The organism is Ruegeria sp. ABM4_193 (assembly GCF_056158705.1).
Genome location: NZ_JBSWTT010000003.1, coordinates 806,569 through 921,911 on the forward strand (window position 1 = coordinate 806,569; position 115,343 = coordinate 921,911).

The window sequence follows — 115,343 nt, forward strand, 5'->3', positions numbered from 1 at the left end:
TCACGCAATCCGCCATCGCGTTTCATGCTTGGCGCGCGATTGCGCAGGGTGTTGGTCAGGATACAGAAGCTGCAGTGATTGCCGCGCGGCATGCAGCGACCATGGGGCGTGGTGGTGCCGTATTCATGCCGCTTGCATTGTCTGGTCCGGGCGCGTTGCGTGGGGCAGGTGAGCCGACCGAAAAACTCGGGGCCTGGATACGAGGGGCCGGGCAGGCGGCCCTTGCGGGGTTGTTGCATCTCGACCGGGTCAGCGCCTGGGAGGCCAAAGCCCGGGATGTCACGCAAAATCTGAGCGGGCGCACGCCACCGCGCCTGATTGAGGCGCTGACCTCGTGGCCCATGGTGTCCGCCCCTTTGGCCGAAGATTTGACCGAAGCGTCCCGCGCGGCAGTGCAGCGCAATTTCGACTTGTTCAGCCGTCGAGGTTTGGTGCGCGAGGTCACAGGGCAAGGGCGTTATCGCGTCTGGACTGCTGCGCTGTAGTCCAGCAGCCAGTCACGAAACATGCGGGCGGGTGTGCGCATGGTCGTCAGCGATGGGTAGATCAGGTGGTATGCTTCTTGTCCGGCAACTGTAGCCTCCGGCAGACATGGCACTAGACCTGACATTTCCATGATCCGATCCGAAGCAGGCGCGCGGGCAAGCGCAATACCCAACCCGCTTGCTGACAATTCTGCAGCCATGATCGAGTTGTCCGCGAAGAAGTACTGAGCCTGTCCTGCAGGCAAGCGCAGGGTTTCGAACCAATGCGGCCAACTTGCGCGATGTGTTGAAACCTCAATCAGAGTGTAACCAAGCAGGTCTTGCGGGGTTTTGATCTGTGCAGCGATAGCGGGCGGTGCAACAGGGTAAAGAACTTCTCGAATTAACTCATCACCTTCGGTGCCAAACAGGGCAGGGTTACCAAAAACAATCTGCAAGTCAGTAAATCGATTGGCAAAATCCGAAACGATGTTTCCGGTGGACAGTGACAGGTTGATATCAGGGTGCCGGGCTTGAAATGCTGAAAGGCCCTTGGCCAGGATTCCATGGGCGAAAAGCAATACAGACTGCACGTAGAGACGCTGCTCTCGCGTTTCGCCAAACAGGCCTGTGGTGGCAGTTTCCAGCATCAACAGGGATTGTTGCACCGATGGCAAATACGCCCGCCCTGCCTCGGTCAGAGTAACGGCATGGGCATGGCGGTGGAACAGAGGGGTGCCCAGCCGGGTTTCCAGCGCTTTCACCTGTTGGCTGACGGCCGCGGCGGACATGTTCAGCTGCACCGCCGCACGGGCAAAGCTTTCGGTTCGCGCGGCCGCTTCGAACACACGTAACCAGTTGAGAGATGGGATGCGGGACGACATTTTAACAGGCTAAGCAAAACTTATCCTGACCTGCAAGACAAACCGTGCTGAGCCTTGCTCAAGTCGCGTTAGCGTGTTGGCAGCGAACAAAATGAATGAGCCCAGCCATGACCGATCCAGCTCTGCCTCCGCGACCCAAACGCAAAATCTGGAACTTTACACCGCAATTGCCAATTCAGACGTCTCCGTACTGGGATTGGCCGATGAAACCGTTGGCTGCGCTGCGTTACCTTCTGCAAAGCTGGAACCCGTTGGCGCTGCGCGCGCTGCTGCTGGTTTTTGCCATCATCACCTGGAACTACCTGACCCCGTCACTCGTCCGGATCCAGACTTTCAGCTGGGATTGGGTGGCCGAGATCTGGTTTCGGAATTTCTGTATTCTGATGGTGGTTGCAGGTGGCTTGCATCTGGCACTGTGGAAATTCCGCACACAACAGGATGAATACCGCTATGACATGCGTCCGATGATGAAGGGCGCAAAGGTTTTCACCTTCAAGAACCAGGTCTGGGACAACATGTTCTGGACCTTAGGCCCGGCGCTGACCTTCTGGACTTTTTGGGAATGCCTGATCCTGTATTCCTATGCCAATGGTTGGATCAACATGATCACTTTCGACAGCAATCCGATATGGTTCATCGCGGTTGTAATCTTTGTTCCGATCTGGGCGGGATTTCATTTCTACTGGCTACACCGTCTGCTGCATGTCGGCCCGTTCTATACTAAAGTGCACGCTTGGCATCATCGCAACATCAACACCGGTCCATGGTCTGGCCTAGCCATGCATCCTGTCGAAAGTTTCTTTTTAATGTTCGACACGATGATTTTCTTTCTTCTGCCGTCCCATCCAATCCACGCGATCTTTCTGCTGTTCCATCACGGAATTGGTGCGCCGACCTCTCATGCTGGTTTTGAACACGTTAAACTAGGCAACAAGGCCAAGTTTCAGGTCGGGGACTTTTTCCATCAACTGCACCACAGGTTTTTCGATTGCAACTACGGCACGTGGGAAACGCCCTGGGACGAGTGGTTCAACACGTTCCACGACGGCACAGACGAGGGCAACGAAATGGTCAAAGAACGCAGGCGCAAAATCTGGGCGGGCGAGTAGAGCCGCACCAGTCCTTTGTCGAGCTTGAAACGACCCTGCAAAGGACTGGGATTTACATCCAGACCTAGCTTCTCACTCTGCTACGAAGCTTCAGGGTAAGGTGGCCAAGCTGGAAGGTTGCGGGCAACACCTGACAACCAGGCCGGAAAAGCTCAGCGCCCCACCCCGACATAGGTTTCAAAGCCAGCCTTCAGGGTCTTGCTCTCTGAATAGACATTGCGGAGATCGACCATTCGGGGGGTGCTCATGGCCTGGGCCAGATCGCCGAGGTTAAGCGCGCGGAACTCGTTCCATTCCGTCAGCAGAACCAGAACGTCAGCCCCTTGCGCGGCAACATAAGGATCATCGCACCATTCGACGCCCGGCAGTAAAGTTTCGCCTTCGGATTTCCCTTGTGGATCCACAACGCGCACTTTCGCGCCTCCGCCGATCAGGGCCGGGACAATGGACAAAGAAGGCGCATCGCGCATGTCATCTGTATTGGGTTTGAAAGTGACCCCCAGTACCGCAACGGTTTTGCCGTTGAAGTGATCGTCACAGGCCTCGCGGATCTTTTCGATCATACGCTTTTTAACCTCGTCATTCACGCGAATGACGGTTTCCGTAATCTGCATCGGATGCGCGTGATCCTGGCCAATCCGCGCCAGTGCCGCAGTGTCTTTGGGGAAACACGAGCCGCCATAGCCGGGCCCTGCGTGCAGGAATTTGTTGCCGATCCGCCCGTCCAGCCCCATGCCGCGAGACACCTCTTTTACATCTGCGCCGACCTTCTCGCATAAGCCTGCGATTTCGTTGATGAACGTGATTTTAGTCGCCAGAAACGCGTTGGCGGCGTATTTGATCATCTCGGCGCTTTCCAGATCGGTGGTCAGGATCGGAAAATCGCGCAGGTAGAGCGGGCGGTAAATCTCGGCCATCACTTCGGCAGCGCGGTCGCTTTCCACCCCAACGACAACGCGGTCAGGGCGCATGAAATCATCAATCGCAGCCCCTTCGCGCAGAAATTCAGGGTTCGAAGCGACATCGAATTCTGCGTTGGGGTTGGCGGCCGCGACCACCGCTTGTACTTGTCTGTTGGTGCCTACGGGTACAGTCGATTTTGTGACGATCACGGTATACCCGGTGACGGCCTGTGCGATTTCTTCTGCAGCCGCCATCACATAGGTCAGGTCTGCATGGCCATCACCGCGTCGGGTCGGCGTACCAACCGCAATAAAGACCGCGTCTGCTCCGTCCACGGCAGCCGCCAAATCGGTGGTAAAGCTCAGGCGACCGGCAGCCACGTTTTTGGCCATCAACACATCGAGGCCGGGTTCGTAAATCGGAACCTCGCCGGCTTTGAGCATGTCGATCTTCTGGTCCGCCTTGTCGACGCAAATCACATCATGACCGAAATCCGAAAAGCACACACCAGACACAAGGCCGACGTAACCGGTGCCGATCATCGCAATACGCATCTCAAAAGTCCTTCTTACCAATACCTGCCGACAACGCGCGAACAATCAAAGAAACCAGGGGTAAATTCAATGGTTCACTGCGCCCGTAAACAGTACCCCATAGGTTCTACCTGTTTTTGAAGCAATAAGGGTGCGTAAACTTTTGCAACGTCTCTCAACGTGCAACACTGGTTTGTCCAATTTACACCCAGTTTGAACGGAGTTTACGTCACCAATTTTTTCTGGGTAAAGACCAGAATGTCCATTGGAGCAAACATGTTGCTCAGTTTTACCATTTCCAGCGCGTCAACAAAGCGCACTATTTGACGTTCAAAGTTTGCCGCTACATTGTAAACCGACTAAAGCCAAGCGACAGCCAGTTACTTTGCCAAGATGGGTGTTCAGGGCTTGTTTTCTGAAGTGAGAATTTTCGAACCAATCAGCCCGAATATAGCGCTTTGTTGAAAGGTCGAGGGCGTGTTAACTGAGGTTGTTTTCACGATCTTTCAGCGGACTCTCCGGAACGGTTCCCTAAAGCTTGGGCACAAATAGCCGCCCGATGCAAAAGCCGGACGGCCTATTGGCTTAGTACCAACGCCCAATTGCGGTTGCGGACGGTGATAACGTCGAAGAATCCGACAGCGCCGACAGCACTTTGCCGTCAACCCGCGTTGTGCCGGGCGTATCCAAGCCGACAAACCGGCCGACAGCGCCTCCGCTGCCAGTGACGCTTGGCGTCGCGGCAAAAGGCGTGGGAAAGTCCCAAGTGAATGTGGAGCTCGCAAATAGAGCGCCCTCAGCGCTAGAGCAATCAACTGCGGGCAGGGTAGCGGTGCAAATCTGCGTCCCGTCGGCAAACCGCACAAACTCTCCGTTTGAGTTTTGGCCACGTTCGATGACGGCACCGGTTGGAGTGCCCGCACTTTCTGAAACGGATCCCAATAGATTGCCCGGCCCATAGCCATAATCCGCCCGCATAAGCCGGCCAGTGCTGGTGTCGGACGCATCGCTTTGCACAGCTGCTCCTGTTGCTGCGCCGGTGGTCGGGTCAAAGCTCAGCGCTTGGGTCCAGTTTGTGCCATCGGGGGAAACTTTGATTGAAAAAACTGAACTGCCAGACAATCCCATCTCGGCATGGCCCGTCCAGTTCGATTGAAACAAAAGCGACGCGGTATCATCAGCGCTGGCTTTGTTGATTTTAAGCTGATGCCCGCCGCCGTCGTGGGTTAGCAGAGTCGCTGGGCTTCGAACAGTCAGGCGGTTGGTTGCATCGGCGGTTGCCGCAATACCGACACTATCCAAGTTTTGCGTGTCGACGGGCATTGGGACCCATGCAGTGCCGTCCCAGATTCTGATATCCCCAACGGTTTCGTCCCAAGCGCGCCAACCCGGCGAGGGCGCCACGAAATGCCAGGCGTTGTCCAGCCAAGCGGCGAGGTCCCCGGAATGCCCGACCCAATCCCCTGTTGGAGACGATCCAACCGCGTGAACTTCGCCCTGTTCGGGAACCACGGGTGGCGTGTCGGTGTGCGTTGAGCGGACCGTCAGTTGCACGATCAGATCAAGTTGTCGCAGAGCTTCGTTATGTGTGACGTGCTTTTGCGCCTGTGACGGTTGCAAAAACGGAAGGTTCAATCGGGGTGAGGTTTGTGACACGAGGGTCCTCCTGTAGCTGTCGGCCCGAAACATCGGTTGCGCGCCACAGTGCAGCACAGCGCGTCAATCCTCTGTGACCGGGCCGACCGCCCAGGAAATTTTCTGCTAACCATTGAACCGTTAGCTGGGCTCAACTGGCAGGATTAAGTCTAAGGTTTTTTTGGGTGAGTTATTCGCGGGCATAAATGTCTTCGTAGCGAATAATGTCGTCTTCTCCCAAGTAAGCTCCGGTTTGGACTTCGATCAGAACCATCGGAACCTTGCCTGGGTTTTCCATCCGGTGCTTGGCACCTAGGGGGATGTAAACGGATTGGTTTTCACACACCAACTGTTCTTTGTCGTCGATCGTGACTTTGGCCGTCCCTTTAACGACGATCCAATGCTCGGATCGATGGTGATGAGATTGCAAGCTAAGTGCCGCGCCCGGGTGGACATGGATCCGTTTGACTTGAAACCTGTCGCCGATCACCAGGCTTTCGAACCAACCCCATGGGCGGTGATCCACAGGCAGGGCCTCTGCTTGCTTAGCCCCCTTTTCTCTAAGCGCTGTGACGGCCTGTTTCACATCCTGCGCCTTGTCCATGCTGGCCACCAGAACTGCATCGGGCATCGCAACTGCGATCACGTTCTCCAGTCCTATGGCCACTACTTCCTGCGTTGGTGATTCTGATCGTATCAGAACGTTGCGGCATTCTATGGCGGTAACCTCGCCATCTGTCGCGACGCCGTCCTCGCTCAAATCGGAAAGTTCCTGTACCGCCGTCCAGCTGCCGACGTCGGACCAACCAGCAGAGTAAGGAACAACACTCAGGTTCGGTGCCTTTTCCATGATCGCATAGTCTATTGAGATGTCAGCCGCGTCGGCCCATGCGGTAGGGTCTAATCGCAGGAAGCCCAAATCAGTTTTTGCCTCGTTAACTGCTTTTTGGACGGGTGCTATCAAACTTCCTGCATGTTGTTCGAATGCAGCTACGATGTCACGAACCGCGAACAGGAATATGCCTGAATTCCACAGGTAGCTTCCATCAGCCAACATGGATTGCGCTGTTTCTTCATCCGGTTTCTCAACAAATCGATCCAGCGGGACGGCACCTTCCGTTGAATCCGGTGCGTGGTTGAGTTTGAGGTATCCATACCCGGTTTCTGGTCGTGTAGGCGTGATACCAAAAGTCACCAGATCACCGCGTTCCCTTATCGCGCGCGCGCCTTCGGCCACGGCTGCATGGAAGGCGGACTTGTTCGGAATCACGTGATCTGACGGGGCCACAAGCATGATGGCGTCAGGGTTTCGGGATGCCAGGTAAAGTGCTGCTGCCAGAACAGCAGGAGCGGTGTTGCGCCCTTCTGGTTCAATCAGGATGGGGCCGGGGTCGATGCCAACTGCGGCCAATTGTTCGGGCACGATAAAACGAAACGCTTCATTTGTCAGAACCAGCGGCTTTGCGTAAGGCATATCTGACGGACCAAGCATTCGGTCAGCGCAATCCTGCAAGAGGGTGGCTTCACCCACCAAAGGAACAAATTGCTTGGGGTAACTTTTGCGAGACAGAGGCCATAAACGTGTCCCTGATCCTCCGCAAAGAATGACGGGATGAATTGTATTCGTCATGTGTATGCCTTCGAACTGGTAATCAAAGAAGGTTTTTCTTTACTCATACTCAATGAAACGGCTTCTAACTACTGGGCGGCTTTCCCGGTTGCGACAACGTCGTTCAAGTATTGGCTCAGATCCTCGCGAAGATCGTCACGAGCAAGTGCAAAGGCTACGGTGGCTTGCAGAAAACCCGATTTTGACCCGCAGTCAAAACGCTGTCCATCAAATTTGTAGCCAAATACCGGAACACCATCAGCAATGTCTTCAGCGATGGCATCAGTCAGCTGTATTTCCCCACCACTTCCAGTTTTCATTGCGTTCAGGTTATTCAGCACGGATGGGCGCAGAACATAGCGGCCGATAACTGCCAGATTTGACGGGGCCTCGGTCGGTTCAGGTTTTTCAACCATGCCGCGCGCCGGAACGACCGGACCGATACTGTCTCCAACATCCAACACTCCGTAAGAGCTGGTTTTTTCCGGTGCAACTTCCATGGCCGCGACCATGTTCCCTCCGGTCTCTTCATAAGCTTCGATCATTTGTTGAAGGCAGGGTTTGTCTGCTGCGATGACGTCATCGGGCAGCATGACGGCGAAAGGTTCGTCCCCAATCAGGCGACGGGCGCACCAAACAGCATGTCCAAGACCCAGAGCTTTGTGCTGACGAATATAGGCAATCGCGCCGCTTTCCATGTTCGTTTCATTCAGGATTTCAAGCAGTTTATCTTTCTTTTTCGCCTTCAATTCCTGCTCTAGTACAAGGTTGTGGTCGAAATAGTCCTCAAGCGCGGATTTCCCGCGCGAGGTGACGAAAATAAATTCCTTGATACCTGCAGCGCGGGCTTCGTCGATAGCGTACTGCACCAAAGGCCGATCTACCAAGGTCATGATTTCTTTGGGTACCGACTTGGTGGCCGGCAAAAACCGCGTTCCCATGCCTGCAACAGGAAAAACTGCTTTGGTGACCTTGCGTGTCATGATGCCTCTCAATTTAAATATTTAGCCGGAAAAGGGGGCTTTGTCCGACATGTTCTCATAGGCTGCGGAACCTGATCAATCAATGATACCCGATGGTACAGGCGGCAATTGGTCAAATCGTGCCACCTTGTCGGGCCGGTGTCAAAAGAGAGCTCTCTTTAGGTAATGCCGAGTGGAGCCGAAAAAGCGACGTCTTACGCAGCCCTATGAGATTGTTCGCTGCTAATATTCCGCGAATAGGTTGCGCGCGAACTCCACACATTTTGAAACCGATCTATCGTCCTCTCACAGCACTTGTGTTTTCGTTGAATGGGCAGAAGAAATATCAGTTTGTCAGGATGTATCTTGTTCAAAATACAGAGCTTTTTGTGCAGGCGGTTTCGGCTTCAGTTACCTTGCAGTGTGGTAATTTTAGCGTTGTGCAAGGGCTTGGATTCCAACTTTATCCGAGAAGCCAATACTGAGAAAATGTTCTGCTGATGGAGGTGCGTTTTTCAATAACAACAACGTGAAAACTGGGATGCCAAACCGGCTGCTCTGTTCCAAATTTGGCGACAATCGCGCAAAATTCCCCCCAATGGACGCAAATACAACGGAACTTAGTGTCTTTTACCGCAGCGTGGCCAAACGGTCGGGTGTGCCTGGATATCTACCCAGACTAGGGATCCAGACAATCGTCCTTATTCAAGGTAAGAGTTTAGCTTTCATAGCAGGTTCCGGAAAGCAAGTTGGCGCGATGCCCACGGTCTGTTGCCAACGTCCAATCGAGCGGCGCGTTTTGAACCCAGGCAATCCGTCCGCACCGCCAACATCATGGCCCATCTGTTCAAGGGCACGCTGCATTTCCGCGATGTCGGACCGGTACAGCCCACCGACCTTTCCCCACCGTCCGACAAAATCCCCTACGCCATATTGAATACGGTCCCCAACATGGCCAACAAACAAAGCATAAAGATCGCTTTTGTTGTATTCCTTGAGCACGTAGAAGTTCGGCGTGACAATAAAGGCTGGCCCATGCCGTCCGGCTGGCATCATCAGATATCCTTCACCATCACGCTCATGGGCTGGGAAGGGCCTGCCCGAGACACGAGCTATCCCCATTTCTTCCCATTTGTGAATGGGGCGACCCTGATCGGGCCCTTCCAGAGAACAGGGCAAAGTTTCAGGAACAGACACCTCAAAACCCCAATCCCGGTTGCTAACCCAGCCATGTTGGTCGAGGTAGTGGCCGATTGATGCGATAGTATCGGCGGGTGAGCCCCAGATGTCAGCATGCCCATCCCCATCGCCGTCTTTTGCATAGGTTAAATAGTTGGACGGCATGAATTGCGGCTGGCCCAACGCGCCCGCCCAACTGCTTTTCATCTTTCGCGCGGACAAATGTCCATTTTCCGCGATTTGCAGAGCAGCGATCAACTCGCCCGTGAAATACGCAGCTCTGGTGCTCATGAAGGCCTTGGTGGACAGAACCTGGAATGCGTCATGGCGGATCGGCACCTGTCCGTACCCGCTTTCTCGACCCCAGATTGCAAGGATAATCCGTGCGGGAACGCCTGTTTCATTTTCGACCGAGGCGAGCGTCTTCGCGTGACGCTGCGCCATTTTGCGCCCGACAGATGAGGCGCCCTGAACTGATCCCGCGTTGAAATAGCGACCGGGCGAACCGAACTCGGCCTGTTTTTGCGCTTTCGGCACTTTGTTTTTTTGCCCGGGGGGAACCAGATCAGGCAGTTTCCAGTTCAAAGTCACACCAGAGAACGCCTGATCCATGGTTTGCTTTGAAACCCCTTTGGCTCGTGCCTTTGGCCAAACCTCGTCCTGTAGCCAAGCCTGGAACTGACGTTCAACTTCAGCATGATCCTGCGCCACAGCGGCGTGTGCGAGCAGGATCAGACCAGTGGCGACAAGTATTTTGCGCATCAAAGAAAACATGCGTCTCTGCTCCGTTGGGGTCTCAACGCGTAACGCCCGTTGTGACCCAAGGTTGAAAGAAGTTGTAACTCGGCAATCTGCGGTTTGGAAAGGTCTTGAGAAATCTTTTGCATTTGCCGATAGTTGAGCGGAATTTGGATCATGAGAGGGCTGTGCGTTATGGCCAAAGGCAGATTGTCCAACCCGTCCTCGCTTGTGATGGCTGCTTTGATCCTTTTGACGGTGACACCACCGATGGCCTTTGCCAGCGATAGCTTCATGGACCCGCAAGGTCCGATTGCAGCAATTCAGAAAACCCATCTTTTACGAGCCACTGCGCTGATAATGGTGGCCGTTATTCCCGTTTTGGTTTTGGTGCCGTTGATTGCGTTTCGGTATCGACGCCGAAAGGGTGGTGCGGCAGCCTATCGTCCCGACTGGGATTTTTCAGCAAAGCTGGAATTTGTGATGTGGGGCGTGCCCGTTTTAATCGTGGCACTCCTGTCATTCTATCTTTGGAAGGCAACACACAGGCTTGATCCCTATTCGGCTGCTTTTGGTGAGGAGCCCGCTGTGCGGGTTCAGGTGGTGGGATTGGATTGGAAATGGCTGTTTCTTTATCCCGATCTGGGCATTGCCAGCGTGGGCGAGTTTGGAATCCCAACCAAACGACAAGTGGCCATGACGTTGACCACCGACACGGTGATGCAGTCTTTCATGATCCCCGCTCTTGCCGGTCAGATTTACGCGATGCCCGGTATGACAACGCAATTGCATCTGGTTGCGGATACGCCAGAGGTCATGCAGGGCGAAAACACGCAGTATAACGGACGCGGTTTTACCAAACAGAAGTTCCGCACCGTTGCGATGGACCAAGATGCCTTTGATACGTGGGTCGGTAAAGTGCGCGCTGGCGGCATCCCATTGAATGCGACCACCTATCAGACGCTTGCGATGCGAACCGACAGGGATGAAGTTCAAGCGGCTTTAGGGACGGCACAGATGCCTGATGATGCACTGTATTTCACGCTGGAAGAGGATGTGTTTCACAGCATTCTGCACCGGTATCACAGCGGCGAGGCTTTGCCCGCCGATCAACAACCGGGCACGGCATCCTTCGGGCAGGAGGCGCAAAAATGACATCTCCAGAGACAGGATTTTTTGGCCGACTCAGCTGGGATGCGCTGCCAATTGCTGGGTTGCTTCAAGGTCCCAACGCCAATGAGATCGTGGCAAATGCGGCTGCGGGCGTCGTGATTGTTGGTGTCATTGCTGTGGTCGGGTTGCTCAGCTGGTTTCGACTGTGGACGCCGCTGTGGCGCGATTGGCTGACAAGTGTCGATCACAAGAAGATTGGCATCATGTATGTCGTGTTTGCCATCGTGATGTTGGCGCGCGGCGTATTGGAAGGCGTCGTCATGCGCGCGCAGCAGGCAGCTGGGCCAGGTGACGGTTTTCTGGAGGCTGAACACTTTGCCGAGCTGTTCAGCACCCATGGAACAATCATGATTTTCTTTGTGGCTGTGCCCTTTGTCTTTGGCATCGCAAATTATGTCATTCCGCTGATGATTGGCGCGCGCGACGTTGCCTTTCCGCGGCTGAACCAGATTAGTCTGGGCCTGACGGTGTCGTCAGGCATGATGTTGATGGTGTCGCTGGTGGTCGGGCGGTTCTCAACCGGTGGCTGGACAGCCTATCCGCCATATACCGGTGCAGCCTTCAACCCGGGCGTCGGCCCGGACTACTGGATCTGGACCATCGTTGTGTCGGGTATCGGGACCACGCTCACGGGCATCAACTTTGCTGTAACGATCTACAAGATGCGCGCGCCGGGTATGACCTTTATGCGGCTGCCGATGTATTGTTGGACGATTATCTGCAGTTCTATCCTGATTGTCTTTGCCATGCCGCCCTTGGGGGTTGCCGCGTTGATGCTGGCCGCAGACCGCTATCTGGATTTCCACTTCTTCACTAATGACCTCGGCGGCAATATGATGAACTACGCCAACCTGTTCTGGCTGTTCGGTCATCCCGAGGTCTATCTGCTGGTTCTGCCCGCCTATGGTATCTATTCCGAAGTTTTCGCAACGTTCTCGGCCAAGCGGCTCTATGGCTACAACTCGCTTGTTATTGCGACAATGTCGATTGCGGTGCTGTCCTTCACGGTCTGGTTGCATCACTTTTTCACCATGGGTCAAAGCGCGTTGATCAACGCCGTGTTTGGCATTGCAACCATGCTGATCGCGATTCCGACCGGTGTGAAAGTCTATGACTGGATGGCAACCTTGTGGCGAGGACGAATCCGGTTTTCGGTGCCGATGTTGTATGGGCTGGCATTTCTGATGCTATTTGTGATTGGTGGCCTCAGCGGGGTGATCCTGGCAAATCCAACGGTAGACTATCAGGTGCACAACACGCTGTTTCTGGTGGCGCATTTCCACAACGTTCTGTTGCCGGGCGTGCTGTTCGGCCTATTGGCGGCCTATAACTATTGGTTCCCCAAAGCGTTTGGTTTCCGCCTGAACGAGTTCTGGGGCCGCATAACAGTCGCTCTCTGGACCATAGGGTTTTTGTTGACGTTCATGCCGCTCTATTTTGTTGGGTTGATGGGAATGCCGCGACGTTCGTTCAGCTACGATGATCCAACCTTCCAGCCTTTCATGATCGTCGCCATCATTGGGGCGCTGGTGATTACGTGCGCTTTGTTCTCGGTCCTTATCCAATTGTGGGTCAGCATCCGCGACCGCGAAAAAACACGCGTTCCGGTGGGGGATCCATGGGATGGCCGCACGTTGGAGTGGTCGATCCCGTCACCCCCGCCGCCCTACAACTTCGCGATCATTCCACAAGTAACTGACCGGGATGACTTTGCTGCGGCCAAAGAAAGGGGTGTCGCGTATCCAACTCCGGATGCTTATGAGGATATCGAGCTGCCTCGCAACACCGGGATTGGCTTTATCTTGTGCGTATTTAGCGGCATTTGGATGTTTGCGCTGGTGTGGTGGATATGGTGGTTGGCGGTCCTGATGACCGTGTTGATGATCCTCGCGGTGATCATTTGGACGTTCGACGACAGCACCGAATTTACCATCCCCGCAGAAGAAGTGCGCAGAGATCACGAAGCGTGGCTTTCGTTGGTTTACAACGAAAAGGCGGTGGATCGTGACTATGAGACCTCTCCGGAAAACCGCGGCCTTGCCCGCCCTGATCTGGAGGCGGTCACGTGAAACGCGCACCAACACATAGTTACCCCGGCATCAACCTTGGAGAGCGCCACGCAAGCGCCCATAAAGCAGCCGAAGTTGTTACTTTTGGGTTCTGGGTCTTCCTGATGAGCGATCTGGTCTATTTTGGACTGATGTTCGCGATCTACATAACCATGATCGATGCACAGGCGGGCGGCCCCGGTCCGCACGAGTTGTTCGACCTGAAAAGCGTCTTTGCTCAGACCCTGATCCTATTGACCAGCAGCCTAACGGTTGGTCTTGCCATGCTGGCGCTGAAATACAATTTACCGCGCTGGCGCATCATTTTGTGGTTTGGTGTCACGCTGTTGCTGGGGCTTGGCTTTTTGGTGCTCGAACTGCGTGATTTCATGGCTATGGCTGAAAAGGGCGGTGTCCCGCAACGCAGTGGGTTCCTTTCGGCATTCTTTGGTTTGGTTCCGTTACATGGCTTGCACGTTGCAGCCGGATGTCTGTGGCTGATCGTTCTGGGCATCCAACTGCGGGTCAAGGGAATGACGGATGTAATCATTTCTCGGGTCGTACGCTTGGCGTTGTTCTGGCACTTTCTCGACCTGATCTGGATCGGCATTATCACCATCGTGTATTTTGGAGGGCTGACCTATGGATAACAGGTCCGAAATGCACCGGCGCGAAAGACGGCGCTATGTCATCGGTTATGGCGGGTCGCTGATCCTTACACTCGCCATGTTCGGAGTGGCGTATGTGTTCGGCATCGAAACGGTCGGCGTCTATCTAACGATCGGCTTGCTGGGTCTGGCTCAACTTGTTTTGCAACTTGTGTATTTCCTGCATATCGACCGCCGACGCAGCAGCCGGGAAGATCTTCATCTGGTCCTGTTTTCCATCATGGTTCTGCTGATCATGATCCTTGGTACTGTTTGGGTCCTGGGCAATCTGGCGATACGCATGCATATGCACGCAATGTAAGTGGCTCAGACTGCGAGCCAGGGGAAGTGACGATGAAACCTCTCAAAACCACAGCAATCGCCGTAATGTTGGTCGCCATTGGGGTTGGATTGTTACTGTTCTGGCGGCATGAAGAAAGGTATCCATCCACCAAGGATGCATATATCGGAGCCAATATTATCTATGTGGCGGCTCAGGTAACTGGCCAGGTCGCCGAGGTTCATATTTCGGACAATCAACCGGTCAAGACTGGCGACCTTCTGTTTTCAATTGACGAAACCCAGTTCAAAGCGTCGGTCGATGCGGCAAAGGCCGATTTGGACAGTGCAGTGCAACAGGCCAAGTCTTACTCCACTCAGATAACCGCAGCCGAAGCAGCTGTTGAAAGTGCCCAATCCGCTTATGACACGGCGAACAAAAGCCTCGAAAGAGCGAAGGCGCTGTTTGCCTCGGGGGATGTGGCACAAGCTTCACTGGATCAGACCACATCGGAATTCGCACAAGCCTCAGCGCGGCTGACGACCAGCCAATCCAGTCTGTTGGCACTGCAAAGCGGGTTGGAGGCAAAGCAGGACGACATCCTGTCATCGCAAGCACAGCTTGAGATCGCCGAAACAAATCTTGCCTGGACCAAGGTTTTTGCTGCGGCAGACGGCTGGGTCGCAAATCTGACTTTGCGGCCGGGGTCATCGGTCTCGGCCAACGCTCCGCAGTTTTCGATTGTCGAGTCATCGGACTGGTGGGTGGATGCGAACTTCAAAGAAACGTCTTTGCCACGCATCCGACCCGGCCAATCGGTCACGGTTCAGGTCGACATGCTGCCCGGTGTGAAACTGAGCGGAAAAGTGGCTTCCATTGGGCGCGGATCAGGAGACACGTTTTCATTGCTGCCTTCCGAGAACGCCAGCGGCAATTGGGTCAAGGTCACGCGTCGTTTTCCGGTTAGGATCGAATTGGATCCAACAGATGCCCCTTTGCGTGTCGGTGGCAGCGGTAAAGTTGTTGTAGACACAACAGGTCCGGCGGACGGCAAATGACTTCGGCGACGTCCGGTCATGTAAACCGGGTGATCGTGGTCGCTGTTGTCCTCAGCGCCATACTGGAAGTGTTGGACAGCACGATCGTCAACGTCGCGTTGCCCCACATTCAGGCGGCGTTTGGGGCGACCACTGATCAAGCGACTTGGATCTTGACCAGCTATATCGTGTCAGCCGTGGTCATTATGCCGCTGACTGGTTTCGTAGCGCGCCGTGTGGGTCGGCGGCGGCTGATCCTGACGGCGGTCAGCGGATTTGCCCTGATGTCGGTGATGTGTGGCCTGTCTTGGAGCTTAGAGGTCATTGTCGCCTTTCGATTGGCCCAAGGTATGTTTGGGGCGTTTTTGATCCCACTGTCACAATCGATCCTGTTCGATGCCTTCCCCAGGGAAGACCGTGGGAAGGCGATGGCGATCTTCGGGTTGGGTGTCGTAGTAGCGCCGGTCCTTGGGCCAACGGTTGGCGCGATCCTGACCGAGTATTTCTCGTGGCGTATGGTGTTCTTTGTCAATTTGCCTGTGGCGGCTCTTGCCCTTCTTTTGCTAGCCGGAGAATTGCCCGAAGATAAAACCGAAGATGTGAAGATCGATTGGAAAGGTTTGGCCTTGTTGGCGCTTGGTATCGGGTGCCTGCAGTTTGTTCTGGACCAGGGCGAAACCATGGATTGGATGTCGTCCCGCGTAATCCAGGTGGCTGTTGTAGCGTCAATTCTGGGAGCGATTGGATTTGTTGTTCACGCGCTGGTTTCCAGAGATGCGATCGTAGACCTGCGTCTTTTTGCGGACCGGAATTTTGCCCTGTGCAACCTGATCATCGCAGGTTTCGCGGTTTCACTGTTTGGCGGTATCGCAATATTGCCAACGCTTGTCCAAAATCTGCTCGATTTCCCGGTGATCGCTTCGGGCCACCTGTTTATCCCGCGCGGCATAACTGCCGGGTTATCGATGGTTTTAACAGGTGCGGTGCTGGTTCATCATTTCGATCCACGTGTGTTGACAGGTGCCGGACTGTTGCTGACTGCGATTGGCAATTTCATGATGGGGGCGCTCAACCTCAACGCCGGATTTTGGGAACTGGCGTGGCCCGGAGCCATCAGTGGGTTAGGGATGGGATTGGTCTTCGTTCCAATGTCTATCCTTGCGTTTGAAAGCATCAGTAAAAACCGGCAAGATGAAGCATCTGGCTTGTTCAACGTGACCCGGCAACTGGGGTCATCGGTTGGAATCTCGCTGGTCGGCACATGGATCGTACGCGGGCTTCAGACCAATACTGCAGTGCTCAGCCAGAATGTGACACCGTACAACCCGGCAGCACAGGCTTATCTGAGCCCGCTTGGTCTGACACCTGACAGTGCTGAGGGCGCTGCGATTCTGGGGCAGGAAATTGCGCGACAAGCGGAATTGATCTCATACCTGACCGTTTTCAACAATCTCGGTTTGCTGGCCTTGGCGACGATTCCGCTGTTGTTCTTTTGCCGTGCTCCTAAGCCGGGAGCCCAATCGACAGTCCATGTGCACTAACCTAGCCAGGTGTGTTTAGACGCAGGCGATGGAAGCTTTACCAACCACCTGAGTGAACGGGATTATTCACAATAAGCAGCAAAGACGCCCGTCCAGTCCGCCGTAGTCTAAACTTCAAGTCCTAGCTGGGATTAGATCTTGGGTTGTTTGCTACATGCGTGTTGATCCTGCGAATACTCCATTCAACCGCATCTCGCATGGCACGACCCAAGGCAAGATCAAATGCTTTGACCAAATCCGGCGTTTGATCGCTGGCAGCTACAACATTTTCCTGAAACGAGCTGGAGGCGATGATCTTGTCTTCGTATTCATCAATGACCTTTATGTTCATACGGACTTCAATACGGACTTTTTTGCCGGTCTCAGTATCTTCGACTACGATGCCCTGAAATTCGCGCAAGTCTGGTGCGATTACATAGTCAGCTCTCAGGCCAACTGTAGAACGACCAACCGCGGCAACTTTTCCTGAGTTTTCGTAGCTTTCCACCAACAGGGTCTGAACGATCAGAGGCGCGCGATCCACCCAGCGTGCCCGCGGCAGGTACTGCACCTGATAGGGTGTTGGCTGAATGGCGATTTGATCGGTATTCACCGCTGCAGTGGCCGTGGGTTCCTGAACAACGATCTGCTTCTGTATTCTGGGCAACGCGGACGAGAATGTGCTTTTGGGCGTCAACAGGTACAGGTCATTGGGTTTGGCCGCTTGTTGCAACGTTCCCAGACCGGCACAGCCGCCGATCAGGGCAACCACCAGCAAAGCGAGAGCAGGCTTGATCATTGACGGAACTCCGATGCTTGGGTGCCTAATAGGAAACGCGCAGGGTCTCGTTCAACCTTGTCCACAAGGCGGTCTACACTGATGACAAGGCGTTGGGCTTCTTCGACGAAACGGACAAATTGCGGAAGACCAACGCGCAGGAAGTCCGACACTTGGCGGCGGTTGGACTGAACGATGCCGTCGATTGTGCCCAGTAATTCGGACGCCGAGTTGGACGCGCTGAGTACATCGTCCGAGATTTGGTCGATCTTCTCAGTGATGTTTGATACTGTTTCGGTCACTTGGTTGGCGGCCTTGCGGATGTCGGCCGCAACTGGCGCGACTTCTTCTTCCATAACGCGGTTGGCGGAATTGAACGCTGTCTCTGCCGAGGACAATGCCCCTTTTGCTGTGTCCATCGCTGAAGTGATCGAGCCCAGCGTTGTATTTGCGTTCAGGACGGTTTCGTTGACAATTCCAAGCGTGACGCTGCCTTCGTCCGACAACAGGGTTAACCGTTCAGCCAGTCGCGAGCCGCGTTCAATGAAGGGTTGAATATCTTGCTGTAGGATGCGGTCAGCCGTCTGGATCGTGGTTTTCGCCTCGTCCAGAGCGGCTTTTGCGGAATCGGACGCGGATTTGACTGAATTCAGTGTATCTGTACCGGCATTAAGTGTTGTTTCCGCTGTTTCGACCAGAGGATCCAGGCGTTTGGAAAACTCGCCAATATCCTTGGCTGCACTGCCGATGTCGCTAGCGACAGACTCAAAGCTGGTCAGTGTTTTGTCCAGCCGCCCTGTGGCTGACGCAAGGTTGTCCAGTATGCTGCTCACGGCCTCGCGGTTCTTGTCGTCAACGACTTTGTTCAGACTTTCCAAAAGCGTGACGGCCTCATCCAGAACCTTAGGTGCGCCTTCGAACAAGGACTGAATCGTGCTCCGCTTGCTTTTGATCACGCTGTCCTGCGCCAATCGCTGTGAATCTGGCGACCCACCCGTCAACTCGACATAGCCAACGCCCGTCACACCAAGTGATTGCAACTGCGCAACGGTTTCGTCAGTGATTGGAATGTCTGCATCTACTTCGATGCGCACCCTGACTTTTGAGGGGTCGTCTTCATCCAGATTCAACGAAATGACCTGGCCCACGGGAAGGCCGTTAAAGCTTACACCTCCCGCGGCGGAAAGACCTGAGACATTGTCGAATAAAACGTCATAGTAAGCGTATTGGCGCGAGACCTCAAATTTCGCAAGCCACAGGAAAAAACCGAACGCGCCCAAAAGCCCTGCAAGGGTAAACGCGCCAATCAGGATATAATTCGCTCGGGTTTCCATTGCCTCTACCTGTTTTGGCCCTTCTGTTGTGCTGCGCGGGCGCGGGGGCCTGTAAAGTATTCCTGCACCCAAGGATGATCGACCTTGGTCATGTCTTCTATCGGACCTTCAACCAGTACGCGCTGTTCTGCAAGTACGGCAATCCGGTCGCAGATGGCATAAAGGCTGTCCAGATCATGGGTAACCATGAACACCGTCAACCCAAGGGCCCGCTGCAATTCGCCAATCAACTCATCATAAGCCGCCGCACCGATCGGGTCCAATCCGGCGGTTGGTTCATCCAGAAACACGATCTCGGGATCCAGCGCCAATGCCCGTGCCAGTGCCGCGCGTTTGCGCATACCGCCAGACAGCTCGGATGGAAACTTGCCGCAGCTCAGTTGCGGCAAACCCACCAAGCTGATTTTCAGCGCGCCGAGGGACTCCATCAATTTCTCGCTGAGGTCAGTGTGCTCGCGCAGCGGGGCCATTACATTCTGCAACACGGTCAAAGAAGAAAACAGCGCGCCATCCTGAAATGCCACACCCCAATGGCGTTCGATGCGGCGCCGATCTTCCTCGGGGCCGTTCAAGACATCGACACCCAGAACCTCGATACTTCCTGCAGCGGGTTTGTTCAGTCCAACAATTGTTCTGAGCAAAACGGACTTGCCTGTCCCGGACCCGCCGACAATTCCCAGAACCTCACCACGCCAGACATCGAGGTCGAGGTTGTCATGTACAACCTGCGTTCCGAACTGGTTTCTGAGGCCGCGCACACGGATCACGGCCTCTTGCTGCGTTTCTGTCAAAGTCGGTGCCTGTTGTGTTTCGCTGATCATGTCAAATTCCGACCTCTGAGAAGAAAATCGAGAACAGGGCGTCAATCACAATGACCATGAAGATGGACTGCACAACGGAAGCCGTCGTGCGCTGACCCACGCTTTGAGCGGACCCTCTGACCTGCATGGCTTGCCAGCAAGAGATCACGCCAATGACCAAAGCGAAAAAGGGTGCTTTGATCAAACCCACCGCCAATTGCCAGACATCCGTGTTTTCCTTTAGCCGTGTCAGAAACATCCCCGGGCTCACGCCAAGGTCAATCCAGCTCATCAAGGCGCCACCGAACAAACCGGCCATGTCTGCCACAAAACCCAGAATGGGCAGCATGATCAAAAGAGCGAGGACACGGGGAATGACCAGTACCTCTATCGGATCCAACCCCAGGGTCCGCATGGCATCGATCTCTTCCTGCACTTTCATCGAACCAATGGAAGCCGTAAACGCCGAACCCGAGCGGCCTGCAACAATGATAGCGGTCAGCAAAATCCCCAATTCGCGCAGAACCGAGATTGAGATCAATTCGACAACAAATATCTCTGCGCCAAACTGCTTGAGCTGCGTTGCGCCCTGAAAGGCCAGAACAACGCCGATCAGAAAGCCCATCAAGGCGACAATCGGCAGGGCTTTGACGCCGGTCTCCTCCATATGCGTAACCAACGCTGCTTTGCGCAGCCGCCAGGGCATCACAGCGGTTCTAAACAGCCGGTGCAACGTAAGCCCCAGAAACTCCAGCATAGACAGCGTATCTTTCCAGGCCCCGAACGTGCTGCGGCCAACATCGGCAACCCAGTCCGTAAAGCTGCGGGGGTCTTCGAGTTTGCCCGGGTTGTCCGGTATACTATGCGTTACAGTATCGATCAGCTTGGCGTGCGCAGGCTTTGCCCCTTGGATTTCTATCGTCGCGCCGTTCGAGGTGCACCGCCGACCAAGGTCAGCGATCAGCCACGCACCGCCAGTGTCCAGCGCTTCAATGCGGGACAAATCAAAAACGACCCTGTCAGGTGCAGGTTGGATAGCCGCAAAGTCCTGTTCTACCGAATGCAGCAATTGGGTCAGCAATTCACCCGATATACGGACATGAGTACCGTCGGTGTCGCGCTCGGCTGATATCGCTGGCTTCGTCATATCGTCATGTGAAGTAAAACCCCTTTGGCCCGCAAGCCTTTGTTTCGAAAGGCAGGGTTTTTGTGGAGCAGGATGGCGCGCGCGTCACGCCTGACCTTATTTGGTAAAGTCACGTTTTGTAATCTCTGACGGCTTTAGCAAGCGGCGATGTCTTCATTTTATCAGTTGCTTGAGCACAAGAAGCCAGACACATTTCGCGTGGGAATCAAGTTCGGAGCCGGAGAGTTCGTATGCCTGGGACCAAAAACGTCTTGTTCATCATCATCGATCAGCTTCGGGCTGATTGCCTGAACGGTGCATTGGCGGATTACGTGGATCTCCCTCACCTCAGGGCGTTCATGGATGACGCCGTGACTTTCACACGGCATTACTCGGTTACCAATCCTTGCGGCCCTTCGCGTGCTTCGTTGCTGACCGGTCAATATGCGATGAACCACCGGTCTGTCAGGAATGGAACCCCGTTGCGTCACGACACCCCTAACATAGCGACAGAAATGCGCAAAGCGGGATATACGCCGATGCTGTTTGGTTACACAGATACCTCTGCCGACCCGCGGGTTCATGACGCAAACGACCCGGTGCTTAAATCTTACGAGGAATCCATGAACGGATTTCTGGAAGTCGTCGAAATGCGCCTTGAAGAATCGTATCCCTGGCAAGCGCATCTGATGAAGAAAGGGTATGAGTTTGATCAGTATTGGGATGTCTACAAACCCGTCTCAATGGACGGTCAGCCCCCTAAATTGAACAATCCGGCACTGTATCGTGCGGAAGACAGTGATACGGCGTTCCTCACCGATGCATTCCTTGACGGCATCGCGCCCCGTCGAGGAAAGGGCTGGTTTGCCCATCTGACCTATATCCGTCCACATCCGCCTCTGGTCGCACCTGCGCCGTACAATGACATGTACAACCCGGCAGATATTCCCCTGCCGCAACGGTTGCACAGCGCGGAAGCCGAGAAAGAGCTGCACCCGTTCTTTGGCCCGAAACTGGATGTCTATACAGCAAAAGAATTTGTTCACGGCTTCGACGAAGTTGAACCAACAGACGCCAACATTCGTACATTGCGCGCAGTTTATTTGGGACTGGCGACAGAAGTAGACCATCATATCGGTCGTGTGGTGCAATACCTGAAGGACAGCGGGCAATATGACGATACGATGGTGGTTATAACCGCAGACCATGGCGAAATGCTGGGGGATCGCCACAGCTGGGGAAAAATGACGGTATATGATGCAGCCTATCATACACCGTTGATGATCCGTTTGCCGGGGAATGAGGCCCACGCGGGTAGTCAAATTACAGTGCCGACAGAGTCAGTAGATGTAACGCCGACAATCCTTGACTGGATCGGGCAAACGGCTCCGAACGCGATGGATGGTCGGTCCTTGATGCCGTTGTTGCATCGCGAGGTTCCCAAAGACTGGCGCAATTATTCGTTCAGTGAACTGGACTTCTCGGAACCTGAAAACCCGACCCTTTGGCAACAGCGACTGGGAACGGGAAACAGCAACTCTTGTCTGGGGATTTTGCGAGATGATCGATTTACCCTGATCGAATTTGCCGCCGATCTGCCGCCCATTCTGTTTGACCACCAAGGCAAAGGCGAGTTCGAGAATGTGGCAAACAAGCCCGAGTTTGCGCCTGAACTAGCCCGGATGGGCCGCCATATGTTGCGGCATCGAATGCGAAACATGGACCATACGTTGTCATTGCATTCCATTACAACGGAAGGTGCAAAATCCCGCTCTCGCTACTAGACATCTCTTTGGTGGTTGGGTCCTGTCAGAGAAAATTTATAGACAAATTCATATCTTACGGTATCGTCCTTGAAAAATACGCTTCTAATTTCGCTCTGACGGCCTGCAGTGTCGGTGCTTTTGTTTCTTGTTACTGATTGAATTGTTCGGATCGGCCTGTCAGCGATTTCAATGTTCCAAACACACCTTTGCGCTTGCAGGGTGCTCTGAGGAGGATGGTGATGGGCGATTGGTTTGTGAATGTGCTGCGCAGCTATCCCGAACTGGCGGTTTTTCTGTCGATAGGGGTGGGGTTCTGGATAGGTCCCAAAAAGCTTTTTGGGTTCAGTCTGGGAACGGTCACGGCGACACTGCTTGCGGCTGTGATCATTGGGCAAACGCATATCCAAATCAACTCGGCGGTCAAATCGACCTTTTTCATCATGTTCATCTTTGCGGTTGGGTATGGGGTCGGTCCACAGTTCATTCGCGGCCTCAAAGCAGACGGTGCGCGAGAAGTCTTCTTTGCGCTCAGTGTTCTGGCCTTGTGCCTGATTGTGCCGGTCATATCCGCAATGGTCGCGGGCCTAGAGCTTGGGTTTGCGGCGGGCCTGTACGCGGGGTCGCAGACCATTTCGGCCGCAATTGGCGTCGCAACAGATCAGATTAATCAATTGGGCCTGTCGACAGAACAGGCGCAGACCTACGCCAATCAAATCCCGATCGCCTACGCTGTGACCTATATTTACGGCACAATCGGCTCTGCCATCATTCTGGCCAAGATAGGCCCGCGTCTGATTGGTGTGGATTTGGTTGCTGCCTGTAAGGAATACGAAGCTCAGCTGGGTGGCGGCGCGGCGGTTGAGGCAGGTGACGGTATCGTATCAGCCTATCGCATGATCGAAGCACGGGCGTTTGAAATACCACACGACAGTGACTTGATAGGCCAACCGGTCAAGGACTTGATGCCCGGAGTGCGGATCTACGCGGAACGGATCAAGCGTGGCGATGAAATTATCGAGGTTGAGGACAGCACGGAACTACAGGCGGGCGACATCGTTATGTTTTCCGGGCGGCGCGCGGACTTGGTCGGCCTGCTGGAAGGCCGCATGAAAGAGGCTGACGCCCCAGAATTGCTAAACACGCCAACTGAGAAGCTGGATGTTCTGATTACAAGCAAAGAGGTTCACGGCAAAACGCTGGAGGACCTAAGCAAGCTCTCGCTGGCCCGTGGCGTCTATGTCTCAAAGCTGATGCGAAACATGGTCGAACTGCCGCTGTTGCCGGGAACTGTCGTGCATCGCGGTGACATCCTGACGGTTCTTGGGTCAAAGCGCCATGTCGAAGCCGCAATCGCCCAGATTGGGTATGCAGATCGTCCGGTGGACACGACGGATCTTGCGTTTGTCGGATGGGGGATCTTTCTTGGCGGTTTGGTCGGGACCCTTGCGATTACCATGGGGGGTTTCCCAATCAGCCTTTCGACAACAGGTGGGGCCCTATTGTCGGGCTTGTTGCTTGGCTGGTTGCGAACGGTTCATCCAACTTTCGGACGTATACCCGGCCCGTCGTTGTGGTTGATGAATACCCTTGGCCTGAACGTATTTATTGCTGTGATTGGGATCAGTGCGGGCCCTGGTTTCGTCGCAGGGCTTCAGCAGGCCGGTGTTGCATTGCTGCTTTGGGGCATTGTCGCCACCTCATTGCCCATGATCTTTTCTGTCTATGTTGGCCACTACGTTTTCAAGTTTCATCCGGCCATTTTGTTCGGGGCCTGCGCGGGTGCGCGAACCACAACAGCTGCGCTGGGGATGATCCAGGAAGCCGCTCAAAGCCGAATACCAGCGTTGGGGTATGGGATGCCCTATGCGATCGGGAATACGTTACTGACCATCTTTGGCATGGTCGTTGTTTTGATCCTCAGTTGATTTGGAAAGGTATGGGGTATGGACCGTCTGAAACTGCACGATTACGAAGCGCTTAGCCCTTTTCAGATCAAGGATGAGCTGATCAAACTGGCCTCGGATGAGGCACGAAAGTCCAACAGTGCGTTTCTGAACGCAGGGCGCGGCAACCCCAACTGGATCGCGACACGCCCGCGTGAAGCGTTCTTTGCGCTCGGTCAGTTTGCCATAACCGAAGCCAAACGCGTTATGGACCATCCGGCGGGTTTGGGTGGGATGCCAGCCATCAAAGGGTGCCATGATCGCTTTTTGCGTTGGGCTGAGGCCAATGCCGATATGCCGGGTACCGACACCTTGTTGACTGTGGTCAAACACGCCATTTTTGCTTTCGACTTTGATGCTGATGCGTTTGTCCATGAGCTGACGGATTCGATTATTGGAGACAACTACCCGGTGCCGGACCGCATCCTGCACCACAATGAAATTATCGCGCATGAATATCTGATGTGGGCCATGTGTGCGGGCCGACGGCCCGAGACACGATTCGACCTGTTTGCGGTCGAAGGCGGCACGGCGGCGATGTGTTACATCTTCAAGTCACTCAAGGCCAACCGTTTGCTGAACGCAGGGGACACGATTGCGCTGTGTACCCCGATCTTCACCCCGTATCTCGAAATGCCCGAGTTGGAGGATTACAGCCTCGAATCCGTTCATGTGGAAACGGATGAAGAAGACGGTTTCCAACTGACCGATGCAGCGGTCGAGACGTTGAAAGACCCCAAAGTAAAAGCCTTCTTTCTGGTCAATCCGGGCAATCCTTCGTCAGTTGCGCTGAACAAGGCATCTTTGGAGAAGCTGGCAGATGTGGTCGAGAACCATCGTCCCGACCTCATCGTTCTGACAGATGATGTCTATGGAACCTTCGTGCATAATTTCACATCGGTCATGGGGTACATGCCACGCAACACAATTGGCGTTTATTCCTATTCCAAATATTTTGGCTGCACGGGCTGGCGTTTGGGTGTCATTGCCGTTGCACAAGACAATATCTTTGACCTCAAACTGGCAGAACACAGCGAAGAGATAAAGCAGACGCTGGACAAACGGTATGGCACACTAAGCCTTACGCCTCGGGATATCCGCTTCGTTGATCGCCTGGTTGCAGACAGCCGGGACGTTGCCTTGAACCACACCGCTGGTCTGTCCTTACCTCAACAAGTCATGATGACCCTGTTTTCACTTGTTGAACTGGTGGATACCAAGAAAGACTATCAAACCGCATGTATGGAACTTGTACATCGGCGGTTCAAACTATTGACCGAAGCGATGGGGATCGAGGTCGATGCAGGCGAAAACTACGACGCCTATTATGGGATCATCGACTTCGAATATTGGTTGCGCAAATATGTTGGCGACGACGTTGTGGCTTGGATCAAGAAGAACGTGCATCCACTCGATATTGCCTTCAAACTTGCCGAGGATCACGGGATTGTTCTGTTGAATGGCAGCGGGTTCGATGCGCCGGGTTGGTCTGCGCGCGTGTCTTTTGCCAATCTGCCGGACGAAGCCTATGCCCAGATAGGTCGCGCTGTACGGTCTGTCGCCAGAGGATATGTTGAGGCATACCGCGCTGCAAATGCCATGCCCTTACACGGCGGGTCCTGACCCAACGCGCGAGGCATCAAACATGATTCCACTATCCGCGCCTGGTAACTGGTGCTAGGCAGAGGCTGTGGAGACGGCAAGCTTGAACATAACAGAAAAGCGCATCAAAGCTATGACCACCGCAGGGCTGAACCTGATTGGTCAGGCTCTTTCCATCTATGACAGCAAGTTGCAATTGGTGCTCAGCAATCGCCGTTTTCAGGAAATGTTCGGGTTGCCGGACGAACTGGTCCAGCGTGGAGCCTTGTTTCGAGACACCATCCACTTTCTGGCCAGTCGAGGAGAATATGGCCACGACGAGAGTGTGGAGGACATGGTCAACTTGCGCGTCGAGCAGGCTTTGGCATTTGAGCCACATTACATGGAACGGGTGCGTCCGAACGGGCAAGTTGTTTCAATCGAAGGTGCGCCCTTGCCGCAAGGGGGGTGGGTTGCAGTCTATACGGACATCACGGGTACGCGGCGGGCCGAGAACCTGCTACGGGCGCGGTCCGAGGAACTGTCGGAACAGTTGCTGGGTCATGCCGAAGAACTGTCGGCCACCAACCGCAAGCTTGCGGCCACGATCGCCGCGTTAGAAGAAGCCAAACGGGAGCTGACCGAAATTGAGGCCCGGACACGCCTGGTGACTGAGATGATGCCGGCCCATATCGCGCATTTGGACAGTGACGGGTTCTACGACTATTCCAACCGACGTCTGAGCGCGGTTATGCCTGGCCGTCCTTCTGATATTCTGGGGCTCCATATCTCCGAGGCCCTTGGTGCTGTGGCTTTTGCACGTGTCGAAAGCCATCTGCAAAAGGCTTACGACGGTGAGCAATCTGTTTTTGAGTTCACCGAAGATCAGGATTCTCGCCGAATCCGTGTTTCATTCACACCGGATGGGGCAGGGGGGGTCTATGTCATGTCTGTGGACATTACCGAAGAAACACAAGCGCGGGTTGCCTTGCAGCAGACACGTCGCAGAGCGATGGCAGCGCAAATGACAAGTGGCCTTGCGCATGACTTTTCCAACTTGCTCACGATTATCCTTGGTATGCAGTCCCGGCTGGACAAGATGCACTTGCCAGATGAAGCGCAAGAACTTGTCGTTGCCACTCAACAAACGGCGCGCAGGGGTGGGCAATTGCTGAACCGAATTGCGGACATGACCGGGAACAGAACGCCTCAGCCTCAGGCCACGGATATGCGCGGTTTGCTGGAAGATCTGCGGATACTGGCCACCCCGTCCCTGCCGCGTGGCATGGGGCTTTCTGTTGTCAACACACTACCGGATCAGGCATTGATGCTGGATCCGGGAATGGTGCAGGACGCGCTTTTGAACCTGATTTTGAACGCACGGGATGCATGTGGAAGCTCGGGACAGATTACCATAAGCGCACACGCCATCGGTAACATTTGGGTCGAGATTACCGTGTCTGACACCGGTCCGGGATTTTCAGCGGAGGCGTTGGAGAAAGCGCTAAATCCTTTCTTTACAACCAAGGGCAGTGATGGGTCCGGGCTGGGCCTGCCTATGGTTTATGACACCGTAAAACTGACAGGGGGCGATCTGAACCTAAAGAATACCCCGTCCGGAGCATCCGTCGTCCTGCGGTTACCCTACCGACCGGCTCCACCGGCCCGAGGCGGCCTTGTACTGTTGGTGGAAGATAGTGATGAATTGCGCGGTCAGTTTCGCGACATGTTGGTGGAATTGGGTTTGTCAGTAATTGAAGCCAACTCTGTAGATGAAGCGGTGGCGCTGCTTTCCAGCGTCGAAGACATCTCGATGGTCCTGTCCGATATCCGCCTTGAAGGAGGGGCAACGGGGCTGGAGCTAATGGAAAAGATTAAGCCAGGGTTTCCGTGCATCCTAATGACGTCCCTACCCAATTCAGATCCATTGCACCAACAGGCACTCGCTTTAGCACCGGTGTTGCAAAAACCGTTTTCACAGGCGCAATTGTCTGCGCTTATCCAAACCGAGGCAGCCTGATGACGCAACCGCTGGTGACTATTCTCGATGATGAGCCCGAGATTCGCCGCATCCTGACGGATGCGTTGGAAGACGCAGGGTTCCGAACGCAGAGTTTCTCTCGCGCGCGGGAATTTGAGGCGGCGCTGAACCGCGTGACGCCAGATGTTTGTCTGGTCGATCTTTCCTTGCCGGACACAGATGGGTTGGCTCTGGTTCACCGCCTTGCCTTGGAGCAAGGCGCGGCGGTGATTATCATATCCGGTCGTGCACAAGTGCAAGATCGCGTGACGGGTTTAGAGCTTGGTGCTGATGACTACATAACGAAACCGTTTGATCCGGCAGAAGTTGTGGCTCGGATAAGGGCCAGGTTGCGTAACCCGCGCGGCCCAACGTCACACTCGGATACGGCTGTGTTCAATGGTTGGACAGCGCATTTTGACCGCTATGTACTTGAGGACGGGGCGGGTTCAGAAACGCCGTTCAGCCATGCGGAAGGCGAAGTTCTGAGGTTGTTTCTGGAGAGCCCCAAGCGCTTGATCAGTCGGGGACAAATGCAGGAATCGCTGGGCGGTGCAGCAGGTGACAGCTTTGACCGGGCCATGGATGTTCGGATTTCCAGGCTGCGAACCAAACTTGGTGAAGACCCCAAGAACCCGCGCCTTATCAAAACGATTTATGGTGCTGGATACATCTTTCTGGGCGATGTTGATTGGAAGTAACAGCAGTATTGATCAACTGAGGTTGAGGCTCTCAGCCCCCAGGCCGGTCATACTTTCATGCCAAAATCAGGCATACAGCCGCCTTGTTTGATCGGTTTACTCTCTAAGCGCCTGATCCTTAATCTTCACGACAGGCTGCAGAATGTAGTCCAGAACAGATTTGCGACCGGACAGAATGTCCACTTCTGCGATCATGCCTGGAATAATCTCGACCGCAATGCCGTTCCCGTCCAACATGGTGTTGTTCGTTCGGATTTCTACGACGAATACTTCTTCTTCATTGCGTTCCGATCGCGTGATTGTATCGGCACCAATGCGTATGATTTCACCATCTAAGGCGCCATATCGGGCAAAGTCATAGGCTGTGATCTTGACTTTCACAGGCTGCCCGGCGCGCAGAAATGCGATGTCCTCGGGTTTCACGTAAGCCTCAACAAGCAATGTGTCGTCCAGAGGCACGATTTCGACAAGCTCCTCGCCACTTCTTGTATGCCCCCCGATGGTTGTCTGGTGAATGCGGTTGACGATGCCCCGCAGCGGAGAGCGGACTTGCGCGCGCATAGCCCTGTCGCGCAAAGCAGGCAGCGCCGGTTGCAAGGCCGCCAATTCAGCCGTGGCAATCGCAAGGTCGGTCAGCGCGGCACTTCGAAACCGGCTACGGGCCGCCTGGATGCGATCATCGATTTCTTCCAGGCCCGTCTTTAGCCTGTTGGTCACTGCTTCGGCTCGCACCTTGCGCCCCTGCCACTCTGCCTCGCTTCGGCGCAAGGCCAGTAAGGTTGTCGCCGGCTCCATCTGGCTTTCGACCAAGGGGGCCATAATCGCGCGTTCTTCCTCAAGAACCTTTAGCGTCTCAACGGCTGTGACTTGATCAACCAAGCCTTCTTCGTACTCACGGTGTTTCTGTTGCCGCTGACGTTCCAAAATTGCAATTTCTGCCGCTAACTCGGCTTGCCGCCCTTGATACAGCGCTGTTTCCGAGCGTACGACACTTGGTGCTCCAGAAATCAGTTTCGCGTCGAAATTCAGTTGTGTTCCGTCTATTTCTGCCTGAAGCCGCCTTGCGCGAGCCATCAACCCGAATGCGCGTTGTTGTTCCTGACTGAGCTTGCTATCGATTTGCGTGGCATCAAGCTCCATAAGCATTGTGTTTTTGTCCACCAGTTGACCTTCGCGCACATGGAGCGCGCGCAGAATTCCGGGTTCGCTTGCATCGATTACTTGGATATCACCGGACGGGACAATTCGACCGTCTACGCGCGTGACATCGTCAAGCTCGGTCAGATGTGCCCAAACCACGGCAGAGATCAGGCAAGACAGGATCACAAACAAAAGCAATGAACCCCGAATAGGAGAGCGCCCTTGCATTTCGCGCGCCAGGGTGGCCAGGTCAGGATGCCGCGACATTCAGATGTCTCCTGTTTCGGCGTGCGTGTTGTGTCAGCAGGCTTTTGGGTCCATCTGCAGCAATCCTGCCATTTTCAAGTATGATGACCCGGTCAACAAGCTCCAGCAGGCTGGTTCGGTGTGTAACGACAACCATTGTCGTACCCGAAGAAGCCTGCTTCAAACGTTGGATCACTTCAGCCTCGGTTTGGACATCCATTGCGCTGGTTGGCTCATCCAACAGTAAAACCGGAGGACGTCCAATGAGCGCTCGGGCAAGGGCAATGGCCTGTCGTTGCCCTCCAGAGAGTCCTTCTCCACGTTCAGCCAACTGAAGATCATAGCCGTTTGGATGTTTCGAGATGAAATCTTCCACACCAGATGTGTGACCGGCCTCGATAAGGTCTTCGTCCTTAGGTCTGATCGCGCCGCTGGTGATATTGTCTCGGACAGTCCCGGAGAAAAGCCAAACGTCCTGCAATACCGAGCCGATATTGCGGCGCAGGTCACCGGGATCGATCTGTCGGATATCCAGACCGTCAAACGAAACCGACCCAACGCGAGGCGTGTAAAGTCCTAAAAGCAGACGTGCAATCGTACTCTTCCCGCAACCGATTTGACCGAGGATTGCGACCTTTTCACCAGGTTTGATCTTGAAAGAGATGCCCTCCAGTGTGTCAGAACTCTGATCCGGATAAGAAAAATGTACATTGTTGAAAGAGATTGCTCCTTTGAACCTGAACCGGTTCACCCAGGTGCGCCCTTCTGGTCGTTCGCTTTCAGCCACCATCAGCGTGTTTAGGTTACGGTAAGCACTTCGGGCTTGATTCATACGCGTAAGCGTTTGTGCCAGCTGACCCAAAGGAGCCAGCGCGCGACCGGTCAGCATAACAGAGGCAACAAGCGCTCCCATACTGGCCTGGCCATCAGTGATCAGAAAAACGCCATAAAAAACGATGAGCACCTGAGCCGCTTGCTGCGTGAAACCGGTCAGGTTCAGAGCAAACTGCGTGATGGCCCTGCTTTGCGCTCCATGTGCTGATTGCCGTTCGATCGCCTCTTCCCACCTGGCGCGCATTCGCTGACCTGCCGCCGTTGTTTTCAGGGTCTCGATGCCAGAGACGGCCTCGACCAGAACAGATTGCTTGGACTGCCCGTCAGTAAGGCTTTTTTCGGCCATTCGCGACAAGAAGGGCTGCACAGCCAAGCCAGTCAAAAGCACCACTGGAACGGCCAGCGCAGGTACAATCGCGAGTTGCCCTCCGACCAGATAAATTACAAAGATAAACAAACCTATGAACGGAAGGTCTACAACGGCGACAAGGGTCGCGGATGTGAAGAATTCGCGTAGCGTTTCAAACTCACGAATGGTGCTGGTCATTGCGCCAGTAGAGCCTGTTCTGGATTTCATCTGAATGTTCAGCACTTGATCGAAGATGCGCCGTCCCATCAGCAAATCAGCTTTTTGGCCGGCCTTGTCGATAAAGCCCGCTCTGAGCAATTTCAGCAAAAAGTCAAAAATCAGAGCAAGGGCAACGCCTCCTGTCAGCGCGATCAGGGACTCGGTTGCTTCGTTGGGCAAAACGCGATCATAAACAACCATTATGAATATCGAAGTTGTTAGACCCAGAAGGTTGGCCATGGCGGCCGCCAGAATGACTTGAATGTAGTTCCATCGGCTTGCGACAAGAGCTGACCTAAACCAGTGACCTTGATAAGAGGTGTTGTCCGCAGAAATTTCGTCGCCGTAGTGGCGGCGAAACAAGATGGCGTAACCCGTATAGGTGTTCCGAAAACTGTCCTCAGGCACTTCGCTGATCCCTTCGCCGATTTCCGGGTCGAAAATCAGAAATGCACCGTTGGCTGAACGACCATGGAAAACAACCGCTTGATCTCCTGTCAGAAGCAGCATCGCAGGTACGAGTTTTCCGTCAAATTCGGAAAGCCGACGCTTACCGTACCCCGCCTGTAAGTTCGTTTGGTGAGCCACCGAAAGTACATCGCGTATGGTCAATTCCCCGGCTGTACCGGTTTGCGCTGCATGAAGCGAGGCCAGCGTCAATGGTCGCTCAAGCGTACTTGCAACATTCAACAAGCAAGCCTCATAGGACGTCAAATGAGGGTTTGAGAGTGTTGAATTGGACATGTTCATTTCAAGCCGCTCCAGGCCCCAAGTGATATCCCAAACAAATCAAGGACATCACCCGTAAGGCTGAGTGCGGCATAGTTGGTTAGGAAATAGTTCTGTTCAGCCAAAATGAGACGCTCCTGCGCATTCACAAAGTCGCGTTGCGCGTCAAGGATTTCGATCAGGCTGCGCCGTCCGATAGAAAACTGTGCGCGCGAGGCTGTTACATTTTCAGCGTTGGCGGTAACTGCTGACCGGGCGGCGCGCAGTCGCTCTGCGCCCGCACTTTGGTCGGAACGTATAAAACCCAGCTCTCTCGTTATTTCGCGAATGAGTTGCTCGCGAACGTATTCTGCCTCTTTCACTTGCGCTTCAGCGGTTGCTATCGCTGCCCGTCGTTGACCAGTACTGTCCAATTCGTAGTTGACCGAAAGATCAACGCCTAGATTTGCATCTCGGTTGTCATCTTGATTGGCAAAAGCTGCCAAACGAATATCCGGTCTACGGCGAGCTTGAGCAGCCGACCAGTCTGCCTTGGCGGCCAAAAGGCTCGCATCTGCTTGGCGAATTTGAGGGCTGGCAAGTATGATTTGAGCGTCACTTTTTTGCAGATCAGGTGCTGGCACAGGAGGGCTCAATACGCCGGGAACTGTTCCAAATACTTCGCGAAACCGAGCTTCGGCACGGTCTGTACGCGATTGAGCGTCGGCCAGCCTCGTTCTTGCATCGGCCATGCGCGACTGCGCTGTCAGCACATCCGCGTTTGAACCGGCCCCACTCGCTGCACGTTCCGAGATTTGACGCACAAGTTCTTCATGTACGATGACATTCGTTGCCGAAATGTCTTGAATTTTCCGACGATCAAGGACAATGACATATGTTTCAATCGCCGCCAGAGCTATCGCCGATGCGGTTTGTAGTTGATTACCTCGACTTTCCAGAACCCGTGCTCGCGCAGCTGCCAAGTCTCCTGCCGCCGCGCCGCCATCGTACACCAGTTGCGAAATCCTCAGGTACGGTGAAACATCAGCGATATCAGAGTCAATCCTCTCGGATCGGGCGTTGATGCCTAGTGACACTTGAGGCAGGAAAGCGCCTTTCGCTGCATCTTGATTGGCTTCTGCGATGTCCATCCTCGTATCGCTTTGGGCCAGATTTGGGCTGGATTCTACGGCTGTTCGCACCCTTTTCCCAAATGCACTTTGGCTTAGCGACTTAGGGGGTTTTGCGGCTCCGGCTCCAGCCGTTCCAGTTGCAAATGACATGGATACAGGCGACAAATCTAGCGGGGCCGTGCAGGCGCCGATCAGAGTCGCAGACAGTACAGATATCATTCTCTTCGCAGTTTCAATAAAGGACCGCATTTTCACCCTCGTGATTGCGATGCCCCAGGAGGGTTTCACTTTGTTGCGCCGACACCAAAGCGTCTAAAAACCCGGGAAGGTTCGAATCTTTATTTTCTTCTTTTTTTGTTGTTAGCCGAACAGCCTCGCTTTGCGCCCGCGACAGCCAATGGAAGTGTGTCAGGGAAACCTGATGGGCGTGTATCAGGCGCAGCCCTCCAGTTTTGACAAGCAACGACATGTTCACAGCGTTAAGTGTTTTTAAAGCGCTCGAGTTAATGCCGAAGAGCCCACGCGGGAGCGCCATGCCCTGATATGAGCCCAGCGGAGAGAAAAGACTCATCTCTGAAAGGACCTTGCATAAGTGCCACGTGTCCTGCTGCGACTTGGAAAGCGCTTGGAAAAACGATTGAACCTTTAATATTTCCGGACCATGATTGCCCGCTTGATCAAAAAATATTTCATCTGCCGGATCATCGGTCACAAGACCTGAATCTTCGTCGACCAGAAGTTCGAAGTTAGAGGAGTCCGCGTCGTCCTTGTGTTTAGTCATTTCGTACCGAAACGGAAAACAGCGAAAATCAGCAGGGACATATCCGGCAAGCCATTTTCCTTGACACGAGACAAAGGGCGTCGGGCAATCGGCTGCCATAGAAAGCACAGCGACGGGATAATGGCCTTGTTCAGACATTCGAAAGGCAATCGGAAATGCGGCCGCTACCTGGAGGATTTCCGCTTCCACAATGGGACACTCTTTCATTTCGATTGCGAAGTTGAACGAGGAAAACCGCCTCCAGAACTTGTCCCTATGCCGTTCTCGATGGACCGGAGTTATGCCATTCTTTGCCATAGCTACCTCATGATGTTTCGAAGGTTCTTCCACGTCCTGACTTAGGATCAGGCGGACGCACCGGTTGGGTCGGTGTGCAGAACGTTGTCTGTGTGCAAGGTGCTTAGATCGTTCAGACCCTGGAATGAGGCAACCGTTTGAACGCTAGCATCGTCAGAGGTCGCAAAGTCGACTTTGACCAGAATGCTGTCTGTCCCGTCAGTGGCCATCACGTATATCTCGTCTCCGGCCACTGCGCCGGTCAAGCTTTCCACAGCGTTCTCTATCGTGGTCGCGTTCAGATCAGTCAAAACCGTATCAAGCCCAACAAATCCAGTGTTTGTGCCGATACCGTCGCCAGTTGACAGAATTTCAAAACCGGTACCGTTGCCACGCAGAGCGCTGGCGTCCAATCCGCTGAACATCAGCGCATCGGAAACTTCGGATTCTGGGCCGACCGTAAAGCCGGTGATGGTATCTGATCCGTTGTTTGCAGGGTCCGCTTCGAAGACTATGACATCGCGCCCTGAGGCGGAGACGTCGATGGTGTCATCTCCGTCACCTCCTTGGATCAGCGTGTCTGTGTTGGACGCGGTCAGGCTGTCATCGCCGATGGTTCCTATTTGCAGAGTGGACGGCCCACCATCTGGTGTCTTGAGCGTCAAAATTATGGGTTGGTTCGGATCCTGGACCGTCATTGAGAAGGTGACCAGCGGCTGAGACAGATCGGTAAAGATAGTCGCCGCGCCGGCAAAATTCATAATATCTCCGGTTCCTGGGCTGGCCAGGAACAGATCAAATGCGTTGTTTTCTGTCGCAGACCCATTGTCAAACGTGACGACGGAAGAGTCGAACTCCAGTTCTGCCGTAATGGCAAGACCGCTTGAAATGTCACGATCCGTATCAGCGTAGACCTCGAAGGTAACGGTTGAACCGCTCCGTCCTGCTTCGGTGATTACGTAGGCTGCGGGCTCATGGGCCGTAGCCTGATCAGTAACTGCCAACGGATTTGGTCCGCCAGACACTGTAGCATCTGCCGAAAACACAAGATTGTCTCCTGCATTTATGGCTGAGAATTCAGTTGAAGCGATGGCCAAAGACCAAGAGCCATCGGCGGACACTGTGGTAGATCCAACGGTGTTTCCGTTCAGTGTCACATCTATGGTCTGACCATTGGACAGTCCGACGGAAGAACCGGTGACCGTCAGGCCCGACATTTGCGCATCGTTCAACGCCACGGCGTCGTTCACTCCGACGTCGTCCATCGTCAAGATGGGGCGAAAATCGGTTGAGATCGAACTGCTTGCAGTCGCTGAGCTATTTCCCGCGAGATCGTCAACTGTTGCAGAAACCGTGTATGTTGTCCCATCTGACAGGGTGCTCAGGTCGCTGGAGGGTACGCTGACCGACCAGGTGCCCGAAGAAACAGAGCCTGTATAAGACTGCCCCCCAAACGTGACAGAAACCGTCTGACCGTCCTCGGCCGTAGTGGTGCCCGAGACCGTGAGGTCAACGCCTTGTTCCGTTACATCCAACACTGGCCCTGTGGGTAGAGCGTCAAGTGTGATCGCCGGAGCAGTGAAGTCGGTGGCAAAGTTTGCGGTGGCGATGTTCCCGTTCCCCGCAGCATCCGCAATTGATGCGTTGATGCTGTATGTCTCGGCATCTTGAAGAGCAGAAAGCTCAGCACCCGTTGCGGTATATGTCCAATTCCCGCTGGTAACGGTTGCTGTTCCGCTTACGTCGATGGTTCCATCACTACGCGCGAGGCTGACACTTACAACGGTTCCGTCCGGTGCATCAGAAGCGCCTGACACCGTCAGGTCCGTTCCCTGTTCTGCGGCGTTTATAATGGCCCCGTCTGAAACGTTCGAAATGGTCAAACTGGGGGGCGTGAAATCTGTATCAAAACTGCTGCTGGCCTGCGGCGCAGGATTCCCAGCCGCATCCGAGACGTCGGCTGTTACGGTTACGGTGGCTGCATCTGACAAACTGGTCAGATCCGAGGCGCCCACCGTGACACTCCATGCTCCGGCGGAAACCGTACCTGAGTACGATTGCCCATTCATGTTCAAATTTACGGTCTGCCCGTCTTCAGCGGTTGTCGTGCCCGAGATAGTTAGGTCCGTTGTCTGCTCAGCCGCGCTCATGACTGCCCCATCTGAATAGCTATCAATGCTCAGTGTCGGAGCTGTAAAGTCTGTGGACACAGACACATCTGCCTGTGGGGCCGGCAAACCATTGGCATCAGAAACATCTGCTGTGACCGAAAAACTGCTTCCGTCTGCAAGAAGCGCCAAATCGGATGCGGGTATGGTTACTGACCATGCGCCACTTGTCACTGTGCCGCTATAAGTTTGCCCATCCAAGGTGACGGTGACGTTTTGGCCATCCTCAACGTTTCCGGTCGTTCCACTAACCGTCAAGTCAGTCCCGGCTTCTGCAGTATTCAACACCGCGCCGACAGAAAGAGGAGAAATGGATACAGACGGGCCCGTCAGATCCACCGGGACGGACAAGGCGACCGGAACCGCTTGATTACCTGCTGCATCCTCTACGGCGACTGTGATCGTCGCGGGGGTGCCGGTGGAAAGACCGCCAAGATCGGCATTGGGGATCGTCACACTCCAGCTTCCGCCGGAGGCCGTGCCTGTAAAGTCCTGACCATTGAAAGTTACGTTGACGGGTTGACCGTCCGCAGCTGTGGTAGAGCCTGTGAGTGTCAGATCGCCGGCAATATCGGCTAGCTCGATTGATCCTCCGGCAACTGGGTCCAGCGTAATAGTTGGCGCTGTGAAGTCAGTATCAAAGCTTCCACTGGCTTGAGGGGCGGGGTTGCCCGCAGAGTCAGCCACGTCAGCGGTTACTGAAACAGTTGCCCCGTCGGGCAAGGCAGCCAATGCAGAAGCTGGAACAGTGACACTCCATTGCCCGCCACTCACCGTTCCGACATAGGTTTGCCCATTCAGTGAAACGGTCACAGTTTGCCCATCTTCGGCATCTGTTGAACCAAAGACTGTCAGATCCGTTGCCTGTTCCGTCGAATTCAGCACCGTTCCGTCGGAAAAACCGGTGATCGCCAATGTTGGTGGGATCGTATCGATGTCGAACTGGATTGTCTGAACAGACAATTCCGCACCCTCATCGTCCAGGTGCCTTACTGAGACGGTAGTTACCCCTTGGGGAAGCGCTGCGGCTTCCGCTGCGGTCAGAGAGAGGCTCCAGTTGCCGTCAGCATCGGGGGTTACGGATTTGACGAGTGATCCGACAGTTACTTCCACTGTCGATGTGTCGTCAGGCGCGACAGAATTGGTGCTGACGTTGTTCAAAGCCGCAGTTTGAAGCTCTGCCAGATTGAGGTTTGTATAGGTCGGTTCAGGTTGGGGCGTGTTTTCGACACCGCCACCATCTCCTGTATTTCCACCGCTATCACCATCATCGTCGCCACCACCTCCGCCGCCGCCTGCTGCAGCGGCCGCTCCGGCCAGGCCCAACCCGCCGAGGGCCGCCCCCGTGCCGCTGATGCCACCAGCTGCGGCTGCACCGGCTTCGGCCGCACTAAATTGAACGATTTCAGCGACAACGTCCTCTGCAATCATGATCGCACCACTGTCCAGAATCTGAACGTTTTCAGCCGCGACGACCATTGTGCGACCATCAGCGAGCTTTAGAAGCACATCGCCGTTTTTCATCAGTTTCGCCGAGCGGACACCCGGGATGGTTTCTGCAAACTGGAAGGCGTAGAGTTCTTCTATGGATGCTTGCGACAGGGCGGGCAGCGCCATCACTGTCGACAACAGTCCACCAGCCGCACCACGACCTGCCCAGCGACCGAGTTTTCCGTCGATCCATTGGCGAATGCTTTGCTTACGGTCCGTTGCCGAGTTTTTAACTGTCGGTTTAATGATGGACTCGGGTGCTTTGGTCATCTTGCCCTCACTTATGGTGTCCGCTGGTGCTCGCAAAGGAAAGGACATGTGCTTTGATGAGTTTCTCATCTGTCTTACCCACTGGTTACTGCTGCGATCGGACCCAAAAAAATTGAGTTAAACTGAAACCGAACTTCACGCTTTCACCACATTCCCGCTTTCGTTTCGGTCTGCGTTCTTTGCCAGTCTGTTGCCATTGCCAGGGTTGGCTCAGGAGGTGATGGCTATGAGACTTCAATTCGAAAGCGTGGTTGCAACGGGGAGCACGGCGCTCGATTCAGGTATCGGCGATACGGCTTTAAAAACGTTTAACGGGATCACGTATCTCTACACCGTCGCCGGTCCGGGCGGTGGGGTTGCAGTTTGGCGATTGGTCGATGGCGCGATGCCACAGCTGGTCGATACAGAATACTACGGCGGCTCAATCACATTTCTGGTGGGGCGCAGTGGCACGCCGGTGGATTTTTCGGGAACGAGCCAACTTGTGTTGGACGTGAACACAGCCACTGGGCTGGTTGGATACGACTTGAACTCAAACGGAACCATTGGAACCCTACAGGAAACGGGCACGTTGAGCGGCGGAGGGAACATCGGCGCAATTGTTCAAGTTTCCATTGGTTCATCGGAACTTGTCGTTTTGGCGCATGATGATACAGGCCAGATCGGGACGTATCATGTCGGCACAGACGGGTCGCTCAATCTTGCGGGTCTGATCGCGGGTGAAGCAGATGCTATGCAGGTGGTGCGTGCAGGGTCGGGCCAATTCCTGGTTACAAGTGATGCAGCGACCGACACTGTATCGACACACCAGATTGACGAGGGCACCGGGCTGCTGACCGAAATAGACAACAGTTCTGCTTTGGGCACGCTTGGCATTTCGACGCCTACTGCTGTCGAGACGGTCGAGGCTTATGGAAAATCCTGGGTGGTTATTGCTGGTTCGGGCAGCAACTCACTGAGCGTACTTCAGATGAATCATGACGGGAGTCTGAAAGCCACGAACCATGTGCTGGATACGCGCGACACCAGATTTGAATCGGTACAGGACCTCGCAGTTGTAGAGGTCAACGGGCGTGCATTTGTGGTTGCCGGAGGAGGTGACGACGGCGTTAGCCTTTTCGCTTTGACACCTCAGGGCCAGCTGGTTTACCTCGACAGCTTTGCGGACACATTAGCAAGCGGGTTGCAAAATGTAGAAACGCTCAGCGTTGCGCATGTAGGGGAAGATCTGCAAATTCTCGTTACATCCCAGCAAGAGGCCGGAGTGACGGTTCTGACAGTTCCTGTTGACGATTTGGGCAGTGTAAAAACGGGTTTTGCTACTGTAACCGGGACTGCATCAGACGATATTCTCAGCGGTAGTATTCTGGATACGACCCTAATTGGCGGGGGTGGGGATGATATTTTGATCGCAGGCGCAGGGGCAACCACCATGTCGGGTGGTGCTGGGTCAGACATATTTGTGATGCAGTCCGGCAGTGGCGTGACGACCATTTCGGATTTCCAACCCGGTATGGATCGTTTGGACATGTTTGACTACCTGCTATTGCGTTCACCGCAGCAGTTGACTGTTACCAGTACCGCAAATGGTGCTCGAATCGAATACCGGGGGGAAGTGGTGGAGGTGCATTCAGCCTCCGGCGGACCACTATCAGGCACTGATATTTTCGGTGCGGGTTTCGAGGGCCCGGATCACATCCCGGTAGATTTCGGCAATTTCGGCGGTTTGACACCGGACAGCTCTGACGGGGTGGCAGGACAAATAACGGTAGACAGCGAAACGTCGAACCCCGGTCTGAGCGACGCCGAGATTAGGTTTACTCCTGACGGCGGAGGCACAGTTACGACGACGGCTGATGAGCAGGGAAATTTTGATCTGGATTTGCCGGATGGCACCTATTCCGGCTCTTTAGACGTTACAAAATATTATTCCACGGCCAGCAACGAAATCGATGCGTTGGATGCCTTGCAGGTTCTGCGCATTTCCGTAGGTTTAGACCCAACTTGGGGGCCTGCTACGGCTGAGGATCTCATTGCTGCTGACGTTAACCAAGATGGTAATGTCAACGCTCTGGACGCGCTTGAAATCCTTCAGGTGGTCGTTGGGCAGCCTTCGGCACCCGATCTGCAATGGGTATTCCTGGACGAAGATTCCGATCTGTCCGGCATCACTAAAGACAACGTCGACTACGAGACGGGCACCAATGTCACTGCGGTAGATGGAGTAATTGAAGTGGATATGACGTCTATATTGCTGGGCAATCTAGAAGCCGCGTGAAATCGGAGCCGAGGCAACGAGTTGCAAGATAAGGACGCTTCTGCCGCCAAGTCGGCTGACACCAACAGGCTTTGAATCCCGGGGTAAGCGAGTCGTGAATTGGTTTTTTGGCCCAAGGAGGTTCGACATTATTGGTGCTTTTTAGGCAATGCGTCATGCGTCGCTTGGAGATATGCAAACCCGTACTTCCGATCGGGCTCAAGGTGCGTTCCTTCTGCCCATTCATTCCAAGCATTTATAAAAACGATCTTTTCGTCGGCGATGTATTTCTCTTGCGCCAGAACTTGATTGCCCAAGTGGGCCGTCCAGCGTTTGTACGCTTCAATCGAGAACTTGCCCATTATGCGCGGTGCGTCCTGGTTTCGGGCAGTGTTGTCCCACGAAAGGGTGGAAGACCGGAACAGCTTATATTCCGGTTCGCTCTTGGAAAGCTCGGCGTCCACTACAGCGTCATAATCTAAAATGGCACCGGTAAACTCAGGATTGTAAACGCCCATTTCATCTGTGATGTCAGTGCGTTTAACCTGATGTGGAGGGAACTCCATAGCCGCATCAAAGCCTAAGTCCTCGGGGTTTCCGATATCAAAGGTCTGCGCGGCGACGAGATAAAGGTCGTTTTCACCCCAACTTTGCGCTTCTTGCCGCCAGGCTTTTGTTGTTTCCTGGATGTCCGGAATAATGTTCGCCCGATACACAACGAACACGGGCTTTCCGTCTATCCTGATATATCTTGGATCCTCAATATACTTGCGGATATGCCGAAGAAGGTTCACGGAATCTTCTATGGAGTGCTTTTGCCCAATCAGTACGTCATGCTCACGCCCGTCCCAACGCCGGGTCCAGTTCTCGTTGGCCCAAGTCAAACAGAAGGGAATGTCAACTTCAGGGTTGCTCAACATTTGCTCTAACGGGTCTTCCATCAGAGTCTTCCCGGCAAACCAATAATAATAATATGAAAAGCCAGCGATCCCGTATGCTTTCGCTATTCGGGCCTGTTCGACCATGACCTCAGGCACTCGCAGGTCGTAATATCCCAAATGAATTGGGCAATGCGGCTGGTAGTGACCCGGAAAGTTCGGGACTGCCTTCCCAACGTTGGACCATTCCGTGAAACCTTTGCCCCACCATTCGTCATTTTCTTTGAAGGGATGGAACTGGGGCAGGTAATGCGCGATTGCCCGCACAGCAAGTTCGGGCTTTGGCTGTGGATCGAATGGAACAAACTCATCAGCTCGACCTGAACCGTCAAATCCTTGTCGGTCAAGCTGCTGGTTGTGCCCAGTTGTTCGTTTGGGATCTCTTTTCTTCGCCGAGTTGCGAAATCGCCGGGCCGTGCGTGACGAAAGCGGAGGGCTGAGTTTAGACGCCGCAGAAAGCAGATAGAATAGCAGGGTATCTTTGATGGGCATGGGTATTCTCGTACTAAGGCACCTTGGGCCGTCTGTGAATAAGACCGCCTTAAACTCTTCGGATTAATCCGATTGAGACCTTCTTAGAAACTCGCGCACAGTCGTTGATTTTCAATGTTTTTTCTCTTGCATGACTTACTTTGTTCGGACCTCCGCCAACCAGTCTTTGAGCAACCGACCGCTGACTGTATCACGCAAAAGACGAAACGCCCGTTTCGGCAAGGATTTATTTGCGCCGTAGGGAACGGGTTTCGCGGATCCTTTGGTGGTTTTGCTGCGGCGCGACTTTTCCGGAACGCCCACATGAGACCAGTGTGTCAGCTTTGATCCATGAAGCGCTGCCTGTGTGGCTTCCAAAAACGCATGCCCGTACTCACGATCAGGCTCCAGGTGACACCCTTCCGCCCATTCGTTCCATGCGTTTACAAAAACCAAACGTTCCTGGTTGGGGAAGTCCTGAGCGGTTTGCCGCAACGCGCGTGACAACCAATATTCGTAGTTTTCAGGAGTACCGTTCAACACAACCATCGCGTTTTCCTTGCGCCGGGCTGTATTGTCCCAAGACGGAAAAACCGACCGGTAAACGTTGTAATCTGGTCCGTATTTGTAGCCAAGATACTGCTCGGCTAACGCAGAGAAGTCGACGCACAACCCTTGGAAATTTTGGTGCAAATCAACCTCTGCCGACAGGTTGGGTACATCAACTCCATGTGGAGGAAACTCAACACCGGAATCAAATCCGAACGAGGCGTAATCCCAATTTCGGTGAGTCAGCGCACATGTCAGGTGAATTTTAGGAATCCCAACAGACGCGCAATACTCACGCCACACCTGTACAGATTTGCGCGCATTTTTTAGGTGTTGAGGGCGATAAACGATCAGGATCGGAGCACCGTCTATCGTGATATAACGTGGATCGCGAAAGTAGGGTTCAATCGACTTGATAAACTCTAAGTCGTCCCCGGTTTGGTATTTTTGCGCGATGAGAATCTCGTGTTCCGCGGCGTCCCAACGGCGAGTCCAGTTTTCGTTTGCCCAACACAGGCAAAAGGGCATGTCGCTTTCCGGGTCCACCAGCATGTCATCGACAGGACGTTCAAGCAGGCGTTTGCCCGAAAACCAATAGTAGTGATAGCAGAACCCATCAATCCCGTTGGCTTTGGCCATTTCGATTTGCTCGTGACGCGTCTCACGCACCCGTAGATCATAGTAGCCCAGATCGCTTGGGAAGTGCGGTTGGTAGTGCCCGGAAAAAAGCGGTTTCGCCTTCGTTACGTTCGTCCATTCCGTGAAGCCTTTGCCCCACCACTGATCATTCTCTGGAATTGGATGAAACTGCGGTAAGTAGAAAGCAATGGTGCGGATGTTTTCGAATTCACGATCAACGGTTTTAGAGGTCATTTCTTCTTCAACCCCAATCGCCGAGCTAGTGACGCCTTTTTTGCGACAAAGATAGGGCCGGGCGCATTTCCTGCACCAAGTCCCGAGTCGACATCGTCAATGGTAGAGCGTACGTCACTGCCTTCGGACACAGGGAGCTTTGTCATGATTTTTTCCCAGGCTTTCTTTACCGCCGAATCTGGGTTCTCAACCGTCATAGCCATGAGGTAAATATCGTTTTCCGCGCGCGCTTTTGGAACTGATCGGGTGACCACCTGAAATACGTGAGAAAAACGGTTTCGCTGTAGTGCGGTCTGCACGTCATGCGGCAGGCGTTTCCAACGATGGTTGAACTCGGTCATTTCCGGGCTTCGGACCACAAACTCGGCCTGCTCAATGCTCAAGCCTTGCGATGAAAGTAGGTGTTGTACGTTCTTTATTCCGAAAAATCGAATATGTGTCCGGTCCAGTAGGCCCCAATCGCGGTACTCAAAGTCTTCGTCTACTAGGCAAGCAGCAACCGCTGCATGGCCCACATGCGGCAGTGAAAGGATCACGGATCCACTGTCATTGAGTAACGATTTCATTCCCGACAAGACAGACCAAGGATCGTAAACATGCTCAAGAACATCTGCCGCAATCACGTAGTCAAATAGACCGTCCTTTTCGCGCACGGCGTTGCTCCAAGCGACATCGTTTAAATCCATCGAGTAGACAGATCTAGCAAATGGTTTCAATTTTTCGATTGCGGTGGGGTCAATTTCAAGCGCTACAACATCACATTCCAAAGTATTGGATAGGTGTCGCGTGATCGAACCCGGCCCGGCCCCAATTTCGAGAACCCTTGATCCTGGTTTCACCATGCGCAATACACGTGCTGGTGCCACATCGCTGTTTATGTCAATATCGTATTCGTAGGTGTGTTTTTCGCTCACAACAATACTTCCGTGACGCAGATATCAATTTAGAATGTGGCTGCTATATCGTTTGGCTTTATTCGGCAATCCCAAATTCTCAAAGTAATTGTCGGTCTCAGCTTGGAACATCCAGATCGTCCTTGAAGAAACTCCAACACTTTCGCACAGATATTCAGAAACAACAATGTCTGCGCTAGAGCATTACAGGCACCAATTGATTATCTGCGCGCAATATCGCCAACAGTTTCAACGTGACGGTGCGACGCAAGCGACACTTTGACAACGACGGGTCCGGATAAGCGGGTCGGCGACGCTTGAGACCGATTTGGGATGGCGCCTTCGGTGCCATGGATATTTTGAGACTGGAGTGCGCATTCGCACATGACGATGAAGTTAGCTTCAGGACATGCACAAAATAGATGGACAAAAGCCAGAAATCCAACGGTTTTTTAGCTCAACTACTTTGCGTGTTTTCTGTGTAAATACAGCAGTTTTATGTACTACAGATAGCGGCCAAAAAGGTGACTTTACCGAATTGGGGTTGACCGGGCTAGTGTTTAAGATCACGAACTATAGCCACGTTGGAAATAATGCAGCAGGCGCGTTTGTCACAGATCACGATAATAAGTGTTTGCTTTAACAGCAGCGGTGTTTTGCCTGAAATGCTGAACTCCATTCCGGATGGCGTACCCACGATATTGGTGGATAATGCTTCGGATGATGTTGAAGCGGTACAAGAACTGGCCGAAATGCACGGGGCAATTCTGCTCAGAAACAAAGAAAACAAGGGGTTTGGTTCGGCCTGCAATTTGGGTGCTGAACACGCGCAGACCGATCTTCTTTTGTTTTTGAATCCGGATTCGAAGCTAATGCCCGGCGCGCTGGAAGCGATGCAGGCGGGCGCGGATCGTTACCCTTCCGCATCGGCCTTTAACCCAAGGATCCTGAGCAAATCCGGAAAACCAAGTTTCCGCCGGTCCAGCGTGATTACACCACGCAGTGAAACGCTGCGTTCGAAAAAAGCTGAAGGTGATCTGGAACTTCCAGTTCTTCTTGGTGCAGCGTTGTTGGTTCGCCGTTCTGCTTTTGAGGCCGTTGGCGGGTTTGATCCGGAAATTTTCCTGTACCACGAAGACGATGACTTAAGCCTTCGGCTCAAAGCGGTTTGTGGACCCTTGTATTACATTCACGACGCGCAGGTGACGCATGTTCAGGGCACATCTTCGCCCAGCAGCGCTGCGGTTGCCGGGTTGAAGGGAGTGTTTATGGGGCAGTCCAGAGTTTACGCGGCCCGGAAACACAAGGTTCCTTTTGCCTTCACTCGGGCGCTTTCCTCTGCTCTTTTGCAGATGCTGTCCCCGGTCGTCCTGTTTTCGGCCAGAAAGCGTTCAAAGCAAAGAGCATTTTTACGTGGAGTATGGCAGAGTCGGAACGTTCATCCGACCCCCTTTAAGTCTCCACCAGTGTGAAAATTCGCCGCGACAATACGTTTGTCCTTTGGAGATAAGTCTCTCTAATTGCTTGCACCAGACAGGCAATCCAACGCGCAATCACCCAAGCCTGTAGCTTTGGCTCTTTCACGGCGCGTTGGGGTTTCCTTTCTAGTCGAGCAACTTCTTAAGATATGCTCCATAGGTGGATTTGGCGAACAGTCGCGCACGTTCTTCCAATGCTGCATCGTCAATCCAGCCATTGGCCCAGGCTATTTCGTCGAGGCTCCCGGTCTGCATTCCCTGACGTGCTTCGATGGTTCGAACAAAGTTGCCCGCGTCCAGCAAAGAGCCGTGCGTGCCGGTATCCAGCCAGGCAAAGCCACGCCCCATGGTCTGCACATCCAGCAAACCTTCTTGCAGGTACATCTCCAGCAACGATGTAATCTCCAGTTCACCACGTTCTGAAGGCTGAACTTCGTGCGCCCGTGCCGGAGCATCCCCGTCGAGAAAATAAAGCCCTGTCACCGCATAGTTTGATGGTGGAACTTCGGGTTTTTCGATGATCGCGCGAGCTTTGGTGCCTTCAAAATCCACCACCCCATAGCGTTCGGGATCGGCCACGCGATACGCGAAAACAGTCCCGCCATGCTTTAACTGGTCTGCTTGCATAAGAATACTCGGCAGACCGTGACCATAGAATATGTTGTCGCCCAAAATCAGGGCAGATGGGGCGCCGGCCAGAAAGTCCTCGGCCAGAGTATATGCCTGTGCCAGACCGTCAGGGGATGGCTGGACAATCCAGGTGATAGACAACCCGTACTGGCTGCCATCGCCCAACATGCGTTGGAACTGATCCTGATCCTGAGGTGTCGTGATGATCGCAATCTCGCGGATTTGCGCGAGCATCAGAACACTCAGAGGGTAAAAAATCATCGGCTTGTCGTAGATCGGCAGCAGTTGCTTGGAAACCGCCATGGTGATCGGATAAAGCCGGGTGCCGGACCCTCCGGCAAGAATAATGCCTTTACGTTGCATGCTCTTTCCTTTCAGGGATCAGCCAGTCGCTGAATTCAGCTCGCGCAAAACGTCGCTCAGACCAGTTTTCCACTCCGGTCTACCGATCCCAAACACAGCGTTCAGGCGATCACAGTTCAAACGCGAATTCAGTGGTCTTGGGGCTGGGGTAGGGTAGTCCGTCGAGGGGACGTCTTCGATCTGAGTTGTCAAGCCTGACTGCACAGTGATTTCGCGTGCGAAGTCCGCCCAGCTGGCATCAGGAGCGCCGGAAAAATGAAATAGCCCGCCTTCAGTACCCGCGTTGCTTTTCGCCATAACAAGAAGAGCATCGGCAATATCAGCTGCGGGCGTTGGTCCGCCGATCTGGTCGGCAACAATTGTCAATCTGTCGCGGGTCTCAGCAAGTCTGAGAATGGTTTTGACAAAATTATTCCCATGGGCCGAAAAAACCCAACTGGTTCGCAGAATGGCGTGCCATCCTCCCGCTTGAGCGATCTGGCGTTCTCCGCCCAACTTGGTTTTGCCGTAAGCGCCTAAAGGTGCTGTTGGGTGATCGGTTGTCCAAGGGGTTGTACCAGATCCGTCGAATACGTAATCCGTTGAGACATGCAGAAAGGGCAGGCCACGCGCCGTGGCTGCGCGCGCCATTGCTCCGGGCGAGTCTGCGTTAACAAGTTGCGCAAGATCGAGGTCTTCTTCGGCCTTGTCCACTGCTGTGTATGCCGCTGCATTGATAATGACGTCGGCATCAGTGCCTTGGATAGCTTCCGCACATTGCGAAGGGTTCGACAAGTCCGCCTTGGTGCGATCCAGCGCTTCAACCTCTATACCATGGCTGTCTGCGCGGCGGCGCAGTTCGGTCGCTACTTGGCCACTATGGCCGAATATCAGCGCCTTCATTTGCCAGTCCCCAAGCGTTCTCCGACACCGCTGCGTGCTTGCAAAGCGTTCAGCCAGTCTGTGTTGTCCAGATACCACTGTACGGTTTGCTCAAGGCCGGTTTCCGGGGTGTATGACGGGCGCCAGTTCAATTCCTCGCGGATACGGGCCGGGTCGATGGCATAACGACGATCATGGCCTGGGCGATCCGTAACAAACGTGATCAGATCGCTGTAGGGCGCAGAGCCCGGTTTCAGCCGATCCAGGATTTTGCACAGCATCCTGACGAGGTCGAGATTGGTCATCTCGTTTTCGCCGCCGATATTATAGCTGCGACCAAGTTCGCCTTTTTCCAGCACCAGCAACAACGCTTCGGCATGATCCTCGACATGCAGCCAGTCACGAATGTTGTCGCCTTTCCCGTAAATTGGGATCGGCTGCCCGGACAAAGCGTTCAGGATGACCACGGGTATCAGCTTTTCCGGGAACTGGAATGGCCCATAATTGTTCGAGCAATTGGTCAGAACCACCGGAAGCCCATAAGTTTCCCGCCAAGCGCGGACCAGATGATCTGACCCTGCTTTCGAAGCAGAATAAGGCGAATTGGGCTGGTATGGGCTGTCCTCAGTGAAAAAACCGGTTGTCCCCAATGATCCGAACACTTCATCCGTCGAAATGTGGTGGAACCTGAAATTTTCTGGTCGCCCTGCGCCCTGCCAATAGGCGCGCGCAGCTTCCAGCAAAACATACGTGCCGGTAAGGTTTGTGTCGATAAAGGCCGCAGGACCATCAATCGAACGGTCCACATGGCTTTCTGCAGCCAAATGCATGATCGCGTCGGGACGGTGCTTGTCCAGAATGGCAGACATCGCCTCGGCATCGCGAATATCAGCGTGCTCAAATGCATAGGCCGGAGACTTGGCAACTGAGGCAACATTGTCCAAGCAGGCAGCATAAGTCAGCGCATCAACATTGATGACGGAATGCCCATCTGAAACAGCGCGGCGAATAACGGCAGAGCCGATAAACCCAGCACCACCCGTAACAAGTATTTTCATTGTCCTGCCTCAAACACAAAAGGGGAGTCCAAATCACGAAGACAAGGCGCAACCTTGTCTTTTTCGGAGAGTTGGGGAGCTGAGCTACTGCTCGGCCAATCTATGCCCACATCGGGATCATTCCACAGAAGGGCACCTTCCGTTTCTGGTGCGTAGGTGTCTGAACATTTGTAAACGATCTCGGTATCCGGCTCCAAGGTCACGAAACCATGTGCGAAACCTGCGGGAACCAACAACATCCGCCCGTTTTCAAAGCTCAACTCCTCACCAACCCATTTACCAAAGGTTGGAGACCCTTTTCGAATGTCCACGGCAACGTCGAACAGCCGACCGCGCCCGCAGCGCACCAACTTGGCCTGGGCACGGGGTGGGGCCTGGAAATGCAGCCCTCGCACAGTGTTCACTGCGCTGGAGAGCGAGTGATTGTCCTGAACAAACTGGGTGCTTATCTCAGCAGCGGCAAAGCTGTCAGCATTGTAGGTTTCTTCGAAGAACCCGCGATGATCGCCAAAGCGCCTTGGGGTTATTAACTTCACGTCCGGAATGGAAAGCGCAACTATTTCCATCGTTACTAATTTCTTCTCTTTAAGTAGCCTTTAGGTCTCAAGAGCTATGTCACATGTGGCCTGGCTTCGCCACATGCCATATTCAATAATCGGCAATTTTTGGCTGTATGGCCTTAGCTAAAAATCTGGCCTCCGGCAGGGTGAGGCTGCTGCATGCCAAGGTAAAGGGTGAGAGTAACTGCTGGCGGAGTCGAAACTTCGCGCTGCCCGCCCATGAAACGATTTCACGCTGACCAAGCGTATCGTGCCGTCTAAAAAGCCAACGAAACAGGCAAAAAAGCTGAGCCACAAGTGACCCAGCAATTTCAGGTACGGCGAGTCGCTTACAGAAGGAAACCGTCCTCTTCCAGCAGAGTTGCGAACAGGGGATCGAAGTCTTCTTCGTCTTCGACTTTAGGAAGATTAAACCAAGTCATTCCGCTCTGATCGCTAGAACCGGGAAGCCCTGCACCCCTGGCATTGAACGTTTCGGCCAATGTGAGCGTGTTCTCAACGTCTTCGTTGACACTCATGTCAGGCACAAACTTCAGGAGATCGGTGGTTTCGTCCCAGTCGGACAGATCCAATGCTTCATCGTCGGATACCAACCCTGGTTCAGGTGAAGAAGGCGGTGCTAGCTTTGGCAACTCATATCCGACAGTGCCGCTGCCATTGATGTCGTACCCATAAAAGGCTTCGACATCTATAACGTCTGGAACGACCCTGCCGCTGATAAAGGCCCCATTACCATCCACGGTCCATTCGCCATAGGTCCCGTTGGTATGTTGCCAGAGAACGCGGTAGCCGCCGCCCGATGCTTCGGCGTGAATAGCCTGCCATCCAGGATAACCGTCAGGTCCGGCATCAGCCCCATTGCGCGTCAGGTCGATGGTACCATCGATTACATAGACCCCTCGCGTGGATGAGCCGAGGGTCGTCGCGCCATTTGACTCGACGGCTGTTGTCACGTGACCGATCGTGTTGTCGCCGTTCAGGTCGACGTTGTAAAAGACTTCAACATTCACGACATTTGCTAATGTTTTACCGCTCAAAAATTGACCCGAAGCGTTGACTGTCCACTCCCCATAGGACCCGTCGTTGTTTTTCCAAAGGACCCTATATCCGCTGGGTATCGCTTCAGCGTGGATGGCCTGCCACCCGGGGAAGCTGTCAGGCCCGGCGTTTGCTTGGTTGCGAGTCAGATCGATGGTGCCGTCGATGACATACACGCCACGGGTTGAAGAGCCGAGCGTGTTGGAGCCATCGGACTCGATTGTCGTTGTTTTGTGGCCGATCGTACCGTCGTTGTTCAGGTCAGCGTTATAGACTGTCTCAAGGTCAACGACGTTTGCGGTGCCGCCGCCGCTGATATAAGCGCCGGTACTATCGGTGATCCATTCTCCGTAGGAACCGTTAGTGTTTTGCCAGAGAACGCGATAACCGCCGCCATCTGCCTCGGTGTGAATAGCCTGCCACCCTGGGAAGCTGTCGGGCCCTGCGTTTGCGCCATTGCGGGACAGATCAATGGTGCCGTCGATGACATACACGCCACGGGTTGAAGAGCCGAGCGTGTTGGAGCCATCGGACTCGATTGTCGTTGTTTTGTGGCCGATCGTACCGTCGTTGTTCAGGTCAGTGTTATAGACTGTCTCAAGGTCAACGACGTTTGCGGTGCCGCCGCCGCTGATATAAGCGCCGGTACTATCGGTGATCCATTCTCCGTAAGAGCCGTCAGTGTTTTGCCACAGAACGCGGTATCCACCACCATCCGCCTCGGCATGTATGGCTTGCCATCCGGGATAGCTGTTAGATCCTGCGTTCGCCCCATCGCGGGTTAGTTGGATGCTACCGTTGATCAGGTACCCATTTTGCGTTGAGTTAACGAGCGTTGTGGACCCATCGGATTCGACAGTACTAGTGGTATGTCCGATCGTATTATCGCCGTTTAGATCTGCGTTATAAAAACCTTCGACATTTACGACGTTTTCTACCGTGCTGCTGCTGACAAATTGACCCGAAGCGTTGACTGTCCATTCTCCGTAGGACCCATCGTCGTTTTTCCAGAGGACCCTGTATCCGCTTCCAGATGCTTCGGCTTGAATGGCCTGCCAACCTGCTATCGAATTCTCGCCGATAACCTTACCGTTCCTGATCAATGCGAGGTTCAAACCACCTGCATCTATCACGTAAAGACCCTGGGCCGCATGTTTGAGTGTTGTGCCCTGAAGATCGATATCTACAGTCAGTTGCATCGCCGACTGAATGTTGTTCTTGGTGTACTTCTGGCTTCCGTCCAGGAATTGAATAAGCTCAACATCGTTTTCGACGGTAAAGGAAACACGCGAGACAACATCGAGAAACACATATGATGTGCCGTTGTCGATGAAAAGGTAATTGCTGATTGCGCTGACAAACCTGACGGTGTCTGTTCCGCCGCCTCCGGAGAACGAACCACCATTCACATTAACGTTAGTAAGATCATTTCCTTGGCCACCAAATACTTGGTCAGCGCCAGAGCTGCGGGCCAAGTGGAACACATCGTTGCCTAAACCACCGTAGAGCGTATTGTCGTTGGTCCCATTTGACTTCGAAATGATAACGTCGTTTCCGTTGTTACCCCTTAAAATATTCTGAGCGGTGTTGCCGATAATGGTGTCATTGCCTGATCCGCCGGACGCGTTTTCAATGACAACGCCGTGAGCAATCGTAAAGCCACCCTGCACGTTCTTAACGTAAGAGACGAGCCCGCCACCACTAGCGGTGTAGTCCAGAGTAGCGGGTCGTAAATCGATACGAGCCGCCGCGCCGCCTACATGTTGAAGTGTGTCGTTCCCACCTGCGTCCCAAATTGCCTCGTATCCGGTACCCGCAACGTTTGCAGACGGCAAAACATATGTATTGTTACCCGTATTATATGTCGTATTTGCGCCGTACATCGCCTGCAGTGCGGCAATATCCAAGGCTCCGAACCCCGTTGATCCGCCATATGTAGCGTTAACGCTCAGAGACCCGTTTTGAGACGTCCAGCCATCATTGTAGGACATCACGGTGAACACACCCTGATTGAGGTTCCCGGTTCCAAATGAATCGAACGCCGAGGTTACTCCGTTTAGTATCGTTGTACCCAGACCGGTGTCGTGGGGGTGTCCCAACCCCAGTGCGTGGCCTAATTCATGGATCAGGGTAGTAAAGAAAAAACCGCCCGGATCCCCGTTGCCACCAAGGCCAGAATTGGCCTTCCAATAATAGGTGTTATAAGCGCCCTCCGATGGGCCCGGGAAAGGTGTATAGTGATACCCGAGGGTGTTGGCGTTGTTGAAAAACCCCCTTGGTGCGATGATTTCATCTATGTCAGCATTGGCGCGACTGGTTTCTACGAACCTTATGTTGGCAACCTTCTCTATTTCAGCCAGAGCTACGCGAAACTCGGCCTTGTAGGCTGCTGTCCAAGTTTGTGAACCGGACACTGTGGAAAAGGAAAAATTGATGTAAGTGACCGTAGACGGATTCCCGTCGCCGTATGCCACTCCGCCTTGAATCGAGCTGACAGGAGAATTGGAAGAAGGTTTTGGTATTATCGTTCGGGAAGCCATGTCACAGCCTTGAATTTCGCTGACTCTGTTCGCGCTCTAGTTGCTCGACCAAGTTGTTCTTAATATGGCAAGCTCCCGAAAATGCAAACAATGTTCAAGAGCCTGCGGTGAAAATAGAGAGTAGTCCACCTGTATTAGAAGACCTGTTTAACAGGACGGGCGTCGCTACTGAATAGTCTATGTTAAGTTCCGATAAATTTTTTGCGGTTTAGGGTCAGGATTCATGATCAGTAAATTTCTCTCGCCGCGAGTTCGGTTGCTGGTTTTTTTGGGCCCCCTGTCGTATCAGGTTGGGACGTGTCGCCAGCCCTTCAGTCTTTGAAACATGCTCTCGCAGCGACCATCATTGTGGTTGTGAAGCCTAGCCCTAAATCGTGACCGTTGTGACAGACACAAACTCTGTTCAGGACTGGCACCCGACGTGAAGAAATCGGAAGCTTCTAAAATTCACTTATTTTAAATCAGCTCGAAAAAGCTGGTTTAGATTTGGGCGTCTCAAGTGCCAACGACATTTGAGCCCAGTGTCTAAACCAATGTTTTGTACTCTCTGACTGCCGATCAGTGTACGTTCACGCGCGTTGGGGTAATCAGGTGGGCCTCAAGGCGCGCTCAGATGACCGCCAAAGTTGAAGAAACCAGACTGAGACGTGTTGAAGTGGCATCCATTCCGAGATAGTCCGGATAAGATTTTAAGCCGACGCTAAGGAGCATTCGATGAACGATCACGCACTGGAAGCGCCCGAACAGTCAAGTTCGTCGGTAAAGACGCGGTACGGCACTATGCATTTCCCCGACCGGCCGGATACGATATCCGATTCGTTGCGCGAATATGGTGAATGGGCTCAGTCCGAATTGGAGATATTGTGCGACTTCATCAAAGCTGGTGACACTGTGGTGGATGGCGGCGCGTGCTATGGTACCCATACCCGAGCTTTCTCGGATTGCGTTGGTTCAGATGGTAAGGTCATCAGCTTTGAACCTTTCGATGCAAACAGAAAAATTCTTCACCTTAACGCGGTTGCCGCTGAATTTACCAACATTGATGTTCGATCCGCTGCGCTCGGCGCTCTCTCAGGTAAAGGATGCATCTCTGAGCTCTTTAAAGGCAATGCAGGTGGTACCAGGGTAATGGCATCTGACGAAGGTGGGCAGGTAACCATGGTCTGCCTAGATGATGAAATAAAAGAGCAGGTTTCTTTCATCAAGTTGGACCTGGAAGGCGGTGAGTTGAACGCGCTTCAGGGCGCTGGAAGGATTCTGTCGCAAGATCGACCAATTGTGTTTTGTGAAGTGCTGAATTTGTCCAGCGGTGCGCCGATGCTCAGCCATATGTTGGAGCAAGGGTATTACAGTTATGGGCTCAACACCCTTGCATATCGACCGGACAACTTCTTTGGATCGAGTGAAGATATCTTTGCAGGTGGCAGTGAATGCGGATTGTTGTTCGTGCCTTCAGAAAAAATAGCGGTCTGTCAAGAGAGTGTTGAGAAACACCAGTTGCCTTCGGTCAAAACGTTGGATGATCTCGCCTTGTTGCTGTTGCAGCAACCGCAGTACCGTAGATCTACGCTGCCAGGTTTGCGCTCTGCATCAGTTTTGGAAGTGCCGGTAATGCCTTCGGACGATGAACACAGAGCAGCTAAAAAAGAAGCTGAAAAAGCAATTGCTCAGTTGGAGGCACTTCAATCTCGAGTGAAGTCCCAACTCGCTGAGTTGCTGCCTTTGCTAGAGATGTGGAAACAGGACAATGAGTATATTGTTCGCTTGGCAAAGAGGGTTCGGAAACTACCTTGGGGGCTATATTTTCGAACAAATAAAAAGCATCGCCGCGGCACACGGAATCTCATCAATTTCTCCGACCGACCGAAGCAAGCTTTGGATCGAGTGGCAGCGCTTCAGGGGCTGTTGAGTGGCGTTCCAGTGACCGGGTCAAGTTCATTTGGATTAACCGAAGGGCATCGAGCTAAGGTTTTTGACGCTATTGCTAAGAATGGTCCGGAGATCGTTCTAGCACCGTTGCCAAGAAACATTGAGCCAGTGCTCGACTCGTCCAAAATTGTCGATGTACTGGCAGCAGGGCGCGACCGCGTAGTTCTGGGTATTGGCCACGACAATTATCGTGAAGTTACGGGTGGCACGCAAATCTGCATTCAGATTGAAGCTGAACGAGCGGATGCCGCTGGAATGGAATACTTGAACATTCACCCCGTCAGAACATGCAATACCTTGTTGCCAGAATTGGAAGCAGAGATTGCGGTATTCCGGTTGGTTTTGAATGGTGAGTGTATCGGTGTGGCAAGGTACGCCGACTTGATTGCGGCGACCGCTGAACGAACCACTGCAGGTCAATCGTTCAAATGCGTTATTCATCACCTTCTTGGGCACTCACCTGAAGCGGTTGCGCAATTGATCGAAGCAAGTTGCGACCGTGAAGCGCACTTTTGGATTCATGATTTCTTTGCGGCGTGCCAAAGCTACACGTTGCTTCGCAACAATCTCAGCTATTGTAATGCGCCAGACCTAGAGTCGCAGGGATGCACAATATGTACCTACGGTAAAGGTCGCAGCGCTCACATGCAGCGATTCCGGAGCTTTTTTGATCGCATCTCGGTGACAGCGATAGCGCCATCCCAAGTGGCGGCCGATATTTGGGTGAAAGCCTGTGGATACAAGCTGCAAGACTTGATTGTGCAGCCGCACATGTTAGTCAAAAGCGACCCTCGTCCTACGCCGTTGCCGAAAGTTGGGTCCGGGAAATCAGGGCCAATTAGATTAGCGTTTGTAGGTGTGCCACTGGCTCATAAGGGTTGGGACGATTTTAAAGCCCTGGTTGAATCTGAGGCCCTTAACCCAAAATTTGAGTTCCATTACTTTGGCAGGGTTGATGTTGCGCTTAGCGTTACCAAACATGAGGTCGATGTCACGGCAAGCCAGACACCGGATGCGATGACGCGGGCATTGTCTGCTGCTGGGATTGATCTTGTGCTGCATTTTGCTCCTTGGCCGGAAACGTTTTCGCTAACCACAACGGAAGCACTGGCAAGTTCAGCCTTTGTTGTTACTCATGAGAAATCCGGCAACGTGGCGCAGCTGGTCAAATCTTCTGGACGTGGAGTTGTATTAAGCAGCAGCTCCGATCTGCTGTCATGGGCCAATAGCGAGGCATGCGATAAGCTTGTCGAAGAGGCACGGCAACGCCGCGCGGACGAGGTTCTGACTTCGGAATTCAGTGATATGGCCATCCCTCATCTTCAAAAAACGAGTGCGAAATGACAGTGCACGCTTACACAAGCTTTTCATTTAGTTACCTTAACAGAGCCCGTGTCTTGGCTAGCTCATTAAAGCGTCAGCACCCTGATTGGGTCATTTGGGCTGTGCTGACCGATCATGCGCCAACAGGGTTCGAATTCTCGATCCACAACGAGGATTTTGATCAACTGGTAACAGCTGAAGATCTTTACGGGGAAACCACGGAACCCTGGCTCTTTCGGCACGATATTGTCGAAGCGTGTACTGCAGTAAAAGGGCAGGCGCTAAAATACATTATGAATCAGCCAGGGGTTGAAAAAATCGTCTATTTCGACCCGGATATAGCAGTATTCTCGTCGATGCAGCCCGTCGTTGATCTCTTGGATGATTGGTCGATTATCTTGACCCCACATCAAACGACCCCGGATACCGAAGAAATTGCTGTTCGCGACAACGAAATTACATCGTTGCACTATGGTACATACAATTTGGGTTTTTTGGCTGTCCGAAATGACAAAGAAGCACGCGATTTCGCCGATTGGTGGACAGAACGCCTGAACACTTGGTGTTATGATCGTTTAGATATCGGTGTTTTTGTGGATCAGAAATGGTGCAACTTGATACCGTGCTATTTTGATGGCGTTAAGGTGTTGCGTGACCCAGGATACAACGTCGCCAGCTGGAATCTTAGCAAAAGAACAATGTCAATTTCGGCTGAAGGAAGTCTGTTGATTAACGGAGTGCCGTTGCGATTCTATCATTTCACGAAGCTTGGTCCACTTGGAAACACAATGACCGAACGCTATGCTCAGGAAAACTACGAGGTATACGAGCTTTGGGCTTGGTACGAGCGGGAGGTAGCTCGTTTCTCTGACCCGGCGATACCATCGGGGTGGTGGTACTATGGCGTTTTCAATGACGGCACAAAAGTTCCCAAAGGAGCGCGAGAACTATATCGGGATAGCGCTGACCTTCAGGAACGTTTCCCGGACCCATTCAAAGATGGCTACCATAAATGGCTGAAAAAGAACACTGAACTGTTTCAGTAGCGACGCGTGTCGTCAACTTCTGAGGCAGGTAAAACCAAACGAAGAACCCCCCAAAACGCATTTCCTAGACTGGTGATATGGTCATGACCCTCCCTCCGCGTAAAATTGTTTACTCCGAAACCCATGACGCAAATCTGGTCGACTATCCGATCAGAGATATTGATGAAGACGAACAATTCACCGAGCTTTTCTTAAAGGCGCGGGATTTTTCCATGACGGGAAAAGACGCGATGTTTGCGCTGCACAATGCTTGTAAGTACGTGCACGCTTCGGGCATCGCTGGCGATTTTGTTGAATGCGGTGCATGGATGGGTGGAAGCGCAATTCTCGCTGGCCTAACCTTTGAGAAACTTGGGGCCTCGCGGGATCTTTGGCTTTACGATACATTCGAAGGAATGACTGCACCAACCGAAGCCGATGTAGACGTCAACGGGGACAGTGCCGCGGCCTTGATGGACGAATTCGGTGATGAAACAGGGTGGTGCTATGCATCGCTGGATCAAGTTTCGCAGAACTTTGTTGCAGCCGGCCTTTCAACGCAAAACACGCGCTTTGTGAAAGGTGACGTCATGGAGACGCTGAAAGATCAGCTGCCCGAACAAATCTCGATTTTGCGGCTCGATACGGATTGGTATGAATCCACGCGCTTCGAGCTGGAAGTTCTTTACCCACGGTTGGCACCAGGTGGCGTTCTGATTATCGACGACTACGGTTATTGGTCAGGTTCGCGTACAGCAACTGATGAGTTCTTTTCAACTATTCGCGCCCCGATGCTGAATCGGGTGAATGATCAGGTTAGACTGTGCATCAAGATTTAAGTAAGCAAAGGCAGCAGGTATGATGGTTTGAAAGCTTTTCAACGCAGTACGATTATCGACAGACGAGAATCAATTCTCGTGTGCTTTGTTGGGCTTGAGGACACCAACGCACCTAAAAAATCGGTGCCGATGGAAATGGTATCAGACTTTGGTGTATCCCGTACGTGATTGGTAAAGCCGACAGAGAAACTCGCTTCATCGAAGCAAAAGCCGTACAACTCAAGCGTCGGATCATTGTGGAAGAAACCTAATTCAGAAGTGATCGGCATGAAAAATTTTCTTTTCAGTCCTATTCTCTTAAAGAGTAAAACGGACTATGCAGCATACAATCAATTTTTTATGGTTTTGTGTAATCAAACCGGTGGAAACGAGTGATGTGCTCCATCGTTGTCTTGCATCGAAGACCAGAAAAAATGAGCGAAGGCAGGAAAAAATGACCACCGTCCCCACGAAATCGGATGACAGAAAAGTGTTCATTCTAGGTGACTCACGCACCGGGACGATGTCATTGCACCGTTTTTTAAAATCGGCCGGTCTGAACTCCATTCATTACTATTTTAAAGAAAGCGGTGTCGAAGAAGGCGCAGACGACTGGGAAGTTCTTCAGAAATTTATCGACAGCTCCGGCTATCAAGCCTTCTCTGACTATCCGACACGCAGCTACTACCGCGAGTTGATCGAGACCTATCCAGACGCGTATTTTGTACTCTCGCGACGGAAGGACCTTGAAACCTGGCAGCGCAGCATGACCACTTTTATGGGGAAATTTGGGATTGAAATTGACTTGCAGCGATTGTCTGAACTACACCTGAAGTTGAATGACGATATCCGGACCGCTGCTCACAACAGCGGTGTTAAATTTCTGGAAATCAATATCGATGCGGATGACGGTGAAAACGCAAAACAGTTGTCCGAGTTTCTAGAATTCGGCCGACTTGTCCGCCTCGGTAAGGAAAATGCTACCAACGCATACGACAACCGACAATGGTCAAAGCGGTTAACACTGTTTGGTATCGAAGATGGCGACATCATTACTTATGCCGAAGATTTGTGCGCACCACACAAAGGTCTACCCTCTGAGCATGGCTGGGTCTTTCTGATCAATGACGGTTCGAATTTCCTGCGTTACTACTACGGTGTCGAAACTTGGAACGAAGAGGAAACCAGCAGAGCCTTCTCTGTTTTGGCTGAGCGGCAAACCTTATTGGAAAAACGCGATATCACTTACCTCAAATTCATCATACCGGAAAAACCAGCAGTTTACCCTGAGTTTTTGCCGCGCGCGTTTCAAAAACTCGAGGCATACCACGGACGCCCTGCCGAGTGCTTGTCAGAGTCTGATCTGGAACATGTCATATATGTTCTGGACACTCTGGTCGACGCTAAGTCTTACGGAACTCTATATTTCCGAGGAGATACGCATGCCAATTGGTTGGGTGCGTTTTTCGTCTACAACAGGATCATCGAAGAGCTTAATCAACGGCTCTCATCGGATCTTACCCAAACGCCAATAGGCCTGGGCAATCTAATACCGGACTTGGCAGGTTATGATGGAGATGTTTACACGCAACTTCCGCCGGAATTCAAAAACCAGGTCGATCGTGTTTTCAAGCGTGTGTTGCCTCAAGAGACGTTTGAAGTTCTTCTGCGGTATCAACTTCCGAAGAGTAAAAGGCAGGCGAAACCAGTACCGGTCGCGCAATCACTGCTGGATTCACTGGGCGAGCGACCCACTTTCGCGTTCCAGAGAGACGGCAAGCTGCCAAAGGCACTAATATTCAGGGATTCAACCTGTGACTGGATGGTTGAATTACTGGCAGAGCACTTCTCGGAAAGCCTATTTATCTGGCACCAGGGACTAGTCTACGAAGACGTTATCGAAGCCTACAAACCCGATGTTGTTTTACACATAATGGCCGAACGGTTTGTGACAAGATATCCCGAACGCGATGTTTTTCACCGATTGTCAGCAAACCCGATCGAGTTGAAGGCTGAGCCTGAGAGCGAATCGGTGAAAGCTGAGCCTAGGCGCGACTCCTGGTTTTCGCGGTTCCGTCGATAATTGTTTGGTTGCGCATTCACGGGTTGAGTTCTAATACTTCTTGGGCGCCGCAGGTTAGTCGAAGATCTCTGAAGTTGCATGGGGGGGCCTTTGTCTGCGTCACAAAAGCTGATACCGCCTAAGGCGCAAAGCGTAGCCTTTAAGAGCTTACCAAAATTGCTCGCATAGTTATGGCTGCTTCCGGGATTAGCTACTCCAACAACCAACTGGGGTGGGAATTCGTAACGGTTAAGAGGGATCAACGTTTGGAGATTACCCCGCTTTTTTTAATAACAGTTACGAAGCCTGCAAACAGTCCATCCCGAGGCAAGGCAAGTTCTTGTTGATCGGACTTTACGTTGCGCTGGCCATCACGGCTTTTTTTGCGCCGTGCTCGGCAGCTAGATCGAACATCATCCGAGTGAAGATACCTTTTTCGTGCCAACGCTTTCACCGGCTGTAACAGGCTTTGTGTGGCTCGTTTTCCTTTGGCGTATAATGTGGCCGCAACCCATTGCGATTAATAAAGATAATTCCTATAAGACCCCTTCAATCATCGACCCGAGGCTTGCCGTGCGGCTTTAGGAAGAAAGTAGAAAGCTTGGCCATTTGCTCGACGGCCGACCAGTAAAGGTCGCTCATGTAACCACTTCGTTTTCCAAGCCGCAAATTACGCAGCGATAGAAAGTCTATGCTTCCTAACACTAGGTTCGCTAGATTAACTGCGAACTCAATCTTGTCCGGAACCTATTATTCGAAGACTTGCTCGTCGTACTGTGTAAGCGTTCAGTACCGATTTCAGCAAGAAGAGGAACTCGCTTCCCAAACTATGTCAGTTTCATCGACAACTACCGGTTGGAATAGGCTCCATCTCTGGGCGGCTGGAAAGTAATTTCTGGACAATAGGGGACGAAAGGAATTCAGCTTTCCAACTGTCTGTTTCTTTGTTCCGCAGTTGCTTGATTGACGTATTCGGCAGACTCTCAGGAGCCGTGCTTCCAAGTGATTCGGATATTAATTTAAGTGATTTCAAAGGATTAGATTTTATATCTTCATAGTAAAGTCGGAGCGGGTCGATCCCACACCGCGTCAGCATGTCCTCAAACATCGTTTCACAATTAATGAGCGCTGACAGTTTTTTTGTACACTCCTCCAAATCAAACGTAACACTGTTCAACTTATCCGGTTTTCCTTGGTAAGAGTGCCAGTATCCGGATTTTGAGCTCCTATACAAAGAGATGGCTTGTTCAAGGATATCCCGCCGCCTCAGATAAAACCATTTGATCTTGTCGACAGGAATTTGGCCTTCACTGAGTTCTATTAGGGCCTTGGCTTGCCAGATAGAAAGCTGAACGCCCGCAATCCCCTCTCCTTCTTCCACAATCGCTTTGAGGTAGCAGTTAACATCAAGTGTTGATCTCAATTTGGGGGGCTTGCATCCAAGATGTTCTTCGTTGCTTTGGACGAAATCCTGGTTGAACCATTCTTGTGGCATCCCGAGACGGCCTGAAGCGCCAACTAACTCGCAAAGCCACGTTGATCCTGAACGCGGAGTAATCAGAATCACATACAAAACGAACTCGTTCGCCAATCGTTCAACGTCACTCATCCGAAGTCTGGACCCGCCGCGGAACAGACGAACATAGGGTGCGGCTAGTGGCTTGAACTCGGCTTTATTTTGATCGGTGCTCATTGCGTCGCTCCTCTTCTAGCTGAATAGATGCCAAAAACTGAGTCTCGACCGAACTTGTATAGTACTCTCGAAGCAGAAATTTCTATATTGGGCAAGTGCTTCATTTCAGCGTTTGTGAGTTGCTACATTTTTGACCGACTGAAGGAAAGGGGTGTTCCCATAAGGCCATTCTAACTTTGAAGAAGATGCTGCCTCGACACAGTTTAAGTTCTTAGCTGTTTAAATACCAAACCCAAGTTTAGAGGCAAAAGATGCCAGCACCACAGGCGCGTCGCCCCTTCGCACCAGTGACGCAGTCGTATAACTTGCAAGTCGTTACGCCCAACTGGGCGGCTCAAAAAACTGCTCGGGGGCCTGGAGTTGGACAAACTGTCAGTGATGCAAGCTTTTCGCCGTATCGTTGAACGCGGTAGTTTTGCCCGTGCGGCGGAGGACCTTGGTGTTTCTCCCGCGCTTCTCAGCAGAGAAATCAAGCTTCTGGAAGAAAGTCTGGGAACCGTCCTGCTCACCAGAACGACCCGATCCATGTCACTAACTGACACCGGCAGTCTTTATTACCAAGATGCAATTGGAATTCTCGACGCGGTCGAAAAAACGGAACAGACCATCAGGGAAGGTTCAAAAGCGGTGCGTGGGCACCTTCGGGTGAATGCGTCAAGTTCCTTCGGCCAAACCGTCATCGCACCGATGCTTCCAGAGTTCTTGAAAACCTATCCAGATCTGCGATTTACTCTTTCGATGGACGACAAGGTGATCGATATGGTCGAGGGCGGGTTCGATCTGTCGATACGAATCCGAGCCGCGATGCCGGATTCGGCCCTTGTTGCGCGACGGATCGGCGTGATGCGACAGCGGATTTTTGCGTCTCCTGACTATTTGGAGCGATGTGGGACGCCGACCCAGCCGGCGGATCTGCAAAACCACGCGATTATCGGCTTTTTGCTTGCTGATCATTTGACGAGCTGGAAGCTCTCGGCCGCCAACGGTGTCACAGCATTAGAGCTTGATCCGCGCGTGCGGGTTGGCAATAGCCTCGTTTTGCGCGATCTGCTGATAGCGGGGCAAGGTATTGGAACCCTGCCTGAGTTCGTTTCTGATGCTCCTGAAGCTAGCGGGGCTTTGGTGAGAGTTCTTCCTGACCACGAATTGCCCGCGCCAGAAGTATTCGCCGTTACAGCATCTCGCTTGGGAATGGACGCCAAGGTTACAGCCTTTCTTGATCATCTGCGCCTGGCTCTCAGGTCCTGACATTATTCAATACAGGTAAAGAGTGATGTCAAAGAGCGTGCCTTAATTGGCGGCGCAACAAATTCCATTCTCTCAGGGAACAAGTCACAGCCCTGAGAGGTATCCTATGTCACGTATTCTCGTTCTCTACTATTCAAGCTATGGCCACGTCCGCACATTGGCCGATGCCGAAGCTAAAGGCGCCAGAAGTGTTCCCGGCACTGAAGTTGACGTTCGTCGTGTGCCCGAAACCGTCCCTGAAGAGGTCCGTCAGCAGGCTGGCTATGTCGTAGATGATACACCTGCCGCCTTGCCGACCGATCTGGAAAACTATGATGCAATCATCATTGGAACACCGACCCGATTTGGCATGATGGCTGGCCAAATGAAGTCCTTCCTTGACCAGGCGGGAGGGCTTTGGGCCAGGAATGCAATGGTTGGTAAGGTCGGAGCGGTCTTTGCATCAACAGGTTCGCAACATGGCGGGCACGAGGCCACCCTTCTGACAACGCAAGTCCCTCTTCAACACTTTGGGATGCTGATTGCCGGAATGCCCTACACATTTGCTGGCCAGACTACATCAGAAGATATCATTGGCGGCGCACCATATGGTGCCGGAACGATCGCCGGTGCTGATGGTTCCCGCACACCTAGCGAAATTGACCTTGCCGGAGCGCGGTTCCAGGGCGCTCATGTTGCAAGGATTGCAGCGTGCCTCGTTGGATCAAACCTCCAAGCGGAAGCAGCGTAACCCGCGCACCTCTGACGTCTCACTCAAATTCTCAAACGCCTCAGCCGGGAGACATACCATGTCACGCTCAACCGATATTCTTCTCACCTCACTCGCCCCAGCGGTATGGGGAAGCACTTATCTGGTAACTACCGAAGCGCTCCCGGCTGGCTATCCGATTACCCTGGCTGCGTTACGAGCTTTGCCTGCTGGCTTGTTGTTACTTGCAGTGACGCGCTGCGTTCCACCACGCGAATGGCTCGGTCGAACTTTCGTCTTAGGCAGCCTCAATTTCGCTCTGTTCTGGGTGCTCCTCTTCGTTGCTGCGTATAGGTTACCCGGTGGTGTGGCCGCCACCCTAGGATCTTTGCAAGCAATGATCGTGATTTTGATGGCGTGGGGATGGCTGGGAACCCCAATACGACTTGGTGCACTCGGCGCCGCCGCGACTGGCGTAATGGGTGTGTCTCTGCTGCTGATCGGGCCAGAAGCACAACTTGATTGGATCGGTATAGCAGCGGGTTTGGGAGGAGCCGCGTCAATGGCTGCTGGCAGTGTTCTCAGCCGGAAATGGCAACCTCCGGTCTCGGCGCTGAGTTTCACAGCGTGGCAATTAACAGCCGGTGGTTTGATACTGCTGCCGGTCGCACTGTTCCTTGAGCCGCCTTTACCTGCGCTCAGCGCGACAAATGTCGCCGGGCTTATTTGGCTTGGGTTGATCGGTGCTGCAGCAACCTATGCTCTTTGGTTTCGTGGCATAGCGCGCCTGGAACCCAGTGCAGTTTCGATGCTCGGCATGATGAGTCCTGTTACAGCTGTCGTGCTCGGCTGGCTATACTTGGGACAAACGCTTAGCCTCACTCAGTCTATAGGAGCAGCTATAGTTATTGGTTCTGTTGTGGTTGGCCAGAGCGCGAGTCGAAGGGACAATTCGAGATTGAAAAAATGGAGACCAGCAACAGCTGGATCTGTTTGATGGGTTTGAGTCGCAAACAATGGGCCCGATCATGCAAGTGGGTGAGGAATGGCTCAGCGCCTCGCTCAAGCCCGTTCGCCATATCGAAGTCCTAGGTTTCCCCACGCATGATAACGGGGTTCGCAGCAGCTCTTCATCACACAATTTCACCTAGAACTGTCCGGACAATGATCCACCACGGTAGGATCAGCGCAGTTCGCTTCGGCCAGCGCTACTACATGACGCGCGACGAACTGGAGAGGTTCTTATCGACATGCCACGCAAACGAAAACCTGCCCGCCTCTTCCAGCGCAAAGATGACGGCGCCTGGATCATCCTCGACAGAGGACAGCAGATCCGGACAGGTTTTGGTGACGGATTTCATAAGGAGGCAGAAGAAGCCCTGAGCGATTATATCGCCCAGAAGAAACGCCCGGACGATCGCGTCTACGAACCGAGTGACATAACTGTCGGGAAGATCTTGGTGCATTATGGCGAGGCCAAGGTGAAGACGGTGGGTGACAAAGAGCGTCTGATATATTCAATACAGGCTCTGTCGCCCTATTGGGGCGATCTGAAGGTGTCCGAGATCGACATTGACAAATGCAATGGCTACAGAATTTGAAGAAGGTGTGCGCCCTCAACTGTGCGGCGCGAAATGGGCACGCTGAATGCTGCTTTGAAATACGCAGCAGCGACGCGCAAGATAACACACGCACCGATCGTGACCCTGACGGAAAAAGGTGCGCCGAAAGACCGATTTTTGACCGAGGAGGAAGTGCAGCGCCTGTTGGCGGTTTCCGCGCCGCATGTGCAGCGGTTCGTCAAGATCGCACAGATCATTCGGATCGACAAGGCCTTTCGCGCAGCTGTGCGGCGTGCTGAGCTTGAAGACGTTACACCGCACACCCTGAAGCACACCGCCGTCACCTGGGCCTTCATGCGCGGCATGACGCTTGAGGACGCGACTGCCTATTTCTCTACCTCGCGCGAGACGCTGGAGAATGTCTATCGCTCCTACAGTCCGGATGCGCTCAAGAACGCCGCCGGGATCATGGACCTGGGTATTTGAATTAGATGCGTTCCGCGCGAATCCAACAAGCCGGGAACAAACTGCGCACAGATTTCATTCGAAACGTTGCGAATATCGTTGCGGCCGATCTGCTGAAAACAACAAAGGCCCCGCTAGGGGCCTTGTTTCATTGGTCGGAGTGAGAGGATTCGAACCTCCGACCCCTGCCTCCCGAAGACCGGTGCAGAGGGCCAAGTTATTGATTTTTAGTCAAAGGAGCCCTGTTTTTTAGGCGTTGTCGCCAATCAAACCAGCCGAGTTCAGGTTCGGCAGGTTCATTGAACCTAAGAGCACTGTCTACATGGTCCGCTAGTTATCTTGGTCTATGTTCAGTGCTAGTTTGTTCTATGCATTATTGCCCAGATCCAGCCCACTTATGCACGGTGAAGAGTTCTGCCATGGGTCAGACCATTCACTTTCTCCAGGATAGCGTCTGCGTCAATGCAGTGGTGGCGATAGAGATCGCCGATTGTTCCGGTCTGACCAAAATGCTCGACACCCATTGGGATAGTCTGATGTCCAAGCACTGCCCCGAGCCAGGATAAAGTTGCAGGATGACCATCGATTACGGTGACCAGCTTGCAGTGCGGCGGGAGGTCGGACATCAGGGTTTCAATGTGGGAGCGTGCCGCTTGGTTACCGCGAGAACGCGCTCGTTGAGCGGCGGTCCATCCAGCATTCAGGCGATCTGCGGATGTCACGGCCAATACACCTATGTCGCGACGGCCTTCACCAATGATACCGGCGGCCTTGATTGCCTCCGGCGCGACTGCTCCTTGATAGGCTATTACAACTTCGCAATTGGGCCCCGGTTTTCGTAGCCAATAGGCCCCATCGATGGCACCTTGGCGGAACTCGTCGTCGACACGCTTTCCAGGCTGTTCAATCGGGTTGGTGGTCAGACGCAGATAGACGGACCCCCCGGTTTCATCGCGAAGCCAGGTGCGCTCGTCCGGCTGCCCTTCACCATCGCGCTGCATGTAGTCAAAGGCCCATTCCATGATCACTGCCAACTCATCAGCAAAGGCGGGTTCAAATGCTGCCAGCCCGTCTTGGCTCATCCCGATCAGCGGTGTTCCAACGGATTGGTGTGCTCCACCTTCGGGTGCGAGTGTGACGCCCGATGGTGTTCCAACCAGCATGAAGCGCGCGTCCTGATAGCAGGCGTAATTCAGCGCATCGAGGCCGCGGCTGACAAACGGATCATAGACGGTGCCAATTGGGATCAGCCGCTTACCGAACAAGGAATGCGACAAACCCGCCGCTCCCAGAAGCAACATGAGGTTCATTTCGGCGATACCAAGCTCGATATGCTGCCCTTCCGGCGTGAATTCCCATTTCGCCGTCGAAGGGATCCGGTGTTCTATGAAGGCGTCGGCTTGCACGGATCGGGCGAACAGTTTGCGCCTGTTCACCCAAGGACCAAGGCTTGTTGTGCCTGTCACATCTGGGGAGGTCGTCACTATGCGTTCGGCCAATGGGCTGTCGCCTTTTGAAAGATCGTCAAGGATCTTGCCAAACGCCAGCTGGGTCGAGATTTCGCGACTGGTGTCGACTTCGATTGGCGGCACATCCAATTTGTCATCAAAATAGCGGCGCGGACCTTTGGCAAAGAACGGGGTGCTGGCCAGAAAATCTTTGAATGCGTCTGGATCTTGCACCGTCGCGAGCGGCTCCCATTCTTCGCCCTTCGGCACACCCATATGCGACTGCCATGCGACGAACTGGCTGTTGTTCATCAGCCCTCCGTGATTGTCCTTGTGGCCTGCAATAGGGGTGCCCCATCCTTTGACGGTGTAGGCCAGGAAGCATGTCGGGCGATCATGATCGATGGCGGCAAATGTCTGGGCCATGGTCTCGACGCAGTTGCCACCGAGGTTCTCCATAAGGGCTGCAAGCTCTGCATCCGTCCGCCTTTCAATCAAGGCAGTCACATCCCCCTGATCCCCCAGATCGTCCATGAGACGCTGTCGCCAATTCGCACCACCCATGAAAGTCAACGCCGAGTAGTCCTGGTTGGGGCAAGCGTCGATCCATTCACGTAGGCGGTTGCCACCGGGCTCTTCAAAGGCCGAGCGTTGAAGAACTCCGTATTTTACGCGCACTACATCCCAACTGAATGCATTGAAGATTTTCTCGATCCGTTCGAACAGTCCTTCCCGGACGATACCGTCCAGCGACTGTCGGTTGTAATCGATGATCCACCACGTGTTTCGTAGGTCGTTTTTCCAGCCTTCCTGCAACGCCTCATAGACGTTGCCTTCGTCCAGTTCTGCATCGCCAACAAGTGCCACCATACGCCCCATCGGAGCGTCTGAACCCCAGCTTTTGGCCTTGATGTAGTCCTGAATGATCGAGGCAAACGAGGTAATCGCGACACCTAAACCTACAGACCCGGTCGAGAAATCAACGTCGTCAATGTCCTTGGTCCGGCTGGGATAACTTTGCACTCCGCCAAATCCGCGGAAATTCTCCATCTTCTCGCGTGTCTGATTACCCATGAGATACTGCATCGCATGAAACACCGGCGACGCATGCGGTTTTACTGCAACCCGGTCGTCAGGGCGTAAGGCTGAGAAGTAGAGCGCGGTCATGATCGATACCATCGACGCAGACGAAGCCTGATGGCCACCGATTTTGATCCCATCCACCTTTGGTCGGACATGGTTGGCACGGTGGATCATCCAATGAGACAACCACAGCAGGCGCTGTTCGACGATCTTTAGTTGGGTGGGATCAATGTGCATGGCTGTCTCCGGGTTTAGGCGGCGCTGCGAGCAGGGTAGGGCAAAGCCTGCTCTAGGTCTGCAAGGATATCTTCGACATCCTCTAGCCCGACAGACAGACGGATCAGGCCATCGCTTATCCCATGCTCAGCCCGCTCTTCCGGGGTATACGTTGAATGAGTCATTGAGGCTGGGTGTTGGATCAGTGTTTCCGCGTCGCCCAACGACACCGCACGCTGGATCATATTCAGGCGGTTCATGAATTCAATTCCTCCGGACAGACCGGATTTGATCTCGAACGCTATCATAGCGCCCGGTTGGGACATCTGTCGCTGCGCTACATCGTGCTGTGCGAAGCTCTCAAGACCGGGGAAATAAACCTCACCGACGGCGGGGTGCGCTTCGAGGAAGTCCGCGACGACTATGGCAGAGTCACAATGACGATCCAGACGCAGGTTCAGTGTTTTCAGACCACGCAGGATTAGCATCGCGTTGAAAGGCGCCATTACCGCGCCGGTCATATCCTTCATCCCAACAAGGCGGATCTCCGCGATCTGTTCGGCGGTTCCTACTACCAGACCGGCAACCACGTCTCCATGCCCGCCGAGATATTTGGTAGCGGAGTGTAGGACGATATCTGCGCCATGCTCGATCGGGCGGGTCAGATAGGGGCTGGCATAAGTGTTATCGACGACGACCGTTGCACCGACCGAGTGCGCAATTTCGGCGCTGGCGGCGATGTCCACCAAGCGCATGTTCGGATTGGCCGGAGTTTCGAAATAGACAACGCGGGTTTTGTCAGAAACGGCCGCTTTCAAGTTCTCAGGGTCTGTCATGTCGACGTGTGTGATCGCGACCCCCCATTTCGCCAAACCGTGGCGCATGAAGGCGAAGGTGCAGCCATAGAGCGTTTTGTCCACGATGACTTCGTCACCTGGCGACAGCAGGGTCCAAAGCACTGCCGTGATCGCCCCCATGCCGCTTGAGAGAGCTAGCCCGGCCTCGGCCCCCTCAAGCGCGGCAATGCGTTGTTCAAGAAGGTCGCATGTGGGGTTTGAAATACGGCTGTAGATATGACCCTGACGCTCGCCCGCGAACATCTCTCCACCAGCCTCTGCGGTTTCAAAGGTAAACGTAGACGTCAAATGTAGCGGTGGTGTCAGAGCGCCGTCATTTTCCAGCGGGTTATAAGCATGGTGAATGGCGCGGGTGGCAAATCCGGTTGAACGAGTCATTGCAAGCTCCTGATTCATGTTGAAGCCAGTTTGCTCCTTTACTTTGGGCTAATGGTTGCGAAATATACCAACATGAGTGGTGATATTGGCATATTCTGCTAAGTAAGAGGGATAAATGGACGCTAAGGATAGGCAGATCATTCGAGCACTTCAGCGGGACGGGCGCATGACGAACCAGGATCTTGCCGACGAGGTGAACCTGTCTCCCTCACCGTGTTTGCGCCGGGTCAAAAACCTAGAAGCCAACGGAGTGATAAAGGGATACAGCGCCGACGTTGACGCTGCCGCGTATGGGATGGCCATTACCGTCTTCGTGCGTATCAGATTGGAGCGACACAACGAAACGGACGTTCAGAACTTCGAGAAACGCGTTCGGATGATCGATGAAGTTCTTGAATGCCACGTGTTGACCGGTGCAATGGACTACCAATTGCGGGTTTTGGTATCGGATCTCGAAGCCTACGAGGAATTTATTCGTCACCGAATTCATCCTATCGGTGGAATAGCCTCGATCGATACCAGCTTTGTCTATGGAACGGTAAAAAAGACCGCAATTTTTCCACCCGGATAGATGGATCCAGTTAGAATGAGTTGTTGCCAATCGGCTGAACATTTTAGCTGATTGATTTTTTCCCTCCGCAATTTCCCATTCTCACCGTCGCTATATCAAAGACATGCAGCGCTTGCTGCATCACTTCTGAGAGGATAGCGATGACCAAGAAACCACACGAAAAAACAAGGTTGGCAAAATACGTCGAGCGCAGGGTGCTCGAATTGAAACCGACCAAGAGCCAGGCTGAGATTGCCACCCTGGCCGGCTATGTGAACCAGAACATGATCACGATGATCAAGCAGGGTAGCTCCAAAGTGGCACTCGATCGCGTCCCGGCGCTGGCGATTGCGCTTGATGCGGACCCTGCTTTCGTGATGCAGCTCGCTCTGGAGCAGGCAATTGGTCGGACGGCAGCTGAAGCAGTCGTGGAGGTATTCGGGGAGCCCGTCACGGCAAATGAAGTTGGCTGGCTGCAAGCGATCCGTGAGGCTTCCAATAATACCGATCCAAGGCTGACGAGCAGGTCCCAGGCTGCGATCAACGCGATCTTCGGGAGATAAAACCATGTGCGATAAGACTGACGATTTGACTCCTAACGAACGCGCCTGGCTGCGCTTCCTGCGCGATGTTAGCAATGAAAGTGATCCCGGCATTACTTTGCACCGGGTGCAGTTACTTCGGCGTCTATGCGGGCCTCAGGCGGCTCGATGAAAACCCATAGCATGACGGCGGTGAGGAATGATTGAAGTGCTGAGCTTCGTTGGATCCCTCTTGAGGCATGAAAACTGTTGGTGATGTCCTAGTTGACGGACACGAAAACGAGCTCCGGCAAAACCACCTCCCATGCATCGCGGCGGAGAGTGTGCTGGAAGGCTTCACCTGAGTCTTCCTTTCGCCATGTAAGGATAGCGGCGACTTCACCCCGATCAAATCTGGTATTTGGCGGGGGTGTGAAGGATTTGGACATGCGGCTCAGCACTTGCCCTTTTTCGTTGTGTAGCAACCAGCGGTCGCCGTCCTTTACCAATAACACTGCATCGCCGACGCGTGCCGCATTAACAGCACTCAGAGAAGAGTGGCCTGGATGCAGGCGTCCAGCATAGGAAAGATCAACCATCCGCGCCTCAGCCGCCTGAAAAAAACGACGGGGACCAGGCAACGCGTTCATGTCAGGCGTCACGCTACGGGTTAGAACTGAAGGTGCTCCTGTTGGTAGGTATTCATGGTTGTCGTTGCTCATTACTACAAGGCTGCGGCGGGCACGTGTCATAGCCACATAGAACAGTCGACGGGGTGCGTCCTGATCTTCGGACCGCGAGGGCCTCTCCCACCCGCCATCGAGTATAACTACATCGTCAAATTCCAGGCCTTTTGCGCGGTGGGCCGTCAGCAGCTTTAACCCTCTTTGTTCATCCCAGCTATCACGGGACCATTCCGCGAACCATTCGACAATGTCTGGGACGGGTAGGCTGCGCGATCCAACCTCGCGTGCCAGTAGGCCCAGTCCTTCACCAATACGATCGGTCCAGCGCGAATGCGAAAGTGTGTTCAGCACTTCGGTCAACTGATTGATCGAGTAAAGCTTTGAGGGTGTCTCGCGTAGGGCTTTGACAAACGTCTGCATCTCGCGCATCCGCCATAGGCTAGGTATGTTTTCGTTAGCCATTTCAACCGGTATTCCGAGGTTTTCGGCAAAATCGCGCACCGGTATCAGCTTTCGCCAATCGCGGGAGATAATCGCGGCGCGTGACCATGTCCAATCGGGGTCGAGACGAGAGAGGCGGATCAACTCGTCTAGTGCGGCCATAGCTTGCTCTTCATTACCAGCGGGGCACTCAAGGATCTGCACACGGCCCTGTGCTACTGGATCCAATTTGGCCAGAGATCCACCGGCGTCAGCCTTCGTCCGGGCCTGATCTACGGCAATATCATGGCCAAGTTTCATACGCGCGGCTGCCCCAGCGATCACGGCATTGGCGGTGGCGACGATATGACCGGTAGAGCGGTAGTTCTCGGTTAAGAAAACCGGTTTTGCTGCGTAGTCCTGTTCAAACTGGCGGATGTAGCGGATCGATGCACCGGAGAAGGCATAAATGTTCTGGTCGTCATCACCCACGGCAAAGAGACTGAGTTGCAGATCGGGATCATCCAGAGTTCTCCCTGCCACAGCAGCGATCAGCGCGTATTCATCTGGACCGATATCCTGATATTCATCAACTAAAATCCAGCGATACCCCTGTATCAGTGTTTCACGCAGCGCTTCGGCCTCTTGCTTGCTTAGACCGTCGCCCCGAAGCAGTGCCGCAGCCTTTTGCAATAGACCTTTGAAATCGGGGATGTCGGCTGTTTGAATGCCCGCGAAACTAGCTCCGACCAAGCGCATAGCCAGTGAATGCACCGTTGAGACGGTTACTAAGGTTGAGTCATCTCCAACTAACCGGCGAAGGCGTTCACGTATTTCAGCGGCTGCGTGACGGTTGTAGGCCAGCACGAGGATACCGCGGGGATCCTCGCGTTTGATGCGCAGCAGATAAGCGATGCGATGAACCAGGACTCGTGTTTTGCCCGAGCCTGGTCCTGCCAGCACAAGGACGTTGGTTTGTTCCCGGTTGTCACGCACAATTTTTTGCTGCACCGGATTGCCAAGGTTGTCGACAATTGCCTTATAGGTGGCGCCAGTGGCCTGACGCCGGAATTCGGTCCCGCGCCCCGGCATCCATCGGCGCATGAAGGCGTCTTGCTCCAGCACGAAATAGTCGTCGGACAAGCGCTGCGCTGTCTCAATGTTTTCCAGTCCTTTTTCCGCGTAGGCTGCCATCACATGGGTTTGGATGGTTTGTTCGTCATAGTGTTCCTCGAGTGGTGCGAAATGCTGGACGGTGAAACCACCTCCTTTGGAGCCAAGATGCACCGTTATGGCAGGGCGAAAGATGGACAGTCCGCGTCCCAGCGTAACCACCTGCTGTTCATGCATCCACAAAAGTGATCGGTCCATTAAGCGGTTTGGGTCTTTGATGCAGGCGCGCAAAAGCGTGTCGCCGGTAATCGTGGACAGCATCGCTCCCAGAGTGGTCTCGACCTGAATGTCCTTGCCGTGTGTGCCTTTCGGCACGAGGGTCAGAAGATGCGCCAGCAGGCGTTGTGCGCCCTGATGGCGCAACTCGGCGGTTTGAGCGACAAAGCGCCAAGACTGTTGAAGTCGCACAAGGATGCTACCGCGCACTGATTTACGCAGAGAAAGGTTGCCACGCCCTCCCTCCGTATCACGTCCATCCTGTGCCATACCGCGCAGAAGGGTCTCCACCAGATACGGACGCACCTCGCCATGGCCGCGCTGTTGCAACTCCTGACAGGCAATGGAGAGGTTGAACGGAATCGGTTCAGCCTGATCGGCATCTGGGGCCATTTCGCGCATCACGGCGATTAGGTCTTCTTCTAGTCGCGCGGCCCGATCCAGCCGGGCTTGCGATGCGTCGGTCACGCCATAGTGCACAAAAATGGTTATATTGGTGTCGTCGCTGGCAATTCCAATCGCCTCCAGATCGGTCAGCGCCTTGCGCAACTCAGCGGAGGAGAGCCCGCTAGTTCCTGCTAATTCGTCGGTGGAAACACCTTCTCCCACTGGTGTGTTTACGATATGGCGCACTATCGCCAGCAGTTGCTTGCGCCGAGCGCCCGAGATATCTGCCTTTTCCAACAACGTGGCTGCGGTATTCACATCGCGCACGAGTAAAGAGGCGGGGAAGACTTGCACGCTGTTTTCTTCACGCCGCAACAGGCTCGCCTCCTCGAGCCAAGCAATAGCTGTTTTTACGCGCGTGTCTTCAGTGTTGTTATCGCGCAGAAATTCAAAGTCCTTTTCCTCTCGCACAATCTCGCCAGGAGTGGCGACGATCTTACCTTCGTCTCGAGTGCGTATATCCAAGCGACGCAGCGCTTTAAGGATGGCACCTATTTCATGCCGCGCGAGGCGGGAACGGGCCGAAAGGCTGAACTGGCGTTCAACATCCTCGGTGTTGAACAATAACACGCAGCTAGCGGGGTCGCGGTCGCGTCCCGCGCGTCCTGCCTCTTGTAAGTAATTCTCCAACGAGCCTGGCACGTCGCCGTGGACTACGAGGCGGATGTCAGGTTTGTCGATGCCCATGCCAAAGGCGTTGGTCGCAGCAATCACGCGCAATTCGCCGGTCCGGAATTGCTCCTGGATCTCGTGCTTTTCTTCGGGAGGTAGGCCAGCGTGGAAACGTTCGGCGCTGACACCCTGCTGTTTTAGGAATTCGGCTACGCGTTCCGTCGCACCTCGGGTCGCGCAATAAACCACGGCTCCGGAGACGCCAGAGGCGGGCAAGCCCTGCTCGATCGCGTTCAATATATCTGCGAGTTTCGTCGCACGCTGGGTTTCACGCACCGAAAAAGAAAGATTCGTGCGCGAGGCACCACCGTCCAGCAGGATCAGATCCTGATCCAGTCGTGTTTTGAAATGCTCTCTTATATCGCGCACTACCTCGGGTTTGGCAGTGGCGGTAAGGCAAAGTATCGGAGCGGGGGCGTCGCCGGAGTTTTCTTTGATGAACCGGCTGACGTAGCGGTAGTCGGGCCTGAAATCATGGCCCCATTTTGAGATGCAATGTGCTTCGTCTAGCACCCAAAGGCCAATTTCGCGTTGTGCCAGAGCGCTACGAACTGACTTGTTGCGAAGCTGTTCGGGTGAAATCATCAAGATCGCAGCATCACCCATGCGCACTTTGTCCAGAGCGTCGTGACGTTCAGGCAGCGACAGAAGGCCATTGATCGTGACGGCGGAAGATATACCGGCTCTCGCCAGGCCCTGCACCTGATCGGCCATGAGTGCGACTAGCGGTGAGATAACGACGGTTAGCGCACCGGTCTTGTCGAACCGTGAAAGGGCTGGAATCTGATAGCAGACTGACTTGCCAGTTCCGGTTGGAAGGATGCCCAGAACGCTTTTGCCTGCCATCGCCTCAGCCACAATGCGTTCCTGCAACGGTTGACCGAATTCGTCCACGGGTTCGGGTCTGAAGGACGGAAAGCCGAACCAGCGATCCAGCGCCCTTTTAGGATCGTTGTGTTCGACACACCATTGGCAAGAGTCATCGTTACAAGCAGCCTCTCGCAAGTGACGCACAATCAGAGAAGCTTCGCGGAATTGCATGCGAACCCAGGGAGGCATGACGCTGTCGCCGCCAGCAACAGAAATCCACGACAAGGCATAGGCCAAAGGCCAGGCAAGGTTCGGGTTTTCCATCCGGCTAAGAGTCTGTTCGAGCCGATGCAAGCAGACTTGTCCAGCCAAAAGGCGGCGAACGGCGTCAAAAGCTTCTTGTTTATTGGGTCTGCTAGTGCCTCGCACAGCAGTAAAAAGAGCGTCAAACCCTCCGCTGCGTGAGGGGCGTGTGGCAAGGAAATGATAGGCTGTCAGCGCATCTGGAGTCGTGGTGTTTAGCTTGGCGAACGCCTCGATCTGGTTTTGCAGAACCTCGAAGACCAGACGTGCATCCTTTTCGGGATCGTTGACATGACCCGTTTGCAACCGTCCGTCTTGATAGTGTTTGACTAAATGGTGATAGGGGTTGCGCGGGAAGGCCAAAGGATTGAGCCAGAGTGTGTCGATTGGTGCCTCTGCCAAGGCGGCAAAGCGGGGCGCAGCAGCGGCCAGGTGGGGCAGGTCGTGGTGCAAGATGTTGTGGCCGATGACACTGTCGAAACCTTTACAATATGTGTCGAGTTGCGACAGTGCTGAGGCGGAGCTGCTTTTTTCAACTAGAGCCGGTCGGGAGTCATAGTTCGTTGTGGCAGCCAATGCGAATATCCGAGCGGATTTAGGATCCACTTCCAGGTCAATCGATACACAGCGCTCAAGAAAGCGCGAAATGTCCACCTGACCGTTCGTTATCATTGCTCGCCAAATTTTCTCTTTTAGTGTCTCCTTGATAGCTACCGGATTACAGACAAAAGAGAAGGTGCGTTTCAAATTGCTCTTCGCAATGTGGATTCCCCGCACTCCTCAATGGTTGCATAAGGTTGACAAAGGTTTACATCTGCCCCTCGCGAGATCGACGGATGTAAACCTTTCGACCTCAAAAACACCCCAAAATCAGGCCAAAGGTTTACACTAAGTTTACATTAAGTTGACAGATCCGGACCGAAATCGGGATTTTTCCGGAGAAATGTAAACCTTTGAATCAGACAAACCCATAAAAACAACGGTTCTCGGAAAACACATATCCGAAGACAGGCCAGAAAAGTGCGCACAGCGACGAAACACAGGCCAGACGACCCAGACACACATAAGAGAACGGACGTAACTCAGGCCTGCTCACAACGCTCCTGAGAGAGAACCACATTGAGAGCGAAAGCACACGTCTATGCCAGGCAGTGTATTGAGCTACTCCGGAGAGTAGAATCCGACGATTGCTAATAGTGGGGATTAGTCGTGAAAAGTGAGCTGCACCGTATAGAGGCTGACTGTGCCTAGATATGCAAAGTAGTGCTAGGTCCGTCCTAAAAGCTGGTAATTTAATAGGGAGGCTGGTGACGGGAGATTGTAGGGAGGAGCTCTCAGAACCGAAAACTGTTCCCGAGCTCAAGTTCACAGGTGTGGTGGATGCTCCGCAAACAGAATTGAACGGATCAGCTCGACCTGAAAGAATGTGAGTTTGGGCATGTCGTAGACCCGATCTATCGCGTAACACATCAAAAGCAGCTTTTTCGAAGGGTGATAACTTGGACAAACTGTCAGTGATGCAAGCTTTTCGCCGTATCGTTGAACGCGGTAGTTTTGCCCGTGCGGCGGAGGACCTTGGTGTTTCTCCCGCGCTTCTCAGCAGAGAAATCAAGCTTCTGGAAGAAAGTCTGGGAACCGTCCTGCTCACCAGAACGACCCGATCCATGTCACTAACTGACACCGGCAGTCTTTATTACCAAGATGCAATTGGAATTCTCGACGCGGTCGAAAAAACGGAACAGACCATCAGGGAAGGTTCAAAAGCGGTGCGTGGGCACCTTCGGGTGAATGCGTCAAGTTCCTTCGGCCAAACCGTCATCGCACCGATGCTTCCAGAGTTCTTGAAAACCTATCCAGATCTGCGATTTACTCTTTCGATGGACGACAAGGTGATCGATATGGTCGAGGGCGGGTTCGATCTGTCGATACGAATCCGAGCCGCGATGCCGGATTCGGCCCTTGTTGCGCGACGGATCGGCGTGATGCGACAGCGGATTTTTGCGTCTCCTGACTATTTGGAGCGATGTGGGACGCCGACCCAGCCGGCGGATCTGCAAAACCACGCGATTATCGGCTTTTTGCTTGCTGATCATTTGACGAGCTGGAAGCTCTCGGCCGCCAACGGTGTCACAGCATTAGAGCTTGATCCGCGCGTGCGGGTTGGCAATAGCCTCGTTTTGCGCGATCTGCTGATAGCGGGGCAAGGTATTGGAACCCTGCCTGAGTTCGTTTCTGATGCTCCTGAAGCTAGCGGGGCTTTGGTGAGAGTTCTTCCTGACCACGAATTGCCCGCGCCAGAAGTATTCGCCGTTACAGCATCTCGCTTGGGAATGGACGCCAAGGTTACAGCCTTTCTTGATCATCTGCGCCTGGCTCTCAGGTCCTGACATTATTCAATACAGGTAAAGAGTGATGTCAAAGAGCGTGCCTTAATTGGCGGCGCAACAAATTCCATTCTCTCAGGGAACAAGTCACAGCCCTGAGAGGTATCCTATGTCACGTATTCTCGTTCTCTACTATTCAAGCTATGGCCACGTCCGCACATTGGCCGATGCCGAAGCTAAAGGCGCCAGAAGTGTTCCCGGCACTGAAGTTGACGTTCGTCGTGTGCCCGAAACCGTCCCTGAAGAGGTCCGTCAGCAGGCTGGCTATGTCGTAGATGATACACCTGCCGCCTTGCCGACCGATCTGGAAAACTATGATGCAATCATCATTGGAACACCGACCCGATTTGGCATGATGGCTGGCCAAATGAAGTCCTTCCTTGACCAGGCGGGAGGGCTTTGGGCCAGGAATGCAATGGTTGGTAAGGTCGGAGCGGTCTTTGCATCAACAGGTTCGCAACATGGCGGGCACGAGGCCACCCTTCTGACAACGCAAGTCCCTCTTCAACACTTTGGGATGCTGATTGCCGGAATGCCCTACACATTTGCTGGCCAGACTACATCAGAAGATATCATTGGCGGCGCACCATATGGTGCCGGAACGATCGCCGGTGCTGATGGTTCCCGCACACCTAGCGAAATTGACCTTGCCGGAGCGCGGTTCCAGGGCGCTCATGTTGCAAGGATTGCAGCGTGCCTCGTTGGATCAAACCTCCAAGCGGAAGCAGCGTAACCCGCGCACCTCTGACGTCTCACTCAAATTCTCAAACGCCTCAGCCGGGAGACATACCATGTCACGCTCAACCGATATTCTTCTCACCTCACTCGCCCCAGCGGTATGGGGAAGCACTTATCTGGTAACTACCGAAGCGCTCCCGGCTGGCTATCCGATTACCCTGGCTGCGTTACGAGCTTTGCCTGCTGGCTTGTTGTTACTTGCAGTGACGCGCTGCGTTCCACCACGCGAATGGCTCGGTCGAACTTTCGTCTTAGGCAGCCTCAATTTCGCTCTGTTCTGGGTGCTCCTCTTCGTTGCTGCGTATAGGTTACCCGGTGGTGTGGCCGCCACCCTAGGATCTTTGCAAGCAATGATCGTGATTTTGATGGCGTGGGGATGGCTGGGAACCCCAATACGACTTGGTGCACTCGGCGCCGCCGCGACTGGCGTAATGGGTGTGTCTCTGCTGCTGATCGGGCCAGAAGCACAACTTGATTGGATCGGTATAGCAGCGGGTTTGGGAGGAGCCGCGTCAATGGCTGCTGGCACTGTTCTCAGCCGGAAATGGCAACCTCCGGTTTCGGCGCTGAGTTTCACAGCGTGGCAATTAACAGCCGGTGGTTTGATACTGCTGCCAGTCGCGATGTTCCTTGAGCCGCCTTTACCTGCGCTCAGCGCGACAAATGTCGCCGGGCTTATTTGGCTTGGGTTGATCGGTGCTGCAGCAACCTATGCTCTTTGGTTTCGTGGCATAGCGCGCCTGGAACCCAGTGCAGTTTCGATGCTCGGCATGATAAGTCCTGTTATAGCTGTCGTGCTCGGCTGGCTATACTTGGGACAAACGCTTAGCATCACTCAGTCTATAGGAGCAGCCATAGTTATTGGTTCTGTTGTGGTTGGCCAGAGCGTGAGCCGAAGGGACTATTTGGGTTTGAAAAAATGGAGATCAGCAACAGCCGGATCTGTCTAATGGGTGCTGAGTCGCAAACAATAGGCCCAATCACGCAAGCGGGCGAGGAATGGCTCAGCGCCTCGCTCAGACCCGTTTGCCAGATCCTTACAATATCGAAGTCCTAGGTTTCCTTACGCATGATTAAGGGGATGGGTTCTGGCGCCACTGCGTTTGGATAATCGAAACCTCCCATAGGCTATAGCATTCCCTGAGTTAGTGTGTCGACGATTGGCTATTAAGGTTGAATTGGAAATCCTAGGGCGAACAAACTTAAGATAGGTGCGTGACGGAATTCGATAGGTGATCTTAAAGAGGAGTGCTGCTTTTCGGCTCCCCACTTATATTCGTCTATAACAGATGACGCCGAAACTCCTCCACAGACACCAAGCTACCTAGAATGGGGTGGTGAAGCACTTGCTGCAAGTTGAAGATTAATGTCCGCAGAATTGCACATTGTATCCTTAGACATATCTGATCGAATTAGTTGGTCTACCTCCTTCAGCTTAATATGGGGACCAACCTCGGCGCGCGGTTCGAAAGATCCAGCGGGCACTAGAGATTTTCGCTGAGCAAGCCCATTATTTTGGAGCACCTAAAACAAGAAACTAAGACAATCTTTGGTTGCGGAGTTTGTCGCTTAAGCATATCAAATCAATGTATAGTTTGAGGAAAATTGATGTCTGCGAGATTCAACATTCTCTCGTTAAGCGGTGGTGGCTACTTGGGTCTCTATTCAGCCAAGGTCCTTTCGCTTCTGGAAGAGCTTACAGGTGGTAAACCTATTGCAAGATCTTCGGAACTTCTGGCTGGGACGTCCGTCGGGGGCATTATAGCGCTCGGCCTCGCGGCAGAGGTCGAGGCCAGCAAAATTTTATCAGCGTTCAAAGAGCGTGGCCCGCTCATTTTTCCTGATCGCCCGGAAATGACAAGCAAATTGGGGATGGCGAAGTATCTCTGGAAATACGGAAGAATCGCTAAATATACGAGCGATGCGCTGCGAGAAACGATCGAGGAACTGCTGCCGCACAAAGATATGAAACTCGGGGATCTTTCACACCGCGTCATCATCCCAGCAGTGAATCTGTCGACTGGGGCCCCGCGAGTCTTCAAGACCCCACACAAAGAAAACATAACATATGACGCTCGGTTGCGTGTGGTTGATGTCGCTTTAGCTACATCTGCGGCTCCAACTTTCCTGCCGATGTCTGAGTTGAATGGCGCTCTTCACGCGGATGGAGGACTGTTTGCCAACGCTCCGGACATTTTAGCACTTCACGAGGCCGAACACTTTCTCCACCAGGATGTATCTCTGATCCATATGCTCAGTATAGGGACCACCACCTCAAAGTTCTCATTCTCTCACAAGACCGGCCGCAACTTCGGTCCGATACAATGGATGAAGGGTCAACGGTTGATCAAGGCAATGATGGCCTCTCAGCAAAAATCGGTCGAGTTCATGATAAGCCATCGGCTGCAGGAGCGATATCTGCGGCTGGATGAAGAACAATCGCCAGAGCAGAATGCTGACCTCGCGCTGGATGCTGCCACGCCTCACGCCATCAGCACTCTGATGGCACTTGGTGAACAAACTGGCAAGGAAGCTCGAGCCATGGATGCCGTCACAGAGTTCCTAAACCATGATGCCCCTGCAGCAGGTTTTTTTGGAGATATCAATGGGTCAATGTAGCACTCTCTTTCACAATAGGGTTGCCGATGAGGAATCTCTAAACAAACGGATCACACCCACAGAAGAGCAGATGACGTTGCAGCAAGAACGCTGGAACGACTTGCGTGATTTCCTCGTAGACCGACTCTCAGACGAAACGGGACTTTCGATGCGATCCTGGCTTCAGGGGTCTTACAAATTTCGAACTCAAGTCCGTCCGTTGTTCATGGGGGAAGAGTTCGATATCGATTTGGGCCTCTACTTTAAATGGTCGGGTTTGGCGTCTGCAGGAGACTACGGCCCCGATGATCTCAAGGCGGCCTGTCAGACGTCGCTCGAGGCCTATGGGAAGGAGACAGATCATGATGTCGTATCGGTCGAGCCTCCGAAGAAGAACTGCAACAGAATTCGGTTCAACGGTGACTTCCACATAGATGTGCCAGTCTATCATCTTGATGAACCTAATGATGATCGAACGCTTGCTTCTGAAGACGGATGGGTAAAAAGCGACCCAAAGGCTATCTACATTTGGTTCCGGGACAAATTTCTTGATGATGACCGCGCAGTCGTTCGCCGGCTGATCCGTTATATGAAAGCGTGGTCAATTCTTAGATACCATGGCGAAACTGGCCGCCCATCATCAGTTTTGCTGACGGTTCTCGTAGCCGATGCCTGCATTTCTTCAAGGATCAATTCAAAGTGGGAAGATGACGATGCACTCCAGGCCTGCATTGAAGTTATCATCGCGCGCCTCGAGGCGAACTCAAGAGTTCTAAATCCGGTCGATTCAAGTGAAGACTTATCTCGTCTTTCCGACGATCAAATGGGCGTCCTAATCCAACGCTTGAGAGATTTTCAGACCGTTGCCCAACGCGCCAATGCCGCCGAGACGTCTTTGGCAGGAGCTTTTTTGTGGCAGGAAGCATTTGGGCATTTCTTCCCGCTTCCTGAAGATGAGGTTCTAGTAAAGTCGGACAGGTCGCTGCCGGTATTGTATCCGCAACCAGAAATCTTAGTTGATATCTCCCTGCCCAATGGCAACAGATCGACCAGCATCAATACCGTCGGTCCTGTTCCGAAGAAAACCAAACTGAAGTTTACTTTGATGAACTTAGATCGCTTCCCGCGAGAGGCTATTTTTCAGTGGATAGTTAGAAATTCGGGAGAAGAAGCATCTCGGACAAATGACCTTGGTCATACATCTCAGGCGGGTCCTTACGCTGAGGAAAACACAGCTTACAATGGGCGACACTTTATGGATTGTATGGTTGTGTTGCATGGAAACCTGATTTCGATCAGGCGTGTGCCAGTGATCGTAAACAATGCACAGTATATGAGGAGGACGCGCGGAGGTCGGCCGGCTTGGACAACGCTTCGTTGATCGCAAAGCTCGCTTTTGCACGTGCCCCATCCATAACGAAATGACCGCGACTTCCAAAATCGTGGCCTTTTCTTAGGATCCGGACATAACAGGCTTCGAGGTCAAGGTGAAAGTGGTCCGTGGCAAGGACCGCTTGCTCTACACCATACAAGCGCTGTCGCCAAACTGGAGCGCGCCTCACGCAGTTGATAGGATCAACTTCAGTTTTTGGCTTTGTTTTGGTCGGCCAAAGAGTAAACGGAAAGGACAATTCAGGTTCAATACAGTGGCGATCAGCAACAGCCGAGTCCGCCTGATAAGTGGTTTTCTGTCGAAAATCTGCCATCCGCGCAATTCCGTGAGGAATGGCTATAAGTTTCGTTTGAGCTCGCTCGTCGGCTCCGGTCGTAATCGAAGTTCTAGGTATCCCCACAAATGATGAAGGGGATGTATTCTGGCGACTCCGCGTCCGGGTGTTCCAAACCTCCTGTAGCCATGGTGGAATGTTGATCGAACAACCAAGCGCTGAAAGCGCTCAGGGCGCGCGTTTTGATTTGAGCACTGTCGTGTATCGAAAACTGCGTTAAATGCTGCCAGTGATCGCCCCATCCAGCCTGGTGCTAATTAAAGCAGTCGTAAAGCGTTCAGCGTGCGAAAACTCACGTTAGAGCAGTGTCAGATCATTAGAAATGACCTGGAAAGGTATTTATGCTCACATGCTAATTAGTAACCGATGCCCGGATCGCTCGCTTGAGTTCCTACCTCCAAAGCAGATTCAATCTTTTTGTCCGGAACAGCCTTGATCTTGAGCAGGAAAGAGGAGCTTTGCCCTACTTTAGATGTAAATATTAAGTAAGAGATTTACATATTAGTAGAGAGACGGCTTTGGGAGCTTAAGGGAAAACGGAGCTTCCGGATATCAAGTGATTGCAGAGTGGTTTCTTCCAGATCAAGTCGCGTGTAGTCAGTTCCGGCACCACAACACACTTTTCACGTTTGTGAAGGCCTACACAAACGTGAAAATTAGGAGCCAGCATGATATTCTACGTTCTGCTTACTTACGGAAATCGCCCCACCGGGCCGATCAAAAGTCACCCTGCGGCCAAAGCCCAATTGGCACTTATCGATCGAATTGCATCTCTGAATCCGCGCATCAAAGCCGAGGTTGTGTTCGACTATGCTCGTAGCGTTGAGGGTCTTCGTTCACTACCACGACTTGAGAAAGTCCTCGCTAGTTTGAAAGACGTTGATGGCGTAAAAGTGCGACTCGATGATTTGTCTCGGTTGTTTCGTATAGCAAAAATGGGAGACCGAGAACGGCTGCTTGAAGAACTGCAGGTTTTTGGCTCTAGTCTATACTCGGTGAAGCACAAGAAAACCCTATCAAGTTTCTCAACTGGTGAAATTCACAACCTTATCCTGCATGCTGAGAAATCGAATTTGCCGGCTCAGCAAGAGCGGGCAGGTGATACAGCTAACGCCCGAGCAGCATCGTTAAATTCCCGGAAGGGCAAATCAATCGCGGTTGCAAAACAGCTCCAAGCCGTAAAAAACGAATTACTTCGGAGAGAAGTCTCGGCGGTTAATCAAAATGTTGCAGACGAAGCCAATGCGCGAGGTATTCGAACCACCAGAGGAGGCAAGTGGACAGCTCAGAATGTCGACCGCATGCTCAAGTCACTAGAGCGGGTATGACGGCAAGTGTGATAGACGATTGCTTCAGTGGCGACTGGGAAAAGAGAGTGTTAAGCCGCAGCCGAAGCATTTAGCCGTTTTACGATCTGGATAATGCGCTTGGTTTGTTCGGCGGGAAACACGCCGGAAATTCCTTGATCGTCGAAATCTGTATATGGACTTTCATAAAACCGTTTGGGTTCCGCAACATCGTGCTGTCGAAATCAAAGCCGTGGAACATACCGGAATGGAAATGCTGGCGGCTGTCCTTGTCCATCAGCATCTTGGGATGGTTGCTGCGCAGATACTCTCCCGCCTCCACAAGGAAACCGCATGAGCCTGCAGCCGGATCGCAGATGACATCCTTAGGCGTGGGAGCCATCAGGTTTACAATGAGCTGGATGATGTGGCGTGGCGTGCGGAACTGGCCATTCTGCCCGGCGCTGACGATCTTGCCGAGCATGTATTCATAGACGTCGCCTTTGGTGTCGCGGTCATCCATCGGGATGTGATCGAGCTGCTGAACCACTTTGGCCAGCAAACTGGGGTTCGAGAATCCAAGCCGCGCGTCCTTCATGTGTGCGCCGTAAGATGAGCCTTGCTCGCCCAGCTCACGCAGGAACGGGAACACATGCTCATCGACGATGCGCATCATCTCCCGCGACTCGAAGTTCTTGAAGCGCGACCAGCGGAGGTTAGCGTATGGCTCACCCTTGGAGTCATTCCCGGCCGGAAAGATGCGACGCTCCATCTCGACGTCAAGCATTTCGGCCTTGTTTTCCTCAACAATGTGCAGATCGTCCAGCCGCTTGATGAATAGTAGGTAAGTAATCTGTTCGATCACCGAGAGCGGGTTAGAAACACCACCTGACCAGAAGGCATTCCAAATTGTTCGACTTGGGAACGGATGGGGCCTGTGAGCATGTCGAAATCGTCTTTTTGTTGTCAGTTGGGCGCAGGATAGCGAGATCAAAAGTGAATGGTAGGTCGAAATGGAATTTGCTGTTTCGACCGGGTCCTAAACTTCAGTTTTGACGCAGTAGAAAAGGATGCAAGTGGGTCGCCTGTCATTGGCAGAAAGTCACAAGAAAATGGCGCAAGACCAAGCAAGATTGATCATTCAGCGGATTGGTCACGCCTATGCTGAAGTTGGAGATTTGAAGCACAGAGATAAACTTTCTTTTGTTTATTTTCAGTGAGTTAAAAGTTTTTCGAAAATCCTAAGCGCATCCGAAGTCTAGAACGCTATAGAGTAAGCGATTTTGCCAAAATAGAGGAGGGCACTTTGTCACCGCCTTACACACCCAAGTCTCTCGCAGAGCGCTGGAGCTGCAGTTCTGAAACTGTGCGTCAGCTCTGCAAGTCCGGCCAGCTCGAATACTTCAGAGTTCGCCGTCAGTTTCGCATCCCCGCACACAAAGTAGAGGAATATGAGCAGTGCAGGAATACAGCATCGGTCAACTCAACAACCGCTTCGTCGTTGTCTGGTATGAGGAAGATGGACGCAGACGCAGGTATCGTCTTGAAGCGGACACCATCGAAAGCGCGGAGGCCGAAGCCCGTGATGTCCTCCTCGCCCAGACAGGCGGAAAGGATGAACTGACCGTTGCAGCGATTTGGAATGCTTATAGTGTGACAGTCGAGGGCAGGCCGATGCATGAAAGCATGCAATACACTGGCCGTTCTGTGCTGCCTTGGTTTGGCGCCTTTCGTCCGGAACAGATAAGCGTGCGAGACTGTAAAGCCTACATCGCTGATCGGCGGCAGGCAGGTATTCAAGACGGCACAATCTGGACACAGCTTGGCAAGCTAAGGACCTGTTTGAATTGGGCTGAGAAGACCGGGCTGATTGATAGGGCACCCTACATCGAGCGCCCCAGCAAACCGGCTCCCAAGGAGAGGTATCTAACGCGCCAGGAGATTTCACAGCTCCTGGCGGTCGACTGCGCACCGCATATCAAGCTCGCTATTTGGCTGATGCTGTCGACGGCGGCCAGGGTAACGGCTGTGTTAGAACTCACGTGGGATCGGGTGGACTTTGAGCGCCGTCAGATCAATCTTCGAACTGGTGACGGACGGAGGAAGGGCAGAGCCATCGTTCCCATGACCGAGAGCCTGTATTCTGCGCTTTTGAACGCCCAGAAGGCCGCATTATCTGAGTATGTCGTGGAATGGGCTGGCGGACCTGTGAAGTCGATCAAGAAAGGCTTCAAGGCGGCCGCAGTCGCGGCGGGTCTGCTTGATGTGTCACCACACGTGCTGCGGCACACAGCTGCAGTTCATATGGCGGAGGCAGGCACTCCGATGGATGAGATTGCTCAGTTTCTCGGTCATTCAAACTCTCGGATCACCGCGTCCGTTTATGCACGCTATAGCCCCGAGCACTTGCGTAAGGCTGCCAGTGCGTTGGAGTTCGACTAACGCTCAGGTTCAACGAACCTCGGATCACTGTCTTAAAAACAACAAAGGCGCCCTTGGGCGCCTTGTTTTATTGGTCGGAGTGAGAGGATTCGAACCTCCGACCCCTGCCTCCCGAAGACAGTGCTCTACCAGGCTGAGCTACACTCCGACCGTGGCGGGTGATCTACACCCGGCGTTTGGGATGTCAAGAGGTTTCTGAGACGTGGATGCTGGAAATCGCGCGTGAAAAATACTCGGGCTCGAATGTTCGGAATCAGCGAAGCGGATCCGTTTTGTAAAGGCGGATTTTTGTTCCGCCATGGTCGACGACAGGGCCGGGCGCCAATAACGGCAGGCGCGTTGCCCTTGCCAGGGACGGGGCGCTGGTCACTATTCCAACCCGCCACCCCTGAAATCGGCTCATCAGGGCTTTGCCCATTGCACCATAGACCGAGCGCAGCCTTTTTTCGTCCCCGATCCGCGCACCATAAGGCGGGTTCACGATTACCAGCCCCTTTGGGCCTTCCGGGGGTTTCATGTCACTGACCGACTTTAACTGAAACTGTGTCGCTTGGCTCACTTGCGCTCGCTTGGCGTTCGCAATGGCGGCTTCAATCGCACCTGCATTTCTGTCTGAGCCGTAGAAGGTTAGCCCACTTTCCTTGCTGGTGGTTCCGTCTCGCATTGATTGCCAATGGCTGCGATCAAAACTGGCAAGGTCTTCAAAAGCAAAGCTGCGCGACCGGCCGGGCAGCAAGCCCAAGGCGATTTCAGCGGCCTCTATCACAAATGTGCCTGACCCGCACATCGGATCAAGGACAGGTTCGTTACCGGTGTATCCGCAGTCGTGCAGAAACATGGCGGCCATTGTTTCCCGCATCGGCGCTTTGGCTATCGCTTCCTTATGCCCGCGCTTGTGCAAAAGCTCGCCTGAGCTGTCGATCGACAATGTGCACATGTCTTTTTCGATTCGCAGCAGGACCCTTAGGCTGGCTTCAGATGAGATCGGAGCCCCCAATGTCTCGGATATCGCGCGTTCGATCCTTTGTCGGGCGGCTCCGGCATGGTAAATCCGGGATTTGCGGCTTGTTGCCTCGACCTTGATAGGAACGTCCGGGCGCAGGAACTCTTTCCACGGAAATTTGCGGGCCCGTTTGTCCAGCTGAGCCAGATGCACCGCCGGAAAGCTACCCAATCGCACAAGAACCTTGTTCGCACCCCTCAAGGTCAGGTTGGCCCGCCAGACTTCGGACCAAGATCCTCGGCACGTTACGCCACCTCGAACCTCTTTCGCCTGGGCGAATCCGTTCGACTGCGCCTCGGCGCATAAAGGCGCTTCGAGGCCCGGCGTCGCAATTAGAAAGATGTCGAGGTCTGCGTTTTGTTCCATTCTGGTTGCTTACACCGGAACCTTCGTGGGTGCGACACGCTTTTTTTGGCGCCAGAAATGTGTCACTTTGCCGAACAAATAGCGGGAAAGTGCGGTTTCAAGATAACTTTTGGCGGTAACAGGTTTGCGTTTAGAAGCGTCCCCGCGTAAAGGGTCCGTGATCGGAATTATGCCTGCGGAATTTGGACCCATTTTGTCGCTTTCGCGACAAGTGGTATGAATTTCCGCGTTATTGCATGGCCCCAACTGGCGTCAGCAATGCAGGCGCAGCAATGAAGGCTTGGAAGAACGTAGCGACATGCAAACTTTCAAACTTAAAAAAGGGTTGGATCTGCCGGTTGAAGGCGCTCCTGACCAGACCATCCATCCGGGGCCGGACTACAAGACCGTCGGCGTTTTGGGTGGAGATTATATCGGCCTGAAGCCCAAGATGTTGGTGCAAGAGGGTGAGGAGGTTCAACGGGGTGCACCGTTGTTCTGCCACAAGGACGCACCAGAGGCGATGATGGTTGCGCCGGTAAGCGGTAAAGTGGTTGCCATCAACCGGGGTGCCCGCCGTGTCCTGCAAAGCGTTGTGATCGAAGTGTCGGATGCAAATGACAAAGGCGTCGATTTTTCGAACGTTGGCGATGCAGAAAGCGCAGAAGGTGTGACCGCCAAACTGTGTGCAGCCGGCCTGTGGACCGCGTTTCGCACCCGGCCCTATTCGAAGATGCCGCAGCCGGGCAGCGCGCCGACAGCAATCTTTGTAACTGCCATGGACAGTGATCCGCTGGCCCCAGATGCCGCGTCGATCATCGCTGAAGCGCCCGAGGCGTTCAACTCGGGTCTGGCAGCGATCACCAAACTGACCGAAGGAAAAACCTTTCTGTGCCAGAAGGACGGCGATGCGATCCCCGGAGCAGATGTTCCCGGCGTAGAAGCGGCGGCGTTTTCTGGTCCGCACCCGTCTGGTCTGGCGGGTACTCATATCCATTTTCTCGAGCCTCTGGCCGGTGAAAAGCAGGTCTGGACCATCAGCTATCAGGATGTCATTGCAATCGGCCGCCTAATGCAAAGCGGTCATCTGGACCCCAATATTGTGATTGCTTTGACCGGTCCCGGGGCGCGTCAGCCGCGTCTGGTGCGCACCGTTATGGGTGCATCCACGGATGACCTGACCCGTGATGAGGTGAACGTGGACGGCACGCCGCGTATCATCTCGGGCTCAATCCTGTCTGGTCAGCAAGCTGATGGACCAACAGCCTATCTGGGTCGTTTTGCGCGCCAGATCAGCATCATACGTGAAGATCACGATCAAATTCCGATGGGCTGGATTCGTCCAATGCCATCGAAGTTTTCTGTTCAGCCCGTTTTGGGTTCTGCGTTTGCCAAGAAGCTATACGCTTTTACATCCAACCTGAATGGTGGACGTCGCGCGATGGTGCCAACCGGTGTGTTCGAGGAACTGATGCCGCAGGATTACCTGCCCACACAGTTACTGCGCGCTTTGTTGGTGATGGATACCGACACAGCCCAAGCCTTGGGCGCATTGGAGCTGGATGAAGAGGACCTGGGCCTTGTGGGCTTTGCCTGTCCAGCGAAATATGAATACGGGCTGGCGCTGCGCGACTGCCTGAGCAAGATTGAAAAGGAGGGCTGATCCAAATGGGTTTGCGCAGCTTCTTCGATCGGATCGAGCCGAACTTTACCAAGGGCGGCAAGTACGAAAAGTATTTCCCCATCTACGAGATGGTCGAAAGCTTTATCTACACTCCGAAAACTGTGACCACCGTTGCCCCTCATGCGCGGTCTTACGTGGATATGAAGCGGATCATGACCTATGTCGTGATCGCGACGATCCCGTGTATCCTGTGGGGAATGTACAATACCGGCTATCAGGCCAATTCAGCTATAGCCACGCTTGGGCCTGATTCCGCAACTGGATGGCGGATCGCCGTTCTGCAGATGTTTGGCATCTCGCTGAACCCGGAAAGCATTTTTGCCAATGTCATGCACGGGCTGATGTATTTCCTACCGATCTATATCGTCACGCTGGTCGCCGGTGGTATTTTCGAGGTCATCTTCGCAACCGTGCGCGGGCACGAGGTGAACGAGGGTTTCCTTGTCACATCAATGCTCTACACGCTGATCATGCCTGCAACCACGCCGCTGTGGCAGGTTGCTTTGGGGATTATCTTCGGTGTCGTGATAGGTAAGGAAGTGTTTGGTGGGACAGGCAAGAACTTCCTCAACCCAGCGCTGGTTGGCCGGGCTTTCTTGTACTTCGCTTATCCTGCGCAGATGTCGGGCGATGCGGTTTGGACCCCGGTTGATGGGTTCTCGGGTGCAACTGCACTGGCGGTTTCGGCGGCTGACGGCGTTCAGGCGCTGGCGGCTGAAGGCATCACCTGGTCAAGCGCGTTCTTCGGACAGATTCAGGGCAGCTTTGGTGAGACATCGACCCTGGCGTGTATGATCGGTCTGGCCTTCCTGCTGACGACGAAGATTGCCAATTACCGGCTGATTGTGGGCTGTCTGGCCGGAACTATCGGCTTTACCCTGCTGCTGAACCTCATCGGCTCGGACACCAACCCAATGTTCGCGATGCCATGGTACTGGCACATCGTTCTGGGCGGTTACGCGTTTGGTCTGGCCTTTATGGTGACCGAACCTGTTTCAGCCAGCCACACCAACGTAGGTCGCTATATCTATGGCGCTCTGATCGGTGTCATGGTTGTGATGATCCGCGTGATCAATCCGGCTTTCCCCGAAGGTATGATGCTGGCAATCCTGTTCGGGAACGTTTTTGCACCGCTGATCGATTACTTCGTCGTTCAGGCCAACATTAAACGGAGGGCGCGTCGCCATGTCTGATACGCATTCCCAAGAACCGAAGGGCGCGATTGCCAAGTTTCTGGCGGCCTCGCCGGACTCGGTTGGCAAAACGATCTTCATCGCCGTCGCCGTTTGTCTTGTCGCCTCGATGGTCGTTTCCGCCGCAGCCGTTAGCCTGCGCCCGGTACAGGAAACCAACCGACTGAAAGACAAACAGGTCAACGTTCTGCAAGTTGCGGGCGTTTTTGAACCCGGCATCGACGTGACCGAAGCGTTTGCCGCTTTTGAACCGCATGTGCTGGAACTGTCCACCGGTGACTTCGTCGATGATCGGTTCGACCCGACCACCTTCGACGACATCGCTGCTGCCAGCGACCCTGAGTTGAGCGTTGCGCTGGACGATGATCCCGCGGGCATTGGTCGCAAGTCGAAATACCGCGTGATTTACCTACTACGCGACGACGCAGGCGATCTGGACAAGGTGATCCTGCCGCTGCACGGCTATGGTCTATGGTCCACGCTTTATGGCTTTATTGCGCTGGAGAACAACGGCAACGATATCTACGGCCTGCAATTCTATCAGCACGGCGAAACCCCCGGCCTTGGGGCCGAGGTGGATAACCCGCGCTGGAAAGCGTTGTGGAATGGCAAGAAGTTGCGCGATGACAATGGTGATCTGCAAATCACTGTGTCCAAATCGCAACCTGCGGCCGGACCTGATTTCTATATCGATGCTCTGGCAGGGGCGACCCTGACCTCGGTAGGTGTCGATAACCTGGTGAAATTCTGGATGGGCGACGCGGGCTACGCTCCGTTCCTGGCCAAACTGCAAGCAGGAGAGTTCTAATGTCTCAGACCAAGAAAGAGATGCTGGTCGACCCGCTTGTCGACAATAACCCGATCACTTTGCAGGTGCTGGGCATCTGTTCGGCGCTGGCGGTGACCTCGTCACTGCAGGTGTCGATGGTGATGGCGCTGGCGGTGATCTTCGTGACCTCGTTCTCGTCCTTCTTCATCTCGTGCCTGCGCAACCAGATCCCCGGTTCGATCCGGATCATCGTACAGATGGTGATCATCGCCTCGCTGGTGATCCTCGTGGATCAGATCCTGAAAGCCTATGCGTTCGAGATCTCGAAAACCCTGTCGGTTTTCGTCGGCCTGATCATTACCAACTGCATCGTGATGGGCCGCGCCGAGGCGTTTGCGATGAAGAACCCGCCGGTTGCGTCCTTTATCGACGGCATGGGCAATGGCATGGGCTATGGTCTGATCCTGCTGCTGGTCGGCTTCATTCGTGAGTTGTTCGGCGCCGGGTCGCTGTTCGGCGTCACCATTCTGGAGACCGTCAACAACGGTGGCTGGTATGTGCCCAACGGCATGCTGCTGCTGCCACCGTCAGCGTTCTTCATCATCGGTCTGATCATCTGGGCCTTCCGCACATGGAAGCCGAACCAAGTGGAAGAGCGTGAATACAAAATTCAGCAGGTAGAGGCCCACTGATGGAAGGTCTGATCTCACTGGCCGTAAAGGCCATCTTTGTCGAAAACCTTGCGCTCAGCTTCTTCCTGGGGATGTGTACCTTCATCGCCGTGTCCAAGAAGATTTCAACCGCGCTGGGTCTGGGTATTTCGGTCATGGTCGTGCAGGCCATCACCGTGCCCGCGAACAATCTGTTGCTGAACTACTTGCTGAAACCGGGCGCACTTGCCTGGGCTGGCTTCCCGGATGTGGACCTGACTTTCCTTGGCCTGATCTCGTATATCGGCGTAATCGCGGCGATGGTTCAGATCCTCGAGATGGTTTTGGACAAGTACTTCCCGCCGCTTTACAACGCGCTGGGGATTTTCCTGCCGCTGATCACAGTGAACTGCGCCATTCTGGGTGGCTCGCTGTTCATGGTGGAACGTGATTATAACTTTGCCGAGGCCGCAACCTATGGTCTGTCTTCCGGCTTTGGCTGGGCGTTGGCGATCACTGCGATGGCGGGTGTTCGCGAAAAGCTGAAATATTCGGACATTCCCGACGGCCTACAGGGTCTGGGTATCACCTTCATCACCGCAGGATTGATGGCCATGGCCTTCATGTCCTTCTCGGGCGTGAAACTGTAAGGAGGGCGCAATGGAAACCTTTACCCTAGGCGTAGCTCTTTTCACCGTCATCGTTCTGGCACTGGTGGCCGTCATCATGGCCGCCCGGTCCAAGCTGGTGTCGACCGGCAACGTGAACATCACCATCAATGGCGAGAAAACCATTTCCGTACCCGCTGGCGGCAAATTGCTGCAAACGCTGGCGGCCGAAAAGCTTTTTGTTCCTTCGGCTTGCGGCGGTGGTGGCACCTGTGCGCAATGTCGGGTGCGCGTGCATTCGGGTGGTGGGTCGATCCTGCCCACTGAGGAAAGCCATATCACCAAACGCGAAGCCTCGTGCGGTGACCGACTGTCCTGTCAGGTGGCCGTGAAACAGGATATGGACATCGAAGTCCCCGAAGAAGTCTTTGGCGTCAAGAAATGGGAATGCACCGTGCGTTCGAACGAGAACGTTGCAACCTTTATCAAGGCGCTGACGCTGGATCTGCCGGAAGGCGAGGACGTGAACTTCCGCGCGGGTGGCTACATTCAGATTGAAGCCCCTGCGCACGCATTGAAATACACTGATTTCGACGTGGAAGAGGAATATCGCGAAGACTGGGACCGCTTCAATCTTTGGCAGTACGAGTCGGTTGTCGCGGAACCGATCGAGCGCGCCTATTCGATGGCCAACTACCCGGACGAGAAGGGCATGATCATGCTGAACGTCCGCGTAGCTTCACCGCCTCCGGGCTCGGAAGGTATCCCTCCGGGTCAGATGTCATCCTACATCTTCAACTTGAAACCGGGTGATAAGGTCACGATCTCGGGTCCGTTTGGCGAGTTCTTCGCGCGTGAGACACAAAAAGAGATGGTATTCATCGGTGGTGGTGCCGGTATGGCACCGATGCGCAGCCATATCTTTGACCAGCTCAAACGTCTGGAAAATCGCGATCGCAAGATCAGCTTCTGGTACGGCGCGCGGTCGAAGAAAGAGATGTTCTTTGTCGAAGATTTCGACCAACTGGCCGAAGAGTTCGACAATTTCGATTGGCATGTCGCGCTTTCGGATGCGCAGCCCGAGGATGACTGGAAAGGCTATACCGGTTTCATCCATAACGTCCTGTTCGAAGAATACCTCAAGAACCATCCCGCGCCAGAAGACTGCGAATTCTACATGTGTGGCCCGCCCATCATGAACCAGTCGGTCATCAACATGCTGCTGGATCTGGGCGTGGACCGAGAAGATATCATGCTCGACGATTTCGGCGGGTAAGAAACAGAAAAACCGGCGCTTCAAGCGCCGGTTTTTTAGTTTTGGCCGTCACACGACGCTATTTTCCGTAATAATCCCGATACCAGGCAACAAACTGAGCTATGCCATCCTTCAGGTCTGTTTGCGGACGGTAATTGGTTAGCCGCTGCAACAGGCGATTATCTGCCCATGTCGCATGAACGTCGCCCATCTGCATCGGCATAAAGTTCTTGATTGCCTTCTGTCCAACCGCCTCTTCGATAGCTTCGATGAAATCCATCAAGCGCACTTTGTCGCCGTTTCCAATATTGACGATACGATAGGGTGCTACGGGTGACAGGCTGTCGCCGTCCTCAATGTCTTCACGGCTGGCCGGCCGGACCGGGGGCACATCGATTAGCAATCTGATCCCGCGCACAAGATCCTCAACATGGGTGAAGTCCCGATACATGTCTCCATGATTGTAGATATCAATGGGACGACCTTCCAAAATGGCGGCCACAAACTTGAAATAGGCCAGATCGGGCCGCCCCCAGGTGCCATAGACCGTAAAGAACCGAAACATCGTGGTCGGCAGATTCCACAGATGTGCATAGGAATGCCCCATCGCCTCATTCGCCTTTTTGGTGGCAGAGTAGATGGTCAATTGCGTGTCCGCTTTTTCCGTTTCGGTAAACGGCATTTCTTCGTTGGCACCATAGATGGACGAGGTCGAAGCCATCAACAGATGCTCGACCTCATGCTGACGCGCGATTTCCATCACGTTGAACGTGCCAACGACATTAGATTCGATATAGCTTCGGGGGTATTCGAGGCTGTGCCGAACACCGGCTTGGGCCGCCAGGTGGACGATGACATCGGGCTGGAACTCGTTCGCCACTTGCACCAGACGGTCATAGTTTTCCAGCCGATCTTCGGTCGCGGTAAACCCTAGGGTTTGCAACAGGATCTGATGTCTGCGCTGTTTCAGGGTCACATCGTAATAATCGGTCATTCCGTCATAGCCATGCACCCGGAACCCTTCTGCCAGAAGCAGCTTGGCCAGATGGAAACCGATGAACCCCGCAGAGCCCGTAATCAATACCCGCTTCATAAAACCCTCTGAACGCTCTGCAAAATCATGACTGACCAAACGGCTTTGGTCCACTAACCAGACCAAGGGCCATGACCATTTTCAAGGCCATATCGGACAACCTAAGGCCGTTGGTCAACACTTTGCCTGTTCAATCAGTTGTTCATTGCCGCCAATAGGCGAGAAGGGTAGGGAACAGACCGTATGATTAGCAACTGGATCAGACAGCGACTTCAACGCAAAACAGGGCGAGCAACCGACACCTTCCCCTGTGACACCGCCCCCACAACGCGAGTGACGGCGGTGGCTGATATTCATGGCCGTCTGGATTTGTTGCATGCGTTGTTGCCACGCTTGGATGATCAAAGCCCTCTGGTTTTTATTGGAGACTACATTGACCGGGGGCCTTTCAGCGCGCAAGTGTTGCGCCATCTGCACCATCTGAGCGAAGCATCAGATCGGCGCGTCCATTGCCTTCTTGGTAACCATGAAGAGATGTTGTTGCATTTCTTGGATGATCCAGAACGCCATGCAAGGCTCTGGTTTCGAAACGGAGGTCTGCATACGCTGGCGTCATTCGGGCTCAAACCGACTGGAGACCTGGAAGACAGCCGGAAAGTCATGGAACTGGCCGAAGGCCTGCGACAAGCGATGGGTCAGGAATTGCTGGAATGGCTGACAAAGCGGCCCCTGACCTGGACCAGTGGCAACGTCACTATTGTTCACGCGGCTTTGGACCCTCGTCGCGCTATCGAAGCTCAGGATCGTCAGATCTGCCTTTGGGGACATCCCATGTTCCCAAGAACCGCGCGCGGCGATGATCAATGGGTGGTGCACGGTCACACAATCGTAGACCAGCCCCGTGTCAGAAACAGGGTCCTGTCGATTGACACGGGCGCTTTTGCCTCAGGCCGGTTGACGGCCGCGGAGATCGAGGACGGAGGCGTCAGGTTCCTTTCGACAGGCTGATCCTAGCCGACGATCATCTGCTTCATCCGAAGGGCTTCGTATTCCAGCTCTTTCAAGCGGAAATGCACGACGTCTCCGATAGTGATGACGCCACTCAAATGGCCGTCACGCAGAACGGGCATATGGCGGAAACGGCCTTCGGTCATCGTCTTCAGGACATCGTTTAGCAGATCGTCTGGTGTACAGGTCTTGACCTCTTTGGTCATCAGGTCTTCGACCGCTTGCGGCAAGGTCTGGCCGGGTGTGTCTGCCATGCGCCGTACAATGTCGCGCTCTGACAGGATGCCTTGCAATGCACCGTTCTGATCCGTCACCAAAACGGCCCCGATCCGCTTGTCCTTAAGCGTGTTGACCACCGAATGGATCGTATCGTTTGGCCGTACCGAAAATACCGCGTCCCCTTTTCCCTCAAGCAGTTTGGCCACGGTGGTCTGTGAGTGCGACAAGTTTGATTCTGCCGATTGGCTATACGTCGTCTTGTCTGCCTTGTCGCCGCGTGTTGGTGACTGGTAAGAGGTTGGGGCCATGGGCAATCTCCTTATGGTTCTTGCAATGTCTTTCACTTTCACCTTAGCGCAGCTAAACGACCTGTATAGGGTGCAAATGCCCGAATGCACAAAATCCGTGGTCAACAAAGGACGATCAAGCTTGTGAGTGGACTGTACCTTACACCGCCTGTGGCCGCTTTGATCTTCTTTGCGGTTGTCGTGTGTGGTCACAACTTTCGCATGGCCTGGAAGCAACAGGCCCCGGGGTGGCAGAAGCGAGCGTGGTTGTTTGGAGTTCCGGCTGGGGTTGGGCTTTTGGTATTGGGTTTTCTGCCGTTAAAACTCTGATGTCGATTTGACTCTGACGAGGGTCACTGGCATATGCCGGGCATAGAAATTCCCGGAGCTCGCCCCATGCGTCTTTTGCCTTTTGTGGCCCTTGTCGCCCTTCTTTCCGGCTGCTTTTTGGACAAGGAGCCCGAAGTGGTTCGCCTGTCCGGTGAAACGATGGGGACAACCTTCAATATCACTGCCATAAGCGAAGATCTGGACGAGGCCAAACTTGCAGCCTCGGTCGATGAGACATTGGCTGAGGTCAACGCGAAGATGTCGAACTGGGACCCGAATTCCGAGGTCTCTGTCTTTTCGGCGTCGGCCAGTACAGAGCCGATGACTATCTCGGACGAATTCGCTTTGGTCATCGCTGCTGCCAACGACGTGCACGAAAAAACCGGTGGAATTTTCGATGTGACCCTTGGCCCACTGATCGAATTATGGGGGTTTGGCCCTCGTAAGCCCGAAGATCCGGTGCCATCTGATGCTGACATCCAAGCCGCGTTAAACGGCGTCGGCCAAAGCCGTCTGCTGACGCTGGGTACCGAAGCCGGAACTCTAACGAAATCTGACGCCAGCGTCGGTATCAACCTGTCTGCAATTGCCAAAGGATATGGCATCGATGCGGTTGCCGAAACCTTAAGGGACGCCGGAATCGAGAATTACCTGGTTGAAATTGGTGGTGATCTGGTCGCCATGGGTCAGAACGAAAAGGGCGAAGCTTGGCGCATCGGCATCGAAAAACCGGAAACGGGCAGTCAGAGCATTCAGCTGATCGTGTCAGTGAATGACCTGGGCATGGCCAGTTCGGGCGACTACAAGAATTTCTTCGAACAAGACGGCGTGCGCTATTCGCATATTATCGATCCGACGACGGGACGCCCGATTACGCACCGGACAACCTCTGTCACTGTTTTGGCCGAAAACGCGATGATGGCCGATGCCTGGGCCACCGCGATGCTGGCTTTGGGTCAGGAAAAAGGTCTGAAACTGGCGGAAGAGCATAAACTTGCCGTGTATTTCATCTCGCGGGATGTGACAGGCGGTGAAGAAGCTTATATTACTGCCCATAGCACCGCGTTCAAAGACGCGCTGGAATCGAACTGACTGGAGGAGCTGAGATGAGCACTTTTATTCTGGCTTTTATTCTTCTCGCCCTCGTTATGGTGGGTATGTCACTCGGCGTCATGCTGATGGGCAAGACCATCAAAGGCAGCTGTGGTGGTCTGAATGCCATATCGGGTGCTGATAAATGCGTTGTCTGCCAAAAAGACGTGGATCCCAACAGCCCGTTGCGCGATCAGCTGCAATGCAAGCGCGCCAAGAAGATGCTGGAGCAGATGGAACGTCAGGCCTGAAGCAAAGTTTTGCTTCGCACTGCGGACGGAAATGGCTAACTAAGTTTCCGTAAGGTTTAGGGGCGTCGCGTTGGCCAAGGCAAAAAACATCCTGTTCATCATGTTCGACCAGCTACGCTGGGACTATCTGAGCTGTTACGGGCATCCGCACCTGCACACGCCAAACATAGATCGCCTGGCAGCCAAAGGCGTGCGGTTTAACCGGGCTTACATTCAGTCACCAATCTGCGGCAGCTCGCGCATGTCGACCTATACCGGGCGCTATGTGCATTCGCATGGGGCGTCTTGGAACGGTATTCCGCTCAAAGTCGGCGAGATCACGATGGGTGATCATCTTCGCAAGGCGGGAATGGACTGCTGGCTGGTCGGCAAAACCCACATGCGCGCCGATGCCGAAGGCATGGCGCGGTTGGGGCTGGAACCCGACAGCTTGATTGGTGCCCGGGTTGCCGAATGCGGCTTTGACGTGTTCGAACGCGATGACGGTATGCTGCCCGAGGGTCCCGACGGGTTTTACGATCCGCACGGAGCGAAGGAGTACAACAAGTTCCTCAAGGCCAAGGGGTACGAGAGCGACAATCCATGGCATGATTTTGCCAATTCAGGTCTGGATGCCGAGGGCAACGTGCTGTCCGGCTGGTTTCTGAAGAACGCGCCCGAAGCGGCCAACATCGCCGAAGAAGACAGTGAAACGCCTTATCTGACAGGGCGCGGTATTGAGTTCATGGAATCACATAACGGACCGTGGTGCTGCCACTTGAGCTTTATCAAACCGCATTGGCCTTACATCGTGCCAGAACCTTATGCCTCAATGTTCGGTCCAGAACATGTTTTGCCCGTAGTGCGATCCGAGGCTGAACGGCAAAATGCGCATCCGGTGCTCAAGGCGTTCATGGACACAAAGATTGGTCAGACCTTTTCGCGACAGGATGTGCGTGAGGCGGTGATCCCAGCCTATATGGGCTTGATCAAACAAGCCGACGACCAGATGGGGCGTCTGTTCGACTGGATGGAAAAAACCGGGCGGATGGACGACACGATGATCGTTCTAACCTCGGATCACGGCGACTTTCTTGGTGATCATTGGATGGGTGAGAAGACGTTTTTTCACGATGCTTCGACCAAAATGCCGCTGATCATTTATGATCCATCGCCCGAAGCAAATGCGACCCGTGGGACGGTCAGTGATGCGCTGGTCGAGTCCATCGATTTGGCTCCAACCTTTGTTGATCTGGCAGGCGGTGACGTTGCCACTCATATCCTTGAAGGTCATTCGTTGCTGCCCATCCTGCATGGGACCGCAGAAGAGGTGCCCCGGGACTTTGTCATCTGCGAATATGATTACTCAGGCTCACCGATCGCTGATATCGTAGGAGTGTCGGTTCGCGAAGCGGTGATGTTCATGGTGGCCAACAAAAAGTGGAAACTGATCCATTGCGAAGGCGGGTACAGACCGATCCTGTTTGATCTGGAAAACGATCCTCACGAACTGAATGATCTGGGCAACAGCGCAGAGCATGCAAACGTGATCGCTGAAATGTATGATCACCTGTTCGCATGGGCGCGGCGACCGTCACAACGCACCACGAGGTCGGAACAGCAATTGATCGACATGCGTACCAAAAGTAGAGGCCGAGGCATTGTCTTGGGTGTGTATGATGAAAATGACGCGCCTTTGGACCTTACTGTGAAGTACCGAAATCGAAAGGCACGTCCATACAAGAGCTACCTCAAGGGATAGAGCCTCTGCGTCTATTAAATCTTTTTCACCTGCCCAAAGGTGGTTCACCCGCCGAAGGCAAGGCGATAGAAGAAGCGCACGAGCAGTAATCGGAGAAATTCTATGGCCGCGCCCAAACCTGTTGTCTTGTGCATTCTCGATGGGTGGGGTCTGTCCGAAGACACCAAAGCCAATGCGCCGTTTCTGGCAAATACGCCGACTTTTGATACGATCATGGCCAATGGCCCTCATGCAACGCTGATCACCCATGGCCCCGATGTAGGTCTGCCAAGTGGACAAATGGGCAATTCAGAAGTTGGCCACACCAATATCGGCGCAGGTCGCGTTGTCGCCATGGATTTGGGTCAGATCGATCTGGCGATCGAAGACGGCTCATTTTTCGAAAATGAAGCCCTGCAACAATTTATCTCCAAAGTGAAAGCGGCGGGCGGGACAGCGCATCTGATGGGGCTGGTCTCGGACGGTGGCGTGCATGGGCATCTGAACCATATCGTCGCCGCGGCGACTGCGATCACCGATGCTGGCGTCCCTGTTGCGCTGCATGCAGCCACCGATGGGCGGGACGTAGCGCCAAAATCGGCGCTGACCTATATCGCGGAACTGGAAGAGCGCCTGCCTGAAAACGCGCGCATTGTGACCGTCTGCGGACGCTATTTTGCCATGGACCGGGACAATCGCTGGGAACGCGTCAGCGAAGCCTATGTCGCAATGATCAAAGGGCAGGGAAGGGCGGCGCAAAGCGCCCATGGTGCGGTCGATCATGCCTATAACCAGTCCGAGTCAGACGAGTTCATCACCCCGACTGTTCTTGATGGTTACACGGGCGTTCAAGACGGCGACGGGTTTTTCTGCCTCAATTTTCGTGCTGATCGGGCACGGGAAATCCTGCGCGCCATTGGAGAGCCCGGGTTTTCCGATTTTGACACAGGGCCGCGGCCCTCTCTCTCGGCGCTGCTGGGCATGGTCGAATATTCGGACGGTCACAACGCCTATATGACCACGGTTTTTCCCAAACGGGCCATCGTGAATACTTTGGGGGAATGGGTGGCCAAACAAGGGCTGCGCCAGTTCCGGTTGGCTGAAACCGAGAAATACCCACACGTAACTTTCTTCCTGAACGGCGGCAAAGAGACGCCTGAACAGGGTGAAGACCGTTTTATGCCGAAATCGCCAAAGGTTGCGACTTATGATCTGCAGCCCGAAATGTCGGCGGCTGAGGTGACGGCCAAGTTTGTTGAGGCTATCGAAGACGGGTATGACCTGATTGTCACGAACTATGCCAATCCTGACATGGTGGGCCATACCGGTGATCTGAATGCGGCGATCAAAGCGTGTGAAGCCGTGGATCAAGGTTTGGCGCAAGTCGTAGCGGCACTGAAAAAAGCCGGAGGTGCGATGATCGTCACTGCCGATCACGGCAATTGCGAAATGATGGTTGATCCCGAAACGGGTGGACCGCATACCGCCCACACACTGAACCCTGTGCCTGTGGCGCTGGTTGGTGGGCCTGAAGGGGCGCAATTGCGGCAGGGGCGTTTGTCGGATCTGGCCCCCACGCTGCTTGAGTTGATGGGCCTGCCAAAACCCCCCGAGATGACTGGGGAAAGCCTATTGTCATGAAACTGGCGACCCTTGCGGCTTTCCTCATTTCAGCCGTTCCGGCGCTGGCCCAGTCGGACTCATCGCTGGCTGCATTGAAAGCCGCAGAGATGTTGGAGGACGCCTCAATCTCGCTAAGCGAGGCTGACGGTGCCCGAGACCGCGTACGTGCGCTTACGCAAACGATCCAGGCCTATGAGGCGGGGTTGAGCGCGATGCGTGAGGGGTTGCGCCAAGCTGCAACCCGCGAAGCTCAGTTAAGCGCCGAACTTCGTGCTAGCGAAAAGGATGTCCGACAGTTGATAGGCGTCTTGCAAACCATCGAAACAACAGAACCTCCGGTCTTGATGTTGCACCCTTCAGGCCCATTGGGCGCGGCGCGGGCCGGTATGATGCTGTCCGAGGTCACTCCGGGCTTGAACGCAAAAGCGCAGGCTCTGGCAGATGATTTGAACGAGGTGCAGACATTGCGTCTGTTACAGCAAAGCGCTTCGGAAACTCTGACCGAAGGTCTCAGCGGGGTGCAAGATGCGCGCACGCGGCTGAGCGAGGCCATCGCCGATCGCACGGATCTGCCCAGACGATTTGTCGAAGATCCGGTACGCACGGCCATTTTGATCTCTTCAACGGAAACGTTGGATGGGTTTGCTAGTGGTCTGTCCGAAATCTCGGAAGGTGAGATTGTTGAAACCGATGCGAATGTTTCAGGTCAGAAAGGGCAGATTTCTTTGCCGGTCCAGGGCGTCTTGTTGCACAAGGCTGGAGAAACGGATGCTGCGGGGGTGACACGCGCCGGTTTGGTGCTGGGAACCCGCCCGCGCGCCTTGGTCACATCACCCACTGCAGCGACGATCCGTTATCGAGGCCCCTTATTGGATCTGGGGAATCTGATCATTCTTGAACCGCAGCCTGGGCTGCTTTTTGTGTTTTCCGGCTTGCAAGAGGTCTATGGCAACCCCGGGCAAGTGATCCCCGAAGGCACCCCGGTGGGTTTGATGCCCGGTGAAACGCCGGAAATTGGCGCAATATTGTCAACAAGCGGTGATGGCACTGGAACTGATCGCTCAGAAACGCTCTATATAGAGGTAAGAGAAGACAATAGCCCCGTGGACCCGGAAACATGGTTCCGGACCAACAAGGATGGATAAGCGAGTATGAAGAGATTTGTGATGGCCGGTCTGGCCGGAACTTTGGCAGGTATTCTTGCAACGACACAGATTGCAGGACCCCTGCTGGCGCAGGAGGCCGAAAACAAGGCCAGCGTCTATGAGCAACTGGATCTTTTTGGCGACATTTTTGAACGCATCCGCGCGCAATATGTTGAAGAGGTCGAACCCGAGGAACTGATCGAGGCCGCCATTGACGGCATGTTGACCTCGCTTGATCCGCATTCCAGCTATCTGTCGCCCGACGATGCCGAACAGATGCGCGTGCAGACCCGGGGTGAGTTCGGCGGGCTTGGTATCGAAGTCACGCAGGAAGACGGTTTTGTCAAAGTCGTATCGCCGATTGACGACACCCCTGCCGACGCAGCCGGAATTGAGGCTGGTGACTTCATCACTCATGTCGATGGCGAAAGCATTCTGGGCCTTACGTTGGATAAGGCTGTTGACCTGATGCGTGGCCCGGTGGGTTCCGAGATTGTGATCACCGTCGTTCGTGAGGGTGAGCCGGACCCGTTCGACGTTACAATCATCCGGGATACGATCAAACTGACGGCTGTTCGTGCGCGCACCGAAGGCACCAGCGTGGTTCTGCGAGTGACTACGTTCAACGACCAGACCTTCCCGAACCTTAAAGAAGGTTTGCAGGAACAGATCGAAGAAGCCGGTGGCATTGACAAGGTCAATGGATTTGTCCTGGACCTGCGCAATAACCCGGGCGGTTTGCTGACGCAGGCGATCAAAGTGTCGGATGCGTTCCTGAACGAAGGTGAAATCGTTTCGACCCGCGGCCGCGACCTGGAAGAGGGCGAGCGCTTTAATGCGTCGCCGGGCGATCTGGCCGAAGGTAAACCAATCGTTGTTCTGATCAACGGTGGCTCAGCCTCGGCGTCCGAAATTGTGGCAGGCGCCTTGCAGGACCACCGACGCGCAATCGTGGTGGGTACGAAAAGCTTTGGTAAGGGGTCTGTGCAGACAGTCATGCCGCTGCGCGGTGACGGGGCCATGCGCCTGACAACGTCGCGTTATTATACTCCATCGGGTCGTTCTATTCAGGCCCTGGGTGTCAGCCCGGATATCATCGTGGAACAACCGCGTCCGCAGCCCGAGACTGAAGAGGAAGAGGACAGCCGCTTTACCCGGTCCGAGGCCGAGCTGCGTGGCAGCCTGGACAATGATAGCCTGAGCGAGGATGAAATTCGCCAAATTGAAGAAGACCGCGCCAAGGCTGAAGCGACGGCTGAACTGCGGGAAGAGGATTATCAGCTGGCTTATGCCATCGACATCCTCAAGGGCCTGTCCGCGTTCAATCCGAATGGACCTTCTCAATAACTCAATAAGGGCCGCGATGAATGCGGCCCTTTTTATTTGAATGCGCAGTTGGTTGCATTTCTGAATAGGGCGCTGATCGGGATCGCGAGAGTCGGCGGGTCTTGAAAGCGCCCTAGCTTTCGATCTTGTGCAGTTTCTTTTCGTCCAGCAGCAGCGCCAGCACGATACCCACCGATACGGATATTGTCGAAAAAACAAACGCCATGCTCATGCCGCTGTTAAAAGCATCGGACAAGGCGGATTGAACCTTTGCCAAATCGCCGGCGCTCAAGCGGCTGATCACCGCATGGGCAGATGCCGTATCCAGAGTACTGCCGTTGATTGCCTTTAAATCCGTCTCAGATAGTTTGATACCGGCGGCATGTAGGCCTTCACGCAGTTTGGACAAGCTGACGACGTACATGACAGCAGTGGCACAGGCGACGGAAATGGCTCCGTAAACCAGATGGGTCATAAAGCTTAACCCACCGACCAGCCCGGCGCGCTCGGGCTTGACCGCGCAGACGGCAGCTGTACCCGATGGTCCAACGGTCAGGGTCGCTCCCAAACCGATCATCGCCATGCCCGGAAGAATGCGGAAGTAACCCAGATCGCTCGGCAGTATGACAACTGACGCGGCGCCGATTGTGGCAATCATATAACCCCAGAATAGCAGCCGCTTGGGTCCGAAATCATTGTACAGGGTGCCTGAAACAATCGATCCCACGGCCAGCAAAACGGTCAGCGGAGCAAGCCCCAATGCGGATTCAAATGCCGACCAGCCCAGCACTTTTTGCATATACTGAGGAAAATAGAGCAACCCAACAAAGGCGGCTGAAACGTTGAACATATTCAGGCCAAGCGTGATCTTGAATTGACGGTTCTGCATCATTTGCGGCAGCAGCAAAGGCTCGGTAACGCGTTTTTCTATCTTGGGGAACAATAAGAAAAGCACGGCGCTGATGAAAAAAAGCATCAACAACGGTACCGACGTCCATCCCCAATCCGCGCCAACATCCAACCCATACAGCAGGAACAGAACGGCAAACGCCAACAGGCCCATACCAGCCAAGTCGAGATGCTCGTCCTGTTTGTGCTGCGTTTCGCGCTCCATCAGGATTAGGGCGGTGGCCATCGAAATGCAGGAGAAGACGACGTTGGCCAGGAAGAAATACCGCCATTCGCCCAAGTTTACAGCCAATCCGCTGATCATTGGGCCAAATACATTGCCGGTGGTCACACCTGCCAGAATGAGCCCCATTACAAGAGCCCGATGTTCAGGTTTGGACACTTTAGTCGCCCCAAACGCAAGCGTGCAGGGCCAAACACAGCCAGCGCCGATGCCTTGCAGCGCGCGCGCCAGGATCAAAAAATCAAGGTTGGGCGAGACAAAACACATCACCGACGAAAACAGGAAAATGCACAGGCCGATGATCATCATCTTTCGATGACCGTACATATCGCCCAGTCGTCCTCCGGCGACCATGGTCATCGCAAAAAACAGGGCATAGATATTCAAAACCCATTGGGTGCTGGTGATATCGGCATCAAAGCTGTTTTCAATCGCGGGGACCAGCATCAGAGCACCGGTAAAATCGATGCCGATGCCAAATCCTGTCACCATCAACGCGATGACTTTAACAATACTACTGCGATCCATATCGGGCGCGATCCGTTTTGAATACGCCCATGATGCACGGAAATTGGTATAAAAGATAGAGACTTGGCTTAGTCGGGCTTAGTCGTCGCCCCGACAAGCCCGGCGGAACGCGCGTTTCAGCATGTCCAGCTCAGCCCGCAACAACGCGACTTCGGTCCTCAGATCATCTGCTGCGGGTTCACCGGCGATGATGGTGAAACCTCCAAGCTTGTCCGCTGTTGCTGCATCGGCGATGATAAAGCTGTGGACACCCTCAGACAGAGCTGAAACAGGCACCGTTATGTTCAAATCCCACCCGTTTTCGTTGGGTGCCAGATTAACGTTTTCCAGCAGTTCGCCGCGATACCGCACCTCAATCGTAGGTTCCTTTCCAGCCCGAACATGTGCTTGCCAGAGTCCATTTTCGAACCGGAGGAAGGTCAAGTTGGTTTGTGTCATATCCGATTGCCTCACAAATCGGCACGATGGAAGCGGCAGAACGTCAGGTCCCGCACCACCATCCGGTTCATGCTTGGGGTCTCAAAGATCAAATCTACCCAGATCTTTTCGATCCGGCGTTCATTCAGGGGCAGATGGGCCAGATCGAAATCTACGGTGTTTTGGGCGTCAGACGCGCTCAACTGGCGCAGTACCTGTTCAGAATTGGGACCGTGTTGAATATTGAGGCGCGCGAACAGCCCGGTGGATCGTTCGCAGTCAATTACGGTCTCCATCCGTACCAAATGCTCACGCGTAAGGTTCTGCGTTGCGTCGCCCGGCAGATCGACGGACACCGAAAGAAATGAGCCTTCGAAACTAAAGACTTCAACGGACAGACTGAACGGGGCCAGATCGCCTGTATCCCGATTTCGGATTTGGCGCACTGTAATCTCGGACAGGGGGCAGTCATGAAACAGGTTGACGTGCGCATCAAGTGCCGTTTTGCGCGGAGCCGAAGCAACGCCAGGTTGCGCCAACGGTCCGCGCCAAAGGTCCGGTCTGCAACTCCAGTCCGTGCCGACAGGCTTGGCAAACTGCATGGACCCGACTTTTGGGCGGATAAGGCGGGAGTCGGCTGTTTGGATCAACTGATCAAGATGGCTTCGCAATGCGCGTGCCTGATCACGCTGCTGCCGCAAGTCCGCTTGTCCTGCGTTTTGCACACGCTGTGCAGCCCGCCGCCAACGGTCCAGTGTCTTGCGATAAAGATAGCGATCCAGAATCCTGCCCATGGCCTCGTCGTCCGATACACAGCCTCTTTAGTCAAGACGCCTTCGGGAACAAACCCGCAATAACGAAATTGCGATCTTCGACCCGCGTTTTTCAGTTGGGCGCAAAGCAAAATTCGGTTAGGCGCGAACGGATGCGTGCGTGCCGGTCTTGCCTTGCAAAGCGCAGGGTCAGAGCGTACCGTCGGGCCCTGCAACATGGGTCACCCAGTTTTAGCCACACATCCGTTTAGCTATCGATAAGGCCAGTAAATGGAGCCCACTTTATTTTCTTTTATTTGGAAGTACTCGAAGAAACAGCAATTGGTCTTGTTGTTGCTGACAGTGCTGTCATTTCCGTTCCTCTATGCTTCGTTGGAACTGCCCAAGCAGATCATCAATGATGCCATCGGTGCTCCGGGTGATACGGTTACCATTTGGGGTATCACGGTATCGCAAGTCCACTACCTGCTGATACTATGCGTAGCGTTTCTGGGCACGGTGATCGCCAGCGGCTTGATGAAGATGCGCATCAATACGATGAAGGGCGTCCTGGCCGAGCGTATGCTGCGTCGATTGCGTTTTACGCTGATTGAACGTTCGATGCGCTTTCCAAAAACGTATTTCGCTACGACCAGTCAGGGTGAGTTGGTTTCGATGATCACATCCGAGGCTGAGCCGATGGGTGGACTGATGGGCGATGCGATTGCGCAGCCCGTGTTCCAGTTCGGCCAGATGCTGACCATTGTCACGTTCCTGTTCATGCAAAGCGTGTGGTTCGGGCTCGCCAGTATCGCATTGATCCCGTTACAAGCTTGGCTGATCCCCAAATTGCAACGACAAATCAACCTGCTGAACAAAGACCGTATTCAGGAAGTCCGGCGTCTGAGTTCGGAAATCGGTGAAAGCGCTGCTGGGATCAGTGACCTGCGCACCAATGGCGGCTGGCGCTATCGTCTGGCCCAGTTCAGCGACCGTTTGGGGAAATTGTTCGAGATCCGTTTCAAGATCTACAACAAAAAATTCTTCATGAAATTCCTCAACAATCTGATCACTCAGATGACGCCGTTCCTGTTCTATTCTGTGGGCGGCTATCTGGCGATCACGGGTGAGGTGACGGTGGGTGCTTTGGTTGCAGCACTTGGGGCCTATAAGGACCTCAGTGGCCCATGGAAGGATTTGCTGACCTATTACAATCAGGTTCAGGACATGTCTCTGCGGTGGGAGGTCGTGACTGAACGGTTCGCCCCCGACAACATGATACCCGAAAAACTGTTTTCCGGAGAACCCGAAGCGATCCCGCGCTTGGATGGGGCAATTGAGCTGCGCAACGTGACTGTGCGCGATAGCGACGGCAAAACCATTCTGGAAGATCTGGACCTGACCATCCCGCACGGGGCGCGCGTTGCGATCCAGTCTTCTCACGCCGCGGAAAGAAGTGCCTTGGGTCAGCTTTTGACCCGCGAGATTTTACCTGTACAGGGGGACGTGATCGTTTCCGGGCACAACTTGAATGACTTGCACCAAGCTGTGATTGCGGCCCGGATTGGCTATGCCTATTCGCGGCCCTATCTCTTTGATGGAACGCTGGGCGATAACCTGATGATGCCGTTGCGGACACATCCCCAGCATGGCGCTGAAACTCAGAGAACGCCGTCCCGCAAGCAAATTGAAGCAGTCCGGTCTGGTAATCCACCAGATTCGCTGGACGATGAATGGATCGATCCCGGTCTCGCAGGTCTGGACGGTATCGAGGATATTCGCGATTGGTGGTTCCAGCTTGTCGAAGCCATGGGCATCGACGAGTTCATGTTCCGTCGTACACTGCGCACGCAGTTTAATCCTGAAATTCACCCCGTTTTGGCGCGGGAAGTGGTCAACCTTCGGGAAACGATTGCCGAGCGTTTGAAAGCCAAAGGTCTGGACCGGTATGTCTATCGTTTCGACCCAGAACGATTTAATCCGGCGGTTCCATTGGGTGGTAACCTGCTTTATGCCGCGCCGTCCCGCGATATTTCTCCTGACTTTCTTGTCGAGGATGCCCGTTTTGTAAAAATGCTCAGCATACATGACTTGGCGGACGAAGCTCTGAGCATTTCCAACGCGGTTCTGGACACACTGGGCAAAACATTCGGACGGGACGGCGCGGACCACCCGCTGTTCCTTCGGCTTGGCATGTCGAAAGAGATGTTTCACCGGTTGCTCGACATAGAAGATCAGCGCAAAGCCAAAGGTGAAACGGAGCTCAGCCAGGAAGACCGCGCCTTGCTGCTGACTGTGCCTTTCCTGCTGACAGCCGAGCAAATCGGCCCGGATTTCCCCGAAGAATACAAGGACAAGATCCTGACGATCCGCAAAAGCCACGCCGAGCGGTTGCGTGACGCAATGGATGGGCTGTTTACGCCTGTCACTCCTGATCTTTATGTCCCGCGATTGACAGTAATGGAAAATGCGATCTATGGGCGCGTGTCCTTGTTGGCGGGCGCACATGCGGAAGAAATCGAAGATGTGGTGGCCGAGGCTATGAACGAAGCGGGCCTACGCCGCAGAGCTGCCGCCATTATCTATGATCTGCCCTCTGGTCTGGGCGGGAACAACCTGCCGACCGTCTTTCAGGAACGCGCCGCATTTTCACGCGCCGGAATCAAGCGCCCCGATGTTTTAATTCTGGACAAGGCGCTGGCCAGCCACGATTCAGAAAGCCGGTTGCGGACCCGCCTGAAACTGCGAGAGCTTTTGCCGGACTCTATCATGATCTTCATGGAAGATCATTTTGCCCATCCCGAAGCTTATGATCTGTTTGTAGAAATCAAGGACGGAAGGATCGACGGCGTATCCCGAACCAAACCTGAAGATACCGGTGGAACAACTAATGATCTGAGCCGGAAGCTTGAAATTCTATCGGCCACAGAATTGTTTTCGGGTCTGGACGGGCGCAATCAACGGTTGCTGGCTTTCTCGGCCCAATGGTATGAAGTCAAGGCCGGGCAGGTCATCTTCTCGCGTGGTCAGGCCCCGGACGCCGCTTATCTGTGCATTACGGGTCAGGCTCGTTTGGATTGGTTTAACGAAGACGGAACACGACGCCCAATCTCGATCATTGAACCGGGACGCCTTATTGGTGACTTGTCGATCATCACGGGTGAAGATCGTCAGTTGGATCTTGTCGCGACAGAGGATTGTCTTTTCCTGCGTATCGGGGCCGAAGAACTGCGTGCTGTGGTGGAAAGCGACGCAAGCGTTGCCACGCAGTTGCTTCGGACAGTTGCGGGTTACCTGACAACGCTGTCCAACAGGATTTCCGCTGCCCAAAACCCAGAGGAATTGCTGCCTACAGTCACACAGGATGAAGAGCCAGAGAGTTCGAATAACCATGCCTAAGGCCTATTTCCCGCATGCTTATTTGACCGAAACCGCGCGTAGGCGGCCAGAACTGTGGCGCCTGCTTGTGGGTCTTTTGCTTATCGGTGTGTTGGTAAGCCTGCTGAACATGGTGTTCTTCGCTGCGCTTGTGGCGATGGGCCCGAACGAATGGGCGCAGGAGCTTTTGGCGGGAAGCTCGCCTCTGGCGTTGATTCTGTTATTGGTCAGTTTCGGGTTCATAACATTCGGTGTCGCCGTGGCGGCACGCAAGATGCAACACCGAACACTATGGTCCATATTAGGTGAACGACGTCTGGTCGTGACGCAGTTTGTAAGCGTTTTGAAAGCCTTGCTGATACTCGGTGTCATCGGATTTCTGCTGCCTCCCTACGGCATGGGGGGGGAACTGACCCAAAAATTGCCGCTGACCACATGGGTGCTTTTGCTTCCAGTTGCGGCATTTGCTGTCCTGATTCAGGTCAGCGCAGAAGAAATCCTGTTTCGCGGCTATATCCAGCAAACCCTTGCCGCCCGGTTCAACTCACCGATCATTTGGATGGGTGTGCCATCTATCTTGTTTGCGGTAGGTCACTATGCGCCCGACGCGGCGGGTGGAAACGCGCTGTTGATTGCGCTTTGGGCCTTTGTTTTTGGTCTGTTGGCGTCGGATCTGACCGCCCGAGCTGGAACTTTGGGTCCTGCCATAGCCCTGCATTTCTTCAACAATGTCATCGCTTTGCTGTTCATCTCTTTGCCCGACAGTCTGAGCGGGCTAGCTCTGTTTGTCTTGCCCTTTGACACGTCCGACGCAGAACACCTGCGGCCTTGGCTGTTGGTGGATCTGGTCATGATGTTCGTTTGTTGGCTGGCCGCGCGACTTGCGCTCAGGCGCTGATTGCATTTCCTTCCGTTGCGTCTTATTTGACGTCAACACCGTATAAGCCAAGGTTCCGACATGAACTGGATCACAAACTACGTCCGCCCCCGGATCAACTCGATTTTCTCGCGCCGTGAAGTGCCGGAAAACCTCTGGCACAAATGCGACGAGTGCGGGACGATGCTGTTCCACCGCGAACTAGCCGAGAACCAGAACGTCTGCACCCAATGTGGCCACCATATGGCGATTACCCCGCGTGACAGGTTCAAGCACCTGTTTGATGGCGGTGTTTTCACTGAAGTTGACGTTCCGGCCCCCAAGGACGATCCGCTGCAGTTCCGCGATCAGAAAAAATATCCCGACCGCATGAAAGCAGCCCAGAAGAAGACTGGCGAAAAAGAAGCGATGCTGGTTGCTTTGGGCGAAATTGGCCGCACCCCAATTGTTGCAGCAGCGCAGGACTTTTCTTTCATGGGCGGGTCGATGGGCATGTATGTCGGCAACGCGATCATTGCTGCCGCGCAAGAGGCCGTAAAGCTCAAGCGCCCGCTGATCCTGTTTTCTGCCGCAGGTGGCGCTCGGATGCAGGAAGGCATCCTCAGCCTGATGCAAATGCCGCGGACAACCGTAGCAGTCGAGATGCTGAAAGAGGCGAACTTGCCTTACATCGTCGTTCTGACCCACCCCACCACCGGGGGTGTAACCGCGTCTTATGCCATGTTGGGTGATGTCCACATTTCAGAACCCAACGCGCTGATTTGTTTCGCTGGACCACGTGTGATTGAACAAACGATCAGGGAAAAGCTGCCCGAAGGGTTCCAACGCGCCGAGTACTTGTTGGATCACGGTATGCTGGACCGTGTTACCAAACGCACCGAAATGCGCGAAGAGCTGATCACCATCACACGGATGCTGATGAACCAGCCCCCGGCGATCAAGGGTGATCTGCCTGCGCCGGAACCGGCAATAGCCGAAGAAGTCGCTGCTGAAAAGACCGGCCAGAAATGACCGCTCAGACATCTGACGCCATTCTTGATCGAATGATGGCGTTGCACCCCAAGATCATTGATCTGACCTTGGACCGCGTCTGGCGTTTACTGGCGGCGCTGGATAATCCACAGCTCAAACTGCCTCCTGTCATTCATATTGCCGGAACCAACGGCAAAGGTTCGACCCAGGCCATGATCCGCGCGGGGCTCGAGGGAGCTGGGCATTCAGCACACGCCTATACTTCGCCCCACTTGGCGCGGTTTCATGAGCGTATCCGTCTTGCCGGAGACCTGATTTTAGAACCCGATCTGACTGCAGTTCTCGACGAATGTTACGCCGCCAATGGCGGTGAAAACATAACCTATTTCGAAATCACGACCTGCGCGGCTTTGTTGGCCTTTGCCCGAGAAAAAGCGGACTATACTCTTCTTGAGGTCGGCCTGGGCGGGCGTCTGGACGCTACCAACGTGGTCGAAAACCCTGCCGTGACTGTGATTACGCCGGTTTCGATCGATCATGAGCAGTTTCTGGGCAACACGTTGGGCAAGATCGCGGCCGAAAAGGCTGGGATCATAAAACCCGGCGTGCCCTGCGTCGTTGGGCCTCAACAGGACGAAGCCCTTGAGGTCATCGAATACACGGCCGCACGGCTCGGCGCGCCTCTGTTAGTCCATGGTCAACACTGGCATGTGCATGAAGAAAACGGACGCTTGATCTATCAGGACGAAACCGGATTGCGGGATCTTCCATTGCCCAACCTTCTGGGCGCGCACCAAATTCAGAATGCGGGCGCAGCCTTGGCTGTTTTGCGCCACCTGGATATGGGCGATGATGCCTATGAGGCTGCCGTGACCAAAGCCGAATGGCCCGCCCGTATGCAGCGTCTGAAAACCGGCCCTTTGATCGAACAGGCACCACAGGCCGAGCTGTGGCTGGACGGCGGTCATAACGCGGCTGCAGGAATTGCGCTGGCTGATGTGCTGGCCAAACTGCCACAGAAACCGACGCATATGATTTGCGGTATGCTCAATACCAAAGACGTGACAGGCTATCTCGCACCGCTGGCCGGACAAGCCGCAAGCCTGACTGCGGTATCAATTCCGGGTGAAGCCGCGACACTCAGCGCAAAAGAAACGGCGACTGCTGCGGCAAAAGTTAACTTGCCCGCGTCTACGGCAAGAAGCGTGTCAGACGCGCTGGCGTCAATTACAAGCCAAGACCCTCAAGCTCGTGTGTTGATCTGCGGCTCGCTCTACCTTGCAGGCAATGTTTTGCGCGAAAACGGCTAACACTTCTTCTGTTTGAAAATACCTTGGGGGAGGCGCGCGCAGCGCGGCGGGGGCAAAGCCCCCTAGGAGCCCCAATCTTTGTCCTGCATCTCCCGTAGGCGTGAGGCCGTGCGTTCAAATTCGAACGTCCCTTCACCTTCCACATACAGCATTTCGGGCTCGGCTGCTGCGGAACAGATCAAGCGGACCCTGGCCTCATAAAGTGCATCGATAAGGGTTACGAACCGTTTGGCTTCGTTGAAGTTGTTCCGCGACAAACGTGGGATGTCTTCCAGCACCAGCACTTTCACAGCGTCGGCAATTGCCAGATAATCAGCAGGTCCCAACATCCGTCCACACAGGTCGTAAAACGATGCCCGTGCAACCCCGTTGCGAAAGGCTGGCAGTTCTACCGCGCGGCTATTGACTTGCAACACAAGCGGTTCGGCAGGGCCGCCCGCAAGATCCTTCCAGACCTCCCGTATGTTCTGCCGGGCTTCCGGGCCTATTGGTGCAAAATAAACCGGCGCGCCTTCCAACCTGTTTTGGCGGTAATCGGTTGGGGACACCAGTTCCCAAACCCGTAGCTGTTCTTTGATATGCGCAATGAAAGGCAGGAACAGCTGCCTGTTCAGCCCGTCTTTATACAGATCGTCCGGGTGCCGGTTTGACGTTGTAACGACAACGACACCGCCCTCATGCAACAGATCGAACAGACGTCCAACAATCATCGCATCGGTGATGTCGGTGATCTGCATCTCATCAAATGCCAGCAAACGGACGGATTTGATCACGTCCTTCGCCACTGGAGCCAGAGCATCTTCGACATTCTCTTGCCGGGCTTTATGCATACCTGCGTGGATTTCCTGCATGAACGCGTGAAAATGGACACGTCGCGCCGGAATATCGCCCAACGTTTCGACGAACATGTCCATGAGCATAGATTTCCCACGCCCGACTCCGCCCCATAGATACAACCCTTTGGGGGGTGGGGGTGCCTTACGGAAAAAACCACGTTTGACGGGCTCGGACAGCGCCGCACGGATGCGTTCGAATTGGGGAAGAACGGCCTCTTGCGCGTCGTCGCGGGTCAGAGTTCCATCCGCGACGCGGGCCTCGTATAGCGATATCAGATCCGTCATAACTCCGAGCCTTACCCGCCCCACCGCGCGTTGAAAAGAAACCATTTTCTCAACACATCAAATTTGGTTATCCGTGACCACAAATCTGCTGAATTGACGCCATCCGGAAAAACGATACGGTCCATCGGAAGAAACGCCCGAGGTCTGAATGCCGCAATCCGCCCGCCTGCTGAATCCGATCCTGATTGTCGGATGTATCATCATCACGGTCAGCTTTGCCGTGCGCGCCTCTTTCGGCGTGTTTCAGATTCCAATCGCGGATGAGTTTGGCTGGCTGCGTACTGATTTCTCATTGGCGATTGCCATTCAAAACCTCGCTTGGGGAATTGGCCAGCCGATCTTTGGTGCAATTGCCGAAAAAGTCGGCGACCGCAAGGCCATCATATTGGGTGCTTTGACCTATGCTGCTGGCATGGTGCTATCGGCGTGGTCCGTCACACCTTTTGAACATCAGATCTATGCCTGGTTGGTGGGTTTCGGCATTGCCGGAACCGGGTTTGGCGTGGTTCTTGCTGTGGTCGGGCGTGCATCTTCTGATGAAAACCGATCCATGTCGCTTGCCATTGTCACAGCCGCAGGTAGCTTTGGGCAGGTGCTCGGGGCGCCTACCGCTGAATGGTTGATGACCTTCTTGCCCTGGCAGCAAGTCTTCA

General features: G+C 53.8%; 87 protein-coding genes, 1 tRNA gene and 3 pseudogenes (2 of these 91 only partly in view). 53 read left to right on the top strand and 38 right to left on the bottom strand.

The genetic code is table 11. The features are described 5' to 3' along the window. Positions 1-485: the 3' portion of a helix-turn-helix domain-containing protein gene (locus ACXADZ_RS21960; protein WP_475199930.1), read on the top strand. The gene continues 592 nt to the left of window position 1, outside the view; the window shows 485 of its 1,077 coding nt (coding positions 593-1,077); its start codon lies beyond the left edge, outside the window; it ends in the stop codon at positions 483-485. On the opposite strand, the gene ACXADZ_RS21965 is transcribed toward ACXADZ_RS21960, so the two are convergent. Further along, a complete protein-coding gene (locus ACXADZ_RS21965) occupies positions 458-1,348 on the bottom strand; it encodes a LysR family transcriptional regulator (RefSeq protein ID WP_475199932.1) in 891 nt (296 codons plus the stop codon). The genes ACXADZ_RS21960 and ACXADZ_RS21965 overlap by 28 nt on opposite strands. Before the next feature lie 107 nt (positions 1,349-1,455). Between ACXADZ_RS21965 and ACXADZ_RS21970 the strand changes: the two genes are divergently transcribed. Continuing rightward, entirely contained in the window at positions 1,456-2,457 is a 1,002-nt protein-coding gene (locus tag ACXADZ_RS21970; RefSeq protein ID WP_475199933.1) for a sterol desaturase family protein, read from the top strand. 152 nt (positions 2,458-2,609) lie between these two features. On the opposite strand, the gene ACXADZ_RS21975 is transcribed toward ACXADZ_RS21970, so the two are convergent. The 5 genes from ACXADZ_RS21975 to ACXADZ_RS21995 all read right to left on the bottom strand — a co-directional run bounded on the left by ACXADZ_RS21975 (position 2,610) and on the right by ACXADZ_RS21995 (position 10,052). Beyond that, positions 2,610-3,914 (bottom strand): UDP-glucose dehydrogenase family protein, encoded by a 1,305-nt coding sequence (locus ACXADZ_RS21975; RefSeq protein WP_475199935.1) that lies wholly within the window; start codon positions 3,912-3,914, stop codon positions 2,610-2,612. A gap of 564 nt (positions 3,915-4,478) precedes the next feature. Continuing rightward, positions 4,479-5,549 carry a DUF2793 domain-containing protein gene (locus tag ACXADZ_RS21980; RefSeq protein ID WP_475199937.1) on the bottom strand — a complete coding sequence of 357 codons (1,071 nt, stop codon included), beginning with the start codon at positions 5,547-5,549 and terminating at the stop codon, positions 4,479-4,481. Positions 5,550-5,718: 169 nt separating this feature from the next. Further along, positions 5,719-7,158 carry a mannose-1-phosphate guanylyltransferase/mannose-6-phosphate isomerase gene (locus ACXADZ_RS21985; RefSeq protein WP_475199939.1) on the bottom strand — a complete coding sequence of 480 codons (1,440 nt, stop codon included), beginning with the start codon at positions 7,156-7,158 and terminating at the stop codon, positions 5,719-5,721. Positions 7,159-7,226: 68 nt separating this feature from the next. Then, positions 7,227-8,120 carry a UTP--glucose-1-phosphate uridylyltransferase GalU gene (gene galU / locus ACXADZ_RS21990; protein WP_171095017.1) on the bottom strand — a complete coding sequence of 298 codons (894 nt, stop codon included), beginning with the start codon at positions 8,118-8,120 and terminating at the stop codon, positions 7,227-7,229. 684 nt (positions 8,121-8,804) lie between these two features. Next, complete coding sequence (locus ACXADZ_RS21995) at positions 8,805-10,052, bottom strand: lytic murein transglycosylase (RefSeq protein ID WP_475199940.1); 1,248 nt, start codon at positions 10,050-10,052, stop codon at positions 8,805-8,807. Positions 10,053-10,211: 159 nt separating this feature from the next. Between ACXADZ_RS21995 and ACXADZ_RS22000 the strand changes: the two genes are divergently transcribed. Genes ACXADZ_RS22000 through ACXADZ_RS22025 form a run of 6 tightly spaced genes read left to right on the top strand, consistent with a single transcriptional unit; the run spans position 10,212 to position 16,742 of the window. After that, positions 10,212-11,171 carry a cytochrome ubiquinol oxidase subunit II family protein gene (locus ACXADZ_RS22000; protein WP_475199942.1) on the top strand — a complete coding sequence of 320 codons (960 nt, stop codon included), beginning with the start codon at positions 10,212-10,214 and terminating at the stop codon, positions 11,169-11,171. Then, positions 11,168-13,258: a cbb3-type cytochrome c oxidase subunit I gene (locus ACXADZ_RS22005; RefSeq protein ID WP_475199944.1), complete on the top strand. Its 2,091-nt coding sequence runs from the start codon at positions 11,168-11,170 to the stop codon at positions 13,256-13,258. Before ACXADZ_RS22000 ends, ACXADZ_RS22005 begins: the two co-directional genes overlap by 4 nt. Beyond that, positions 13,255-13,887: a cytochrome c oxidase subunit 3 gene (locus tag ACXADZ_RS22010; protein ID WP_475199946.1), complete on the top strand. Its 633-nt coding sequence runs from the start codon at positions 13,255-13,257 to the stop codon at positions 13,885-13,887. Before ACXADZ_RS22005 ends, ACXADZ_RS22010 begins: the two co-directional genes overlap by 4 nt. Next, the gene (locus ACXADZ_RS22015; protein WP_475199948.1) at positions 13,880-14,206 is read left to right on the top strand and encodes a cytochrome o ubiquinol oxidase subunit IV; all 327 of its coding nucleotides are present in this window, start codon (positions 13,880-13,882) and stop codon (positions 14,204-14,206) included. The genes ACXADZ_RS22010 and ACXADZ_RS22015 overlap by 8 nt, the downstream gene beginning before the upstream one ends. A gap of 32 nt (positions 14,207-14,238) precedes the next feature. Further along, positions 14,239-15,222: an HlyD family secretion protein gene (locus tag ACXADZ_RS22020; RefSeq protein WP_475199950.1), complete on the top strand. Its 984-nt coding sequence runs from the start codon at positions 14,239-14,241 to the stop codon at positions 15,220-15,222. Next, positions 15,219-16,742, top strand: a complete 1,524-nt coding sequence (locus ACXADZ_RS22025; protein ID WP_475199952.1) for a DHA2 family efflux MFS transporter permease subunit — start codon at positions 15,219-15,221, stop codon at positions 16,740-16,742. Before ACXADZ_RS22020 ends, ACXADZ_RS22025 begins: the two co-directional genes overlap by 4 nt. A 121-nt stretch (positions 16,743-16,863) precedes the next feature. Here ACXADZ_RS22025 and ACXADZ_RS22030 read toward each other — a convergent pair whose 3' ends face one another. Genes ACXADZ_RS22030 through ACXADZ_RS22045 form a run of 4 tightly spaced genes read right to left on the bottom strand, consistent with a single transcriptional unit; the run spans position 16,864 to position 20,780 of the window. After that, a complete protein-coding gene (locus ACXADZ_RS22030; RefSeq protein WP_475199954.1) occupies positions 16,864-17,520 on the bottom strand; it encodes an ABC-type transport auxiliary lipoprotein family protein in 657 nt (218 codons plus the stop codon). Further along, the gene (locus ACXADZ_RS22035; protein ID WP_475199955.1) at positions 17,517-18,833 is read right to left on the bottom strand and encodes an MlaD family protein; all 1,317 of its coding nucleotides are present in this window, start codon (positions 18,831-18,833) and stop codon (positions 17,517-17,519) included. The genes ACXADZ_RS22030 and ACXADZ_RS22035 overlap by 4 nt, the downstream gene beginning before the upstream one ends. Positions 18,834-18,838: 5 nt before the next feature. Beyond that, positions 18,839-19,654 (bottom strand): ABC transporter ATP-binding protein, encoded by an 816-nt coding sequence (locus ACXADZ_RS22040; RefSeq protein WP_171095001.1) that lies wholly within the window; start codon positions 19,652-19,654, stop codon positions 18,839-18,841. 1 nt (position 19,655) lies between these two features. Continuing rightward, entirely contained in the window at positions 19,656-20,780 is a 1,125-nt protein-coding gene (locus ACXADZ_RS22045) for an ABC transporter permease (protein ID WP_171648119.1), read from the bottom strand. Between the two features lie 230 nt (positions 20,781-21,010). Between ACXADZ_RS22045 and ACXADZ_RS22050 the strand changes: the two genes are divergently transcribed. The 5 genes from ACXADZ_RS22050 (at position 21,011) to ACXADZ_RS22070 (ending at position 28,770) form a co-directional block, all read left to right on the top strand. Then, positions 21,011-22,543 carry an alkaline phosphatase family protein gene (locus tag ACXADZ_RS22050; protein WP_475199957.1) on the top strand — a complete coding sequence of 511 codons (1,533 nt, stop codon included), beginning with the start codon at positions 21,011-21,013 and terminating at the stop codon, positions 22,541-22,543. Positions 22,544-22,764: 221 nt separating this feature from the next. Next, on the top strand, positions 22,765-24,450 hold the full coding sequence (aspT, locus tag ACXADZ_RS22055; RefSeq protein WP_475199959.1) for an aspartate-alanine antiporter: 1,686 nt from the start codon (positions 22,765-22,767) through the stop codon (positions 24,448-24,450). An 18-nt stretch (positions 24,451-24,468) separates the two neighbouring features. Next, positions 24,469-26,091, top strand: a complete 1,623-nt coding sequence (locus ACXADZ_RS22060) for a bifunctional aspartate transaminase/aspartate 4-decarboxylase (protein ID WP_475199961.1) — start codon at positions 24,469-24,471, stop codon at positions 26,089-26,091. An 82-nt stretch (positions 26,092-26,173) separates the two neighbouring features. Then, positions 26,174-28,069, top strand: a complete 1,896-nt coding sequence (locus tag ACXADZ_RS22065) for a PAS-domain containing protein (RefSeq protein ID WP_475199963.1) — start codon at positions 26,174-26,176, stop codon at positions 28,067-28,069. After that, a complete protein-coding gene (locus ACXADZ_RS22070) occupies positions 28,069-28,770 on the top strand; it encodes a response regulator transcription factor (RefSeq protein ID WP_475199965.1) in 702 nt (233 codons plus the stop codon). Before ACXADZ_RS22065 ends, ACXADZ_RS22070 begins: the two co-directional genes overlap by 1 nt. Before the next feature lie 96 nt (positions 28,771-28,866). Here the strand turns inward: ACXADZ_RS22070 and ACXADZ_RS22075 are convergent, their stop codons facing one another. From ACXADZ_RS22075 to ACXADZ_RS22095, 5 genes are read right to left on the bottom strand one after another with little or no spacing between them, the layout of a single operon-like run. After that, positions 28,867-30,177 (bottom strand): HlyD family type I secretion periplasmic adaptor subunit, encoded by a 1,311-nt coding sequence (locus tag ACXADZ_RS22075; protein WP_475199967.1) that lies wholly within the window; start codon positions 30,175-30,177, stop codon positions 28,867-28,869. Beyond that, positions 30,161-32,251: a type I secretion system permease/ATPase gene (locus tag ACXADZ_RS22080; protein WP_475199968.1), complete on the bottom strand. Its 2,091-nt coding sequence runs from the start codon at positions 32,249-32,251 to the stop codon at positions 30,161-30,163. Before ACXADZ_RS22080 ends, ACXADZ_RS22075 begins: the two co-directional genes overlap by 17 nt. 53 nt (positions 32,252-32,304) lie before the next feature. Next, complete coding sequence (locus tag ACXADZ_RS22085) at positions 32,305-33,648, bottom strand: TolC family protein (RefSeq protein WP_475199970.1); 1,344 nt, start codon at positions 33,646-33,648, stop codon at positions 32,305-32,307. Next, positions 33,632-34,477 carry a SapC family protein gene (locus ACXADZ_RS22090; protein ID WP_475199972.1) on the bottom strand — a complete coding sequence of 282 codons (846 nt, stop codon included), beginning with the start codon at positions 34,475-34,477 and terminating at the stop codon, positions 33,632-33,634. Before ACXADZ_RS22090 ends, ACXADZ_RS22085 begins: the two co-directional genes overlap by 17 nt. 47 nt (positions 34,478-34,524) lie before the next feature. Next, a complete protein-coding gene (locus tag ACXADZ_RS22095; RefSeq protein WP_475199974.1) occupies positions 34,525-38,385 on the bottom strand; it encodes a beta strand repeat-containing protein in 3,861 nt (1,286 codons plus the stop codon). A 226-nt stretch (positions 38,386-38,611) separates the two neighbouring features. On the opposite strand from ACXADZ_RS22095, the gene ACXADZ_RS22100 reads away from it, so the two are divergent. Then, complete coding sequence (locus tag ACXADZ_RS22100) at positions 38,612-40,663, top strand: dockerin type I domain-containing protein (RefSeq protein ID WP_475199975.1); 2,052 nt, start codon at positions 38,612-38,614, stop codon at positions 40,661-40,663. Positions 40,664-40,791: 128 nt separating this feature from the next. Here the strand turns inward: ACXADZ_RS22100 and ACXADZ_RS22105 are convergent, their stop codons facing one another. From ACXADZ_RS22105 to ACXADZ_RS22115, 3 genes are all read right to left on the bottom strand, one after another. After that, positions 40,792-42,072, bottom strand: a complete 1,281-nt coding sequence (locus ACXADZ_RS22105) for a glycosyltransferase WbsX family protein (RefSeq protein WP_475199977.1) — start codon at positions 42,070-42,072, stop codon at positions 40,792-40,794. A 135-nt stretch (positions 42,073-42,207) separates the two neighbouring features. Further along, the gene (locus tag ACXADZ_RS22110) at positions 42,208-43,473 is read right to left on the bottom strand and encodes a glycosyltransferase WbsX family protein (protein WP_475199979.1); all 1,266 of its coding nucleotides are present in this window, start codon (positions 43,471-43,473) and stop codon (positions 42,208-42,210) included. Beyond that, entirely contained in the window at positions 43,470-44,387 is a 918-nt protein-coding gene (locus ACXADZ_RS22115; protein WP_475199981.1) for a class I SAM-dependent methyltransferase, read from the bottom strand. Before ACXADZ_RS22115 ends, ACXADZ_RS22110 begins: the two co-directional genes overlap by 4 nt. A 587-nt stretch (positions 44,388-44,974) precedes the next feature. On the opposite strand from ACXADZ_RS22115, the gene ACXADZ_RS22120 reads away from it, so the two are divergent. Further along, on the top strand, positions 44,975-45,838 hold the full coding sequence (locus tag ACXADZ_RS22120; RefSeq protein WP_475199983.1) for a glycosyltransferase family 2 protein: 864 nt from the start codon (positions 44,975-44,977) through the stop codon (positions 45,836-45,838). 132 nt (positions 45,839-45,970) lie between these two features. Here ACXADZ_RS22120 and rfbA read toward each other — a convergent pair whose 3' ends face one another. From rfbA to ACXADZ_RS22145, 5 genes are all read right to left on the bottom strand, one after another. Continuing rightward, entirely contained in the window at positions 45,971-46,837 is an 867-nt protein-coding gene (gene rfbA, locus ACXADZ_RS22125; protein ID WP_171094979.1) for a glucose-1-phosphate thymidylyltransferase RfbA, read from the bottom strand. Between the two features lie 18 nt (positions 46,838-46,855). Next, positions 46,856-47,719, bottom strand: coding sequence for a dTDP-4-dehydrorhamnose reductase (gene rfbD, locus ACXADZ_RS22130; RefSeq protein ID WP_475199986.1), 864 nt, complete (start codon positions 47,717-47,719; stop codon positions 46,856-46,858). Further along, positions 47,716-48,756, bottom strand: coding sequence for a dTDP-glucose 4,6-dehydratase (rfbB, locus tag ACXADZ_RS22135; RefSeq protein WP_475199988.1), 1,041 nt, complete (start codon positions 48,754-48,756; stop codon positions 47,716-47,718). Before rfbB ends, rfbD begins: the two co-directional genes overlap by 4 nt. Continuing rightward, a complete protein-coding gene (rfbC, locus tag ACXADZ_RS22140; protein WP_171094973.1) occupies positions 48,753-49,322 on the bottom strand; it encodes a dTDP-4-dehydrorhamnose 3,5-epimerase in 570 nt (189 codons plus the stop codon). Before rfbC ends, rfbB begins: the two co-directional genes overlap by 4 nt. Before the next feature lie 323 nt (positions 49,323-49,645). Beyond that, positions 49,646-52,828: a M10 family metallopeptidase C-terminal domain-containing protein gene (locus ACXADZ_RS22145; protein ID WP_475199989.1), complete on the bottom strand. Its 3,183-nt coding sequence runs from the start codon at positions 52,826-52,828 to the stop codon at positions 49,646-49,648. Positions 52,829-53,608: 780 nt separating this feature from the next. Here ACXADZ_RS22145 and ACXADZ_RS22150 point away from each other — a divergent pair. The 3 genes from ACXADZ_RS22150 to ACXADZ_RS22160 all read left to right on the top strand — a co-directional run bounded on the left by ACXADZ_RS22150 (position 53,609) and on the right by ACXADZ_RS22160 (position 58,010). Then, positions 53,609-56,167 carry an FkbM family methyltransferase gene (locus ACXADZ_RS22150; protein WP_475199991.1) on the top strand — a complete coding sequence of 853 codons (2,559 nt, stop codon included), beginning with the start codon at positions 53,609-53,611 and terminating at the stop codon, positions 56,165-56,167. A 53-nt stretch (positions 56,168-56,220) separates the two neighbouring features. Then, entirely contained in the window at positions 56,221-57,192 is a 972-nt protein-coding gene (locus ACXADZ_RS22155) for a hypothetical protein (RefSeq protein ID WP_475199993.1), read from the top strand. 83 nt (positions 57,193-57,275) lie between these two features. Beyond that, a complete protein-coding gene (locus ACXADZ_RS22160; RefSeq protein ID WP_475199995.1) occupies positions 57,276-58,010 on the top strand; it encodes a TylF/MycF/NovP-related O-methyltransferase in 735 nt (244 codons plus the stop codon). A gap of 38 nt (positions 58,011-58,048) precedes the next feature. On the opposite strand, the gene ACXADZ_RS22165 is transcribed toward ACXADZ_RS22160, so the two are convergent. Continuing rightward, positions 58,049-58,279: a hypothetical protein gene (locus tag ACXADZ_RS22165; protein WP_475199997.1), complete on the bottom strand. Its 231-nt coding sequence runs from the start codon at positions 58,277-58,279 to the stop codon at positions 58,049-58,051. Positions 58,280-58,443: 164 nt separating this feature from the next. On the opposite strand from ACXADZ_RS22165, the gene ACXADZ_RS22170 reads away from it, so the two are divergent. Then, positions 58,444-60,072 carry a sulfotransferase gene (locus tag ACXADZ_RS22170; RefSeq protein ID WP_475199999.1) on the top strand — a complete coding sequence of 543 codons (1,629 nt, stop codon included), beginning with the start codon at positions 58,444-58,446 and terminating at the stop codon, positions 60,070-60,072. A gap of 336 nt (positions 60,073-60,408) precedes the next feature. On the opposite strand, the pseudogene ACXADZ_RS22175 reads toward ACXADZ_RS22170, so the two are convergent. Continuing rightward, positions 60,409-60,693: pseudogene (locus ACXADZ_RS22175) on the bottom strand (transposase); the annotation flags it as partial. 196 nt (positions 60,694-60,889) lie between these two features. Further along, complete coding sequence (locus ACXADZ_RS22180; RefSeq protein WP_475200002.1) at positions 60,890-61,744, bottom strand: Stf0 family sulfotransferase; 855 nt, start codon at positions 61,742-61,744, stop codon at positions 60,890-60,892. 360 nt (positions 61,745-62,104) lie between these two features. Between ACXADZ_RS22180 and ACXADZ_RS22185 the strand changes: the two genes are divergently transcribed. The 6 genes and pseudogenes from ACXADZ_RS22185 (at position 62,105) to ACXADZ_RS22210 (ending at position 65,728) form a co-directional block, all read left to right on the top strand. Continuing rightward, positions 62,105-62,992, top strand: coding sequence for a LysR family transcriptional regulator (locus tag ACXADZ_RS22185; RefSeq protein ID WP_170333266.1), 888 nt, complete (start codon positions 62,105-62,107; stop codon positions 62,990-62,992). Between the two features lie 106 nt (positions 62,993-63,098). Then, the gene (wrbA, locus tag ACXADZ_RS22190; RefSeq protein WP_475200004.1) at positions 63,099-63,722 is read left to right on the top strand and encodes an NAD(P)H:quinone oxidoreductase; all 624 of its coding nucleotides are present in this window, start codon (positions 63,099-63,101) and stop codon (positions 63,720-63,722) included. Positions 63,723-63,780: 58 nt separating this feature from the next. Beyond that, the gene (locus ACXADZ_RS22195; RefSeq protein ID WP_475200006.1) at positions 63,781-64,677 is read left to right on the top strand and encodes an EamA family transporter; all 897 of its coding nucleotides are present in this window, start codon (positions 63,781-63,783) and stop codon (positions 64,675-64,677) included. A 107-nt stretch (positions 64,678-64,784) separates the two neighbouring features. Further along, positions 64,785-64,916 (top strand): annotated as a pseudogene (locus tag ACXADZ_RS22200) (helix-turn-helix domain-containing protein); the annotation flags it as partial. Positions 64,917-64,930: 14 nt separating this feature from the next. After that, positions 64,931-65,281, top strand: coding sequence for a hypothetical protein (locus tag ACXADZ_RS22205; protein WP_475200153.1), 351 nt, complete (start codon positions 64,931-64,933; stop codon positions 65,279-65,281). A gap of 33 nt (positions 65,282-65,314) precedes the next feature. Then, the gene (locus ACXADZ_RS22210; protein WP_475200007.1) at positions 65,315-65,728 is read left to right on the top strand and encodes a hypothetical protein; all 414 of its coding nucleotides are present in this window, start codon (positions 65,315-65,317) and stop codon (positions 65,726-65,728) included. 374 nt (positions 65,729-66,102) lie between these two features. Here ACXADZ_RS22210 and ACXADZ_RS22215 read toward each other — a convergent pair whose 3' ends face one another. Both ACXADZ_RS22215 and ACXADZ_RS22220 read right to left on the bottom strand, forming a co-directional pair. Next, entirely contained in the window at positions 66,103-68,475 is a 2,373-nt protein-coding gene (locus tag ACXADZ_RS22215; RefSeq protein WP_475200009.1) for a 1-deoxy-D-xylulose-5-phosphate synthase N-terminal domain-containing protein, read from the bottom strand. 14 nt (positions 68,476-68,489) lie between these two features. Next, positions 68,490-69,689: a methionine gamma-lyase gene (locus ACXADZ_RS22220; RefSeq protein ID WP_475200012.1), complete on the bottom strand. Its 1,200-nt coding sequence runs from the start codon at positions 69,687-69,689 to the stop codon at positions 68,490-68,492. A 115-nt stretch (positions 69,690-69,804) separates the two neighbouring features. Between ACXADZ_RS22220 and ACXADZ_RS22225 the strand changes: the two genes are divergently transcribed. Both ACXADZ_RS22225 and ACXADZ_RS22230 read left to right on the top strand, forming a co-directional pair. Continuing rightward, the gene (locus ACXADZ_RS22225; protein ID WP_170423874.1) at positions 69,805-70,260 is read left to right on the top strand and encodes an Lrp/AsnC family transcriptional regulator; all 456 of its coding nucleotides are present in this window, start codon (positions 69,805-69,807) and stop codon (positions 70,258-70,260) included. 140 nt (positions 70,261-70,400) lie between these two features. Continuing rightward, positions 70,401-70,802, top strand: coding sequence for an XRE family transcriptional regulator (locus tag ACXADZ_RS22230; RefSeq protein ID WP_170423872.1), 402 nt, complete (start codon positions 70,401-70,403; stop codon positions 70,800-70,802). 239 nt (positions 70,803-71,041) lie between these two features. On the opposite strand, the gene ACXADZ_RS22235 is transcribed toward ACXADZ_RS22230, so the two are convergent. Next, a complete protein-coding gene (locus tag ACXADZ_RS22235; RefSeq protein WP_475200015.1) occupies positions 71,042-76,141 on the bottom strand; it encodes a RecQ family ATP-dependent DNA helicase in 5,100 nt (1,699 codons plus the stop codon). Positions 76,142-76,986: 845 nt separating this feature from the next. Between ACXADZ_RS22235 and ACXADZ_RS22240 the strand changes: the two genes are divergently transcribed. From ACXADZ_RS22240 to ACXADZ_RS22265, 6 genes are all read left to right on the top strand, one after another. Further along, positions 76,987-77,874, top strand: coding sequence for a LysR family transcriptional regulator (locus ACXADZ_RS22240; RefSeq protein ID WP_170333266.1), 888 nt, complete (start codon positions 76,987-76,989; stop codon positions 77,872-77,874). Between the two features lie 106 nt (positions 77,875-77,980). Beyond that, entirely contained in the window at positions 77,981-78,604 is a 624-nt protein-coding gene (gene wrbA / locus ACXADZ_RS22245) for an NAD(P)H:quinone oxidoreductase (protein ID WP_475200004.1), read from the top strand. Between the two features lie 58 nt (positions 78,605-78,662). Next, positions 78,663-79,559: an EamA family transporter gene (locus ACXADZ_RS22250; RefSeq protein WP_475200017.1), complete on the top strand. Its 897-nt coding sequence runs from the start codon at positions 78,663-78,665 to the stop codon at positions 79,557-79,559. A 658-nt stretch (positions 79,560-80,217) separates the two neighbouring features. Further along, the gene (locus ACXADZ_RS22255; protein ID WP_475200019.1) at positions 80,218-81,228 is read left to right on the top strand and encodes a CBASS cGAMP-activated phospholipase; all 1,011 of its coding nucleotides are present in this window, start codon (positions 80,218-80,220) and stop codon (positions 81,226-81,228) included. Further along, a complete protein-coding gene (locus ACXADZ_RS22260; RefSeq protein WP_475200149.1) occupies positions 81,215-82,588 on the top strand; it encodes a CBASS cGAMP synthase in 1,374 nt (457 codons plus the stop codon). The genes ACXADZ_RS22255 and ACXADZ_RS22260 overlap by 14 nt, the downstream gene beginning before the upstream one ends. 1,014 nt (positions 82,589-83,602) lie before the next feature. Then, a complete protein-coding gene (locus ACXADZ_RS22265) occupies positions 83,603-84,262 on the top strand; it encodes a hypothetical protein (protein WP_475200021.1) in 660 nt (219 codons plus the stop codon). A 79-nt stretch (positions 84,263-84,341) separates the two neighbouring features. Here the strand turns inward: ACXADZ_RS22265 and ACXADZ_RS22270 are convergent, their stop codons facing one another. Beyond that, entirely contained in the window at positions 84,342-85,085 is a 744-nt protein-coding gene (locus tag ACXADZ_RS22270) for a type I restriction-modification system subunit M (RefSeq protein WP_475200023.1), read from the bottom strand. Between the two features lie 441 nt (positions 85,086-85,526). On the opposite strand from ACXADZ_RS22270, the pseudogene ACXADZ_RS22275 reads away from it, so the two are divergent. Together ACXADZ_RS22275 and ACXADZ_RS22280 are read left to right on the top strand one after the other, a co-directional pair. Further along, a pseudogene (locus tag ACXADZ_RS22275) lies at positions 85,527-85,661 on the top strand (excisionase family DNA-binding protein); the annotation flags it as partial. Between the two features lie 17 nt (positions 85,662-85,678). Then, positions 85,679-86,662, top strand: a complete 984-nt coding sequence (locus tag ACXADZ_RS22280; RefSeq protein ID WP_475200024.1) for a tyrosine-type recombinase/integrase — start codon at positions 85,679-85,681, stop codon at positions 86,660-86,662. A 71-nt stretch (positions 86,663-86,733) separates the two neighbouring features. Here the strand turns inward: ACXADZ_RS22280 and ACXADZ_RS22285 are convergent. Next, a tRNA-Pro gene (locus tag ACXADZ_RS22285) sits at positions 86,734-86,810 on the bottom strand. 105 nt (positions 86,811-86,915) lie between these two features. Then, positions 86,916-88,031: a THUMP domain-containing class I SAM-dependent RNA methyltransferase gene (locus ACXADZ_RS22290; protein WP_475200025.1), complete on the bottom strand. Its 1,116-nt coding sequence runs from the start codon at positions 88,029-88,031 to the stop codon at positions 86,916-86,918. A gap of 298 nt (positions 88,032-88,329) precedes the next feature. Between ACXADZ_RS22290 and ACXADZ_RS22295 the strand changes: the two genes are divergently transcribed. Genes ACXADZ_RS22295 through nqrF form a run of 6 tightly spaced genes read left to right on the top strand, consistent with a single transcriptional unit; the run spans position 88,330 to position 94,190 of the window. Beyond that, entirely contained in the window at positions 88,330-89,673 is a 1,344-nt protein-coding gene (locus ACXADZ_RS22295; RefSeq protein ID WP_475200027.1) for a Na(+)-translocating NADH-quinone reductase subunit A, read from the top strand. Positions 89,674-89,678: 5 nt separating this feature from the next. Continuing rightward, positions 89,679-90,887, top strand: coding sequence for an NADH:ubiquinone reductase (Na(+)-transporting) subunit B (locus ACXADZ_RS22300; RefSeq protein ID WP_475200029.1), 1,209 nt, complete (start codon positions 89,679-89,681; stop codon positions 90,885-90,887). Beyond that, a complete protein-coding gene (locus tag ACXADZ_RS22305; protein WP_171185346.1) occupies positions 90,880-91,695 on the top strand; it encodes a Na(+)-translocating NADH-quinone reductase subunit C in 816 nt (271 codons plus the stop codon). The genes ACXADZ_RS22300 and ACXADZ_RS22305 overlap by 8 nt, the downstream gene beginning before the upstream one ends. Then, positions 91,695-92,348 carry an NADH:ubiquinone reductase (Na(+)-transporting) subunit D gene (locus ACXADZ_RS22310; RefSeq protein ID WP_152460184.1) on the top strand — a complete coding sequence of 218 codons (654 nt, stop codon included), beginning with the start codon at positions 91,695-91,697 and terminating at the stop codon, positions 92,346-92,348. The genes ACXADZ_RS22305 and ACXADZ_RS22310 overlap by 1 nt, the downstream gene beginning before the upstream one ends. Beyond that, positions 92,348-92,956, top strand: a complete 609-nt coding sequence (gene nqrE, locus ACXADZ_RS22315; protein ID WP_050603817.1) for an NADH:ubiquinone reductase (Na(+)-transporting) subunit E — start codon at positions 92,348-92,350, stop codon at positions 92,954-92,956. Before ACXADZ_RS22310 ends, nqrE begins: the two co-directional genes overlap by 1 nt. A gap of 10 nt (positions 92,957-92,966) precedes the next feature. Then, positions 92,967-94,190 (top strand): NADH:ubiquinone reductase (Na(+)-transporting) subunit F, encoded by a 1,224-nt coding sequence (gene nqrF / locus ACXADZ_RS22320; protein WP_171094931.1) that lies wholly within the window; start codon positions 92,967-92,969, stop codon positions 94,188-94,190. Between the two features lie 58 nt (positions 94,191-94,248). Here nqrF and ACXADZ_RS22325 read toward each other — a convergent pair whose 3' ends face one another. After that, on the bottom strand, positions 94,249-95,262 hold the full coding sequence (locus ACXADZ_RS22325; protein WP_475200032.1) for an NAD-dependent epimerase/dehydratase family protein: 1,014 nt from the start codon (positions 95,260-95,262) through the stop codon (positions 94,249-94,251). Between the two features lie 282 nt (positions 95,263-95,544). Here ACXADZ_RS22325 and ACXADZ_RS22330 point away from each other — a divergent pair, with 282 nt between their 5' ends. Continuing rightward, positions 95,545-96,210 (top strand): metallophosphoesterase, encoded by a 666-nt coding sequence (locus ACXADZ_RS22330; protein WP_475200034.1) that lies wholly within the window; start codon positions 95,545-95,547, stop codon positions 96,208-96,210. A 2-nt stretch (positions 96,211-96,212) separates the two neighbouring features. Here the strand turns inward: ACXADZ_RS22330 and ACXADZ_RS22335 are convergent, their stop codons facing one another. Continuing rightward, positions 96,213-96,737: a CBS domain-containing protein gene (locus ACXADZ_RS22335; protein WP_171094924.1), complete on the bottom strand. Its 525-nt coding sequence runs from the start codon at positions 96,735-96,737 to the stop codon at positions 96,213-96,215. A gap of 375 nt (positions 96,738-97,112) precedes the next feature. On the opposite strand from ACXADZ_RS22335, the gene ACXADZ_RS22340 reads away from it, so the two are divergent. The 6 genes from ACXADZ_RS22340 (at position 97,113) to ACXADZ_RS22365 (ending at position 104,224) form a co-directional block, all read left to right on the top strand. After that, positions 97,113-98,138, top strand: coding sequence for an FAD:protein FMN transferase (locus tag ACXADZ_RS22340; RefSeq protein ID WP_475200036.1), 1,026 nt, complete (start codon positions 97,113-97,115; stop codon positions 98,136-98,138). A gap of 14 nt (positions 98,139-98,152) precedes the next feature. Then, positions 98,153-98,389, top strand: a complete 237-nt coding sequence (gene nqrM, locus ACXADZ_RS22345; RefSeq protein WP_171094920.1) for a (Na+)-NQR maturation NqrM — start codon at positions 98,153-98,155, stop codon at positions 98,387-98,389. A gap of 70 nt (positions 98,390-98,459) precedes the next feature. Further along, positions 98,460-100,130, top strand: coding sequence for a sulfatase-like hydrolase/transferase (locus tag ACXADZ_RS22350; RefSeq protein ID WP_475200038.1), 1,671 nt, complete (start codon positions 98,460-98,462; stop codon positions 100,128-100,130). A 102-nt stretch (positions 100,131-100,232) separates the two neighbouring features. Then, complete coding sequence (gene gpmI / locus ACXADZ_RS22355; RefSeq protein WP_475200039.1) at positions 100,233-101,750, top strand: 2,3-bisphosphoglycerate-independent phosphoglycerate mutase; 1,518 nt, start codon at positions 100,233-100,235, stop codon at positions 101,748-101,750. Continuing rightward, positions 101,747-102,877: a murein hydrolase activator EnvC family protein gene (locus ACXADZ_RS22360; RefSeq protein WP_475200041.1), complete on the top strand. Its 1,131-nt coding sequence runs from the start codon at positions 101,747-101,749 to the stop codon at positions 102,875-102,877. Before gpmI ends, ACXADZ_RS22360 begins: the two co-directional genes overlap by 4 nt. A gap of 6 nt (positions 102,878-102,883) precedes the next feature. After that, complete coding sequence (locus ACXADZ_RS22365) at positions 102,884-104,224, top strand: S41 family peptidase (protein ID WP_171094911.1); 1,341 nt, start codon at positions 102,884-102,886, stop codon at positions 104,222-104,224. Between the two features lie 112 nt (positions 104,225-104,336). On the opposite strand, the gene ACXADZ_RS22370 is transcribed toward ACXADZ_RS22365, so the two are convergent. The 3 genes from ACXADZ_RS22370 to ACXADZ_RS22380 form a co-directional block, all read right to left on the bottom strand. Then, entirely contained in the window at positions 104,337-105,863 is a 1,527-nt protein-coding gene (locus ACXADZ_RS22370; RefSeq protein WP_475200043.1) for an MFS transporter, read from the bottom strand. 78 nt (positions 105,864-105,941) lie between these two features. Then, positions 105,942-106,301: a hypothetical protein gene (locus ACXADZ_RS22375; RefSeq protein ID WP_475200044.1), complete on the bottom strand. Its 360-nt coding sequence runs from the start codon at positions 106,299-106,301 to the stop codon at positions 105,942-105,944. 11 nt (positions 106,302-106,312) lie between these two features. Next, positions 106,313-107,074 (bottom strand): DUF6478 family protein, encoded by a 762-nt coding sequence (locus ACXADZ_RS22380; RefSeq protein WP_475200046.1) that lies wholly within the window; start codon positions 107,072-107,074, stop codon positions 106,313-106,315. A 249-nt stretch (positions 107,075-107,323) separates the two neighbouring features. On the opposite strand from ACXADZ_RS22380, the gene ACXADZ_RS22385 reads away from it, so the two are divergent. From ACXADZ_RS22385 to ACXADZ_RS22400, 4 genes are read left to right on the top strand one after another with little or no spacing between them, the layout of a single operon-like run. After that, positions 107,324-110,431, top strand: a complete 3,108-nt coding sequence (locus tag ACXADZ_RS22385) for an ABC transporter transmembrane domain-containing protein (RefSeq protein ID WP_475200048.1) — start codon at positions 107,324-107,326, stop codon at positions 110,429-110,431. Continuing rightward, positions 110,424-111,308 carry a lysostaphin resistance A-like protein gene (locus ACXADZ_RS22390; RefSeq protein WP_475200049.1) on the top strand — a complete coding sequence of 295 codons (885 nt, stop codon included), beginning with the start codon at positions 110,424-110,426 and terminating at the stop codon, positions 111,306-111,308. The genes ACXADZ_RS22385 and ACXADZ_RS22390 overlap by 8 nt, the downstream gene beginning before the upstream one ends. A gap of 60 nt (positions 111,309-111,368) precedes the next feature. Further along, the gene (gene accD / locus ACXADZ_RS22395) at positions 111,369-112,298 is read left to right on the top strand and encodes an acetyl-CoA carboxylase, carboxyltransferase subunit beta (RefSeq protein ID WP_475200051.1); all 930 of its coding nucleotides are present in this window, start codon (positions 111,369-111,371) and stop codon (positions 112,296-112,298) included. Next, the gene (locus tag ACXADZ_RS22400) at positions 112,295-113,569 is read left to right on the top strand and encodes a bifunctional folylpolyglutamate synthase/dihydrofolate synthase (RefSeq protein ID WP_171671271.1); all 1,275 of its coding nucleotides are present in this window, start codon (positions 112,295-112,297) and stop codon (positions 113,567-113,569) included. The genes accD and ACXADZ_RS22400 overlap by 4 nt, the downstream gene beginning before the upstream one ends. A 62-nt stretch (positions 113,570-113,631) precedes the next feature. Here ACXADZ_RS22400 and zapE read toward each other — a convergent pair whose 3' ends face one another. After that, positions 113,632-114,690 carry a cell division protein ZapE gene (gene zapE, locus ACXADZ_RS22405; protein WP_171094894.1) on the bottom strand — a complete coding sequence of 353 codons (1,059 nt, stop codon included), beginning with the start codon at positions 114,688-114,690 and terminating at the stop codon, positions 113,632-113,634. Between the two features lie 148 nt (positions 114,691-114,838). On the opposite strand from zapE, the gene ACXADZ_RS22410 reads away from it, so the two are divergent. Beyond that, positions 114,839-115,343 carry the 5' end (the start) of an MFS transporter gene (locus ACXADZ_RS22410; RefSeq protein WP_171185379.1) on the top strand. Its footprint extends 731 nt past the window's final position, so only the first 505 of its 1,236 coding nucleotides appear in the window; the start codon lies at positions 114,839-114,841; the stop codon falls past the right edge of the window.

Coding starts and splice junctions, on each gene's coding strand:
- ACXADZ_RS21965 (WP_475199932.1), bottom strand. CDS start 1,348: ATGTCGTCCCGCATCCCATCTCTCAACTGGTTACGTGTGTTCGAAGCG.
- ACXADZ_RS21970 (WP_475199933.1), top strand. CDS start 1,456: ATGACCGATCCAGCTCTGCCTCCGCGACCCAAACGCAAAATCTGGAAC.
- ACXADZ_RS21975 (WP_475199935.1), bottom strand. CDS start 3,914: ATGCGTATTGCGATGATCGGCACCGGTTACGTCGGCCTTGTGTCTGGT.
- ACXADZ_RS21985 (WP_475199939.1), bottom strand. CDS start 7,158: ATGACGAATACAATTCATCCCGTCATTCTTTGCGGAGGATCAGGGACA.
- galU (WP_171095017.1), bottom strand. CDS start 8,120: ATGACACGCAAGGTCACCAAAGCAGTTTTTCCTGTTGCAGGCATGGGA.
- ACXADZ_RS21995 (WP_475199940.1), bottom strand. CDS start 10,052: ATGTTTTCTTTGATGCGCAAAATACTTGTCGCCACTGGTCTGATCCTG.
- ACXADZ_RS22000 (WP_475199942.1), top strand. CDS start 10,212: ATGGCCAAAGGCAGATTGTCCAACCCGTCCTCGCTTGTGATGGCTGCT.
- ACXADZ_RS22005 (WP_475199944.1), top strand. CDS start 11,168: ATGACATCTCCAGAGACAGGATTTTTTGGCCGACTCAGCTGGGATGCG.
- ACXADZ_RS22015 (WP_475199948.1), top strand. CDS start 13,880: ATGGATAACAGGTCCGAAATGCACCGGCGCGAAAGACGGCGCTATGTC.
- ACXADZ_RS22020 (WP_475199950.1), top strand. CDS start 14,239: ATGAAACCTCTCAAAACCACAGCAATCGCCGTAATGTTGGTCGCCATT.
- ACXADZ_RS22025 (WP_475199952.1), top strand. CDS start 15,219: ATGACTTCGGCGACGTCCGGTCATGTAAACCGGGTGATCGTGGTCGCT.
- ACXADZ_RS22030 (WP_475199954.1), bottom strand. CDS start 17,520: ATGATCAAGCCTGCTCTCGCTTTGCTGGTGGTTGCCCTGATCGGCGGC.
- ACXADZ_RS22035 (WP_475199955.1), bottom strand. CDS start 18,833: ATGGAAACCCGAGCGAATTATATCCTGATTGGCGCGTTTACCCTTGCA.
- ACXADZ_RS22040 (WP_171095001.1), bottom strand. CDS start 19,654: ATGATCAGCGAAACACAACAGGCACCGACTTTGACAGAAACGCAGCAA.
- ACXADZ_RS22045 (WP_171648119.1), bottom strand. CDS start 20,780: ATGACGAAGCCAGCGATATCAGCCGAGCGCGACACCGACGGTACTCAT.
- ACXADZ_RS22050 (WP_475199957.1), top strand. CDS start 21,011: ATGCCTGGGACCAAAAACGTCTTGTTCATCATCATCGATCAGCTTCGG.
- aspT (WP_475199959.1), top strand. CDS start 22,765: ATGGGCGATTGGTTTGTGAATGTGCTGCGCAGCTATCCCGAACTGGCG.
- ACXADZ_RS22060 (WP_475199961.1), top strand. CDS start 24,469: ATGGACCGTCTGAAACTGCACGATTACGAAGCGCTTAGCCCTTTTCAG.
- ACXADZ_RS22070 (WP_475199965.1), top strand. CDS start 28,069: ATGACGCAACCGCTGGTGACTATTCTCGATGATGAGCCCGAGATTCGC.
- ACXADZ_RS22075 (WP_475199967.1), bottom strand. CDS start 30,177: ATGTCGCGGCATCCTGACCTGGCCACCCTGGCGCGCGAAATGCAAGGG.
- ACXADZ_RS22085 (WP_475199970.1), bottom strand. CDS start 33,648: ATGCGGTCCTTTATTGAAACTGCGAAGAGAATGATATCTGTACTGTCT.
- ACXADZ_RS22090 (WP_475199972.1), bottom strand. CDS start 34,477: ATGGCAAAGAATGGCATAACTCCGGTCCATCGAGAACGGCATAGGGAC.
- ACXADZ_RS22095 (WP_475199974.1), bottom strand. CDS start 38,385: ATGACCAAAGCACCCGAGTCCATCATTAAACCGACAGTTAAAAACTCG.
- ACXADZ_RS22100 (WP_475199975.1), top strand. CDS start 38,612: ATGAGACTTCAATTCGAAAGCGTGGTTGCAACGGGGAGCACGGCGCTC.
- ACXADZ_RS22105 (WP_475199977.1), bottom strand. CDS start 42,072: ATGCCCATCAAAGATACCCTGCTATTCTATCTGCTTTCTGCGGCGTCT.
- ACXADZ_RS22110 (WP_475199979.1), bottom strand. CDS start 43,473: ATGACCTCTAAAACCGTTGATCGTGAATTCGAAAACATCCGCACCATT.
- rfbA (WP_171094979.1), bottom strand. CDS start 46,837: ATGCAACGTAAAGGCATTATTCTTGCCGGAGGGTCCGGCACCCGGCTT.
- rfbD (WP_475199986.1), bottom strand. CDS start 47,719: ATGAAGGCGCTGATATTCGGCCATAGTGGCCAAGTAGCGACCGAACTG.
- rfbB (WP_475199988.1), bottom strand. CDS start 48,756: ATGAAAATACTTGTTACGGGTGGTGCTGGGTTTATCGGCTCTGCCGTT.
- rfbC (WP_171094973.1), bottom strand. CDS start 49,322: ATGGAAATAGTTGCGCTTTCCATTCCGGACGTGAAGTTAATAACCCCA.
- ACXADZ_RS22150 (WP_475199991.1), top strand. CDS start 53,609: ATGAACGATCACGCACTGGAAGCGCCCGAACAGTCAAGTTCGTCGGTA.
- ACXADZ_RS22160 (WP_475199995.1), top strand. CDS start 57,276: ATGACCCTCCCTCCGCGTAAAATTGTTTACTCCGAAACCCATGACGCA.
- ACXADZ_RS22165 (WP_475199997.1), bottom strand. CDS start 58,279: ATGCCGATCACTTCTGAATTAGGTTTCTTCCACAATGATCCGACGCTT.
- ACXADZ_RS22170 (WP_475199999.1), top strand. CDS start 58,444: ATGACCACCGTCCCCACGAAATCGGATGACAGAAAAGTGTTCATTCTA.
- ACXADZ_RS22180 (WP_475200002.1), bottom strand. CDS start 61,744: ATGAGCACCGATCAAAATAAAGCCGAGTTCAAGCCACTAGCCGCACCC.
- wrbA (WP_475200004.1), top strand. CDS start 63,099: ATGTCACGTATTCTCGTTCTCTACTATTCAAGCTATGGCCACGTCCGC.
- ACXADZ_RS22195 (WP_475200006.1), top strand. CDS start 63,781: ATGTCACGCTCAACCGATATTCTTCTCACCTCACTCGCCCCAGCGGTA.
- ACXADZ_RS22205 (WP_475200153.1), top strand. CDS start 64,931: ATGCCACGCAAACGAAAACCTGCCCGCCTCTTCCAGCGCAAAGATGAC.
- ACXADZ_RS22210 (WP_475200007.1), top strand. CDS start 65,315: ATGGGCACGCTGAATGCTGCTTTGAAATACGCAGCAGCGACGCGCAAG.
- ACXADZ_RS22215 (WP_475200009.1), bottom strand. CDS start 68,475: ATGCACATTGATCCCACCCAACTAAAGATCGTCGAACAGCGCCTGCTG.
- ACXADZ_RS22220 (WP_475200012.1), bottom strand. CDS start 69,689: ATGACTCGTTCAACCGGATTTGCCACCCGCGCCATTCACCATGCTTAT.
- ACXADZ_RS22225 (WP_170423874.1), top strand. CDS start 69,805: ATGGACGCTAAGGATAGGCAGATCATTCGAGCACTTCAGCGGGACGGG.
- ACXADZ_RS22230 (WP_170423872.1), top strand. CDS start 70,401: ATGACCAAGAAACCACACGAAAAAACAAGGTTGGCAAAATACGTCGAG.
- wrbA (WP_475200004.1), top strand. CDS start 77,981: ATGTCACGTATTCTCGTTCTCTACTATTCAAGCTATGGCCACGTCCGC.
- ACXADZ_RS22250 (WP_475200017.1), top strand. CDS start 78,663: ATGTCACGCTCAACCGATATTCTTCTCACCTCACTCGCCCCAGCGGTA.
- ACXADZ_RS22255 (WP_475200019.1), top strand. CDS start 80,218: ATGTCTGCGAGATTCAACATTCTCTCGTTAAGCGGTGGTGGCTACTTG.
- ACXADZ_RS22260 (WP_475200149.1), top strand. CDS start 81,215: ATGGGTCAATGTAGCACTCTCTTTCACAATAGGGTTGCCGATGAGGAA.
- ACXADZ_RS22265 (WP_475200021.1), top strand. CDS start 83,603: ATGATATTCTACGTTCTGCTTACTTACGGAAATCGCCCCACCGGGCCG.
- ACXADZ_RS22290 (WP_475200025.1), bottom strand. CDS start 88,031: ATGGAACAAAACGCAGACCTCGACATCTTTCTAATTGCGACGCCGGGC.
- ACXADZ_RS22295 (WP_475200027.1), top strand. CDS start 88,330: ATGCAAACTTTCAAACTTAAAAAAGGGTTGGATCTGCCGGTTGAAGGC.
- ACXADZ_RS22300 (WP_475200029.1), top strand. CDS start 89,679: ATGGGTTTGCGCAGCTTCTTCGATCGGATCGAGCCGAACTTTACCAAG.
- ACXADZ_RS22305 (WP_171185346.1), top strand. CDS start 90,880: ATGTCTGATACGCATTCCCAAGAACCGAAGGGCGCGATTGCCAAGTTT.
- ACXADZ_RS22310 (WP_152460184.1), top strand. CDS start 91,695: ATGTCTCAGACCAAGAAAGAGATGCTGGTCGACCCGCTTGTCGACAAT.
- nqrE (WP_050603817.1), top strand. CDS start 92,348: ATGGAAGGTCTGATCTCACTGGCCGTAAAGGCCATCTTTGTCGAAAAC.
- nqrF (WP_171094931.1), top strand. CDS start 92,967: ATGGAAACCTTTACCCTAGGCGTAGCTCTTTTCACCGTCATCGTTCTG.
- ACXADZ_RS22325 (WP_475200032.1), bottom strand. CDS start 95,262: ATGAAGCGGGTATTGATTACGGGCTCTGCGGGGTTCATCGGTTTCCAT.
- ACXADZ_RS22335 (WP_171094924.1), bottom strand. CDS start 96,737: ATGGCCCCAACCTCTTACCAGTCACCAACACGCGGCGACAAGGCAGAC.
- ACXADZ_RS22340 (WP_475200036.1), top strand. CDS start 97,113: ATGCGTCTTTTGCCTTTTGTGGCCCTTGTCGCCCTTCTTTCCGGCTGC.
- nqrM (WP_171094920.1), top strand. CDS start 98,153: ATGAGCACTTTTATTCTGGCTTTTATTCTTCTCGCCCTCGTTATGGTG.
- gpmI (WP_475200039.1), top strand. CDS start 100,233: ATGGCCGCGCCCAAACCTGTTGTCTTGTGCATTCTCGATGGGTGGGGT.
- ACXADZ_RS22360 (WP_475200041.1), top strand. CDS start 101,747: ATGAAACTGGCGACCCTTGCGGCTTTCCTCATTTCAGCCGTTCCGGCG.
- ACXADZ_RS22365 (WP_171094911.1), top strand. CDS start 102,884: ATGAAGAGATTTGTGATGGCCGGTCTGGCCGGAACTTTGGCAGGTATT.
- ACXADZ_RS22370 (WP_475200043.1), bottom strand. CDS start 105,863: ATGGATCGCAGTAGTATTGTTAAAGTCATCGCGTTGATGGTGACAGGA.
- ACXADZ_RS22375 (WP_475200044.1), bottom strand. CDS start 106,301: ATGACACAAACCAACTTGACCTTCCTCCGGTTCGAAAATGGACTCTGG.
- ACXADZ_RS22380 (WP_475200046.1), bottom strand. CDS start 107,074: ATGGGCAGGATTCTGGATCGCTATCTTTATCGCAAGACACTGGACCGT.
- ACXADZ_RS22385 (WP_475200048.1), top strand. CDS start 107,324: ATGGAGCCCACTTTATTTTCTTTTATTTGGAAGTACTCGAAGAAACAG.
- ACXADZ_RS22390 (WP_475200049.1), top strand. CDS start 110,424: ATGCCTAAGGCCTATTTCCCGCATGCTTATTTGACCGAAACCGCGCGT.
- accD (WP_475200051.1), top strand. CDS start 111,369: ATGAACTGGATCACAAACTACGTCCGCCCCCGGATCAACTCGATTTTC.
- ACXADZ_RS22400 (WP_171671271.1), top strand. CDS start 112,295: ATGACCGCTCAGACATCTGACGCCATTCTTGATCGAATGATGGCGTTG.
- zapE (WP_171094894.1), bottom strand. CDS start 114,690: ATGACGGATCTGATATCGCTATACGAGGCCCGCGTCGCGGATGGAACT.